The sequence below is a fragment of the Arthrobacter sp. GW822-FHT05G07 genome, assembly GCF_058799755.1.
The window spans coordinates 170,526-285,868 of record NZ_JBXALT010000005.1 but is presented as its reverse complement, the minus strand read 5'-3'; the positions used below and the strand labels follow the sequence as shown (position 1 = coordinate 285,868).

The window sequence follows — 115,343 nt, the reverse complement described above, 5'->3', positions numbered from 1 at the left end:
TTCCAACTTGGACTCCACCTTGTCCAGGATGCTACGGCCGCCGGGATGGATGGCCCAGTGGGTAATGTCCCGGTAAGGGAGGCCGGCCAAGGAAGGCTCCCTGGCAAGCAGCGGCGCAAGGGCACCAGTGATGTGTTCCTCAATAATGTGCGGGACGTACGAGCCCAGCACCATCTCGAACCCTTCGTCACCGATGTTCCAGGCCATGGCTTCCTCGCCCACAGGTGTCAGCACGGTTTCAAAGTGGTCCAGGCGGATGGCCGGTTCCGGCCCCTGCAGCTCACGCGCGGTCACGACGGCGGCCGCCGCGCCGTCACCGAAAATCGCCGACCCCATGATCGTGTCGGGATCGTTCGAGGTCCTCACATGCAGGGAGCACAGTTCAACACAGATCACCAGGACAACCGCGGCGGGGTCAGCGACGCAGAACTGCTTGGCCGCCTTGAGGGCGGGGAAGGCTGCGTAACAGCCCATGAAGCCAAGATGGTACCGCTGCACTGCGGGGTTGAGCCCCAAGGCCCTGACCACCTTGTAGTCCGGACCAGGGTTGAAGAACCCTGTGCAGGACACGGTGATGACGTGCGTGATGTCATCGAGGTCGATCCCGGGCGCCTGGGCCACTGCGGCCTTGCCGGCCTCCACGAACAATTTGGTGGCTTCAGTTGCAAAGATCTCGTTGCGCACTTTAGTGCTGGGGCTCAGAACCCGGTTGGTTTCGGGGTCGAAAAACTGCGGATTCTCGGCACGTGCATCAAGGCTGAGCTCCGCTACCGCGGTGTACCGGGTGTCAATTGCCGCAGAGTCGAAACACGTACTGACCAGTCGGGTACCCAGCCGCGTTAGGCCTGGCTGTGATGCGAAGACGTCACGGGCTTGCTGCTGTACGAGGATGGTTTGCGGAACTGCGGTTTCAAGGGACCTCATGTATACCGGCATGCTTCATTCTTAGCGAGTAAAGCTGGGAAGACAATGGCAGAATCGATCGTACTGACCGAGGTTGGTCAGTAAGAACCAGGCGACGCCGACGGGGGACTGTTGGACCGCGCCGCCTAACAGATGGAGAAATGATGACTATTGCTGCGAGTACCGACAAGCAATCTCCTGCATGGCACGCGGCCGATACCCATGATCTGATCCGGGTTCAAGGCGCACGCGAAAACAACCTGAAGGACGTCAGTGTTGAGATCCCGAAGCGCCGACTGACGGTCTTCACGGGTGTTTCCGGTTCCGGGAAGAGTTCGCTGGTCTTCGCCACCATCGCTGCAGAGTCGCAGCGCATGATCAACGAGACCTACAGTGCTTTTGTCCAGGGCTTCATGCCGTCCCTGGCCCGGCCAGATGTGGACGTGCTCGAAGGACTGACGACGGCCATCATCGTGGACCAGGAACGCATGGGCTCCAACCCGCGCTCTACCGTGGGCACCGCCACCGACGCCAACGCCATGTTGCGTATCCTGTTCAGCCGGCTTGGCCAGCCACACATTGGTTCGCCCAACGCCTATTCCTTCAACGTGCCCACGGTGAAGGCCAGCGGCGCCATCACCGTGGAACGTGGCGAAGGCAAAACGAAGACCGAGAAAGCGACCTTTAACCGGCTGGGTGGCATGTGCTCCCGCTGTGAGGGCATGGGTTCGGTCAACGACTTCGATCTCACGGCTCTCTACGACGAGACCAAATCCCTGAGCGAAGGCGCCCTGACCATTCCGGGATACACCATGGATGGCTGGTATGGGCGCATCTTCAGTGGCTCAGGGTTCTTCAATATGGACAAGCCCATCTCCAAGTTCACCAAGAAGGAACTGCACGATCTCCTCTACCGTGAACCCACCAAGATCAAGGTGGAGGGCATCAACCTCACGTACGAGGGCGTGATCCCCAAGATCCAGAAGTCGATGCTCAGCAAGGACGTCGATGCTTTGCAGCCGCACATTCGTGCCTTCGTGGAACGGGCCATTACCTTCACCACGTGCCCGGAGTGTGAAGGCACCAGGCTGAGCCCCGAGGCGAGGTCTTCCAAAATTAGAGGCAAGAGCATCGCGGATGTCTGCACCATGCAGATCAGCGACCTCGCAGGCTGGGTTCGCGAGCTTGATGAACCCTCCGTAGCTCCTTTGCTCAAGGGCCTCCAGCACCTTCTCGATTCTTTCGCCGGCATCGGATTGGGTTACCTGTCCCTTGACCGGCCGGCCGGCACGTTGTCCGGGGGAGAGGCCCAGCGGACCAAGATGATCCGGCATCTGGGGTCGTCCCTCACGGACATCACCTATGTCTTTGACGAACCAACCATTGGGCTGCACCCCCACGACATCGAGCGCATGAACCAGCTGCTGCTGCAGCTTCGCGACAAGGGCAACACAGTGCTGGTGGTGGAACACAAGCCGGAAACCATCGCGATCGCGGACCACGTCATCGATCTGGGTCCTGGCGCCGGCACCGGAGGCGGCACCGTGTGCTTCGAGGGTGACCTTGAGGGATTGCGGGGGAGCGACACAATCACGGGTCGCCATCTGGACGATCGCGCATCCATCAAAGACAGCGTGCGATCTGCCTCCGGCCACTTGGAAATCCGTGGTGCCTCCACAAACAACCTCAAAAACGTCGACGTCGACATTCCCCTTGGCGTTCTTTGCGTCCTCACCGGGGTGGCCGGCTCGGGCAAGAGTTCACTGATTCATGGTTCCGTAGCCAAGCGGGACGGTGTCCTGGTGATCGATCAGGGTGCCATTCGGGGATCCCGCAGAAGCAACCCCGCCACGTACACGGGACTCCTGGAACCCATTCGTAAGGCGTTCGCCAAGGCCAACGGCGTCAAGCCTGCGCTCTTCAGCTCGAACTCCGAGGGCGCGTGCCCCACGTGCAATGGAGCGGGTGTCATTTACACGGATCTCGGTGTCATGGCCACTGTCGAGTCGCCCTGTGAAGAATGCGAGGGAAAGCGCTTTCAGGCCTCTGTTCTAGAGTATCGACTGGGGGGTCGCAATATTGCAGAAGTGCTTGCAATGTCTGTAGATGAGGCTGAGGTTTTCTTCAGCGAAGGCGAGGCGCGGACCCCGGCTGCCCACAAGATTCTCGATCGTCTTGCCGATGTTGGACTGGGCTACCTGACGCTTGGGCAGCCGCTGACCACCTTGTCCGGCGGTGAGCGCCAGCGGCTCAAGCTGGCGACGCAGATGTCCGAAAAGGGAGAAATTTACATTCTCGACGAGCCGACCACCGGCCTGCACCTGGCCGATGTCCAAAATCTGCTGGGCATGCTGGATCGTCTGGTTGCAACCGGAAAGTCGGTGATTGTCATCGAACACCACCAAGCCGTCATGGCACATGCCGACTGGATCATCGACCTCGGACCAGGCGCCGGACACGACGGCGGCAAGATCGTTTTCGCCGGAACGCCGGCTGAGCTTGCGGCCGGGCAGTCGACGCTGACGGGCAAGCACCTGGCTGCGTACGTCTCAAAGTAACGTCCTTGGTGTGGTCGTTGCGACGGCGCTCGAAGCGACCACATCAGCCGCTCCCCAGATCCTCTCCAAACTGGCATGCACGGTTATTCATGAGCCGGGAGTAGCTGGCCTTGGAGGATACGTTACCTAGTTAGAGCTGCCTGTCTGGGCTGCATCTCGCCCAGGCCGATACTACGTGTCGTCATCGATGGCGAGTTGGCGGAGCTCGGCCAACACAATGCGAAGTTGATGGGCGTCGAAGTACTCCGGACCGTCTCCCGGGGCATAGAGCGAAAGCGCGTAAAGCAGATCGTCCATTTGTTCATCGTCGAGGTGCTCCTCGATGAGGACGCCTTCCAGCTCCTGTGCCACGATTTTGGAATCGTCACCGTCCAGGATCCTCTTGGCCAAGTCTAGAAACCTCTCGGAAGCCTTCATTGGATCATCATGGCATCATTCAGCAACGGCGGTCTTGGCAAGGAACGGGCGTTCTGGCAGCTACTTCTACTCCCGCGGGTTTAACGCCGATAATCTACATTATGTAAAGTTGAACTGTGATTATTGCATCTGATGTGTGATCACCCCTCCTCTGCCCTTCGGATCCTTCACCCGCTGGCATCACCTGCGACGCAACAGGATATTCTCTACAGACGGGCCGCTAATTCAACACAGTTATTCAAAGAATTCGACGGAATTTGCAGAACTAAAAATTTCGACCATCCTGCCAACTTTGAGTAGCCAGCAAAATTCGCGGGTTGCAACACAAACAGGGTGGGTGTTCCCTCAAAGAGACACCCACCCTGCCTTTATGGATAATGTCTAATCGGAGGGCGTGGCGCCAGAACGTCGGCGTGCAATCACTACCGAGGCGGCGCCCGCTGCCAGCACGCCTGCTCCAGCCAGCCCCCAAACAATGAGGCCGGGATCAGTAGCCAACTTCTCCGGCCCTACTGCCGCACGAGCGTCCGTGACGCTGGAGACAGCAACGAAGTCGGAATCATGGTTGCCACTCCCCTTACCGTTGCCATTGTTTCCGCGTCCGTGGTTGCCGTTGTTTACAGCCACCCGTGCAGAGCGAGTAACTCCGGACTCTGAACCAACGGCTGTAATCATGAAGCTTCCGGCGTCTTCGAAGGTGACGCTCGTAGTAATGGCGCCTTCACCGTTGGCGATAACGCTGAAGTTCGCTGGAGCGCTCCCCTGTGGTCCACCCCTCTTCTCGAAAGTGATGTTGACGGTTTCGCCTGGGAGGTATCCGCCGGCGGCGAAGGTGATGGTTTCACCGCGGTCAATCGTGCCGTCCGAGACGGTTCCTTGCTCATTGCCTGGCGCCGGGTAGGTGCTGGCTACGGCTGGTGCAATACCAGCGAACATGACGGTTCCCGCAACCATAAGAGTTGTGATGGTCTTTTTCATTTGTTTCCCTTGAGATCAATGAGTAAATCTACGTAAATGACGGCGTAACCGCTACGTAAATAACTTGTGGAACCCCCATATGCAATAGCAAGCGAAACGTTATCACGCAGATGTTGCCGCGACAAGGCGGGATTGAATGATTACAAAGCCCTAACCAAGCGTTTAGTTGACACAACTATCTCACTTTCTTCATTTCTCATACAGTATTTGTGACAAAATCAACGGGCTCTGTGACAAGCAGGCGAGCTCCAGCCGTGTGCTCAATCGGGCCGGGAACCAAAAAGGATGCCCACCCGGTAATCCGGATAGGCATCCCTGTTGTTGTCCTAAGCCGCCGGACTTCGGCCGGCAACGAGCAGAGTTATTGAGCCTGCTGCGCTCCTGCAATGTTGACCAGCCAGCCGATACCGAACTTATCCACGCACATTCCGAAAGTGTCACCCCAGGGCGCCATCTCAAGCGGCACGGTGACCGTGCCGCCATCCACCAGCTTGTCCCAATACCCGCGAAGTTCCGCCTCGTCCGATGAGTCTCCGCTCAAGGAGACCGAAATGTTGTCACCGGGGTTGTACGCCATGCCGTTTGGGGTATCCGCGGCCATCAGCGTCAATCCGCTCGGAGATTCCAGCATGGCATGCATGACCTTGTTCGCCTCGGCTGGATCTTCGCTGGCCTGATAGTCGCCGAAAGTGCTGATGTTCAGTTCACCGCCAAAGACGGATTCGTAAAAAGTGACTGCATCCCGGGCGTTGTCCCGAAACGAGATGTAGGGGTTGAGGCGGGTTGTCATTGGTCAGTTCTCCTCGTTTGTAGTGGTGATGGTCACACATCGGTGTGCGGCAATGTTAACAGCGCCAACACGCGCCTGTCCCCCATTGCTTTCAGTCGCCGTCGTACGCCTTTTGGAGGATATTGATGTCGAGTTTCCGCATCTTCAACATGGCCTCCATAGCGCGCTGAGCACCTGCGGGATCGGGACCGCTCAACAGTCCCGACATGGCCGTGGGAACGATCTGCCACGACAATCCGAACTTGTCCTTAAGCCATCCGCACTGGCTCTCCTCTCCCCCGACCAGAAGCGCGCCCCAGTACCTGTCAACCTCCTCTTGGGAGTCGCAGTTCACAACCAGCGAGACCGCCTCATTGAACGTGAAAGCCGGTCCCCCATTGAGCCCCAAGAACTCCCTGCCCTCGATCTTGAATTCAACAGTCAGGGTGGTTCCATCGGGCCCGGGCGTCGTTTGCCCCATGGACGAATGATCGAACGTCGATGTGTAGAACTCGGCCGCTTCGCTCGCTTGCCCGTCAAACCATAAACAGGTGGAAATCTTCTGCATGTGCCGCTCCTCCAAGGTAGCCGGGAACTGCTTTGTCCCCCGTCAGGCTAGTACCGTGTGATCGCCCACACAACGCCCGACGGCGAGTCCAAGGGACCACTCATGCGGCACCTGGCGCCGAGGTACTGAAGCACTTATCTTCTGCTCAGTCCCCCGCCGTGCGGATCCGGCTCACCAGACCCACGGTGTTGGCCTCGCTATCCTCAATGAACGCCATCCATTCTTCCGAACCGGCCGGCCCCAGAGTGCCGTCCTCGTGCGCATAAATCATGTGCGGATCGGCGATGATACGGACTCCACGGCGCCGAAGTGCTGCCACTGTTCCGTCAAGATCTGCCACTTCGAGGTACAGCAGCGACGACGGTGCACCTTTCTCCAGCAGGAGGCGGACTCCACCCACATCAAAGAACAGGAGACCAGGGGGATCAAAGAGGGCGCTCGGCTCGGCGTCCAAGAGTGCAGCGTAGAAGGCAGCTGCCCTTTGAAGGTCGTCGGCGTGCTGGGCCACCTGAACAAATCGCATGGTCTCCTCCTGGTTGGGCTGACACATGGGCACTTGCGCTCATGGTGGCGGCCCAAGGGGCGATACGCAAGAGCTGCGGCACGGGCGCCAACTTCGCGCCGGAGGGACACCCGGATAGTGTCATGAGTATGTCTTCCCCATCACGACTCTGGATCCCCGCAGCCATTGCCGACCTTTTGCTGGTTCTTGTCTTCGCCGCCATCGGCCGGGACGCGCACGCCCGCGGAGATATTATTTCGGGAGCTTTTGCCACAGCGTGGCCGTTCTTGGCCGGAGCAGCCATCGCTTGGGCGGTAACGCGTGCATGGCGCTCACCCTTGGGCATGTGGCCATCCGGGGTGTGCATATGGATCGGCGCAGTAGTGGTGGGCATGTTGTTGAGGGCAGCCACAGGCCAAGTCGTGGTGCTGCCGTTCGTGCTGGTGGCTTTGATCACCCTCGGCGTCTTCCTTCTGGGATACCGGCTTCTCGCAGCGATGCTTTTGCGGGCATCGCGCAAACGGCAACGCCGGGTGTGATCAAGCCCCTGCCGAAAGGAATGCACTAGGCTGGAAAACGTCCGCAACGATGCATTTTCCGGAAAGGCCCCACGTGATCACCGCTTTCGTCCTGATCAAGACCGATGCCTCGCGCATACCGGAGACCGCCGAACAAATCTCGGCTATCCAGGGCATCAGCGAGGTCTACTCCGTCACGGGCGAGTGGGATCTTATCGCGGTTGCCCGGGTCAGCAAGCACGACGAGCTCGCAGATGTGATCGCCGATCGCCTGTCCAAGGTTGCTTCAGTGGTTCACACCACTACTCACATAGCCTTCAGGGCATATTCACAGCATGACCTGGACGCAGCCTTCGCTCTCGGATTCGAGTAACAGCAGGACTGCCGGTCATCAGCTTTGGCTGAGGGCCGTCCACTTGGCGAGTACTTCGGCGGCTTTGCCGGAGTCGACGGATTCTGCTGCCCGGGCGAATGCGGTGCGCATCCGCTGCTCAAGGCTTCCTTCGGCATGGAGATCGATGGACACCAAGCCAGCCGCGGCATTCAGAAGAACTGCGTCACGCACCGGACCGGTCTTACCATCGAGGATCTCTCGAACCACGGCCGCATTAGCGGCAGCGTCGCCTCCGCGAAGGTCTGCAACTGTCGACGGGCGGATTCCGAGATCGGCCGGCGTAAACACCTGCTCCTTGACTGTTCCGTTCCTGAATTCCCAGACGGTCGATGGCCCGGTAGGGGTCAACTCGTCCAGGCCATCGTCACCCCGGAAGACCAGGCCCCGGCTGCCGCGTCGGGCCAGCACCCCGGCCACCAACGGCGCCATGCGAGCGTTGGCTACGCCCACGGCCGAGGCCTGAACATGTGCAGGGTTGGTCATCGGTCCCAGGAAATTGAACGCAGTGGGCACAGCCAGTTCACGGCGAGGAACAGCTGTGTGGCGGAACGATGGGTGGAAGACCTGGGCAAAACAAAATGTGATTCCCGCCTCTTCGGCGTTCCGTGCCACCTGCTCGATCGAAAGATCCAAGCGGACACCCAAAGCCTCCAGAACATCGGCCGAACCCGAAGCGGAAGAAGCAGCCCTGTTGCCGTGCTTCACAACCTTGGCCCCGGCGCCGGCAGCCACGAGCGCGGCCATGGTGGAGATATTCACGGTGTTCAGCCGGTCTCCCCCAGTTCCTACGATGTCCAGCTTCTCACCGGAGATATCGATCGGATTGGCGTGCTGAACCATGGCCTCAACCAGGCCGGCCAGCTCTTCCACCGTTTCCCCCTTGGCGCGGAGTGCCACCAGGAAGCCGGCGATCTGCGCCGGAGTCGCTTCTCCGGCCATGATGGTGTTCATAGCCCACTCTGTGTTGCCCACTGCAAGGTCGTCGCCGTTGATCAGTGCAGAGATGAGGCCTGGCCAGGTATTGCTGGCTGCAGGTGCCGATGCCGGAGAAGTCACTCCCTGATGCTATCGAGCCAGCCACGCCGATGACCAATGTGAACCCGACCGGGAACTTTTCCGCGCGAATTCGCGTCTTTGTAGAAAAAGTCTCCCGAATCGGTGGTTTGCATTGGGAACTCTGGACTTTTACAGACATAATGTCCTTGTGACATCTGCGACCCATGCCCCCAGTACCCCGGCGCACCCGACGCTGAACCGCCCCAACTTGGTTTCTGTTGGAACCGTAGTTTGGCTGTCCAGTGAGTTGATGTTCTTCGCCGGCCTCTTTGCCATGTACTTCACCCTGCGCTCCACATCCGGAACGATGTGGGCCGAGGAGACGGCCAAGCTCAACTTCCCGTTTGCGCTCGTCAACACCATCGTCCTTGTGGCAAGTTCCTTTACTTGCCAGATGGGCGTCTTTGCCGCCGAGCGGCTCGAGCCGCGCCGTACCGGTGGGCTCCTGCAGTTCACGCGTTGGGGCATGACCGAATGGTTCTCCCTCACGTTCGTCATGGGTGCCTTCTTCGTAGCCGGCCAGACCATGGAATACGCGATGCTCGTCTCCGAGCATGTATCCCTGTCGTCCAACGCTTACGGCTCGGCCTTCTACATGACCACAGGCTTCCACGGCCTTCACGTCATTGGCGGCCTGATCGCGTTCCTGTTCATCATCGGCCGCGCGTTTGCAGCCAAGAAGTTCGGACACTTTGAAGCGACGTCGGCGATCGTCACCTCGTACTACTGGCACTTCGTTGACGTTGTGTGGATCGGCCTCTTCCTGGTCATCTACGTCCTCAAGTAAGCCCGGCTTTGACTCTTTTTCTACAAGAGGCAGAATTTCAAGAAGCGGCTCACGGAGCCGACGCAGGATCGAATAAAGGAACCACCACGTGAAGGCACTCTCGCAGAAGCGACGTCACCCACTGGCAGCCATTGCGCTGTTGCTGATGGGCCTCCTCCTCACTGGTGGGCTGTACGCCGTTGCCACAACTGTCAACCAGGCCAAGGCCAGCACCACAAGCTTCAGCGCAAGTGACGTAGAAGAAGGCGGCAAGCTCTTTGCCGCCAACTGCGCCACCTGCCACGGCATGGGTGCCAGCGGAACCCAGGACGGCCCCTCGCTGGTCGGCGTGGGTGCTGCTGCAGTTGACTTCCAGGTTGGCACCGGCCGTATGCCCATGCAGATGAGCGGCCCGCAGGCCCAGCAGAAGCCCGCCCAGTTCAATGCGGAACAGACTAAGCAGCTCTCTGCTTACGTTGCATCCCTCGGCGCAGGTCCGGCCATCCCCGAGGAACACCTCCTCGACGGAAAGGGAGACGCAGCCAACGGTGGCGAACTCTTCCGTGTCAACTGCGCCATGTGCCACAATGCCGCCGCGGCCGGTGGCGCCCTGACCCGCGGCAAGTTTGCCCCCGCGTTGGCAGGTGTGAGCCCTGAGCACATTTACGAGGCCATGGTTACCGGTCCGCAGAACATGCCCGTCTTCAGTGACTCGAACGTCACCCCTGAGGACAAGCGCGACATCATCACCTTCCTGAAGACCATCGAAGCCAACGGATCCCCCGGTGGCGCGGACCTTGGCTCGCTTGGCCCGGTATCTGAAGGCCTGTTCGTTTGGGTTGCCGGCTTGGGTGTCATCATCGCATTCACGATCTGGTTGACGTCCCGCACGTCTTAGTCCGGACAGGACAAAACTTCTGCTGCAGGTCAGCAGTTTGAAACTGAAAATAACTCGGCCCCGGCCGAGACAACGAGAGAAGGATGAGGCGAATTATGGGCAACCATAGTGACGGCAGTCCGAACCACTCGGGCACCGTAGCTACGGCTGGTCAGAATGAGGTGGAGAAGTTCCAGGATCCTGGGCTCCCTCCGCATCGTTTGCGCCTGGCTGACACGGACCCGGTAGCCGCAAAGCGCGCCGAGCGTCAGGTAGCCATTCTGTTTGGCACCTCTGTAATCGGTACGCTGGTGTTCCTGGTGGCATACTTTGCCATTGACTTGGGCGAAGATACCTCCATTGCGACCATCCGCACCCAGAACCTCCTTCTGGGGCTCGGTACGGCCTTTGCAATGCTGGGAATCGGCACCGGAATCGTGCACTGGGCCAAAGCCCTGATGCCCGATCACGAAGTGTCTGAAGAGCGCCACGCTATCCGTACTGAAGAAGATCGCCAGGCAGCAGTCCGCATCGTCGACGACATCGTGGACGAGACCGGCATCAAGCGCCGCCCGCTGATCCGCAACACCCTTCTTGGTGCCGTTGCACTTGCTCCTCTGCCTGCCCTTGCCATCTTCGGCGATTTGGGCCCGCGGCCGGACAACGCTTTGGCACATACGATGTGGGCGCCCGAGGGCGACAAGCTCAAGCGACTGACCCGCGACCCTGATGGCACCCCCATCAAGGCTTCGGACGTCACCATCGGTTCTGCCTTCCATGTCATCCCCGAAGGCCTCAATGAGCTCCACGAAGGCAAGCTGAACGAAAAGGCCAAAGCCGTCGTTCTCCTGATGCGCCTGGACCCGGACTCCTTGAACCCCTCGGAGGGACGCGAAAACTGGAGCTACAACGGCATTGTTGCTTACTCCAAGATCTGCACGCACGTCGGTTGCCCGGTTGCTCTTTACGAGCAGCAGACGCACCACCTCCTGTGCCCCTGCCACCAGTCCACGTTTGACCTCACGCAGGAATGCAAGGTCATCTTCGGACCGGCAAGCCGTCCGCTCCCCCAGCTGCCCATCGCAGTTGACGCAGAGGGCTACCTCGTCGCCACCAGCGACTTCAGAGAACCTGTAGGACCGAGTTACTGGGAGCGTGACGAGCATGAGCGCCTCATCAACAGCTGAAGCCCCCTTCGTTCCGAAGACCAAGGTTGGTAGTTTCACCAACTTCGTGGACGAGCGTGTTGGCGGCTCCGGCATCCTGCGCGAGTTCGGCCGGAAGGTCTTCCCCGACCACTGGTCGTTCATGTTCGGTGAGGTGGCGCTGTACTCCTTCGTCATCTTGCTGATGTCAGGTACCTTCCTGACCTTCTTCTTCGATCCGTCAATGGCGGAAACCCACTACCAGGGTTCCTACACACCGCTATACAACGTCGAAATGTCTGTTGCCTACAGCTCTTCGCTGAACATCTCGTTCGACGTCCGCGGCGGTCTGTTCATGCGTCAGGTTCACCACTGGGCAGCTCTGCTGTTCGTGGCGTCTCTGGGTGTGCATATGCTGCGCGTCTTCTTCACGGGCGCTTTCCGCAAGCCCCGCGAAATGAACTGGGTTGTGGGCGGCGTGCTGCTCATCCTGGCTATGGCTGCCGGCTTCACGGGCTACTCACTCCCCGATGACCTGCTGTCCGGCAACGGCCTGCGCATCATTGACGGTGTTATCAAGTCCATTCCGGTCATCGGAACGTACACGTCGTTCTTCCTCTTCGGTGGAGAGTTCCCGGGTACGGCTATCATCGGCCGTTTGTACGTGCTGCATATCCTCCTGGTTCCGGCGCTGATCCTCCTGATGATTGTCATCCACCTCTTCATGGTGGTCGTGCACAAGCACACCCAGTACCCCGGTCCCGGCCGCAATGACGGCAACGTCGTCGGCTACCCCCTCGGCCCGGTATACGCTGCCAAGGCCGGTGGATTCTTCTTCATCGTCTTCGGTGTCCTCGCCCTCATGGCGGCAGCCTTCACGATCAACCCGATCTGGAACTACGGCCCTTACGACCCCTCCCCGGTTTCGGCCGGTACCCAGCCTGACTGGTACATCGGGTTCGTCGACGGCGCCTTGCGCCTCATGCCGGGTGTCATCAACGACTTCCATTTCGAATGGGTCATCTTTGGACGCACCCTGACGCTGAATGTTCTGCTTCCGGCACTCGTGCCCGCGGGAATCATCTTCACCGTGCTGTTCATGTACCCCTGGATCGAACGCTGGGTCACCAAGGACAACCGCGAACACCATGTTCTGGACCGTCCGCGCAACGCCCCGACCCGCACCGCGATCGGCGTTGCAGGCTTCACCTGGTACTGCGTGATGTGGGCAGCCGCTGGTTCCGACCTCATCGCAACGCACTTCCACGTGTCGTTGAACGATGTGACGTACTGGCTCCGGACGCTGTTCTTCATCGGCCCGGTTATCGCCTTCATCGTGACCAAGCGCATTGCACTGGCCCTCCAGCGCAAGGACCGCGAAATTGCACTTCATGGCCGTGAGACAGGACGCATTGTCCGACTCCCCCATGGTGAGTTCATTGAGGTTCACGCCCCGCTGGATGAGTACAAGCGTTACAAGCTCGTCGGGTTCGAATCACCTGCTCCCATCCCGGCCCAGCCGAACGAGCACGGAGTGGTCACCCGCAAGGAGAAGCGCCGCGCGGCACTTTCCCGCTGGTTCTTCGAAGACCGTGTTGCCCCGGCGACACCGGCGGAACTCGAAGCAGCGCACGCTCATGGCCACCACGAGGCCATCGCAGCTGGTGAAGACCAGAAGAGCCTGAGCCACTAGCGCTTAGCTCTCAAACATAAGGGGAAGGGCCCGGTCCGCATGGACCGGGCCCTTTTCTTATGTCTTTTGTCCTACCCCACGAACATCCAGGGCTACGGGTAGCACATGGTTATTGGGTGCGGTACCCCGACGAGTAGTTTCGGGTGGGACGAATGCCGGGGCGTTGCAAGGGAACCCAAAGTTTATAGCGGTCAGCCCTGTAGTACGAGACCGAGTAGTCCACCATTGCCCGGGCAACGAAGGCGTGACGCTGGATCTTGAGCAGCGGGGCGCCGACATCGACGTTGAGAAGTCTGGCAGTGGACGGAGACGCCGCAGTGGCCTCGATCATGTCCTCACCCCACTCCATGACCAGGCCAAAGCGTTCGCTCAGGACGTTGTAGAGCGAGGTTGGAGGCGCCTCATCGAGCAAGCCTGGCACCCGGTGTGCTGGAATGAAGTTCTCATCCACGCTCATGGGTTCGTTGTCAGCCAACAGAAGCCGCCTGAAACGCACCAGCGGTGTGCCTTCTTCGAGTTGCAGCTCCCTTGCAAGGAATGCACTGGCAGCGATTTGTTCGAAGCTTAGAACCTTAGCGGCGGGCACCATACCTCGGCGCTGCATCTCCTCGCTGTAGGAGGTCAACTTCACCTGTAGATCCAGCTTTGGCTTCCTGACGAAGGTGCCCAGCCCCACCACGCGCTCTATGACTTCTTCGCCAACCAAAGCATCAATGGCCTGACGAACAGTCATCCTGGCCAGTCCGAACCGTTCCGATAGATCCCGTTCAGAGGGCAGCGCAGAACCGGGCGGGCAGGACTGGGCAATAAACGACCGTAAAATCTCGCGTAGCTGAACGTAGATGGGTGTGCCGCTGGCGCGGTCGATCTCGCCGGCAATGCTTGCTGCTTCAGCCACGGCAGTCTTCCAGCAATTGAGTCATGCTTCAAGGATAATTCAGCCGGCCGGAGGTCTAGACCAGTGGGGCTGAATGTGGAACGGGTCCGGCCCCTGCGGCTACGCTGGTATGGATCATTTTTCAGGCGGGCGATCCGTCGTACCAAAGGAGCTGGGTTGCCGGAGCAGAAAACCTTCGTCGCCGCAGAAATCGGGCTGCACGCTCGGGCGGCCGCAGTATTTGTCCGAGCCGTCACCGAAACAGGACTGCCGATCACTATCCGCAAGCAGGACGGCCTGCCCGTGGACGCCCGCTCGCTTTTGGAGGTCATGACAGAGGACTTTGAACAGGGGTGCGAAGTTTTCCTCGCAGTAGCTCCAGAGGCACTCAGCGCCGGTCACACTCTTCCCGAGGTCGAGAATGCCCTCGTCGCTCTCTCGGCTGTCCTGGAGGGCACACAAGCCCGCTGACAGCCCCTCAGCTCCATCAGACCACCTCGGCGTCGCCAGAGGGTCGGAATCGGAAACAGTACTTAAAGACGAAGGGCCCCACCAAGAGGTGGGGCCCTTCGTTGTACTACAGCTACTTAGTGGGCGTGATCGCCACGGCTGTACTCGAAGACCCAGCCAACCAAGGCAATCAACGCAAGACCGCCAGCAACGTAGGTTACCCAGAAGCCGATGGCGAGGCCGAGGAATCCACCGGCACAAGCCAAACCGAGAACCAGCGGCCACCAGCTCCAAGGGCTGAAGTGCCCCTGCTCGCCGGCGCCTTCGTGGATCTCTGCGTCGGGGCGGTCTTCGGGACGCAAGCCAATTCGCTTACCCGTGAACCCGAGGTAGGCACCAATCATGCCGGCAAGTCCACCGACCAGGAGGATGCCCAGGACACCAACCCATTCAGACCATTCCGTCAGGAAACCATAGGCGATGGCTACGGGGACGAAGAAGAAGACACCGGCTCCGAAGAGCCACGATTCAATTTTCATTTGCTGACGTCCCTTTGGTCGGCGTTACCCAAGACAGCTGCTGCGGGTGACGGGGCCTCGGCGGTGTGAACCTGCGCCAACTCCGGGTGGTGAAGGTCCAGAGCCGGGCGCTCGGAGCGAATACGGGGCAAGGAGGTGAAGTTGTGGCGCGGCGGCGGGCAGGAAGTTGCCCATTCCAGCGAAGCACCGAAGCCCCACGGGTCGTCCACTTCCACCTTCTTGTTGCTGCGCCAGGTGATGTAGACGTTCCAAAAGAACGGCAGGAGCGAAGCGCCAAGGACGAAGGAGGAAATGGTGGAGAACTGGTTCATCCACGTGAAGTTATCCTGCGGCATGTAGTCGGCGTAACGACGCGGCATACCCTCAACGCCCAACCAGTGCTGGATCAGGAACGTGCCGTGGAAGCCGAGGAACAGCAGCCAGAAGTGGATCTTGCCGAGACGCTCGTTGAGCATCTTGCCGGTCCACTTGGGCCACCAGAAGTAGAACCCTGCGAACATGGCGAACACGACCGTACCGAACACCACGTAGTGGAAGTGGGCTACAACGAAGTACGAGTCCGATACGTGGAAGTCCAACGGTGGCGAGGCCAGGATGATGCCTGTGAGGCCACCGAAGAGGAACGTCACCAGGAAGCCGATGCTCCAGAGCATGGGCGTCTCAAAAGTGATGGAACCCTGCCATAGGGTGCCGATCCAGTTGAAGAACTTCACGCCCGTGGGAACTGCGATGAGCATGGTCATGAAGGCGAAGAACGGCAGCAGCACTGAACCGGTCACATACATGTGGTGGGCCCACACAGTAACGGACAAGGCGGCGATGGCGATCGTTGCGTAGACAAGACCCTTGTAGCCGAAGATCGGCTTGCGGCTGAAGACCGGGAAGATCTCCGAAACAATGCCGAAGAACGGCAGGGCGATGATGTACACCTCGGGGTGACCGAAGAACCAGAACAGGTGCTGCCAAAGGACTGCACCGCCGTTTTCGGGGTCGAAGATGTGGGCACCGAAGCGGCGATCCGCACCGAGTGCGAACAGTGCTGCAGCAAGCGGCGGGAAGGCCATCAGGACCAGGATCGCGGTAACCAGCGTGTTCCAGGTGAAGATGGGCATGCGCCACATGGTCATGCCCGGGGCGCGCATGCAAATGATGGTGGTGATGAAGTTGACGGCACCAAGGATTGTGCCGAAGCCGGAGAGGGCAAGGCCGAAGACCCAAAGGTCACCACCGACGCCGGGACTGAACGTCGTGTTCGACAATGGCGCGTAGGCGAACCAACCAAAGGAGGCAGCACCCTGGGGGGTGATGAATCCGGAAACAGCGATGGTTGAACCAAAGAGGAAGAACCAGAAAGCCAGGGCATTCAGTCGCGGGAATGCAACGTCGGGCGCGCCGATCTGCAGCGGCATGATCACGTTGGCGAAGCCAGCGAACAGAGGCGTAGCGAACATCAGGAGCATCACGGTGCCGTGCATGGTGAACATTTGGTTGTACTGCTCTTTGGTCTGCAGGATCTGCATACCGGGTTCGAACAGTTCAGCACGAATCAGCAGCGCCATGACGCCACCGAGGCAGAAGAACACGAATGACGCAATCAGGTACATGTACCCGATGGTCTTGTGGTCCGTGGAGGTAATCCAGTTGACGACGATGCGTCCCTTGGATTTAGGAACTACGGGAGCTTCTAGGACCCCCGGTGCGGATTGAGTGTACGTAGCCACGTCGCTCCCCTTACTTGGTTTCGTTCAGGTTCGGGTTGCGGTCATATTCCGCACCGAGCAGGCCCGTGTTGCCATCCTGGCGAAGCTTGTCCATGTGGGCCTGGAACTCAGACTCGGAGACAACCTTGACGCGGAAGAGCATTTCGGAGTGGTATTCACCGCAGAGCTCTGCACACTTGCCATCGAAGGTGCCCTCCTTGGTGGGGGTGAACCTGATGTAGTTCGTCTTACCCGGGATCATGTCGCGCTTCTGGAGGAAGGCAGGAACCCAGAATGAGTGGATGACGTCGCGGGAGTTCAGCTCCAGGTCCACGGACTTGCCAACGGGCAAGTACAGGGTGGGGAGGAGTTCCTTGTCGACCTCATTGCCGGTCAGGTGGGCCTGAACGCCGGCCTCGTGGAGGTCTTCATTGATGACCTCGCCTTTTTTGTAGTTGAAGTCCCAAGCCCACTGCTTGCCGCGGACGTCAACAACGACGTCGGCGGGCTGCGAGCGGTCATCGATCGCGCGCTGGTCCTGGTCGGTGAAGTAGAAGAACACCAGCACCATGAACAGCGGGATGGTCAAGTAGAAGACCTCGAGCGGCAGGTTGTAGCTGAGCTGCTTCGGGAAACCCGTGGTGCCCTTGCGGCGGCGGTAAGCAATGATGCACCAGACCAAGAGGCCCCACGTGATAATACCGACTGCCAAGGCGGCGATCCATGAGTTGACCCAGAGGTCCATGATCCGGTCAGTGTGGTTGGTCGTGCCGCGCTCTGTTGGCAGCCAACCCTTCTCTACCTCTGGTGAACATCCGGTCAAAACCAACGCGCCGGCTAGTGCCAAGCCAGTGATCGATGTGATCTTTATGCGTCGGCTGCCGGTTCGGTTCTGCGAACTCACAGACGGCCCTTCCTCTTGTTGCTGTCTCCCGGTAGGCCGAAGGCTCACCGGGCACACTAAAAGTTTTACTACCCGATGTAGAGCTTACCGCTATCACGCGGTTTTCGCGCACATGTCAGCGCCGTGGCTCCGAACGGTTTTAAAGCCGGGCGAAGGGGCGCCGACATGCGGCGATGGCTCACATCAGTGGAATGAATCGCCGCAGGCGCAAGACCCGCCGGCGTTCGGGTTGTCGATGGTGAAGCCCTGCTTCGAAATAGTGTCCTCGAAGTCGATGCTTGCACCGCTGAGGTAAGGAACGCTCATCTTGTCCACGACGACCTCAACGCCGTCGTAGTCGCGCACGGCATCTCCGTCAAGCAGGCGCTCATCGAAGTAGAGCTGGTAGATCAGGCCCGAGCATCCTCCAGGCTGGACTGCAACGCGCAGCCGAAGGTCTGTGCGCCCTTCCTGCTCGAGGAGGCTGCGGACCTTGCCTGCGGCGACGTCGGTCAGATTGACCTCGTGCGTGGCCAGTTCGTCGTCGTTGGTGACGAGCTGTGCTCCGGTGCTGTTTTCGTTGGTTGCAGTGCTCATTGGCCTACCTTCTTATGAAGCTCCTGGCGGCGGCGCCGGAACGCTGCCTGCCCTTACCCAATTACGTACGGGTTATAGCTAATGCTACGTCGCGCAGACGCTTAGCTATAACTCCTGACGTAACCACAGACAGCATTTCGTTGTTCCCGGCGCGCCGCAGGAGTTTACTCCTGCAGACCCTCGGCGTTGAGGCGGGCCAGCATCAGAGCCTCGGCCAACACGGCATGCCGGAAGTCTCCGATGTGCAACGATTCGTTGGCACTGTGCGCGCGGGAGTCGGGGTCCTCCACGCCGGTCACCAGGATCTGGACATCCGGATACATCTCCAAAAGATCGGCGATGAACGGAATGGAGCCACCGATACCCATTTCCACGGGCTTTACACCCCACGACTCTCCCAGCGCCCACAGTGCCACGCGCGCTGCGGCAGAAGACGTGTCGGTGGAGAAGGCATTGCCCCTCTCCCCCGGCGTGAACGTCACCTTGGCACCAAATGGCGCATGGGATTCAAGGTGCTGCTTCAGGGAGTCCATTGCAGCTTCGGGGTCCTGACCGGGCGCCAACCGCATGCTGAACTTTGCGCGGGCCGCCGGGATAAGGGTGTTGGAGGCAACATCGACGGCCGGTACGTCCATGCCGATGATGGACAATGCCGGTTTGGTCCACAGGCGCGAGGCGATGGTTCCGCTGCCGGCGAGCCTCACGCCGTCGAGCACTGATGCATCGGCGCGGTAATCCGCTTCGGCGAGGTCCACAGCCACCTCGTCCCGGCCCACCAGGCCCGCCACCGCCACGTTGCCATCGTCGTCGTGAAGCGTCGCAATGAGTCGAGACAAGAGAGTAGGGGCATCGAGGACCGGACCGCCAAACATGCCCGAATGGACCGCGTGCTCCAAGACGCGTACTTCGAAGGTGCCGTCCACCAGGCCGCGAAGGCTGGTGGTCAAGGCGGGAATGCCCACCTTCCAGTTGCTGGAGTCGGCAACAACGATCACGTCTGCCCGGAGAAGCTCCTGGTGCTCCTCAAGGAACGTCCGAAACGTCGGCGATCCCGCTTCTTCCTCACCTTCGAAGAAGAAGGTCACGCCGAGACCGAAGTCCTCGCCCAGGACCTTTGTCACGGCACTGTATGCGGCAAGGTGCGCCATGATCCCTGCTTTGTCGTCTGCAGCACCGCGGCCATACAACCGGCCGTCCCGTTCCTCGGCGACAAACGGTTCCGAATTCCAAAGGCTCCGGTCCCCCGGTGGCTGGACGTCGTGGTGCGCGTAGAGCAGAATGGTCGGCTTGCCTTCGGCGGCGGGTCGGCGGGCGACGACGGCAGGACCACCGGGCGTACCGTCGTCCTTGTTACACCGAAGGATCCGGACGTCCTCCATGCCTGCTTCCTTAACCAGGGCCGCAACGGCGTCGGCGCTTCGATCCAGTTCCGTTGGGTCGAAACTCGGCCACGCAATGCCCGGAATGCCAACCAATTCTTGCAGGGACGCGAGTGTGCTTTGGAAGGAGTCGTTGACCGCCGTGGCCAGTGCCTCGACCGGAGTGGAGCCGGACTGCCGTTGCTTGTTCTGCGGGATCTCCGCATGTGCTGAAGTCATGGGCCACACTTTACCGCCGGGGATTCACCCGCCGCAGCAGGCTTAGCCCGGAGCCGGAGGGGTTCACGGGGGCTAGGGACTCCAGCAACCGGACACGTAACGTGCGCCACCTTCTTCAGGGGTATTCTGTATGGGTGTTCGGACGCAAAAAGGAAGAGCCCAGCGCTCAATCAGTAGTAGATCAGGCCTACGCCACCGCACCGGAGTCCGGTGCGGGAAAGGGCGCCCCAACGCCTAAGCGGAAGGACCAGGAAGCGGCCCGCAAGCGCCCCTTGGTTCCCAACGACCGTAAAGCCTCCAAGGCAGCGGAAAGGGTAGCCATTCAGGACCAGCGGCAGAAAATGCGGCAGGCTCTGGATACGGGTGACGAGAGGTTCCTCCCCCTTCGCGACAAAGGCCCACAGAAGCGGTACACGCGCGATTACGTCGACGCACGCTTCAGCTTGGGCGAGTTCCTCATGTTCGGCGCCTTGCTGTTCGTGGTGATCTCCCTGATCATCCCTCCCACCAGCGCCGGCATCAGCTATGTCCTTATTGGATTCTGGATTATGTTCCTCGCGGTCTTCGTGGATGTCTTCATCCTGTCGCGAAAGCTCCGCAAGCGTCTTACCGAGAAGTTCGGCGAAGTGGAACGTGGCTCCATTTGGTACGGCTGCATGCGTGCCCTCCAGTTCCGCAAACTCCGTCTTCCCAAACCCCAGGTGAAGCGTGGTCAGTATCCCGCCTAGGCGGCACAAACCTTCGCAAGCAAAGAAGACCCCGGACCAGCGGTCCGGGGTCTTCTTTATGCGGCGACTTGCCTGAAACTTGCCTGAAAGGCAGGTATCAGTGGGCTGCCCGCCGACGAAGTTTCACGAGGCCCTTATTGATGCGCGAAGCCCAAAACGGGCCTTCGTAGAGGAAAGCTGTGTAGCCCTGCACCAGCGTTGCCCCCGCGTCCAAGCGGTCCTGAACATCCTGCGGGGTCTCCACGCCGCCTACCGCGATGAGTACGAGCTGGTCCCCCACCGCGTCCTTGAGCCGGCGCAACACTTCCAGGGAGCGCTCCTTGAGAGGTGCTCCCGACAAGCCGCCCGCTCCGAGCGACTCCACCTTTGCGGCGTCCGAGACGAGTCCATCGCGGGAAATCGTGGTGTTGGTGGCAATGATCCCATCAAGCTTCAGGTCCAGCGCAAGCCGTGCGACGTCGTCGATATCGTCATCGGACAGATCGGGCGCAATCTTGACCAGCAGGGGAACATGCCGGCCGGCGGCTTCGTCGGCAGCGTCGCCAACGGCCCGCAGGAGCGGTCGCAACGTCTCCACGTTCTGCAGCAAGCGCAGCCCCGGAGTATTGGGAGAGCTCACGTTGACCACCAGGTAATCGGCTGCCGGTGCCAGGCTACGGGCACTGACCAAGTAGTCCTCGGTAGCGTCGTCCAGATCAACCAGTTTGGTCTTGCCGATGTTCACCCCAATAATCGGCCGGACGTTCGGGTGCAGCCGCTGCAAAGCAGCCCGCGCTGACTTGAGTCTCGGCGCGACTGCGGCGGCGCCGTCGTTGTTGAATCCCATGCGGTTGATCACCGCTTTGTCCTCAATCAAGCGGAACAGGCGGGGCTTTTCATTGCCTGGCTGCGCCTGGCCAGTGATGGTCCCCACTTCCACATGTCCGAAGCCAAGCTCTGACAAGGCTTCGATGCCGTGGCCCTCCTTGTCGAAGCCTGCCGCCAGGCCGAACGGCGACGGGAAGGTGAGCCCCAGCGCCTCCGTGCGGAGGGAAGCATCAGGAGCCGTGATCCTGGCGAGAATCCGGCCGGCACCGGTACGGTGGGCAGTCCGGATCCCTTGGAAGCCGATCTTGTGGGCCTTCTCGGCATCCATCCAGGAGAAAGCCAACTTGAAGAATGTGGGGTAAACACGCATGCTCCTAGTTTTCCCGCTTACTGACAACTCACCAAACCCGTGACCCACCCTGCCGCTAGCATGTAGGAATGCCACTGGAAAATCGTGACGCAGATCATGGAATCCGAAGGGTCTCTGCCGACATCGTGATTATCGGCGCCGGGTTGTCCGGACTCGTCGCCGCAGCCACCGCCTACGCCGCCGGCAAGACGGTGGCTGTTTTGGACCAGGAACCTGAGGCCTCCGTCGGCGGCCAGGCGCACTGGTCCTTCGGGGGCCTCTTCATGGTCAATACGCCGGAACAACGGCGCTTGGGGGTGAAGGACAGCGCCGCGCTGGCCATGTCCGACTGGCTTGCCTCAGCCTCTTTTGATCGCTCCGAGGACCGTGCTGCCCGGGAGTGGGCCGAAGCCTATGTCCACTTCGCCTCGGGCGAGAAGCGGGCCTGGTTACGGAGTCTGGGCGTCGGCATCTTTCCGCTGGTGCAATGGGCCGAACGCGGCGGTTACGGGCCGCAGGGGCACGGAAACACTGTTCCCCGCTTCCACGTCACGTGGGGAACCGGGCCTGCGATTGTTGAACCGTTCCTCGCCAAGGTGTTGGAGGGCGTCGCTGCCGGCAAGGTCAGCCTGCACTTCAGGCACCGGGCCTTGTCTCTGACGACGACGGCGGGCAGGGTCACCGGCGTTTCCGGTGAGGTACTGGAACCCTCGACGGCGGTCAGAGGCCAAGCGTCCGGGCGCGTCGCCGTCGGGAGCTTTGAAGCAACGGCGGATGCCGTGGTGGTGACGACTGGCGGCATCGGTGGCAATCACGCCACGGTGCGCCAACAATGGCCCGGGAACTCTGCTCCCGATTACATGCTCAGCGGAGTGCCGGCCTCCGTTGACGGCGAATTCCTGTCCGCCGCCATCTCCGCTGGAGGTGCCGTGGTCAACGGCGACCGAATGTGGCACTACCCCGAAGGCATCCACAACTACGATCCGGTGTGGCCCAACCATGGAATCCGTATCCTGCCCGGACCTTCCTCCTTATGGCTGGACGCCGAAGGACGTCAGTTGCCGGCTCCGCTCTTCCCCGGCTTTGACTCGCTGGGAGCGCTTAGGCACATAGTCCGGACAGGACATGGATATTCATGGTTTGTCCTCAACCGCACCATCGCGCTTAAGGAGCTGGCCCTCTCCGGGTCCGAACAGAACCCGGATCTCACGGGTAAGGATGTCCGGCTGCTCGCATCACGGTTGCGTCCTACGAGCGACACGCCCATTCAACGTTTCTTGGACAAGGGCATTGACTTTCTCCAGGCTTCGTCCCCTTCAGAGCTCGCTTCGCGCATGAACCACCTCGCAGGAAGCTCCTTGATCAACGCCGCGGAGCTCGAGTCACTGATCCACGCGCGGGACGGCCAGGTGGCCAGCGGCTTGGGCAAGGACCCACAACTGTCCGCCATCAGGGCAGCGCGTCGATTTGCGACGGACAAGCTTATGCGGGTGGCTCCGCCCCACCGCCTGACGGACCCGACGCATGGTCCCCTGATTGCCATCCGGCTGTCCGTGCTGACGCGGAAAAGCCTGGGCGGTCTCATGACGGATTTACGCTCAAGGGTGTTGGACAAGGAAGGAAGGGCCATCCCGGGCCTCTATGCGGCTGGCGAGGCGGCGGGATTCGGTGGAGGGGGTATCCACGGGTACCGGGCGCTGGAAGGAACATTCCTGGGCGGTTGCCTCTTCACCGGAAGGGCAGCGGGCCGCGACGCCGCCGCCAGTGTCTAAGCTAAAGCCATGGAGTGGACGGCTGACATCCTGGGAACCGACTTCCAATCCTGCGGCCTTGACGCCACAGGGCCGGATGGCGTGATCCGGCATGCCACCTTGATCCGGCACAGAGTTCAGGCAGCCCATGCCAATGACAGCCAGTCACCGCCGCAGCGCTCCGGTGCCGTACTTTTCCTGCACGGCTGGAGTGACTACTTCTTCAATGTAGAGCTGGCCGGCTTCTGGGCAGACCAGGGATACGATTTTTACGCCTTGGACATGCACAATCACGGCCGGAGCCTTCAGGCCGATATGCCCGGCGGCTACGTGGCGAACCTGAATGACTATGATGCCGAAATTGAAAAGGCCATCGACATCATTCATCGGGATCGCGCTGGCTCCCCGGCGGGAAGCCTGACGCTGATGGGCCACTCAACCGGCGGGTTGGTGGCAGCACTGTGGGCCAGCCGCCACCCGGAAGCCGTCCAGTACCTGATTCTCGACAGTCCGTGGCTGGAGATGCACGGCAGTTCACTGGTGCGGCGCGCTGCGCAAGCCATGGTGTCACCCATCGCAAAGATCCGCCCGGAGACCGTCTTGAGGTTGCCGGAGCGTGGCTTTTACTTCCGGAGCATCAGCAGTACCGCCGAAGGGGAATGGGCCCTGGACGAGAACTATAGGCCTCCGCTCGCTTTCCCTGTCCGGGCGGGCTGGCTGAGCGCTGTGTTCGCAGGTCATTCTCAGGTGGCCCGCGGCTTGAAACTGGAGATGCCGGTCCTTGTATTGACATCCAGCACCAGCGCCAATGGCATGGTGTGGCAGGAATCGATGCGCCGTTCGGATGCCGTGCTGGACGTCAGCGTCATCGCCTTGCGGGCAATGGCTCTGGGCCGGACAGTCACTTTGGAACGCATCGACGGCGCCCTCCACGACGTCTTTCTTTCGGCCCCCGCCGTACGAAAGGACGCCTATGCGCGCCTTGCCCGGTGGGTCAACGGATTCATGGACAACAACAGGCCCGAGCACCAGTCGGAAGGGGATACATGACCACCACGGACGAGTCGGTTTCACTGTGGCAGCCCGACGTCCTCGGCCACGGTTACGAGTGCATGGATCTGCCGTTGAAAGCTGATGAAGAAGGGCCGGTCAAAGCGACTCTCGTCAGGCATGCACCGCCGGTGGTCCATCCGTCCCCGCATGGCGTCCTCGATTTCCTGACGTCTTTCACCAAGCGCAAACACCGCCCCGCCCCGGCAGATCCCGGCGGAGCGCCGAGGGTGGTTCTCTACTTGCACGGTTGGGCGGATTACTTCCTGCAGACCGAGTTGGCCGAGTACCTGACGGCGTCGGGCTTTCACTTCTATGCCCTGGACCTGCGGAAATTCGGCCGCAGTCTGCTGCCGGGACAGACGCCCGGCTACACGTCCGATCTTGGTGTCTACGACGAAGACCTCGCCGCTGCCATTCGTGAGGTCGAACGGGACGTAGCCGCAAGGACCAGTAATGCCACACCGCCCACCATTCACATGCTCGCCCATTCCTTGGGCGGCCTGATCGCGGCTCTGTGGGCCGACCGCAATCCCGGCCGCGTGGGAACCTTGGTCCTGAATTCGCCGTGGTTGGAACTCCAGGGAAGCAGCCTGGTCCGCAGCATCGCCATGCACTTGGTGGAACCCTTTGCCCGGACCGATCCAAAGCGTCCCTTCAGGTTCCCGGAAATGCCCGCGTATTGGGAAAGCGTCAGCAACGAGGCCCATGGGGAATGGATTCTGGATCCGACGTGGCGTCCGCGTGCTTCGTTTCCCATCCGGGCCGGATGGACAAAGGCAGTTTTGGCTGGACATGCCGCGGTGGAACGCAAGCTCAACATCGACGCACCCGTGTTGGTTCTTCTGTCCGGGAGGACCAGGATTCAAGCCGAATGGACTGCGGACCTCATGCGTGCCGACGCCGTCATTGATGTCGAGGAAACGTCGCGGCGGGCGCTTGGCCTTGCCCGGCGGACTGCCGTGTTCCGCTATCCCGGCGCCCTGCACGACGTGTTTCTCTCACGGCGCACGGTCCGGCAACAGGCCTACCGTGACGTCGCCGTCTGGCTGGCGGCCTATCCGTACTGAGTTAACAGGTACGTGCTAATTGACTGCGGGTGCCGCGTCCACGGCCCCGCCGTAACGCCGGTCGCGTTTCGCATAAATCTCGACGGCGTCCCAAAGGGTCCGCCGGTCCACGTCCGGCCACAATGTGTCCATGAAGACGAACTCAGCGTACGCCGACTGCCACAGCAGGAAATTGGAGAGCCGCTGCTCCCCCGAACTGCGCAGAAACAGATCCACATCAGGAAGGTCTGGTTCGTCCAGGTACCTTTGAATGGTCTTCTCGGACACCGACCCTGGCTTCAACCTGCCAGCGGCGACGTCGTGCGCGATGGCGGAAACGGCGTCGGCAATTTCTGCCCGGCCACCGTAATTAACACACATGGTCAACGTGCAGGTGTCGTTGGCGCGGGTGTAGTCCTCTGCCTCCTCCAGCTCTTTGATCACCGATCCCCACAGGCGTGGCCTGCGGCCAGCCCAGCGAATACGGACACCCCACTCATCCAGCTGGTTGCGCTGGCGACGTAGTACATCCTTGTTAAATCCCATGAGGAATCGAACTTCTTCCGGTGACCGTCGCCAGTTCTCGGTGGAGAACGCATACACGCTGACGTACTTGATTCCGAGTTCGATCGCCCCCGCCATAACATCCAAGAGCGCAGGCTCACCAGCCTTATGCCCCTCTATGCGCGGTAGGCCGCGCTGATTGGCCCACCGCCCGTTGCCGTCCATGACTATGGCCACGTGCTGAGGGATGAGCTCGCTGGGAATATTGGGCGGCACAGCCCCGGAAGGGTGTCCGTAGGGCGCAACCACGGGGGCCGTTCTTGCCGCTGTTGACTTATTCTTCTTTCCAAGTACCACTGTCAGCTTCGCTCCACGTGTTTGAGTGATTTCAGGGCCCGTTCAAGGTGCCACTGGAGGTAACTGGCTACCAGGCCGGCAGCCTCCCGCCTGTGCCGCGGATCCGAAGCGTCGGCGACGCTCCAGTTACCAGTGAGCAAGGCACCGAGCAATACCACGGTCTCCGGCGCCGGAGCCGGCGAGCCCGGGGGCCTGCAGTCGCTGCACACCATCCCGCCTATGGGGGCGGCAAATGCCGTATGAGGACCGGGACGGCCACAACGGGCACATTCGGTAAAGCTGGGCGCCCAGCCACCTGTGGCCAAGGCCCGCAAAAGATAAGAATCAAGAATGAGTTCGGGCGGATGGTCCGAACGGCTGAGGGCCGCCAAGGCACCAACCAGCAGATTGTATTGTGCGGTCCCCGACTCGGTGTCGGCATCCGTAAGTTTCTCGGCAGTCTCCGTCATGGCTGCAGCCACAGTGAACCGCCCGTAGTCGGCTGCGATGCTGCTTCCGTACGCGCCCTTCGCCACGGCCTGGGTGACAATGTCCAAGGTACGGCCGGAGACCAGTTGCAGGTCAGCCACCATAAAAGGCTCAAGACGCGCCCCGAAGCGGCTGCTGGTCCGGCGAACACCCTTGGCAACTGCACGAACCTGCCCATGGTGCTTGGTCAGCAGAGTAATGATTCGATCCGCCTCGCCCAGCTTGTGGGTACGAAGCACCACGGCATCGTCCCGATAGGACCGTGCTGCAAACGACGGATTGGCCACAACTAATCTTCGCACTAAGCCTGGGCCCGGCAGTGACCGCCGGACCGTGTGGTGACGGTATTTCCCGTCACCACACGGCACGTGCTCAGGCCTGGGCGTCCCGGACGGCCCGGTTTACTGCCGAAATCAGGGCCTTGAGGGAGGACGTGGTGGTGCTGGGGTCGATTCCGACACCCCACAAAACGCGCTCTCCGACAGCACATTCAACGTATGCCGCCGCGCTGGCACTGCCACCTTCAGACAGGGCGTGCTCGCTGTAATCGAGCACCCGCACGTCAACGCCGTCGTGGTGGAGTATGTCCAGCAGGGCTGCAATGGGACCATTGCCGTGGCCGGTGCGGCGGACTTCGACGCCGTCGATCCGCAGGTTTGCGTTCATGGTCATGGCGCCGGATTCGTCGGTCTCAGTACTCACGCTGCCCAGACCATAACGACCCCACTGGGCCTGCTCTTCGTCGGAAGGCAGATACTCATCCTGGAAGATCTGCCACAGCTGGGCGCCACTGACCTCTCCGCCCACAGCATCGGTACGGCGCTGGATGACTCCGGAGAACTCAATCTGGGCGCGACGGGGAAGGTCCAGGTTGTGCTCGTTCTTCAGCAAGTAGGCCACGCCACCCTTGCCGGACTGCGAGTTGACCCGGATGACGGCCTCATAGCTGCGACCGAGGTCCTTGGGATCGATGGGCAGGTACGGTACCTGCCATGTGAAGTCGTCAACCGACTTACCGGCAGCAGCAGCGTCCTTCTCCAGAGCCTCGAAGCCCTTCTTGATGGCGTCCTGGTGTGAACCGGAAAAAGCGGTAAAGACGAGGTCGCCGCCGTAGGGGGAACGCTCCGGAACCGGCAACTGGTTGCAGTACTCCACAGTGCGGCGGATCTCATCGATATCAGAGAAATCGATCATCGGGTCCACACCCTGCACGAACATGTTCAGGCCGAGCGTTACCAAGTCCACATTGCCCGTGCGTTCGCCGTTGCCGAACAAGCAGCCTTCTATGCGATCGGCGCCTGCCAGGTAACCGAGCTCAGCAGCAGCTACGCCCGTGCCGCGGTCGTTATGCGGGTGGAGGGAGATGATGATGCCCTCGCGTGGGTGGAGGTTCCGGTGCATCCACTCGATGGAGTCTGCATAGACGTTGGGGGTTGCCATTTCCACTGTCGCCGGCAGGTTGATGATGACCTGTTTGTCGGCCGAAGCCTCAAAGACGTCAGCAATGGCGTTGCACACGCGGGCAGCGTACTCGAGCTCGGTTCCGGTGAATGACTCCGGCGAGTATTCATAGGTAATGTGCGTGTCCGTCAGTGTCTCTTCATACTTCTTGCACAAGCGCGCACCCTGCAGTGCGATATCCAGAATGCCATCTTCGTCCTGATTGAAGACAACGCGACGCTGCAATACAGACGTGGAGTTATACAGGTGCACAATGGCCTGCTTGGCGCCAACCAACGACTCATAGGTCCGTTCGATCAGGTGCTCACGAGCCTGAGTCAACACCTGGATGCTGACGTCGTCCGGAATATGGCCGCCCTCGATGAGTTGGCGAACAAAGTCGAAGTCGGTTTGCGACGCTGAAGGGAACCCGACCTCGATTTCCTTGTAGCCCATCTTGACGAGCAACTGGAACATCTTCAGCTTGCGTGCCGGGCTCATGGGATCGATCAATGCCTGGTTGCCATCGCGCAGATCAACTGCGCACCAGCGCGGAGCTTTGGTGATGACTTTATCCGGCCAGGTGCGGTCCGGAACCTCGACGGTGATCTGGTCCTGGAACGGCAGGTAGCGGTGAATCGGCATACCGGAGGGCTTTTGTGCATTACGCATGACGTGTGGCCTTTTCTCTAAGAACTAAGTGAAAGCTTAGCCGGACACAACGGAACTCCGCGGCGAGGATGGCCCAGCTTCAGATAGCTTTCAGGCCTCGCCGCGGCAGCTAAGAAGAAGCATCGCCGTACGCACAAATTCACAGTAACACGGTGCGTATGATGACAGTGCAACACCTCATGCAACGTCCACTATGCAGACGCCGCGACGGTGGAAACGCCGACTGCAGTGTCCACTCAAGGAGCCACAGTGCCACAGTCGGGGATCTCTCTTTCCAATATCGATCACAGCGTCCGGCCCCAGGACGACCTTTATCAGCATGTCAACGGCGCTTGGCTCAACAGCACAACGATCCCCGACGACAGGCCGCTTGAAGGCACCTTCACGGCTTTGCGGGATGGCGCCGAGTTGGCCGTCAAGGCGATTATCGAAGAAGCAGCCGCCAAGGGTGAGTCAGCAACCGGCGTCGAACAGAAGGTTGGCGGGCTGTACGCCAGTTTCATGGACGAAGATGCGGCTGAGGCAAAGGGCCTGGAACCCGTGCGAGGCCGCCTCGATCAGGTTCGGGCGGTGGGCTCGGCTCAGGAACTGGCCGCCCTCATCGGCCGGTTGTTCCGGTCGGACGTCTCCGGCCTTTTCTCCATCTACCCCGCTCCGGACGCCGGCAATCCGGAACGTATCCTCCTGTATATCGGACAGGGTGGCCTAGGTTTGCCGGACGAGTCCTACTACCGCGAGGAAAAATTCGCAGCCATCGTGGCGGCCTACGGTGACTACATTGCAAAGTTGTTCAATCTCGCGGGTATCCCCGATGCGGAAGCTGCTTCACAGCGCATCGTCGCACTCGAAACCGCCTTGGCATCCCACCACTGGGACAACGTCACTCTGCGGGATCCCCAAAAGACCTACAACCTCAAGACCGCAGAGGAAGCCGAAGCACTGTTCCCCCTGCTCGACACGTGGTTCCAGGCGGCAAGGGTAGAACAAGCCAAACGGGATGAAATTGTGGTGAGTACTCCGGACTTCTTTGCAGGGGCTGCAGCCTTGCTGGAATCCGAGCCACTGGAAACGTGGAAGGAATGGCTGACACTCAGGGTTCTCAGCTCGGCCGCGCCATACCTGTCTTCCGTTTTTGTTTCCACGAACTTTGACTTCTACGGCACCACCCTCAGCGGTACCCCGCAGAACAAAGAGCGCTGGAAGCGCGGGGTGGCCGTCGTCGAGGCGGCCCTTGGCGAAGCAGTCGGCCAGATCTATGTTGATCGGCACTTCCCTGCCGGCCACAAAGCAAGGATGGAGACGCTGGTCTCCAACCTGATCGAAGCCTACCGGGAGAGTATTTCTTCCCTGGGATGGATGGGCGAGGACACCAAAAAAGAGGCGCTGAAGAAGCTGGACGCATTCCGTCCAAAGATAGGTTTTCCCGACAAGTGGATCGATTACTCTGCCGTCGAGATTGACCCGACAGACCTCCTCGGTAACGTGGAACGTGCCCATGACGCCGATGTGGACCGGCACTTGGATGAAATAGGGAAGCCCGTTGACCTGACAAAGTGGCTCATGACACCCCAGACTGTCAACGCCTACTACCATCCAATGCTCAATGAGATCGTCTTCCCCGCAGCTATCCTTCAGCCCCCCTTCTTCAACGCGGACGCGGATGACGCTGTCAACTATGGCGGCATCGGCGCGGTGATCGGTCACGAAATCGGCCACGGTTTCGACGACCAAGGGTCACAGTTCGACGGGAGCGGAGCGCTTCGCAATTGGTGGACGGAGGACGACCGTACAGCCTTTGAATCCCTGACGGCGAAATTGGTTGCCCAGTACGACGCTTTGTCCCCCTACGCGGCACCGGACCATAAGGTCAACGGCAAACTGACCCTGGGTGAGAACATCGGCGACCTCGGTGGCCTGACGATTGCCTACAAGGCCTATCTCCTGAGCCTGAACGGAGCCGAGCCCGAAGTCATCGACGGATTCACAGGATTCCAGCGGTTCTTCATGTCGTGGGCTGCCGGTTGGCGCCAAGTGATCCGCACCGAGGAAGCGATCCGGAGACTGGCCACCGATCCCCACTCCCCCAACGAATTCCGTACCAACGCCATAGCCCGCAACCTCGACGCCTTCCATGCAGCGTTCGCAGTGTCTAAGGCCGATGGCATGTGGATGGAGCCAGGGGAACGCGTCAGCATCTGGTAAACCCGCACAACGCAACGGCCGGCCAGTTCGATAACTGGCCGGCCGTTGCTGTGTGCGGCTAAAGCAGGGAACTTACTGCTGATCGATGTACAGGGGATTCACCTGTTGGCAAACAGCATCGTTGGCCGTTTGATTGACCACATCGGACGGAACAGAGGCTGCACCGTACGCCGTTCCGCTGCTGAAGTCTGTACCCACGTAGAGCTGCACGCCCGCTACGCCCGGAGCTTCCTGGACCTGCGCGGCCGGGATGCCGAAAAGTGTAGCGACGTCGGCAGCCACGTCCGCGAAGCCCGGTCCATAGTAAAGCACCGTCTGATCCACGGGATTAGCCAAGTAGGAGACCGTCTGGGCGAAACCGTTCCCTGTGAGTACGGTCATGAGCTCCTGAGCCCTGGTAGCAACGCCACTGCCGTTGGCAACGGCCACCGGCTGAATCGCTTTGTCGTACGCAGGTGCGGGAGGCGTGGTAGCCGTTGGCTGTGGGGCCGGGCTTTCGCTCGGTGCAGGAGGAGCCGTCGCACCCGGCGTTGTGAGGTCGAGGTCAGCACGAAGCGCAGCGAAAAGCTGCGATGCCTGGGGCTCGATGAGTTCCAACCTGTTAATGTCAGCCGCGGCGGCCTGAGTGGGCACCGCTACGAACGCCACCTTGGAAACATCGATGTCCTTGAGCCGCCCGCCAATGGTCAGCAGCGAAGGAACAGACGCCAGGCCCTCGTCCACAGTCAGGTTCTGCGTGACCACATCCGCGATCTGCAACAGCCTTTGCGGGTTACCCAGTGTTCCCTCATCCTTGAGCTTCCTGGTGAGGGATGACAGGAACGCTTGCTGCCCCTTGATGCGGCCAAGGTCGCCTCCGTCACCGAAAGCATGCCTGGTCCGGAGGAACGCCAAAGCTTGTTCGCCTTCAACCAAGGAATCACCCTTGGCGAGGCGGAGCCGCGAATCCGGGTCAAACACCGGGTCACTGACGCAAACATTGACACCGCCCACAGCATGTGAGAGTTCCTTGACCGCGTTGAAGTCAGCCATCATGAAGTGGTCGATTTCCAAACCGGTCAACTGGTTCACGGTATCCACCGCGCAACCAATACCGGCCTCTGCCATGGCTTCATTGATCATCACGCCGCTGCGGGCAGGGAAGGTCTGGTTATTGGTACGGTCGGTGCATTGGGGCACGTCAACAAGAAGGTCGCGCGGGAAACTCAAGACATTGACGCGTTTATTGTCCGCGGAGATGTCCAGCAGCATCATGACATCGGAGTGGCCATAGCCGGTGGAGTCCTCAGTGCTACCGTATTCGGCGTTCTTGCCGTCACGGGTATCGGAGCCAAGGATCAGGATCTGCAGGCGATCCGTCTTATCGTCCACCAGCGGGTCACCGGCGTTGCGGGTTTCCCCGGCACTCAAGGGCGCCTTGGTGATATTGGTCTGCAGGCGGATAAACCAGAAAGCCGCAAAGGCAACGCCTGCCACCAGCGCAACGGAGACCACGCCGGTAACAATTTTCAACCAAAGCGGCAGGCCTTTGGGCGCGTTCATATGGCGAGGGGTACCGTCGGCATCCTCTCCATGGCGCGCCCCGGTGGGGCCAGCGGTGCCGGTGCCCTGCGGGCGGGCGTCACGACGTCGCACTATTCGGTTTACCTTTCATCAAACAGCTGGATCCCCGCAATCATAGTTGCCGTTTCTGGGAAGTTCCTTATCGGGCCCGTAGCCACGCCGGATCCAGTAACGCCAACTAGAACCCGAGTTTGACCAATTGCTTGGGATCGCGCTGCCAGTCTTTGGCTACTTTAACGTGGAGATCGAGGTAGATCCGGGTGCCGAGCAGCGTCTCGATACCCTTTCGGGCGTTGGTTCCCACCTCACGCAAACGGCTTCCGCCCTTGCCGATGATGATGGCCTTCTGGGAAGGCCGTTCAACATAAAGGTTCACGCGAACATCCAACAGCGGGTTGTCCTCGGTCCGGCCCTCACGGGGAACGATTTCCTCCACCACCACTGCGAGTGAGTGCGGAAGTTCATCGCGGACGCCCTCAAGTGCCGCTTCGCGAATCAGCTCTGCGATCATGACGGCCTCAGGCTCGTCCGTCAGCTCGCCGTCAGGATACAGCGGCGGTGATGACGGCATGTGGCTGATCAGGACATCTGCAACAGTGGAGACCTGAAAACCATCGGCGGCAGAAACAGGCACGATGTCAGCCCAGCCCTGCTCACCAAGAACATCGCGGCCCAACGCGGCGACTGCAAGCAATTGCTCCGTCAACGCCTGACGATCCACAAGGTCGGTTTTGGTCACAAGTGCCACGATGGGCTTGCGTCCGACGGCGGCAAGCTGAGCGGCGATGTATTTGTCGCCGGGGCCGATTTTTTCGTTTGCCGGCAGGCAGAAACCGATGGCATCGACTTCCGCCAGGGTGTCTGCAACAAGTTCATTGAGACGCTTTCCCAGCAGGGTACGCGGGCGGTGAAGGCCCGGAGTGTCCACAAGGATCAATTGGGCGTCGTCGCGGTGGACAATACCGCGAATGGTGTGCCGTGTAGTTTGCGGTTTGGCCGAAGTGATGGCCACTTTCTGGCCAACCAACGCGTTGGTCAGTGTCGATTTCCCCGCATTGGGCCGGCCGACAAGCACCGAGAAGCCAGCGTGGAAGCCACCGAAATCGGCATCGGCATCGAATTTCTTATTTTGCTTGCTCACGTGGAACTCCCTGTTGCGTTGAGTCGGCGTCATCGAGAAGGTCTTCAAAGTCAGTGTCTTCCTTTGGCATGGCTGCCGCAATGATGTGGCTGACCCTGTTACGGCGACCCTCCAGCCTATCTGCCCGGAGCGATATTCCGTTCACTTCAACGGAGCTCCCAACAATGGGAACCTGGCCAAGGGCTTTTGCAAGAAGACCGCCGACCGTATCCACCTCGTCGTCGTCCAGATCGATGTCGAAGAGTTCGCCCAGGTCATCGATGCTCATGCGGGCGCTCACGCGGTACGTGCCATCGCCGAGATCAACCGCCTCCTCGGCGGCGGCGTCGTATTCATCCACAATCTCGCCAACGATCTCTTCAATGAGGTCCTCAAGGGTGACCAGCCCGGCGGTGCCGCCGTACTCGTCGATGACGATCGCCACATGCGTGGACTCTTTTTGAAGTTCCCTCAAGAGGTCGCTCACAGGCTTGGATTCCGGGACATAACGGACGTCGCGTGCGAGCGAGTCAACGTCGTGGGCTTGTAATCCGGGTTCGCTGCGATGCATGGCCGCAGCCACATCCTTGAGGTAAAGAATTCCACGGATCTGGTCCGTGTTCTCACCAATGACCGGGATCCTTGAGTAGCCGGACCGCAGGAAAAGGCCCATTGCCGTTTCGAGGTCCGAGCCCGTACCGATACTGACAATGTCCGTGCGGGGAACCATCACCGAACGCACCAAGGTGTCACCGAAATCGAAGACCGAATGAATGAGCTCAGCCTCGTTGTCTTCGATCATGTCCGATTCCGCGGCACGATCCACGAATTCGCGGAACTCCTCTTCGCTGACGAAAGCGTCATCCCCGCTCGGGGCACCTGGTGCAACTGCCTGCCCCAAGGCCACCAACCAGCCAGGGATGGGTCCCAAAATCCAGCACAGGAACCTGATCAGCGGTGCAGTGAAGCGAACGACGGGGCCGGAGTGCGCCCGGCCCAACTGCCTGGGTGAAACACCCACCAGCACGAAGCCGATGACCGCCATGATTCCCGTGGCTGCGAGCCCGGCGAGCCACACGTTGTCCAGCAGACTATGCAGGACAACCGCAACGGCAACTGCCGCCGCCATTTCGAACCACACGCGCCAAAAACGCAGGGCCCGCATGTGCGCGATCGGGTTCTTGAGAATTCCCCCCAGCGCCTTACCCTTGCTCCGCACTATTGATTGTTCGGCCTCATGCCGGGGCAGGAAGTTGAACGCAGCCTCGGCTGCGGTCAGCAGTGCAACGAAGCTGAGAAAAACCAGCGCCATGCCGACCAGGATGATCGAGGTCACTGCATGGTCTCCATGGGGGCATCCTTGCCCAGGAATTCAGACAGCAGTTCCCGCTGCAAACCGAACATCTCTTCCTTTTCCTCCGGCTCCGCATGGTCAAAACCAAGCAGGTGGAGGATGCCATGGGTTGTCAGGAGCAGCATTTCGTCCTGCGTGGGGTGCCCGGCGTTGCGCGCCTGTACCTCGGCCACCTGAGGGCAAATAGCGATGTCGCCCAGCATGCCTTGCGGCGTGGGCTTCTCCGGAGTGCCCGGCGTCAGTTCGTCCATGGGCACGGACAAAACATCCGTAGCCCCGGGCTCGTCCATCAGTTCGATGTGCAGCTTTTCCATTGCCGGTTCATCGACAAGGAGAATGGACAGCTCTGCTTGGGGGTGGATGTACAGACGCTCAAAGATGAAGCGTGACAACGTCACCAGCTGGGCTTCGTCCACCACCACACCGGACTCGTTGTTTACTTCAATGCTCATTTGCGTACTCCACGGTTGTACTGTGCACCAGGTTTGCCTTGGGCACCAGGTCTGTCTTGGGCACCAGGTTTGTACTGGGCGTCGGTGCGGTGTGCGTCGTCCCATGTGCTGTAGGCGGAGACGATGTCAGCAACCAAGCGGTGCCGGACGACGTCAGCGGCCTCCAGAATGGAGAAGTTGACGTCATCGATTCCCTTCAGGATTTCCCTGACAATCCGCAACCCGGAGGTTGAACCGGAAGGCAGGTCTATCTGCGTGACATCGCCCGTGACCACCATTTTTGATCCGAAACCTAGGCGGGTCAGGAACATCTTCATCTGCTCCGGAGTGGTGTTTTGCGCTTCATCGAGAATGATGAATGCGTCGTTCAGCGTCCGTCCACGCATGTAGGCCAGGGGTGCGACCTCGATGGTCCCCGCAGCCATCAAGCGCGGGATGGACTCGGGATCCATCATGTCGTGCAATGCGTCATACAGCGGGCGAAGATACGGGTCGATCTTGTCGCTCAGCGTTCCGGGAAGGAAGCCCAGACGTTCCCCCGCTTCCACCGCAGGCCGGGTGAGGATGATCCGACTGACTTCCTTTGTCTGCAGCGCCTGGACTGCCTTGGCCATTGCCAGGTATGTCTTTCCGGTACCTGCGGGACCGATTCCGAAAATCACGGTGTTGTCGTCAATGGCGTCGACGTAGTTCTTCTGGTTCAGCGTCTTGGGCCGTATGGTCTTGCCCCTGCTGGACAGAATATTGTGCGTCAAGACATCAGCCGGATTCTGCACGGACTGGACCCTCAACAAGGACACGAGCTGCTGAAGGATGTCCGGAGTGACCACGGTCCCCTTCGCCACGAGCCCACGGACTTCCTCCAAGAGACGCATGATGCGTGGAATGACGGTGGAAGGCCCCGTCATGGAGAGCTCATTACCGCGGACATGGAAGTTGACGTCCTGGAACTGTTCCTCGATGTATCGCAAGGCTTCGTCGTGGCTGCCCAACGAGTGAACCATCTGGTCGGAGTTGTCGAACGTGACAACTTCCGTGCGCGTACCCGGTAGTGTGTGCGGGAACTCGGTGGGCGGCTGGTTGCCGTTTCCGGTCCTGAGCCGCCCGTTCAAAGATTCACTCATAGTGCTGGCCTCAAGGCCTTTTCTCCTCCGGTTGGTTCGTAATAACGCCATCGATTCGACATTCGTGGCCGCTCAAAGGCGCCAGCCCGGATGCCGGAATGTCTTCAATCCTACGCCAGCCCGGCCTGCGATGAACCTTAACCGACGGCAACATCCGGGCCGGGGCCGTCATGTCAGACATATTGTCTCAACTCGGCATCAAGCGGGTATCAATCATGTTTCAGTTGGCCCCGGTCCGCCCAATCCCGGCCGGCCGCCGTCGACGATGTGCCAAGCTGGCATAGCGGGTGGCAGCAGCACCCTGCGGCCCGGCTTCTGCGGCTGGGGCCGCCAAGAGACATACGGCAAGGCAGGAAACCCATCACAAAGCCAGTAAGCATAGGGAACGGCGCGCGCAGAGGGACGAAATCCGTCATCGCCGCGCCGGCGATGCTTGCTGTCCTGTTGCTGACCGGTTGCATCGCCAATGGCGGCGGTAGCCAAGCAATCACGAGTTCACCACCTGTTACTGTCCAGGATGCCCCGGCCAGCCATGCCCCGCTGGAGACCACGCAGGCTTCCACCAAAATCCCGGTCTACTGGATTGGCCGCAGCAAGGAAGAGGTTTACCTCTACCGCGAGTTCAGGGACATTTCCAGCGATGGAAACCCCGTGACTACAGCGCTCCGGATCATGATGGCTGAGAAACCCCTGGACCACGACTTCTTCACGCCTTGGCAGGACCCGGGAAGCCTCGCCACGTCCATCTCGGGCAAGAACGTGATTACCGTGGATATTTCGCGGGACGCCTTTAATTCAAACCTCGACGCCGGAATGGCACATCGCGCCGTTCAGCAGTTGGTCTATACAGCTACGGCAGCAGCCTCGTCCTCGGGACTTATCAACTCCGGCCAGCAGATCCAAGTAGTCATTTTGGTTGACGGGCACAAGGACTACATGGCGTTCGGGCAGGTGCAGCTCGGCCAACCCATGGAGCGGAACGCATCTTTGGTGGCACCGCTGTGGATTATCGATCCGCAGGAGGAAACATCCTTGCCCGCGGGTGTAGTCAAATTCAATGGCCGCAGCACCGACAGCTCAAGGCCCGTCAGCTGGCAGATCCTCCAAGACGACGGCAAGGGCGAAAAGACCAGCCTGCTCACAGGCCAGACCAAGGCAACCGGTGAGCCGGGACAATATGGTCTTTTCACTTTCAGCGCCACGCTGAAGACCGGAAAGTATGAGCTGCGGGTTTCACAAGTCGATGAAGCGGGCGCAACCATCGAAACGAGCACCGATACCCGCTTGTTCAACGTCGGTTAGTCTGCGGGCTGACTACCAGCGGCCCAGAACGTCACTGGCAAGAACGACGGCGGCTGGTCCCGCCGTCGACGACCGCAAGACATGGTGACCCAAGAGGGCCGTCACCGCGCCCGAGTCGCTGAGCCGAGTTACTTCACGCGGTGAGATTCCGCCCTCAGGTCCCACGATCAAGAGAACTTCGCGCGGCTTACCTTCGTTAGGTAACGCCGCCAACTCTTCAAGGACAGTTCTCAGGGGGTTCTTGGCGTCTTCATGCAGGATGATGGCCATGTCAGCGTCCGCTACGGCCTTGGCCAAAGCAACGGTATCCACAATGGACCGCACCTCGGGAATCCAGGCACGCCGCGCCTGCTTGGCCGCGGCTGTGACCACCGACTGCCACTTCGCATGTGCTTTGGCGGCCCTCTCACCCTTCCACCGCACGATTGCACGCTCGGACTGCCAGGGGATAACAGCATCTATGCCGAGTTCCGTGGCAGTCTCGATGGCGAGTTCGTCGCGGTCGCCTTTAGCCAGGGCCTGGACCAGCACCAGCCGGACCTCCGGTTGCTCCTCGAACAGCACTTCGGAGGCCTTAACCGTCAAGGTGCTGGATCCGGCGTCGACCACTGTCCCTGTCAGCCGCACGCCGGCACCATCTGCAATATCCACGGGCTCGCCTGTGGTCAGGCGCTTAACCGTGACAGCATGCCGGGCCTCTGCACCCTCGAGGACGAAGGTGGAACCAGGGACTACCTGACCGAGGGAACCCGCCGGCGTGAAGAAAACAGGATTGCTCACCGCTACAGGTTACCGAGCTTGTCCCGCAGCTTTGCGAACATACCGCCGCTGGCCACAAGCTTTCCTTCCGTAAACTGCTCGCCACGCAGCTTGGCCAGCTGCTGCAAGAGTTCTTCCTGGGCGGGGTCGAGCTTGCTGGGCGTCTCCACATGCAGGTGCACCTTGAGGTCGCCACGGCCGTAGCCCCGGAGGTGCGTGACACCCAGGCCGCGGAGGGTAATGACTTCTCCCGATTGCGTGCCGGCCTTCACATCAATGTCCTGTGCGCCGTCGAAAGTGTCCAGCTGCAGCTCGGTTCCCAGCGCGGCCGCCGTCATGGGCACGCTGAGCGTGGCGTGAAGGTCGTCGCCTTCACGCATGAACATGGCGTCGTTGTTAACCCGGATCTCTACATAGAGGTCACCTGCAGGACCACCTGCGGGCCCCGCTTCACCCTGTCCGGACAGCTGGATGCGCGTACCGGTTGCGACGCCTGCCGGGACCTTGATGGTGAGGGAACGGCGGCTGCGGATACGGCCCTGCCCGTTGCACTCGTTGCAGGGATCCTTGATAACGGTGCCGAAGCCTTCGCAGGAACCGCAGGGGGCGGTGGTCATGACCTGGCCGAGGATGGATCGGACAGCCCGCTGAACCTGGCCACTGCCACCGCAAATGTCGCAGCGCTCCGGATGGGTGCCCGGGCGGCAGCAGCTGCCATCACAGGTGGGGCAGACCACGGCGGTGTCCACTTCAAGCTTCTTGTTGACGCCGAACACGGCGTCCTTCAGGTCGATGCGGACGCTGATGAGCGCGTCCTGGCCGCGACGGACACGGGAAGCCGGTCCACCGTGGCCACCGCCTCCACCAAAGAAGGTGTCGAAGATGTCCTGGAACGCGAAACCCTGGCCGGAATAGCCGCCACCGAAACCGTTGTCGGTGCCGTTCTCATTGCCCGTGGCGTCGTAGACCCGGCGTTTCTGGGGGTCTGACAACACTTCGTAAGCGTGGGTCACGGCCTTGAACTGTTCCGCGACATCCTCACCGGGGTTTACGTCGGGGTGCAGTTTCCGCGCCAACTTGCGGTACGCCTTTTTGATCTCTTCCCCGGTGGCTTCCGGCGAGACTCCCAAAACGTCATAGTGGCTGCTCAAAGTCGGTATCTCTTCCTTGTTGTACTGCGGATGTTTCCTCGGACCGGTGTTCAGCCGCCGAGAATGCGGGAAAGGTAACGGGCCACGGCACGAACGGCTGCCATGGTGGTGGGATAGTCCATGCGTGTGGGACCGAGAATCCCCACCTTGGCGCCGGAGCCGTAGCCCGTAGCCACGACGGATGCCTCAGCCAAGCCGTCGTACGGATTCTCGCGTCCAATGCTCACAGTGACTCCGCGGGGGTCATCCCCCATATCGGACAACAACCGGAGCATGACAACTTGTTCCTCGAGTGCTTCCAGCACGGGACCGATGCTCAGGGGGAAATCCACGTTGGAGCGCGCAAGGTTGGCCGTTCCTGCCATCAGGATGCGCTCTTCTCGGCTGGTGTCACTGAGCGATTGGAGCCCCTGGGCCAACGTCTGCGCCAGGCTGCGGAGCTCCGGCGGGCACAGGGCAACTACCGATGGGAGCACCTGCGGCAAGAGAGCCAGTTGCGTGGCGGCAATGCTGCCGAGGAAGCGGGACCTCAGGAGCATCAAGGCTTCGTTGCTTACGTCCGAGCCGGCGTCGATGACCTTCTGCCCTACGCTGCCGGTGTCCGCGATGAGGACCACGAGCACCTGCTTTGGGCCCAACAGGACGAACTCCACGTGACGGACCAGTGCGCGGTTGGAATGCGGATACTGCACGACGGCCACCTGATTGGTCAGCTGCGACAGGAGCCTTACGGTGCGCTCCAGGATGTCGTCAACCTCATCGGGGCCCTCTAGCAACGAATGGATGGCCCTGCGTTCGGCGGCCGAGAGCGGCTTTACCTGCGAAATGCGGTCGACGAACAGGCGGTAGCCCTTGTCCGTAGGGATTCTCCCTGCACTGGTGTGGGGGGCCGCGATGAGGCCTTCCTCTTCCAAGACAGCCATGTCGTTCCTGATGGTGGCACTGGAAACGCCAAGATGGTGCCGCTCCACGAGGGCCTTCGAACCGACAGGTTCCCTGGAATGCACGTAATCCTCAACGATGGCACGCAGCACCTCAAGCTTGCGCGGCTCACTCATTGCTCCACCTCCTGACGACTGCCATGGTCCCTGGGACCGGTCAACGCGGGATCTCAATCGGACCACCACACTTAGCACTCAACATGCCCAAGTGCTAACAAGTCTAGTATGAGCCACCCCGTTGCTAGCATTGAAACCTGCCGCGGCCGGCTTCGGCCCGCACCATAAACCAGCACAAAGGTAGGAATCCCTTGGCTTTCGACAATTGGGGACCGCAGGATCTGTCCGCTCCAGCCAAAAAGCAGCTGCCGGAAGTAGCCGTCCAGCGGGGAATGGTCCTCGAGGACGTCCAGTCCGGCTGGGTGGGCGAAGTCACCCGCGTTGAGAAATCGGGCGGAATGCATGTGGTCTCCCTTGAGGACCGGCGCGGAAAGACCAAATCTTTCCAGCTCGGATACGGGTTCCTGTTGGAGGGCCAGGCCATACGGCTTATGCCTCCTGCTGCCCGCCCTGCCGCCTCTGCCGCCCCTTCCACCCGGACAGCCTCCGGATCCGTGAGGGTACAGGGCCAACGTGCCCAGGTGGCCAAGGCGAGCCGCGTCTGGGTGGAAGGAAAGCACGACGCCGAACTCGTCGAGAAGGTCTGGGGTGACGATCTCCGCGTGGAAGGCATCGTCGTGGAGCCATTGCATGGCGTAGACGACCTGAAGTCGGCCATCGCTGCCTTCAACCCCGGGCCGGGTCGCCGACTCGGCATCTTGGTGGACCACCTTGTCCCCGGCTCCAAAGAGTCGCGCATCGCCGCCGATGCCATGACGGTACCGGGGGCTGCAGGAAACGTTTTGATTGTCGGCCACCCCTACGTGGACGTCTGGCAGGCCATCCGGCCAAAGGTCCTGGGCATTGAGGCATGGCCGGAAGTCCCCCGCGGGATCGACTGGAAGACGGGAATCCTCAGCGCGTTCGGCTGGCCCCACGAGACTGCCGAGGACATAGGCTTGGGCTGGCAACGTCTCCTTGGTGCAGTACGCACGTATGCCGACCTCGAGGCATCGCTGCTGGGACGCGTTGAGGAAGTCATCGATTTCCTGACAGTTCCCTGAGGCAACGTCCACGAAGGAACATCAACCACCGTGTCAAAGGGGCGTTGGTCCCGGGAAGCACGTTGGGGCCGGTATTCTGGGACAGCAACACCGCAGCATCTTTACAGCAAAGGGAAGACACCGTGGCAGATAACGCTCCTGAAGAACCGGGCAGCGCCGCAGGCCGGCCCCAGTACCATGGCGCGCCTGCCAACGCACTACCGTTGACGGCCAGCGAGGACAGGCAGTGGGCTACGCTGGCCCACTTCGGCGGCATCCTGGGATGCCTGCCGTCCCTTCTGATCTACTTGATTTTCCGGGATCGCGGGCCGTTCACCGCGCAGGAATCAAAAGAAGCCCTGAACTTCACGCTGCCTCCCACCATCGCTGCAGTGCTGGCCAACATCCTGGTGCTGCTGCCCGTGGTGGGCAACATCTTCGCCGTCATCGCCACGGCTATCTGGGTGGCACTGACGTGCTTCTCCGTCTCGGCGGGAATCCGGGTCAACCACGGGCAGCCTCACCGTTACAAGGTCAACCTGCGCTGGATTAAGTAGCCCGCCCTCCCCCTCCAGAGGGAAGGGCGCAGAGGTTAGTCGGGAAGAATCCTTCGGACTACGGCGTCAGCCAAGAGCCGACCCTTCAGGGTCAAGACCAGGCGACCCTTGAATGCCTGCACCGGGTCAACCAGTTCATCGGCAATCAGCCCGGCCATCGCATGCCGTCCGATCGCGTCCAAGGCGTCCACGGACAACCCTGTTCCAAGCCGCGCTTCAAGCATGATGCGCTCAACTTCCCGGGTTTCGACGTCGAGGGTTTCCCGTCCGGCAGCCGGTGAGGTTCCGCTCCCGAGCCGTGAGGCATACGCCGTGGGGTGCTTGACGTTCCACCATCGGACACCCCCCACGTGGGAGTGGGCTCCGGGGCCGATGCCCCACCAGTCATCTCCGCGCCAATAGGCAAGATTATGCCGGCAAGCCTGTTCCGGCGTCCGGGACCAATTGCTGACCTCGTACCAGTTCAAGCCCGCTTCAGAGATCATCTTGTCGGCCAACTCGTACTTGGAGGCGTGGTCGTCATCGTCAATACCGGGTACTTCGCCGCGACGTATCTGGGCCGCAAGTTTGGTGCCGTCCTCCACAATCAACGCGTAGGCACTGATGTGATCTGGTTGGTACGAGAGCGCAGTTTCGAGTGACAGCTGCCAGTCGGCCATGGACTCTCCGGGCGTGCCGTAAATGAGGTCAAGGCTAACTGCCAGGCCGGCTTCGCGCGCCCACTGCACAACGAGTGGCACACGGCTGGGCGTATGGGTGCGGTCCAGTACCTTCAGAACGTGCGGAACCGCGGATTGCATGCCGAAGGAGACCCTGGTGAATCCGGCATCAGCCAACACTCTGAGGGATTCAGGTGTCACCGAATCTGGATTCGCCTCGGTTGTCACCTCGGCGCCGGGCTCCAGGCCCCAATGGCCGACGGCGGCCCGCAGGATCCGCGCCAGGTCTTCCGCCGGGAGGAGCGTTGGGGTACCACCGCCAAAGAAGACAGTGCTGAGGGGACGTCGAGGCAAACCGGAGGCGTCAAGTGCCAGAGAGGCGAAGTCCAGCTCGGATACGGCCGTGGAAGCGTAGGCGTCCTGCGATGCACCGCCACCGAGTTCGGTTGCAGTGTAGGTGTTGAAATCGCAATAGCCACACCGCACGGCACAGAACGGTATGTGGACATAGAGCCCGAACTTACGGTGCTCGACGCCGGCCAACACCTGCGGAGGCAATATGCCATCCGCAGGTGCCGGGTCGCCCAAAGGTAGGACGCTGGGCATCTACTTCTTGGCCTTGTCCTTGGACTCGTCAGTGGTCAGGGCTGCAATGAATGCCTCTTGGGGCACCTCCACGCGGCCCACCATCTTCATGCGCTTCTTGCCCTCCTTCTGCTTCTCGAGCAGCTTGCGCTTACGGGTGATGTCACCGCCGTAGCACTTGGCAAGAACGTCCTTACGGATGGCCCGGATGCTCTCACGGGCAATGATGCGGGATCCGATGGCGGCCTGGATGGGTACCTCGAATTGCTGCCTCGGAATAAGCTCACGGAGCTTCCCCGTCATCATCACACCGTAGGCGTAGGCCTTGTCACGGTGGGTGATGGCGCTGAAAGCATCCACTTGCTCACCCTGCAGCAGGATGTCCACCTTGACCAGGTCCGCCACCTGCTCGCCATCGGCCTTCCAGTCCAGCGATGCGTAGCCGCGGGTCTTGGACTTCAGGAGGTCGAAGAAGTCGAACACAATCTCAGCCAGCGGGATCCAATAGCGAAGCTCCACGCGGTCTTCGGACAGGTAGTCCATCCCGCGCATCTGGCCACGGCGACTCTGGCACAGTTCCATGATGGAACCCACGAACTCGTTGGGCGCCAGGATGGTTGCGGACACCATTGGTTCACGGACCTCGGAGATCTTGCCCGTGGGGTACTCGCTGGGGTTGGTGACGTGGATGACCTTCTTGTCCTCAAGGGTCACCTCGTACTCCACGTTGGGAGCAGTTGAGATGAGGTCGAGGTTGTACTCGCGTTCGAGGCGCTCACGCGTGATTTCGAGGTGCAGCAAGCCGAGGCACCCTACGCGGAAGCCGAAGCCCAGCGCTGCAGACGTCTCGGGCTCGTAAACCAGCGCGGCGTCGTTGAGCATCAGCTTTTCGAGGGCATCGCGGAGGACAGGGTAATCTGTGCCGTCCAGCGGGTAGAGACCGGAGAAGACCATCGGCTTGGCGTCGGCGTAGCCGCTGAGCGACTCCGAGGCCGGCTTGGCCAGGTTAGTGACAGTATCGCCAACCTTGGACTGGCGGACGTCCTTCACACCTGTGATCAGGTACCCCACCTCGCCGACACCCAGGCCCTTGGACGGTGTGGGCTCCGGGGAGCTGACACCAATCTCCAAGAGCTCATGCGTTGCCCGGGTGGACATCATCTGAATGCGTTCGCGCGGGTGAAGCATGCCGTCCACCACGCGGACGTAGGTGACCACGCCGCGGTAGGTGTCATAGACAGAGTCGAAAATCATGGCGCGGGCCGGAGCATTGGGATCACCAACGGGCGCTGGAAGGTCGCGGACAATCTTGTCCAGCAACGCCTCCACGCCTACGCCGGTCTTGCCGGAAACCTTGAGGACATCCTCGGGGTCGCCACCAATGAGGTTGGCCAGTTCCGCCGCATACTTCTCGGGCTGCGCGGCCGGAAGGTCGATCTTGTTCAGCACAGGAATGATGGTGAGGTTGTTTTCCATCGCCAAGTACAAGTTCGCGAGGGTTTGAGCCTCAATGCCCTGGGCCGCATCCACCAACAGCACTGCGCCTTCACAAGCTGCCAAGGAACGGGAAACTTCGTAGGTGAAGTCGACGTGGCCGGGAGTATCGATCATGTTCAGCGCGTAGCTGTTGCCATCGAGTTCCCACGGCATGCGAACAGCCTGGGACTTGATGGTGATGCCGCGCTCACGTTCGATATCCATACGGTCCAGATACTGGGCCTTCATGTCGCGTTGCTTAACGACGCCGGTGTACTGCAGCATGCGGTCGGCCAAGGTGGACTTACCGTGGTCAATGTGGGCAATGATGCAGAAGTTCCGGATGATGGCCGGATCTGTTGCGGCGGGCACCGGTGCGGTGCGGGCCATGGGAGACACGCAGGATCCTTACTGTCGACACTCACACGGCAATTCCGCGACTGGGCATAGGCCAGCTGGAAAACGCCGCGCATCTGATCCTCTAGTCTCCCATGAACCGGCGCTTCGCCGTACATTGCCTGCCGGGCGTCCGCAGTGGACGGTTGTAGCGTTGTCACATGGCTTTCGACTTGCGCCCCTTGGGCAAACTTCTCCTGCGATCATTCAAGGCGCTGGGAGGCAGCCGCACCAACGCCGGCACCCCCTTGGGCGCCCCCTCGAGCGCTCCGGGCAATCAATCCCGGCGGACCGCCGTCGGGCACCCGCCCGGCTCCTACCCCGGCGACTTCCGCGGGGCCGTCAAAGTGAACTACTCCCCCAAGCCTGACGGCCAACCGGATCCCGGGGAGATCGTATGGAGTTGGGTCCCTTACGAAGAGGATCACTCACGCGGTAAGGACCGGCCCGTCCTTCTTATTGGACGGGACGGCGGCTGGCTCCTGGGGCTGATGCTGACATCCAAAGACCACGACAACGGGAACAGGGCGGATGACTACGTTGATATTGGAGCGGGTTCCTGGGATCGACAGGGCCGGGCGAGTGAGATCAACGTAGGCCGCATCATCCGCCTGGATCCCGAGGCAATCCGGCGCGAAGGCGCTATCTTGGGGAAAACACCGTTTATGGAGGTCTCCCGGGCCGTGCGCGCCAGGCACGGTGGGAACTGAACCGCCTGCAACTAAAACGACGAGTCGTGGGTGAGCCATACTTTCTGCTATCCTTTATAGCTGTGTGTCCGTGCAGGTCGACGGCCATACATGGTTGGCTGCCATAGGCATCCCCACGCCGCTCAGTCGATGGCCAACCTGAAAACCCTCTAGACCATTTCCGCATTAAAAAGAGAGTTCATACGTGGCTAATATCAAGTCCCAGAAGAAGCGCATCCTCACCAACGAGAAGGCTCGCCTGCGTAACAACGCTGTCAAGTCCGAGCTGAAGACGGCCATCCGCGCCGTCAACACCGCCGTTGAGTCTGCTGACAAGGATGCTGCTGGAACTGCACTTGTTGCTGCCAGCCGCAAGCTGGACAAGGCTGTCAGCAAGGGCGTTATTCACAAGAACAACGCTGCAAACCGCAAGTCGGCGATCTCCAAGAAGGTCAACGCACTCTAAGGTTTTTCCAGTTCGACTGAGCTGATCAAAAGGCCGGCGCCCCATGGGCGCCGGCCTTTGGGTTTAAGCAGGCCAGTCAGCACCGACACGCACAAGCGGCGGCCGACATCAGCGGCGACTGGCCGAGGTGGCGATGACCGTGACCGCGTGCTCAACCGCGTAGACAGGGTCCCGCGACTCGCCCTTCACTTGGGCATCGGCTTCTGCAATGACTTGGATGGAGCGGATCAGGCCTTCCGGGGTCCAGCGGCGGACATCACGCTGGGCCTGTTCCACAAGCCACGGCTGCATACCCAGGTTTTTGGCGATGGTGGCGGGTGAACCGTTGGCACCCGCAACTTTGGCCAAGGTCCTCAGCTTGGCAGCCAGTGCTGCAACCAGGGGAACCGGATCAACGCCGGTGGCCAAGGCGTGGCGCAAGGTGGACAGTGCAACCGGTCCGTTGCCGGCCATGGCAGCATCGGCCACCTTGAAAGCCGTAGCTTCAACTCGGCCGCCGTAGTAGCGCTCAACAGTCTCGGCTGTGACGGCTGTGGTGGCGTCGGCAATCAACTGGCTGCAGGCAGCAGCAAGCTCGGAAAGATTGGCGCCCACCGCATTCACCAAGGCCTGGACAGCCTCGCCCTCAATGCGTCGTCCGCCGGCCCTGAACTCGGAGACGACAAACGCGGTCTTGTCAGAGTCTTTCTTCAGGGGTTGGCAATCGATGACGGGCCATCCGGCGGACTTGACGGCGTCGAGCAGCTTCTTGCCCCGGACTCCCCCGGCATGGCGAAGGACGAGGACAACGTCTGGGTCCGGATGCTGAAGGTAGGCCAATCCGTCGGACAGGAAGGCGTCATTCATGGCCTCGAGACCCTCGACCTCGATGAGCTTGCCCTCGCCGAAGAGAGACGGGGTAACGGTCATCGCCAACGACCCGGCCTCATAGGCACCCGCGTTCAACCGGCTGAGCTCAACATCCGGTGTAGCGGTTCGCACGTGGCTACGGATGCCGTCCATGGCGCGGATACCAAGATACTCTTCCGGGCCCATGATCAGGACTACGGCGGCCGGCGCCGCATCACGCCAGCTGACGGTGTTCGCCGCGACGCTCTTGGCCCGGGTGTTTTGGGCAGCAGCCACTGGTAGTTCCTTCCGGACGTTTCTTTGCAGGCTTCAAGTCTGCCATGTTTGGTGATGACCCCGCGCTCAAGAAGCAACACGATGATGTGGTGCACGCCCAGGACACGGCCCCACACCCCTGCCGGGTGCAGCAACATCCAAACGATCGGGATGCTCAAAAGTGACATGGTAGCCATGGCCACCACTCCAGCCGGGCCTTCGGCCCACGGCAGGGCCGCCCCGGGCATATGGGCGAAGAACCTCGCCATACCCGCCACGGCACCTGCACATGTTCCCGCAACGGCGATAGGTACCACTGCCAACCAAGGAAGGGTCGCAGCCAGTGGAACGGCGATCGTCCCAAGGATAGTCACCGGAGCCACCAAAGGACCGGCCACCACGTTCGCGATGAGTGCGTAAGGAGTGCACTGTGGTTGAAGGGCCACAATCACCGGGCCGCACAGCAACTGGGCCGACAACGGTACGGCCACCCCGGCAGCCAACCACCGTGGCACGCTGGAAGGCATCCACGACGCAACGCGCGTGGCCAGCAGCACGATACCCAGCGTTGCCAGGACGGACAGGAGGAACCCGACATTTGCCGCCATGCTCGGATCGAGCAGCAAAAGAACGATGGTGGCAAGGCAGAGGAAAGTGAGGGACCTGCCCCGCAGGCCACCGAGGAGGGCAGCCAGCCCCACGGTCCCCATGACAGCAGCACGTAAAACACTCGGGTCCGGCCCCACCATGACAACAAAAGCCATAAGACCGCACGCCGCCAAAACTCCGGCAACCGGGCGGGTGAGCCTCAGGCATCTCGCCAGCAAAATGAAGCCTCCCAGCACCAGGCTGCAGTTTGCACCACTAACTGCGGTGAGATGTGTCATTCCGGTGGTCTTCATATCCGCCTCAAGACTTTCCAGCAGGGCGGTGGTGTCCCCCGTGACCATTCCCGGCATCAGACCGGCCGCGTCCGGAGGCAACCAACTCGACGCTGCCACAAACTGTCGACGTACCTCACCGGCGGACCGTCGGACATCAAAAGCCGACGTCATGATGATGGGAGCGGAGGACGCGGACAGGAGAGCTGCCTGTGTTTGTCCTTCCCGCACAGCCTTGAGTGTTCCTGAAGTTCTAATGCTTTGCCCGGGCCGCACGTCTTGCCAGCCAGTTCCTCCAACAACCATCACCTCTGCGGAACCACGAATGACAGTTCCGTTGGATGTGAGCTCAAGCGACGTCGCAGTCACAGACCATCTGTTTCCACCGGATTGGCTCGGCATGGGGACCTCCGCAGGCATTCCTGTGACCAGCAGTTGAATGAAGACACCGCCTCCCCTTGCCACCGCCTCAGACAATGGGCCGGTCTCCCGCGTGTTGGCCACAACAGCACAATGGACAGCTACTGCTGCACCCAGGACACAGGCGAGGGCTAAGGTGGCAGCCATCGTTCCGGCACGAACCGATGCCGCTCCGCGACGCCGCGCCCCAACCAGGAGCAGTCCCCCGACCGCGGCCAGTACTCCTGCCACAGAGGCGGACCACGCTGCGTCGATGAAGGCTCCGGCAAGTGCAACGGACCACGTGACCAGCACGGCAGGAACAAGCCGCAGATCCGTGCGCTTCGATGCCGTCGCGCCCCCAGCGGGTTCAACCGTTCCTGCCACCGGATCAGCCACCCTGCACCGTCACAAGATCCTTGAGAGACTCCATGAGCTTAGGACCGATGCCATCAACGGCGTCAAGTTCCTCCACGGATGCAAATGGGCCGTGCTCTTTCCGCCAGTCAATAATGCCTTGCGCAGTCACCGGCCCCACTCGGGGCAGCGTCCCCAGTTCTTCCAGTGAGGCAGTGTTGATGTTGACCTTGGCACCTCCGGCCGCAGGGCCGGCCGTTGCACCGGGGCTACCGGAACCGCCAGCTAGTGGCGATGGCGGAGGCTGCGGGACCTCCCCTACTTTCGGCACATGAATCTTGACCCCATCACTTAGCACCTCAGCAAGGTTGAGCCCGTTGAGTTCGGCGTTGGACGCAGCACCCCCGGCCGCATCTATCGCCTGGAAAACCCGGCTGCCCTCCGGTAAAGCCACCACGCCGGGCTTCTGCACGGCACCGGCAACGTGCACAAGAAGGCTCCTCCCAGCCTCCCTGGCCTCTGGATGCTGGGACTCTGACGGACTTGGTAGCCCGGGGCCCGCTGACATCGACGGTGTGAGGGGTTCAGAAATTGGCTGCCCCACGGCCGATTGCCACAAGTGCCAGGCAATAATGCCAGCTCCTACAACGGCGAGCAGGGCGGCAACCCGCCAAGGGGTTCGCCAACGAGTCCGCGCAGGACGGGTCTCGGATTTTCGATATGAGTGATCAGTCGTCGGATCCGCCTCGAGGGGCAGCTGTAAGAGCGGAGGTGTCTGGGGGTTCGCCCCGAGACGAGAGGCAAAACGCTGCCGGACTGCCTGCGCTGCGGCATCTGGGGACGTATCCCGGTTCCGGCGTGGCATGAAACGAGCCTATGACCGCCGCTGTCCGCCCGACGGGGACGAGGTGCTCTATGTGGATAAGACGAGCGAAGGGTCAGTCTGTTGGCGTGCTGCTCTCCCCCACGATGACTGCAAGAACACCTAAACCTGCATGTGCTGCCAACACAGCCGGCAGTGCGCTGATTTGAGGTGCCGGGCAATCCGGGCACTTCTCGCTAAGACGGGCGGCCAAGGCTTCTGCCTCCAACTGATTGCCAAAGTGGTGAACCGCCAATCGCTGCTGCCCGGCCGGGCGGGATGCCACGTCTGCTGCAACGATCTCCTCCAAACGGGCAACGGCGCGCACAGCGGAACGGACCTTTTCCAGCGGTACGATCCTGCCGCCGTCGACCGCCAGGATGGGTTTGATGGCCAGGACAGTACCGAACAGGGATGCTGCCGCGCCGATGCGCCCGCCCCGCCTCAATTGTTCGAGGCTGGGCACGTAGAAGTAGACCTTGGTCCGCTCCATGCGCTTCTCGGCGAAGCCGCGGACTTCTGCCGCTCCTTGGCCATCGGCTGCTGCCACCACTGCACTTTGGACTCCCATGCCTTGCGCCATCCCCACGGTGCGCGAGTCCACGACTTCAACCGGGATGGTGACGCGTGCGGCAGCCAACCTTGCGGCATCGGCGGTTCCGGAGAGTTCGGAGGAAATGTGGATGGACACCACAGCCTCAAATCCGTGGCGCTGCGCAGCGAGGTACGCCTGTTCAAACTGGCCAGGCGATGGCCGTGAAGTTTTCACCGAAGCGCCTGAGGCAAGAGCCAAAGACAGGGTCTGCGTGATGTCGTCTTCGCCTTCGCCGTAAATTTCGTTGCCCACCATAACTGGCATCGGAACAACCGCCAATCGGCCGTCCGCGGTGAAAGCAGACACCCAGTCCGACGGCAGGGCCGCGGCGGAATCGGTGACGACGGCAGTTTTGACGACGGCGGCCAGCGGCACGTCAGCGACAGGAACCGGTGCCGCGGGCTGCCGGAGGCGCGCCACTCTTTCCTTGAGCCATATCCATGCGGGTGGTTCTCGCTCAGGCACGCAACCTCCAAAGATGATGGCTGGCCGCCGGCAGAATGCCGGCGGCCGCACTATCCCTGCTAGGCAGGAACGATGTTCACCAGTTTAGGTGCCCGCACGATGACTGTACGGATGCCGCGGCCGTCCAAGGCACGCTGGACGTTCTCCGAGGCCAGGGCGAGCTCACGCAGCGAGTCCTCGGTGATGTCCGGCGAAACGTCCAGACGGTCGCGAACCTTGCCCTGCACCTGGACCACAGCGGTCACGGTGTCCTGCACCAGCAGTGCATCGTCGTGCTTCGGCCAGCCTGCATTCGCAACGGAAGCCGGGTGACCGAGCGTGTTCCACAAGTCCTCGGCCGTGTAGGGCGCAAAGAGGCTCAGGATCACGGCTACGGCTTCCACCGCTTCACGAACAGCCGGATCTGCGGCGCCTGCCCCCGAATCGATGGTTTTGCGCGTGGCATTGACCAACTCCATCAGGCGGGCAACCACGACGTTGAACTTGTTGTTGTCCAGCAGTTCAGCGGCATCGGCGATGGTCTTGTGGGTCACGGTGCGCAGGGCACGGTCACCTGTGGCCGGATCAACGCCCGGTTCGCTGCTGACGTCCTGGCCGAGGCGCCAGGCGCGGGCCAGGAATTTGGCCGAACCGGACGGCGAAACGTCCGCCCAGTCGACGTCGTCCTCAGGTGGGGAGGCGAAGACCATGGTGAGGCGAACGGCGTCGACACCAAACTTGTCCAACTGCTCGCCCAAATCCACGCCGTTGCCGAGGGACTTGCTCATGGCCTTGCCGCCGTTGAGCACCTGGCCCTGGTTGAGCAGCGCCGAGAACGGTTCGTTGGCCTCGATCAGGCCGATGTCCTTGATGACCTTGGTGAAGAAACGTGCGTACAGCAGGTGCAGGATGGCGTGTTCAACGCCGCCCACGTACTGCCCGACCGGCATCCAGTTGTTGATCTTTTCGGGATCGAACGGGCCTTCGGTGTAGTCCGGCGATACGAATCGCAGGAAGTACCAGGACGAGTCCACGAACGTATCCATGGTGTCAGTATCACGCTGCGCTGCACGGCCACAGTTGGGGCACTCTACGTTGACCCACTCGACGGCGGCGGCCAGTGGGGAGGTCCCCTTCGGCGACAACGCCTCACCGCGCAGGTTGTCGGGCAACCTGACGGGCAGCTGGTCATCTGGAACGGGCACTTCGCCACATTCGCCACAGTGGATGATGGGAATGGGGGTACCCCAGAAGCGCTGGCGGCTGAGCAGCCAGTCACGCAGCCGGAAGTTGACGAACTTTTCGCCGGTTCCGAGCTTCTCGAGAATCTCGATCGCTGCGGGAATGCCTTCGGACTTGGAAAGGCCGTCCAACTCTCCGGAGTTCTTGAGCGTGCCTTCACCTGCAGTGGCAACGCCGGTCTCTGCGGGGTCCTCGTCACCGGTATCCAGTACCGCACGAACGGGCAGCCCGAAGGTCCTGGCAAAGTCGAGGTCGCGCTGGTCGTGTGCCGGGACGGCCATGATGGCGCCCGTGCCGTAGTCGGCCAGGACGTAGTCAGCGGCCCACACCGGGAGCTTTTCTCCGTTGAGCGGATTGATGGCGTAGCGGCCGGTGAAGACGCCGGTCTTCTCGCGCTCGGTGGACTGGCGCTCAATTTCCGAGAGTGCCTTGACCTTTTCGCGGTAGGCCATGAGTTCGTCGTGGTGTTCAGGCGTCACCAAATCCAGCGCCAAATGCGCGTCGGCTGCGACAACGAAGAACGTTGCACCGTAGAGGGTGTCCGGACGGGTGGTGAATACGGTGACTTCGCGCTCGGCACGGTCCGCGGTGGCTTCAATGACGAACCGCACGTGGGCGCCTTCGGAGCGGCCGATCCAGTTGCGTTGCATGGCCAGAACGCGCTCGGGCCAGTGACCTTGGAGCTGGTCCATGTCTTCCAGCAGGCGGTCGGCGTAGTCAGTGATCTTGAAGTACCACTGGTTCAGGGACTTCTTGGTGACAGGCGTGCCGCAGCGTTCGCAGGCACCGTTAACTACCTGCTCGTTCGCGAGCACGGTGAGGTCCTTGGGGCACCAGTTGACGGGCGAATCCTTGCGGTAGGCCAGGCCACGCTCGTAGAAGCGCTTGAACAGCCACTGCGTCCACCGGTAGTACTCGGGATCCGAGGTGTGGAGGCGGCGGGACCAGTCGGCAGAGATTGCGTAGCGCTTGAACGACGCTGCCTGCGTATCGATGTTCGCGTAGGTCCACTCGCTGGGGTGGGCATTGCGTTTGATCGCAGCGTTCTCAGCGGGGAGGCCGAAAGAGTCCCAGCCGATGGGGTGCAGAACGTCGAAGCCCTTCTGACGCAGGTAACGCGCTACGACGTCACCCATCGCGAACGCTTCGGCGTGGCCCATGTGCAGATCGCCGGAGGGGTAAGGGAACATGTCCAGCACGTAGCGGCGTTCCCGGGAACCGTCGTCGGCGGGAGTGAAGACCTTAAGGTCTTCCCAGACCTGCGGCCACTTGGCTTCCATCGCAGCGAAGCTGTAGACGCCTTCTTCAGGCGCTTCCGCTGCGGCTGTTTGTGCTGTCCCGGTCTCTGTCTCCGGCTTAACGCTCACTGCTGCCCTCTTCTGTTCTTCGATGGCGGTTTTCCCTCCTGCTGCGGTCCCGGATACCCCCGGACACACAAAAGCCCCTCAACAATGGAGGGGCGGCCGCACGGCTAGTGAAAGCCGAGCGGCTAGCTAAGCAGAAGGATCGCACGCATAGATCTACAATAGCGCACGATCAACGTTCCACTCACCGGCAAATCATGGTTGGCGGCGCGGCGCACAGCGTCGAAAAAGGGGCCGATGACTCCCCGCCATGGTGTGGTGGCACCCGCGGTGGGCCCCCACCTGCGAGGGCCCCACCGCGAGCTTGTGAGCGGCGGGAGCAGCTGGGGACGGGCGGGCGGGAGTCATCGGCCCCTTTTTTGAACTACTTCACGTCTTCGTCGACCCAATCCATGGACTTTGTCACGGCCTTCTTCCAGAGTCGAAGCTGACGCTCCTGCTCCTCTGCCGGGAGCTGGGGCTCCCAGCGCTTGTCTTCGTTCCAGTTGGCGCTGAGCTCGCCCAGGTCTTTCCAGAATCCGACGGCCAGGCCGGCTGCATAGGCTGCACCGAGGGCCGTGGTTTCCACAACCTTCGGGCGAACTACAGGTACGCCCAGGATGTCTGCCTGGAACTGCATGAGTGCCTCGTTGGCCACCATGCCGCCGTCGACCTTCAACTCGGTGAGCGGAACGCCCGAGTCGGCGTTGACGGCGTCGAGAACCTCACGCGTCTGGAATGCAGTTGCTTCCAGTGCTGCGCGGGCAATATGACCCTTGTTGGCGAAGCGCGTGAGTCCGACGATTGCACCGCGTGCGTCTGCTCGCCAGTACGGTGCGAACAGGCCGGAGAAGGCCGGCACGATGTAGACGCCGCCATTGTCCTCGACGGCGGCAGCCAAGTCCTCAACCTCAGGAGCGGAGCTGATCAGGCCGAGGTTGTCACGGAGCCACTGGATCAGGGACCCGGTGACGGCGATGGAACCTTCAAGGGCGTAGTGCGGCTTGGCGTCCCCCAGCTTGTATCCAAGGGTGGTGAGCAGGCCGTTCTTTGAGTGAACGATCTCTTCGCCGGTGTTGAAGATCAGGAAGCAGCCGGTGCCGTAGGTGTTTTTGGCTTCGCCGGGCTGGAAAGCGGCCTGCCCGAAGGTTGCTGCCTGCTGGTCTCCGAGGATGCCGGCTACCGGCGTTTCGCGGAGCAGCTGCGAGGTGTGCACGTGGCCGTATACCTCGGAGGACGACTTGATGGCAGGCATCATGGAGGCCGGCACGCCGAAGATGTCCAGGATCTCCTGGTCCCACTGCAGGGTCTCGAGGTCCATGAACAAGGTGCGGGAAGCGTTGGTCACGTCAGTGACGTGCACGCCGCCGTCCACGCCGCCGGTCAGGTTCCACAGAACCCAGGCGTCAGTGTTGCCGAACAGGAGGTCGCCGGCTTCGGCTCGTTCGCGGGCGCCGTCCACGTTGTCCAGGATCCATTTGATCTTGGTCCCAGAGAAGTACGTGGCCAAAGGCAGGCCGACCTTCTGTTTGAAGCGCTCCACGCCCCCGTCTTGAGCCAGTTCATCCACGATGGACTGGGTGCGGGTGTCCTGCCAGACGATGGCGTTGTAAACGGCCTCGCCGGTGTTCTTGTCCCAGACGACCGCTGTTTCGCGTTGGTTGGTGATGCCGACGGCGGCAATGTCGTGGCGTGTCAGGTTCGCCTTGGACAGGGCGGAGCCGATCACCTCGCGGGTGTTGTTCCAGATTTCGGCGGGGTTGTGCTCCACCCAGCCGGCCTGCGGGAAGATTTGCTCATGCTCCATCTGGCCTGTGGACACGATGTTGCCCGTGTGGTCAAAAACGATGGCGCGGGAGCTGGTGGTGCCTTGGTCGATGGCGATGACGTATTGATTCATGGTGACGTCCTTGTCTTGGTTGTTAGCTAATCAGTGGTTATCTACAGCGTGCGGATAAGTGAGGTGCGTTCGGGATTAGCCGGCGAGTGCAGGCATGATGTCAGGGACCCAGAGGGCCACGAGGCCGGCAAGTGCTCCGCCAACAAGCGGTCCTACAACGGGAATCCATGAGTAGGCCCAGTCGCTGGTGCCCTTGCCCTTGATGGGGAGGACGGCGTGCGCGATGCGGGGGCCAAGGTCACGTGCAGGGTTGATGGCATAGCCGGTGGGGCCACCGAGGGAAACGCCGATACCAACAACAAGCAGTGCGACAGCCAGCGGGCCGAGACCCGAGGGGGTGCCGCCAAAGGTCAGGATGACGAAGACCAGGACGAAGGTGCCGATGATTTCAGTGATCAGGTTCCACGGGGTGGAGCGGATGGCCGGTCCGGTGGAGAAGGTGCCCAGCTTGTTGGCTGCCAGGGGCTCCTCATCGAAGTGCTGCTTGTAAGCGAGCCAGCAGACAACGGCACCCAGGAACGCGCCCAGGAGTTCAGCGCCGAAGTACGTCAGGGTGGAGGCGAAGTCCACCGGCACACCGGGTGCGTACTCTGGCTTGCCGTTGACCAGCAGGCCTAAAGTGACGGCCGGGTTAAGGTGCGCACCGGACTTTGCGGCCACGAAGACGCCCGCGAAGACCGCAATACCCCAGCCCCACGTCACCATCAAGAATCCACCGTTGTTGCCCTTGGTGCCTTTGAGCGCAACGTTTGCCACGACACCGCAACCCAGCAGGGTCAGCATCATGGTTCCGAATACTTCGGAAAGGAAAACAATTCCAAGAGACATCTTTGACTCCTCATTTTTCTGTTGTCAGCCTCCTCGCGGGTGAAGAGGCTGTTGGGACGGTTCCGTTGTCTCCGGAACCGTCCCGGTGTGGTGGTCCCCTGGCGGGCCCACCTACCCCATTCCGTCCCTACCGCACGCTGGGACGGTCAAGCTGTTTCCGCTGCTTGGTGTCAGGCTACGAGACTGTGCACGTCAACCTTGTGGAACCGTTGCAGTACCTCTTGGGCGTGGCGGATCTCCGCTTCACGGGCAGCGGCGTCCCAACCGAGCGGCTCGGCCAACGCTGCGGCGATCTCGTTGAGCAATTCGCCGGTGACCAGCCCACGGAACGCGAGTGACGTCCTGCGAATGAGGACATCCACCAGGTGCCCGATTTGCTCGTGCTCGGCCATGAAAGCCAGCTCCCGAACGCTCAGTTCGCGCGTGGAACGCAGCGGCGTGTCATGTCCCGCGTTCAGGTAGTCAATGACGGCGTCTGCCCGGGTTCCGTACCGGGTCAGCAGCACGGCTACGCGGTCAGCGTCCAGGCCCGGGCCCATGTGCTTCTTAATCCATTCCTGCTCGCCCTGTTCTGAGGCAGGGAAGCCGGCGCCGCCGCCGATGGCGAGTTTCGCCGTCGAGACTTTGCGTTCCATGCCCAGTTCGCGAAGGACGTCATTGCTCATGTGTTCGGCCAGGGCGCGGAACGTGGTCCACTTGCCGCCTACCAAGCTGAGTACGACGGCGGCCTTAGCGCCTGGTGTTGGGACGGCGTCGCCGCCGGTGCGGACGCTGCGTTCGATGCGGTAATCGCGTGAGACGAATCCCGGCTGCGTTTCGTCGTGGCGCGGCAGGGGCCGAACTCCGGCGAAACTGTAGACGATCTGCTCCCGCTCCACCTTGATGGTGGGGAACACGTGGCCGACGAGGTCGAAGAAGTAGTCGATCTCTTCATCCGTGCACACTGCGTCTTCGGACATATCAGCGTCCACATCCGTGGTGCCGACCAGCACGCGGTCCCCCATGGGGTAGATCAGGACGATGCGGCCATCGGTGTGCTCGAAGAAGATCTCCCGGCCGTTGCACGCGGCGAGCAGTTCCGGGTGGTCAAGGACGATGTGCGATCCTTTGGTGCCGCCCATGAACTTGCTGACGGCGCCCATGGCCTGGTTGGTGAGGTCTACCCAGGCGCCGGTGGTGTTGACGATGACGTCGGCCTGGAAGTCGAATTCCTTGCCGGTCAGTTCATCGCGGAGCCGCACTCCGTCCGAACCCATGGAGACAAGCGAGACGTAGTTGCTGGCGCGGGCGCTTCCTCCTGGGAGTCCCCCACCTCGGCCTGCCTTCTCGCCATCCTGGAGGACGTCGAGGGTGAGGCGCTCGGGGTTGTGAACCGAAGCGTCAAAGTACGTGGCCGCGTACTTGATGCCGGAGTGCAGCTTGGGGAGCTCGGCCAAGGCCTTTGTCCGGCCGCGGAACTGGTGGCGGGGTACGCTGCCGCCGTCGCGGGAGAAGAAGTCGTACATGCTCAGGCCAACCTTGATGAGGAACGCGCCACGCTCCTTGGGCTTGCCCTGTTTGTGGGTGAGGAAGCGCATGGGTGCGGACAGGATGCCGGAGAACGTGCTGAAGATCGGGATGGTGGTCTGCAGTGGCTTCACGTAGTGCGGCGCAATCCGCAGCAGACGGTTGCGCTCAACCACGGATTCCTGGACCAGGCGGAACTCGCCGTTTTCGAGGTAGCGGATGCCGCCGTGGATCATGTGGGACGAGGCGCCACTTGCACCTTGGCAGTAGTCACCGCGTTCAACAAGCGCTACGTCGACGCCTTGAAGGGCGAGATCGCGGAACGTTCCCACACCATTGATGCCACCGCCGATGATGAGTACCTTGGCCGAAGGCCGCTCCTGCAACGCAACGACGGAGTCGCGCTGTGTGTGCTGTGAGGTACCGGAAATCCTGTTGTGTCCCAAAACTGCTCCCTTGGGCTTGGTTCGTGCGCCGCGCCACTCGCTGCTGCACCGTTCACCACTAATCTTGCGAAGGTGGAAAATGGAGTCAAGCTATATGCACAAACGTGCAGTAAGGAAATGAGATGGCACGATCACGTCACTCGGATGCGCTCCGGGCTGCACAGATGTACTACCTGCAAGACCTGACCATGGATGCCATTGCCCGGGAGCTGAGGACATCCAGGTCCACGGTGTCCAGGCTGTTGTCTTCGGCGAGGGAAACAGGCTTGGTTCAGGTTCAGATTCGAAGCCCTTTTGATACCGGCCCTGAGCTGGAAAGCCAGATCCGGAACCAGTACGGCGTGGACGTCCACGTGGTTCCGGTGCTGGACACGCTCAACGAAGCAGAGACCCTGGACCGCGTAGCCATGCAGGCTGCACGAACAATAGGCCCTCTGGTGGACTCGAATGCCATCATCGGTGTGGCCTGGGGCGCGACGCTGAGCGCCGTCAGCCGGCACCTCACCCGAAAGATGACCCACGACAGCATCGTGGTCCAGCTCAATGGCGCTGGAAACATGCAAACCACCGGAATTACCTATGCCAGTGACATCATGCGGCGCTTCGGCAGTGCGTACGGGGCCCGCGTGGAACAGTTCCCTGTTCCTGCGTTTTTTGATCACGCCTCCACCAAGACAGCCATGTGGAATGAGCGCAGCGTTCAGCGCATCCTGGACTTGCAAGCCCGCATGAGCATCGCAATCTTCGGCGTCGGGTCTGTGGATTCGGATTACCCGAGCCATGTCTATGCCGGTGGTTACCTCGATGAACACGACCTCACCATGTTGGCCGCCGACGATGTGGTGGGCGACGTAGCCACGGTCTTCTTCAGGAGCGATGGATCCTCTGATGGCATCACCTTGAATGAGAGGTCGACCGGGCCCAGCCATGAACAATTGCGGCAAGTCAGGCGCCGTATCTGCGTGGTCTCCGGCGCATCCAAGATCAACGGCCTCCAAGGAGCCTTGGCTGCGGGGCTGGCGACGGACCTTATTCTGGACGAAGCCTCAGCCCGACGCCTGGTGAGTTTCAATGGTCATTCCTGAAGCAATCGTGCAAGGAATGGGTAGAGTCGTTGCTATGAGATCCCCATCCAAGCTGACATCAAACAGGCTGGCATTGAATAACGGCGTACAGATGGAACGCATGGGATACGGGCTCTACAAAGTTCCCGCCAAAGACGCAGAAGCTTTGGTGTCCACGGCTTTGGGTGAGGGCTACCGGCGATTTGATACTGCAGCGATGTACGGCAACGAGGTAGGGGTGGGCCGCGCCCTCGGCGGCGCTATCGGCGATGCCGCGGAAGCCAACAGGGGTACCGGCGGCTCTGGAGAGTCGGTGCACTCACTTGCACGTGAGGACCTCTTCGTCACCACCAAGGTCTGGAACGACGATCACGGCTACGATGCCACGCTCCGCGCATTCGATACGTCCATTTCAAACCTTGGCCTCGACTACGTGGACCTTTACCTCATTCATTGGCCGTGTGCCGGCCGTGGCCTTTATGCGGAAAGCTACAAAGCCATGGAGACCCTCTACCGTGAAGGCAAGGTGAGGGCGATCGGTGTTTCCAATTTCCAGCCCGGACACCTTGAAGAACTCATGCAGAAGGCCGAAGTTGTCCCCGCGGTAAACCAGATCGAGTTGCACCCTTGGTTGCAGCAAACCAGGCTGCGGACCTTGCATGAACAGTTGGGGATCGCCACAGAGGCTTGGAGCCCCCTCGGCCGTGGGCAGGTCCTGGCTGACCCTGCCATTGTGTCGCTCGCCGAGAAGTATGGAAGGACCCCGGCCCAGATCATTCTGCGCTGGCATCTTCAGCTGGGGAACCTGGTCATCCCCAAGGCGAGTTCGGCGGGACGGATCAAGGAAAACTACGCCGTCTTTGATTTTGAACTGGACGCCGCGGACATGGACGGCATAGCCACGCTCGAACGCCACCATCGGACCGGGTCCCACCCGGACAACGTAAACTAGGAACAAACGAATGGACAACGTGGACACCGCGCACTCCCCACGAGGTGCGCAGGCCCCCAGCGAATTCTTCAGCAAATCCTTGCAGGGGCGGACCCATGCCTCGGACGTTGAGGTGGACGGCAGCAACGTAGCGTACTGGACTTACGAACCGGTCATGGTCACTCCAATGACACGCACCATCCTGGTGATCCATGGCTTCCGGGGAGACCACCACGGGCTGCTGCGCGTGGCCGATCAACTTCCGGAGATGCGGATCATCATGCCGGACCTGCCCGCCTTCGGGAGTTCGGAGCCCTTCGTCGACGATGAGCACAGCGTTGAACGCTATGGAACGTTCATCTCCGGTTTCATGGCCGCCCTCGACTTGGATGACAAGACTGTCCTGCTGGGCCACTCCTTCGGCTCAATCGTGGCCAGCCACTTCACCGCCGCGAATCCGGGAACCGTCTTTCCGCTGATCCTGATCAACCCCATTGCTGCGCCCGCATTGGAAGGCCCCAAAGGCATCATGACCAAGCTTGCGGTGCTGTATTACCAGGCGTCCGCCAAGCTTCCCCGCCCTCTGGGACTGGCCGTCCTTCGCAATCGGCTGATCGTTCGCATCATGAGCATCACCATGGCCAAAACCAAGGATAAGGGCCTGCGCAGTTTCATCCACGGCCAGCATGACGCCTACTTCAGTGCCTTCGCGGACCGGAAGAGCCTGCTCGAATCGTTCAAGGCTTCCGTCTCAGGCAATGTGGCCGAGGTCGCCGAACAACTTACTCTCCCCGTGCTGTTGGTCGCCGGCGAGAAGGATGAAATAGCCACTCTCCCCAACCAGTACAAACTCATGAAACGACTACCTGACGCAAAGCTGGAAGTGATTCCCGGCGTCGGGCATTTAATCCACTATGAGACGCCGGTTCCGGCGGCAGAAGCAATCCGCACCTTCCTGGAGGAACATCCCGCGTGAAAATTGTCATCGACGCCCGCTTTACCCGAACGGACCACCACGATGGCATCAGCCGCTACGGTTCCAGCCTCATAGCCGCAACGTCCAAAATCGCCGACGTCACCATGCTGATCAGCGACAAGCGCCAACTGGCCCTGCTGCCCGACGTTCCGTATGTCATGGTCAACAGCCCCTTGTCTCCCTTGGAGCTGTTCGTCGCCCGCAAGGTCAACCCCCTGGGTGCCGACGTGGTGGTGTGTCCCATGCAGACCATGGGCACCGTGGGCCGCCGATACGGGCTGGTACTGACCCTGCACGACCTCATTTACTACGAACACCCGACTCCCCCGGGCTTCCTGCCTGCCCCCGTGCGCCTGTTGTGGCGCCTCTACCACAAGGCGTTCTGGCCACAGCGATTCCTGCTTAACCGGGCGGACATCGTGGCTACCATCAGCCGCACCACCGAGGCCCTCATAGCCAAGTACAAGCTGACAAAGCGTCCCGTGCGCATTGTGGGCAACGCACCCCAACCGGGCCAGACAGCGCGCGACCCCGAGGCAGGCGCGGACAAGTCCCTGCTCTACATGGGTTCGTTCATGCCGTACAAGAACGTGGAAACCATGATCCGGGGTATGTCCGGCCTGCACGACTACACCCTTCACCTGCTCAGCAGGATCACTCCGCAGCGCAAAGCAGAACTGGAGGCGATGGTTCCTGAGGGAGCCAAGGTCCTTTTCCACAACGGTGTTACTGATGCCGAATACGACGAACTCCTCCTCAGGGCCACCGCGTTGATCAGCCTGTCACGAGCCGAAGGGTACGGTTTGCCGTTGGTGGAGGCGATGGCCTTGGGCACCCCCGTTATCGCAAGCGATATTCCGATTTTCCGTGAAGTGGGTGGGGACGCCGTCAGCTACGTCCACCCCGAATCGCCGACGGAATTCGCGGCCGCTGTGACGGCCCTTGCCGACGACGCACTTTGGCAGCAACGCTCCCGCCGGTCCGCGGAGCGCGCGGCAGAATTCAACTGGGACGAGTCTGCGCGGCAGCTCGTGGCTGCGGCGGAAGAAGTCGTGGCCCGGCGCGCACGCAAGACCCGGGAACGCGCTTAGCGCACTCCCAGGTCCCGGGGCGGCAGCCTGTCATCCAGTAGTCGCTCTTGACGCAGGCTGGTTGGTTACGGAGGATGCAATCTCTTCGTAGGGCCGCAGTCGGAACAGGGCGACGGCCGCGAGGAGGACCACCACGGCCACTCCGATGTAGAGCTGGTGGGGGTTCCATCCGTTGTCAAGCAGCGCGCCGACCGCAATGGGAGCGAGGATGGCACCGGCCCGGCCAATACCAATCCCCCAGCCCACACCCGTGGTGCGGACACCAGGCTCGTAGGTCATGGGAGCCACGGTGTAGAGGCCAGCGATGCAACCGTTGACGAGCATCCCGACGACCACGCCGGACGAGAACGCCAGCAGCGGCAGGGGGCTTGTGGTGATGAACAGGACGAGGGTCACGGCCGAGAGCACCGTGAAGACCATGAGGGTCAACCGCGCGTCCCACCGGGTGGTGAGCACGCCGAAGAGCAGCGAACCGAAGGTTCCGCCCATGGTGAGCATGAGTCCCCCGATGATGCCCTGCTGCTCCGTCATCCCTGATTCCACGAGCAGCCGGGGCGTCCATGAGTTGGCGAAGTAGAAGCCGAACATGATGACGAAGAAGGAGATCCAAAGCAGGATGCTGGCCGTGCGGTACCGCGGGCTCAGGAGCACGGCCACGCTGCCCTGCTGCTTACCGGCACTCACAGGGGCAGGACCGGGATTGACGTCACCCTCGAGACCCAGACGGCCGGCGATGCGCTGGAGCTTCCCGGCCGCGCCCGCCGGTCGCCGGGTGCGGAGGTAGTCGACGGACTCTGGCATGAGGACAACCACCAGAGCGATCGCCAACAGAGTCAGCAGGCCACCAACGAGGAACACGGAGCGCCACCCGAAGGCGGGGATGAGCTGGGTCGCTCCCATCCCCCCGAGCGTGGCACCTACTCCATAGCCCGCGGTGAAGATGCTGACGGCCATACCGCGACGGCGGGCATTGGCGAACTCACTCGTGATCACAGTCGCAGAGGCGAGGATGCCGCCCACACCCAGTCCTGTGACGACGCGCCATAGGCCGAGCTCGAGCGCGGAGTTCGCTGTTGTGGACAGCAACAGTCCGACCGCGTTGATCGCCAGTGCGACGATGAGGATCTTGCGCCGGCCGTAGCGGTCCGCGAAGGGCCCGAGGACGAGCGAACCCACGGCCATACCGATGAGGCCCGCGCTGAGCAGCCAGCCAAGCTGGGAACCGGAGAGTCCGAACTCCTTGGTCACGGATGTGGCTGTAAAGGCCATGGCCAGCACGTCGTAGCCGTCGAGGGCGTTGAGGAAGGTGGTCACCGCGATGATGATCCACTGGTAAGACGACATCTTGGATGCGTCGATCTGGTGTCTGATGTCCATGGTACTGATGCCTCTCAGGGAACGTCGATGGTGAGGATGGTGGGACGGGGCGTCAGGACTGTGCCCGGTTCGGCAGCGACCACCCGCGAGACGCAGCAACACATTTTGGTGGTGGGTTCCTTCTGGCGGTCCGAGTAGAAAACGTCGCGGTGGTCGATCCGTCCGGCGAGCTCAAGGACCTTGACCTGGCACAGGCCGCACTCGCCCTTGCGGCAGTCCGACATCATGTCCACACCATCGCGCTCGAGGGCCTCCAGCACGGTCTCATCGGAGCCGACATGTGTCTCTACCCCCAGCCGCGGTATCCGCACGGTGAATGGTTCTGCCTCGTACCAGCCGCTGTTGCCGAAAGTCTCGTAGCGCAGGTTTGTGGGCTCGAGCTCCCGCTCGGTCCATGCACGGCGGACAGCGTCCATGAGCCGAATGGGCCCGCACATGTAACACTCTGCGTCCTCGGGGGCTGAGCCCACGAGGGCCCGGACGTCAAGGGGAACCCCCTCCGCGTCGATGTGCGCCTCGAAGCGGTCTCCGTGCATGGCGGCGAGGTCATCCAGGTAGGCCATCGCATCCCGGGAGCGGGCCACATAGACGAGGCGGTAGTCGGCGCCGAGGCGGCGCAGCAACGCGGCCATCCCGGCGATTGCGGTGATGCCGATGCCCCCGGCAAGCAAGACGTAGGAGGGGGCTCCGATCCGCAGCGGGAAGTTCTGCAACGGCTGGGTGATCTCCAGGCGCTGCCCGGGCTGGAGAGAGTGCATGAACACGGATCCGCCGCGGGAGGTGGGGGTCCGGAAGACGCTGAGGGCGAGGTGCGTGCCATCGTCGGCGGCATTGACCACGGAGTATGAGCGGACGTGCTGCTCGCCTTCGATGGTCGTGCGGACATCCAAGTGCTCGCCGGGACGAATGGCGCAGGGACGCTCCGGACGCAGGACGATGCGGCGGATGTTCTCGGCCACGTCGGATACGGCGTCGACGACGGCCTGCTGCCACAGGATGTGATGGGAATCGGCCACGGTTTTCTCCCCTGCTCAGCTGCCCGGCAGGGCGGCGAGGCGGCCCTCGACTTCGAGCGCACGCTCCAGGAGCCGGCGCACCCACATCCCGCCCATGTCGATGTTGAGGTTGTAGAACTCGTAGTCGGGGTTGGCGTCGATGGCCGCCTGCTGCGCAAGGAGCATGGCCTCGTCTTCGCCGAAGACCCCGTGCACGCCGTTGCGCAGCTGTGTGGTGATGAGCTGGCTCTCCAACCGGTAGTTGCGCATGAACGCCCAGAAGTAGTGGCAGGAACGTTCGGTCTCCGGCGTGATGGTGTTCATGACGTAGCCGTTCACCCCGCGGGAGCGGTCGCCCTCGGGGGCTCCGGTCCCGGCCTCGGCGACCCCGACGTCGATGCAGATGGTGGAGGGGAAGTAGTAATGGATGATCTGCCAGCGGTCCACCTTTCCCTCGAAGTCCGGGAACTTGTCCCGCATGTTCTTCAGCCAAAACGGTGGCGCGTCAATGTTGCGCATCCAGCGGGTGACAGTGACGGATGTCTCGTCGTGGGTCACCTCGAACTCGGACTCGGACAGTTCCTCTTGCCCGATCGAGGAGCTGTGCACGAACTCCTCGTGGGTGAGGTCCATGAGGTTGTCGAGGACCAGCTGGTAGTTGCATGGGGCGTGGATGGTCTCGCCGTCTCCCGCCCACTCGGGGCTGTCCAACTGGTGCATGTCCGGCAACAGGCCCGGGTCGGCCTTCGTAGGATCACCGAGCCAAACCCACACATAGCGGTACCGCTCGACCACAGGGAAAGAGGGCACCGTGGCTGAGGGATTGAGGGTTTCCTGCGCAGGCATCGAGGTGCAGCGGCCAGCAGCGTTGTAACGCAGCCCGTGGTACGGGCACTGGATCTCGTCACGGCCCACGAGTTTCCCCTGGGAGAGCGGGGCAAGACGGTGCCAGCAAGCGTCGGCCAGTGCGACGGCGCGGCCGTCTCCTGTTCGGTAGAGGGCCAGAGGGCGGCCGGCGATGGTGCGGGCCAGAATCCCTTTGGCGGAAATCTCATGATCCCACCCCGCCACGAACCATGCGTTGAGCGGAGAGGGCAGGAGCTTGGCGGTGGATGTGGTCTTTGTTGCAGAGACAGTCATGAAGCGGTCCTCATCTTTGAGCGGGCCGGAGAGAAGAAAATAACTATCAACATAGTTATTTGGTGACGTGAGACACATACTATCTATCTCGATAGTGGTTTGCAAAGCTCTTCTGGGGCTAAGCTGTAATTGCCGTCCTGAAAGGAGCGCCTGTGACCCTTCGCTCAGCTCTGCTGGCACTGCTGTCCTCAGGTCCGCTGACAGGCTACGACTTGGTCAAGCAGTTCAGCTCTTCCGTGGGCCACGTCTGGCACGCCCCCGACTCCCAGATCTACCCGGAGCTGCGAAGGATGCACGCCGAGGGCCTACTCTCCAGCAGGCCTGTGCCGTGGGGCACCCGCGGAGCGACGAAAACGGAGTATGCCCTTGCGCCGGCAGGCGAGGCGGCTCTGATCGAGTGGCAGAATCAGCCGCTCACCTACGTCCGGGACCGGGACCCTGCGCGCCTCAGGGCCGCTTACTTCGAGTGGGCCCCGTCCGGCGTGGCGGCTGCGCAGCTGCGAGCTCACATCGCCCATTACGACGAACAACGCCTCCAAACTCTGTACATGATCCAAGCTCTCGAGCAGCGCACCCATCCCACGCTTGCCCGGCGCCTCGCCCTGTACTCCGAAGAGGAACGAGAGCATATTGTCCGCTTCAAGGTCTTCGCCTATGAAGGTCAGCTTGCCCATGCCGAGCAGGAAATCGCGTGGGCGAAGCGCGGCCTGCAGATACTTGAAGATATAGAGAACCCCGGAACGTCTGATCCAGTGAATGAACCAGGGACCTAGAGGACGTCTACGCCGTCCAAGCGCAACTGAACGGGTCCTGAGGTACGCTTAGCGGCATTTGCTACCTTCACGGCCCGCATGGCACGGGTGGCGGTCGCAGCGTCAGCGTAGGGAATGAAGTAGAGGGTCCTGACCTCCGAATCGCTCTCTTCGGCTGACGACTGGGCTCCTCCAAACAGGTGCACCGGCGCAGGTCCGGCTTTGCGAAGTTTCGGTGCCGACGCCAACTCGGCGTTGGCTTCCAGCGCGTCACTGAAATGCACGACGTCGGCCCTTGCGCCTGTCACGGAAGCTACCCTGACTGCGGGTGGCAGCTGCAGTTCCTTCCGAAGCGCCAGTTCGCGCGATGCGTAGCCGGAAGCATCCCACCGCAACAGTGCTCCCGTCGCCGCGGTGTCATCCGCAGTAATCACCACGAGCCCACCTTGGCTGGCTGGCTTCACGAGGGAGGCGGCATTGAACCACCGGCGAACAGTGTCCTCCCCCGCCCGCAGATTCTCCCGCCGGAGCAGCGAGTTGCCGTCCAACAGCAGGGCAGCCGCGTAACCGTTTGGGGCAACAGGCTCGGCACCCACCGTAGCGACTATCAGTGCGGGTGCATCCGGGACTGTTGCCTTGATGTGTTCGCCGGAGGACGTCACGACGGCCTTGCCGGGGAAGGCCCGTCCCAATTCCTCGGCAGTACGCATGACTCCAGCCGCTCCACGGCGCAGCTTTGTCCCACTGCAGTGGGTGCAACGCCATTGAGGAGCGGGGGTGGAGCACCACCGGCATGCCGGCATCGCGGAACTGCTGGACACGGCCAAGGGGCCCCGGCAGGCGTTGCAGCGCGCTAGTTCCCGGCACGTCTCGCACACCAAGGACGGGGCGTATCCCGCGCGGGCTACCTGGACCAGAACCGGGCCGCGCTCCAGGCCCTCCTTTGCCGCACGCCACGCCGCGCCAGGCAAACGCGCAATGCGCGCCAACGGATCGCGCTCTTGCTCGAAACTGTCCGCCGTGTTGAGAACCCGGGGCACCGTAGAGCGGACATGTGTGCGCGGAGCTTCAATGGGCACTGCCCACCGCATTTCAACGAGGCGTTGAAGTTCAGTGCTGCGGCTATGGGACGCCATGAGGCAGGCGGCATGCTCCTGCTCGGCGCGGAGCAGAAGGACCTCCCTGGTGTGTGCATAAGGAGCCCGTTGCTCGATGTGGAGGTCGTCGCCGTCGTCCCAGCACACCACCAAGCCAAGGTCGCGGACGGGAGCATACGCCGCCGAACGTGTGCCGATGGCGACCCCCGCCGCACCGGTCAATAGACGCAGGAAATTCCGGTAGCGAGGCGTTTGCCCATCATCCGCGGTGAGCCGGGCGACGTCCGAAGACGGCAGGACGTTGGCAAGCGCCGCCTCCAACTGCTCAAGATCCCGGTAATCCGGCACTACCACCACGGCTCCCCGGCCTGAGGAACGGACCGTGGCAACGGCTGACGCCACGAGGGCGGGCCAACCACCAGGACCGAACCCTTGTAGGGCCGTCAGGACAGCCTTGGGCGAACCACCACTGGCTAGGTGCTGCAGGTACGGCGCTCCGTTGGAGTACGCCGCCCACGCACGGGCATCCGTGAACGGTTTCAGGTCCGCTGCGTCGGCGTCGAGATCTCCGGCCAAAAATTCCTTCTCCACCTTGGCCACACGGGGAGGCACAGCCGTCCGGAGAACATCGCTGAGCGTACCGGCGTACCGGGCAGCGACCGCGCCGGCCAACTCGGAGATAGCAGGGGTCAGGACAGCCAGCGGGGACACGACTTTATTCAGGACCGTCAGCGGATGGGCTGCATCCGAGTCCACACGCCGCTCGACGATGTAACCATTGAGCTCCTGGCCGTTGAACTTCACCTTTACACGAACACCGGGAACCGCAGTTTCGGACAGCTCCGCGGGAACGCTGTAGTCAAAGGGCCTGTCCAAGTGCGGCACGGAAGACTCCAGGACGACGCGCGCAACGGGATTCACAGCTGCCAACGGAGGTCCGTTGACAGGAACCCGGTCCGGGAAACCTTGCAGCAGCGAGGGTTGAAGCAACGATGGCTGGGCCTCGTGTCCTGCCATACTTCACCTCCACCTCATCGCGCGGAAAACCACTGCGCACCATCAAGACCACTGCGCACCATCAACTCCACTGCGCACCATCAACACAGATGCCCGCAGCGGGATTGACCCGCTACGGGCATCTCTCTGTCTCCAGCCAACCACGAAGCACCGACAAAACAACATCAGCGATCAGGACCGGCCTGACGAAACAGCAATCAGGCGTTGAAGTATTCCTTCAGGTCAGCCACCCGGTCCAAGCGCTCCCATGTGAAGTCGGGTTCATCACGGCCGAAGTGACCGTGAGCCGCCGTCTTGGTGTAAATGGGTCGCTTGAGGTCCAGTGCGTCGATGATGGCACGCGGACGGAGGTCAAACAATTCGTCGATGGCTTCACTGATGCGGGCAGGGTCAACAGTCTCCGTGCCGAAGGTCTCAACGTAAGTTCCAACAGGGCGTGCCTGGCCGATGGCGTAGGCAATCTGAATCTCAGCACGCTTGGCCAGTCCGGCGGCCACCACATTCTTGGCAACCCAGCGCATGGCGTACGCGGCTGAGCGGTCTACCTTGGACGGATCCTTGCCGGAGAAGGCGCCACCGCCGTGGCGTGAGAATCCACCGTACGTGTCCACGATGATCTTGCGGCCGGTCAGGCCCGCGTCGCCCACGGGTCCTCCGATGACGAAGGCGCCGGCCGGGTTCAAGATGTTTGCAGTCCGGGCGATATCCAGGTTGGACGCCGACAGAACAGGATCGATCACGTAGCTGGCCAAGTCCGCACGAAGCTGATCCAGGCTCGCTTCTTCTGCGTGCTGGCTGGAGATGACTACCGTTTCAACGGAAACCGGCCGGTCGCCGTCGTATCCTACGGTGACCTGGGTCTTGCCATCCGGGCGCAGGTAAGCCAACTCGCCGTTCTTGCGGACTTCGGTCAGACGCTCGGAAAGTCGGTGGGCCAGCCAGATGGGCGTGGGCATGTAAGACGCCGTCTCATCGCTGGCGTAGCCGAACATGATGCCCTGATCGCCCGCGCCCTGGAGGTCGTAGTCGTCCTCCTGACGGCCTTCGCGGGCCTCGAGGGAGTTGAAGACGCCACCTGCGATGTCGTTGGACTGCTGGCCGATGGACACGGACACACCACAGCGGGCGCCGTCGAAGCCGTTGGCCGACGAGTCGTACCCAATACCCAGTATGGTCTCGCGGACAATCTGCGGAATTTCAACATAAGCGTCGGTGGTGACCTCACCCGCTACGTGCACCAGGCCTGTAGTGGCCATGGTTTCGACGGCCACACGGGACTCAGGATCAGCAGCCAGGAGCGCATCAAGGATGGCATCGCTGATTTGGTCGCAGATCTTGTCCGGGTGCCCTTCAGTGACCGACTCGGAGGTGAAGAGCCGGAGCTTGGACGGGGTGCCATGGTGTTCATGGTGCAGCGGTAAAGTCACTCGACCACCTTACTGGGTTGCGGGACGACGATATCTGCCGTGTGTCCCTTTGCTAAGAATTCGGGTGTGTGCTCTGTTACAAAGCCGGGAAGACCCGCGCAAGTTCGGCGCCCACCCGATCGATCACCGCGGCGGCGACATCGGCTTTGGTGCCGGCGGCCGACTGCGGCTCCGCTCCGTGACCGGACAGGATCACCACGGAATTGTCATCCTGGCCGAAGACGCGGCCAATACCCACCTGATTGACCACCAGGAGGTCGCAGCCCTTGCGTTTGAGTTTGGCCGTGGCATGCTCCAGGACGTCGCCCTGGGCGTCGCCTGTTTCGGCCGCGAAACCCACTATCAACTGCTGACCACCCTCGGCGTTGCGGCGTTCCACCAGCTCATGCAGAATGTCCGGGTTCCGGATCAACCGCACAACGGGCGCGTCCTCGCCGTCGACCTTCTTGATCTTGGTGTCCGACACCTCTGCCGGACGGAAGTCCGCCACGGCGGCGGCCATAATCACGACGTCGGAGTCCACCGCCGCTTTCAGCGCCGCCTCCCGCAGTTCCAAGGCTGATTCAACGCGGACAAGCTCAACGCCGGCAGGCGGATCGACGTCCATGTGCGCGGCGAGGAATCTGACAGTTGCCCCGGCAGCCAAGGCTGCAGCAGCCAGTGCCGCACCCTGCTTTCCTGAGGACCTGTTTCCCAGGAAGCGGACAGGGTCAAGCGCTTCCCTTGTCCCGCCGGCGGAAATGGTGACGGTACGGCCTGCCAGGGAGGCGTGCGCGGCAGGCGCTGCCTTCCCTTCGCCCTCCACGGAAGCCTCGGCCAAAGCCATAGCCGCAGCAAAGATCGCTTCCGGGTCCGGCAAGCGGCCGGGGCCTGAGTCAGCACCCGTGAGTCGACCGGAGGCAGGCTCGAGCACCGTCACACCTCGGCTGCGCAGCGTCTCCACGTTGGCCTGGGTTGCGGCGTGCTGCCACATTTCCGTGTGCATCGCAGGAGCGAAGAGCACTGGACCGTGGGCCATCAGCAGCGTGTTGGTGAGGAGGTCCCCCGCCTGTCCGGTTGCTGCTTTGGCCAAGAGGTCGGCCGTGGCTGGAGCAACCACGATCAGGTCTGCATCATGCCCCAAGCGGACGTGGTTGACCTTCTCAACGTCGTCAAAGACGCTGTTGCTCACAGGGTTGCCGGACAGGGCTTCCCACGTGGCCACTCCGACGAACCGGGTAGCAGCTTCTGTGGGAATGACCGTTACCTTGTGGCCGGCTTCAGTAAAAAGCCGGAGGAGCGATGCAACCTTGTAGGCTGCAATCCCTCCCCCGACTCCGAGGACTATGCGCACGTGACCTCCGTCAACAGGCAGTCTTTGTTATTCGGTGGGCTCGATCGGCGTGGAAACCAGAAGGCCTTCGTTGATCTCGCGGAGTGCGATGGACAGCGACTTCTCGTTCAGCTTGGTGTCAACCAGCGGGCCGACGTACTCGAACAGGCCCTCGTGCAGCTGTGCGTAGTAGGCGTTGATCTGGCGGGCGCGCTTGGCGCCGAAGATGACCAGGCCGTACTTGGAATCAGCAGCCTCAAGCAGCGAATCGATCGGCGGGTTGATGATGCCTTCAAGGTTCGTGGACACGAATTCTCCAAATTTTAGCGGGCCAACAAATGCAAGCGCTTAGCGCTGGTGCGGGGTAAGCCCCATGAGTGAAACAAGCTCGTCCGCTGCCCGGCGAACGTCGTCATTGATGACGGTGTGGTCAAACTCCGGTTCAGCAGCAAGTTCCAGTTTAGCGGTTTCCAGCCTGCGCTGCTGTTCCTCGGGAGTTTCAGTACCGCGGCCCACCAAGCGGCGGACCATTTCGTCCCAGCTGGGCGGTGCCAGGAACACGAAATTCGCGTCCGGGACGGCAGCCTTGACTTGTCGTGCGCCCTGGAGGTCGATCTCCAGCAGCACTGACTTGCCGTCGGCGATGGCCGCGTCCACCGTGCTGCGAAGCGTTCCATAGCGGTTCTGGCCGTGCACCACGGCCCACTCCAGAAGTTCACCCTCAGCTACCAGGGAGTCGAACTCCTCCGCGGACTTGAAGAAGTAGTGAACGCCATCCTTTTCGCCTGGACGCGCGGCCCGGGTGGTTGCCGAGACTGAGAGCCAAACCTCCGGATAGTTGTCCCTGATGTAGGTGGATACGGTTCCCTTGCCAACGGCAGTGGGGCCTGCAAGGACAGTCAGTCCGGGTTTCTTGCTCACGGATTCCTTCGGGGAGATGCGTCAAACGCTTTGCTGGGTATCCATAAAATCTACCAGCGCCCGGGCCTGATGAATTCCCAGTCCCCGGATGCGCCTGGATCCTGCAATGCCAATCTCCGCCATGATCCCCGCAGCCCTGACGGGCCCGATGCCCGGCAACGCCTCCAGCAATTCCACCACCCGCATGCGGGCTATCGCTTCATCCGTTGAACCGGAAGAGATCAGCTCCGCAACACTCACCTCTCCGCGCTTGAGCCGTTCCTTGGCAGCGGCACGCACGGCCCGCGCCTTGGCAGCCTTTTCAAGCGCAGCGGAGCGCTCCTGCGGTGTCAGCTCTTTAAGGCCCACTGCCAAACCCCTGTCAGATCGCAATTGTGATCCAGATCACGCGGACTGATCCTGAACCTACCGGCAGGGGCCCGGTTGCGCAATGAGGGTGGGCAACTTACTCGGAGCGAAGCCCGTCCAGCGTCTCTGCTGTTGCGGCACGCAGGCTCGCCAAAGACGGACCAGCGGCCAGGATCCCCCTGCTGGAGGTCGCCAGGACTGAGGGATAGGCATGGCCGAAAGTCGCCCGAAGATCAGCAGGAGTAGCGCCCTGCGCGCCGAGTCCGGGGGCGAGGATCGCGCCGCGGACAGGAGCCAAGTTGATGTCCAGGTCCTCAAGCGCGGAACCGATAGTAGCGCCAACAACCAAACCGACAGAACCTAGAACGCCCTGATACCGCTGGTTCTCCGCTGCAGCAGCGGCAACCATCCGGCGCGCCACGGAGTCGCTCCCGCCAACGTGCTGGACAGACTTTCCTTCAGGATTCGATGTCAGTGCAAGCACGAACACTCCCCTGCCATACTGCGCAGCAAGATCCAAAGCCGGCCGCAGCGACTCAAAGCCAAGGTACGGGCTCAGGGTCACCGAGTCCGCAGCCAAGGACGAACCATCCCGCAGCCAAGCATCCGCATACGCCGCCATGGTGGAGCCGATGTCCCCGCGCTTGGCATCGGCGATACTGAGCACGCCTGCCTCAGCGCATGCGGCCAGAGTGCGCTCCAGGGCCGCCATGCCGGCGGAGCCATGACGCTCATAGAGCGCCACCTGCGGCTTGACCGCGGCAGCGAGGGAAGCCACGGCCTCCACGACTGTCAACGAAAAGCGCTCCAGCCCCGCGGCGTCGTCGGTCAATCCCCAATCAGCCAAAAGCTGCGGGTGGGGGTCGATTCCGACGCAGAGCGGGCCGCGCGCGGCCATGGCGGCAGCCAGCCGGGAGCCAAAAGACTCCCGGACCGGCTGCTGCTCTTGCTGGGGTGAAGCAGACTCAGGCATTGGCTGCTTCCATTGCCGCCGACAGGTTGGCTGCGTGCTCCTGCAGGCTGGTCACCGACCATTCGTAGGTGCGCAGTGCCTCAATGGCCTGCACTGCGGCGTTGAACTCGGCAACGGTGGTGATGCAGGGAATGCCGATCGACGTTGCCGCGGCACGGAGCTCGTATCCGTCGCTGCGGGCTTCGCCACCGGAGGGCGTGTTGAAGACCATGTCGATCTCGCCGGCTATGACCAGATCCGCGATGGTGCCTTCGCCCTCGGCGCTGCTGCCCTCTGCCACCTTGCGGACCGGAGTCGCCTGGATGCCATTGCGGCGCAGGACGTCAGCAGTGCCACCGGTGGAAACAATCTCGAAGCCCAGGTCCGAGAGTCGCTTGACGCCCATGATCACGGAGCGCTTGTCACGGTTGGCCACCGAGACGAAGATCTTGCCCTCGGTAGGCAAGGCGTTGTTCGCAGCGGCCTGGCTCTTGGCGAACGCGGTGTCGAAGTGCTTGTCGATGCCCATGACTTCACCGGTGGAGCGCATTTCCGGGCCGAGCAGGGAGTCGACAACCTTGCCTTCAGGAGTACGGAAGCGGCTGAACGGAAGGACCGCTTCCTTGACGGCAACCGGGGCGTCCAAAGGCAGGGTGGAACCGTCGCCGGTTTCCGGCAGCATCTTGTAAGCGCCGCGGAGTTGGTTGATGGTCACGCCAGTACCAATGAGGGCAGCAGCCTTGGCCATCTGCACGCCCGTTGCCTTGGAGACGAACGGAACGGTGCGGGAAGCGCGCGGATTGGCTTCAAGGACGTACAGGACATCCGAGGCCAGCGCGAACTGGATGTTGATAAGTCCGCGGACGCCTACACCTTCGGCAATGGCACGGGTTGCCGTGCGCACACGCTCGATCACGTTGTTGCCAAGAGTAATCGGAGGAAGCACGCATGCGGAATCACCGGAGTGGATGCCCGCTTCTTCGATGTGTTCCATAATGCCGCCGAGGTACATGTCGGTGCCGTCGAAGAGTGCGTCGACGTCAATTTCGACCGCATCTTCAAGGAAGCGGTCAATCAGCACCGGGTGGTCCGGGGTGATTTCGGTGGCGTTGGCGATGTAGCGGGAGAGGTTGGCTTCGTCATAGACGATCTCCATACCGCGGCCGCCCAGGACGTAGGACGGACGGACCAGCACCGGGTAGCCGATTTCGTCGGCGATCTTCTTGGCGTCCTCGAAGGAAACGGCGGTGCCGTTCTTCGGGGAGGTCAGGCCGGCTTCATCCAGGACGCGGGCAAAGGCTCCACGGTGCTCTGCGAGGTCGATCGCTTCCGGCGAGGTGCCCAGGATCGGAACACCCGCGTCGGCGAGCTGCTGGGCCAGCTTCAGCGGGGTCTGGCCGCCGAGCTGTACGAAGACGCCCATAACGCCACCGGTGCGCTCCTCTGCGGCAATGACCTCAAGGACGTCCTCAAGGGTCAGCGGCTCGAAGTAGAGACGCGTGGAGACGTCGTAGTCCGTGGAGACGGTCTCGGGGTTGCAGTTGACCATGACCGTCTCATAGCCGGCCTTGCGCAGCGCCATGGAGGCGTGGACGCAGGAGTAGTCGAACTCGATTCCCTGGCCAATGCGGTTGGGACCCGAGCCCAGGATGATGACGGAGGGCTTGGCGTGCAGGCCTACTTCGTCTTCCTCGTCATAGGACGAGTAGTGGTACGGGGTGTAGGCGGCGAACTCTGCTGCACAGGTGTCAACCGTCTTGTAGACCGGACGAATGCCCAGCGCCTGTCGGACGCCCCGGACCACGGCCTCGTTGTTGTGCGTCAAAGCACCGATCTGCTCGTCGGAGAAGCCGTGACGCTTGGCGTTGCGCAGCATTTCCTCCGTGAGGACGCCGGCCTTGCGGATCTCCTGCGCGGTCTCGTTCAAGAGCTGCAGCTGATCCAGGAACCAGGGGTCGATCTTTGTGGCTTCGAAGAGGTCTTCCACCGTGGCGCCGCCCAGGAGCGCGCGCTGCACCTGGTGCAGGCGGTCCGTGGTGGGGCGCTTGGCCTTCTCAATGAGCTCGGCAACCTCGTACTCCGGCACGGAGCTGAAGTCCAGCTGCGAGCCCTTCTGCTCCAGTGAGCGAAGCGCCTTCTGCAGGGCCTCGGTGAAGTTGCGACCCATGGCCATGGCTTCACCAACAGACTTCATGGTGGTGGTCAGCGTGTTGTCGGCTGCCGGGAACTTCTCAAAGGCAAAGCGCGGAACCTTGACCACTACATAGTCCAAAGTGGGCTCGAACGAGGCCGGCGTCTTCTGGGTGATGTCGTTCGGGATCTCATCCAAGGTGTAGCCAAGGGACAGCTTGGTGGCGATCTTGGCGATGGCAAAGCCGGTTGCCTTGGAGGCCAGGGCGGAGGAACGGGATACGCGGGGGTTCATCTCGATGACCACCACACGACCCGTGGCGGGATCGATGGCGAACTGGATGTTGCAACCACCGGTGTCCACGCCCACTTCGCGAATGACCGCGATGGAGACGTCGCGCAGCTTCTGGTACTCGCGGTCCGTGAGGGTCAGCGCCGGGGCGACCGTGATGGAGTCACCGGTGTGGACACCTACGGGGTCGAAGTTCTCGATGGAGCACACAACAACGACGTTGTCGTTCTTGTCGCGCATCATCTCGAGCTCGTATTCCTTCCAGCCGAGGATGCTCTCTTCGAGCAGGACCTCGGTGGTGGGGCTGTACTGGAGGCCTTGGCCGACGATGCGGCGGAGGTCGTCCTCGTTGTAAGCCAGCCCGGAGCCCAGGCCACCCATGGTGAAGGACGGACGGACCACCATGGGGTAGCCCAGGTCCTCGGCAGCAGCGAAGGCCTCTTCCATGGTGTGGATGATGTGGCTGCGTGCGGACTCTGCGCCACAACGCTCCACGACGCCCTTGAACTTCTCGCGGTCTTCGCCGAGCTCAATGGCCGCAATATTCGCGCCGATGAGTTCCACGTTGTACTTCTCCAGCACACCGTTCTTGTCCAGCGCGATGGCCGTGTTCAACGCAGTCTGGCCACCCAAGGTGGGCAGGATGGCGTCCGGGCGCTCCTTGGCGATGATCTTCTCCACCACCTCAGGAGTGATGGGCTCCACATACGTGGCATCGGCGAACTCCGGGTCCGTCATGATGGTGGCCGGGTTGGAGTTCACCAGGATGACCCGCAGGCCCTCCTCCTTGAGGACGCGAAGCGCCTGGGTACCGGAGTAGTCGAACTCAGCCGCCTGGCCGATGACAATGGGGCCGGAACCGATGACAAGGACGCTCTTGAGATCTGTACGCTTGGGCATTACTTCTTGTCCTCAGTCTTGGAGTCGGTGGAGTTGGCGCCTGTGGCCTTGGACTTGGTGTCGGCCATGAGGTCGATGAAGCGGTCAAAGAGGTACGCAGCATCGTGCGGTCCGGCCGCGGCTTCGGGGTGGTACTGGACCGAGAACGCCGGGATGTCGAGGCAGGCGAGTCCTTCAACGACGTCGTCGTTCAACGAAACGTGGCTTACTTCCACGCGGCCGAAGCGCTCTTCCGGCGCCACGGTGGAACCGTTCAGCGGTGCGTCAACGGCGAAACCGTGGTTTTGCGAGGTGATTTCCACCTTGCCGGTGCGGCGGTCCATGACGGGCTGGTTGATGCCGCGGTGGCCGTAACGGAGCTTGTAGGTGCCGAAACCCAGGGCGCGGCCGAGGATCTGGTTACCGAAGCAGATGCCGAAGTATGGGAGCTTCTCATCAAGCACCGAGCGCAGAAGCGAGACCTGGTGGTCAGCTGTAGCGGGGTCGCCAGGTCCGTTGGACATGAAGAAGCCGTCCGGGTTGACCGCGTTGACGTCCTCAAGAGTGGACGTTGCAGGCAGGACGTGCACGCGCACGCCGCGCTCGGCGAAGCGGACCGGCGTCATGGCCTTGATGCCCAGGTCAACCGCCGCGATGGAGAAGCGCGGCTCACCTTCCCAGCCGTGGTCCTTGGGTTCCACAACGTAGGCCTCATCAATGGAGACTTCCTCAGCCAGCGCTGCGCCTTCCATGGGCGCACTGGCAAGGACAGCGTCCAGGAGCTCCTTGTCGCTGGCCTGTGCGGCCTCGCCGGAGAAAATGCCGGCGCGCATGGTTTTGTGCTCGCGGAGGTGGCGGGTGATGGCGCGAGTGTCTACGCCCTGGATGCCAACGATTCCCTGGTCCACCAGTTCATCATCGAGGCTGCGTTCGGAGCGCCAGTTTGAGGGGCGGCGGGCGGCGTCGCGCACAACATATCCGGCTACCCAGATGCGGCGGGATTCAGCGTCTTCGCTGTTGACGCCTGTGTTGCCGATGTGAGGCGCGGTCTGGACCACAAGCTGGCGGGCGTAGGAGGGATCAGTGATGGTCTCCTGGTACCCGGTCATGCCGGTGGCGAAGACGGCCTCACCGAGAGCCGTTCCCTGGGCTCCGTAGCTGCGGCCGCGGAACATGCGGCCGTCTTCGAGCACGAGTACTGCTGCTGAGGGGGCGGGTGTGGTGGCTGCTTTACTATCCGTCACTTTATTACTTTCCACTATCGGCATCTGCCTGAGGGGCTGCGGAGATCAATTCTTGGAGGGCTTCGAGGAGGAGCTGCTTGTCGGCTGCGTGCCTGGAACGGAATCCGGTGTCGAGTTCCCGGGAGCCAAGCTTCCAGTTGATGACCAGGAGTCCGTCCTTTTCGACGAACTTCCCGGCCATTCCGTTGGCTTCGCGGCTGTCCACCAGGGCTGAGCGCGGGATGAACACCGGGGCGGCGCCTGAACGGTCGAACAACGCACCTTCAGCGTGGATGCTCAGTTCCGCGTTGGTCCGGATACCCAGGCCCTGGACTGCTATCCGGTCCAGCCAGTCGCCCGCCGTGGTGGTGGCAACGTACTGGCCGTCCGAGACAACGGTGGCCGGCGTCAGCTGCTCCGGCACCTCGGGGAGGCGTTCGACGTCGGCTTGTCGCCTTAGCCGGTTCCGCCACCCCAGCCAGATCATCGCCAAAACGATGACGATCAGCGGCACCGTGATGAGCACGGTCAGTGTTTGGTTGTCCATCAGTTGCTGCTGACTGCCGGGTACCTGTACGGCGTGTTGAGCTGGCCATCAAGCACCGTGGGGTGGCCCTTGAAGAAGGTCGCCACCACGGATCCGGGCAGCTCTTTGCCCTTGAACGGTGAATTGCGGCCCATGGTTGCCATTTTATGGGGGTCAACGGTCCAACGCGCAGCCGGGTCCACCAGAATGACGTTGGCCGGCTCGCCAACCTCCAACGGACGGCCCTGATCGGCGACGCGACCGATGACTGCGGGCGTGAAGGACGTGACCCTTGCAAAGTCGGCCCACGTCATGAGGCCGGTTTCGATCATGGTCTCCTGGACCACGGACAGGGCAGTTTCAAGACCGGTCATGCCCATGGCTGCCTGCGCCCACTCGCATTCCTTATGCTCGCTGGGGTGCGGGGCGTGGTCGGTTCCCACCACGTCGATGGTGCCATCGGCCAAACCCTCGCGGAGCGCCTGAACATCGGCGTCGGTGCGCAGCGGGGGGTTGACCTTGTACACGGGGTCGTAGCTGCGGACCAGTTCATCGGTGAGGAGCAGGTGGTGCGGGGTGACCTCGGCAGTAACGTTGATCCCTCGCGCTTTCGCCCAGCGCACGATCTCCACGGAACCTGCAGTGGAGACATGGCATACGTGGAGGCGGGAACCAACATGCTGTGCAAGCAGAACGTCGCGGGCGATGATGCTTTCCTCTGCAACAGCCGGCCAGCCGGTGAGTCCGAGCACCGCAGACACAGTGCCTTCATTCATTTGAGCACCGGCGGTAAGGCGCGGCTCCTGCGCATGCTGGGCCACCACGCCGTCGAACGCTTTGACGTATTCCAGGGCACGGCGCATGAGGACGGGATCGTGTACGCAGATACCGTCGTCGGAGAACATCCGGACCTGGGCTCGGGAGTCAGCCATGGCACCCAACTCGGCGAGCTGCTCGCCGGCCAAGCCCACCGTCACCGCGCCGACAGGGCGCACATCCACCCAGCCGGACGCACGGCCCAGGCTGTGAACCTGCTCCACGACACCTGCAGTGTCGGCCACCGGGTTGCTGTTGGCCATCGCGTGGACAGCTGTGAAGCCGCCCAATGCTGCAGCCCGGGTACCGGTTTCCACCGTTTCGGCGTCTTCGCGGCCTGGTTCGCGCAAGTGGGTATGAACGTCCACCATGCCCGGCAGGGCCACGAGGCCCTGGGCGTCAATGACAGTTGCGTCGTCGGCCGACAGGTCCTTGCCGCGTGCTTCGATAACGCCGTCACGAATCAAGAGGTCTTCAGCTTCGCCGCCGAGGATGGCGGCCCCACGAATCAGGTAGGTGTTCTCGGCCATCAGTTGGTCTCCTTGCTGGACTGGCTTACGTTCGGGGCGGCTTCGCGGGAGTCCCCGGAGAGCAGCAGGTAAAGGGCGGCCATGCGGACCGAGACACCGTTCCGCACCTGCGCGAGCACGGTGGAACGCGGTGAATCTGCGGCCGCAGAAGATATCTCCAACCCCCGGTTCATGGGGCCTGGATGCATGATGATGGTGTCCTTCATGCCGAGGTCGTCCAGCATCCGGAGCCTGGCGTCATCGAAACCCCAGCGGCGCGAGTACTCGCGGGTTGAGGGGAAGAAGGACGCGTTCATGCGCTCACCCTGGACACGCAGCATCATCATGGCGTCGATGCCTGCTTCCAACGTCTCGTCCAGGTTGTAGCTGACTATGCAAGGCCAGTGCTCCACGCCGATGGGCAGCAGAGTAGGCGGCGCCACCAAGGTGACCTCGGCGCCAAGGGTCTTCAGCAACCAAACGTTGGACCGGGCGACACGGGAGTGCAAGACATCCCCGGCGATCGCTACGCGCATGCCCTTCAGATCTGCTCCCGTGGACTCAGTACCGTTGACCTGCGACCAATGGCGGCGCATGGTGAACGCATCCAACAGTGCCTGGGTAGGGTGCTCATGGGTACCGTCGCCGGCGTTAATGACAGCTGCGTCTATCCAGTCGGTGGCGGCGAGCCTGTGCGGCGCGCCGGAAGCCCAGTGGCGGATAACGACGGCGTCCGCGCCCATGGCTGCGAGTGTCTGCGCGGTGTCCTTAAGGGACTCCCCCTTGGAAACCGACGATCCTTTGGCGGCGAAGTTGATAACATCCGCTGACAGGCGTTTGGCTGCCGCCTCAAAGGAGATACGGGTACGGGTGGAGTCTTCGAAGAAAAGATTAACCACGGTGCGGCCGCGGAGTGCCGGGAGTTTCTTTACTTCACGCTCGCCGACGGCGGACATTTCCTCCGCCGTGTCCAAAACACGAACGGCGTCGAAGAGACTGAGGTTTTCGGTGGAAAGGAGGTGCTTCACTTGCCAGCCTCAATTACTACCTCGTTGACGGGCACGCCGTCCACGGAGTCGATCTCCTCGAGGTGGACCCGGACTTTTTCGGATGAGGAAGTGGGCAGGTTCTTGCCCACGTGGTCTGCCCGGATGGGAAGCTCGCGGTGGCCCCGGTCCACCAGCACAGCCAAGCGGACGATCCGTGGGCGGCCAAGGTCAACCAAAGCGTCCAGCGCGGCGCGAATGGTCCGACCGGAATAAAGAACGTCGTCGATCAGGACAACAACCTTGTTGTCGATCCCGGACAACGGGAGCCGTGTGTGGCGTGGGGGCCGCGTGGGCTGATGGGAGAGGTCGTCACGGAACATGGTGACATCCAGCTGGCCAACCATCGTCTCGGCGTTCACCGTGGGGTCGGCGGCCGCAATTTTGTTGGCAAGCCGCACTGCCAAAGGATAACCGCGGCTGGGAATGCCCAACAGGACAAGGTCCTGGGAGCCTTTATTGGCTTCGAGGATCTCGTGGGCGATACGAGTGAGCGCACGATCAATGTCCGCCTGATTGAGAACAACCCGCGACGGCACGTGCGCTGAAGTGACTTCAGTCATCGCTCGTCTCCCCTTTCCCCGCCTCACGGGACGGAATTAAAAAAGGAATATTTGCTTTTCAAAGCTACCACAGCGCCTCTTTCCCACCTCACCGGGGACGCCAGTGAAGCGTGAGTTTAAGCTCACACTCCGTACTGTGGAATAGGCTCTTGCCCATGACCATGAACCACCACGGCCAGCCCTATCCGCGGCCATACCTGGAACCTGGTGCCAACCCCACCTGGATCGGCCGCGTGCAGCCGGGGAACTATCAACCCGCCCCGGGTAATCCGACGTCACTACCCCAGCAAACCTGGGCCGCACCGCCAACACCCCCGGGACGCCGGTCCTGGGGGATGGTCCCCCTGCTCATTGCGGGAACTGTGCTGGTTCTGGGCAGTCTGTTGTTGGTAGTGCCGTTTCTGCTGGGCAACACCGGCATCACCGGTTTCGTGATCGGATTCATTGCCTCCCTGATTCCGCTGTCAGTGGTGCTGCTGACGGTGCGCCTGATCGACCGCTGGGAGCCCGAGCCGAAACGACTCCTCTGGTTCGCCTTTACGTGGGGTGCGGCCGTCTCCATTGCCGGTACGTTGCTGATCCAGCCGCTCTTCGCACTTGCCGCACCAACCTCCAGCGAAGAAGCTTTCACCTACTTCATGGCCACGGTGCAGGCCCCCATCGTGGAAGAGTTCACCAAATCGCTGGGGCTGCTGGTCCTGATTTTGGCAGCACGCAAGTACTTTGACGGACCTGTTGACGGTGTCGTGTTCGCCTTCACCATCGCCGCCGGCTTCGCCTTCACGGAGAACATCCTCTACTTTGGTCGCGAAATAGCCTCGTCCGCCGATCCCGGAACTGACTTGGTCCGCATCTTCATCCTCCGCGGGGTCATGTCCCCGTTCGCCCACGCGGTGTTCACGGGAACAACCGGACTGATTATGGGCTTCGCCGCCCGGAAATGGCACTCAGGGTACGCGGTCCTTGCGTTCTTCGTCGGCTTGCTGCCCGCGATGTTCCTGCACAACCGTTGGAACAGCATGGGACAGAACTTCCTGGTGGAGTACTTTGTGGTCCAGGTGCCGATCTTCCTGGTCGCCGCCGCAGGCATCATCCTTCTCCGTGTCGCCGAAGGAAAGCTCACCCGCCAACGGCTCCTCGAGTACGCCCGGGCAGGTTGGTTCACTCCAGCTGAAGTGGAGATGCTGGCCACGTCACGAGGCCGCCGACAGGCCGTTCGCTGGGCGTCTTCGCGCGGGCGTGGTCACCAGATGAAGTCATTCATCAAAGGTGCCACTGCACTGGCGTTTACCCGGCAACGGATACTGAGTGGCCGCGACGTCCACATCCACCAGCACGATGAGCTTGAGCATCTGCGCAGGATCCCCACCCTCCGGGCGGCGGTGCTTCAGTGACGCAAGAGGCCGTCCTCCAGTAACGCAAGAAGGACCCGCATCCTGTGGATGCGGGTCCTTTCTTGTCTTATCGCGGTTTGTCTTACCGCGCATAGCTCATCGCTGTGAATGCCTACGCGAGGAGAGAAGGTTTGAGCTTCTGCAAACGGCCAAGAAGCCCGTTGATGAAGGCCGGCGACTCGTCCGTGGACATCGTCTTGGCGAGGGCCACGGCTTCGCTGACAGCTACTCCGTCCGGAACTTCGTCATTGTAGAGAAGTTCCCAGGCGCCAATGCGAAGGATGATGCGGTCTACCGACGGCATCCGTTCCAACGTCCAGCCTTGAGCGTAGGTCTGCAGGAACTCATCGATGGTCGCCTGCATGGAAACGACACCTTCCACGATTTCCACCGTGTACGGGTTGATGACAAGATCGGTCTTCTCCCGACGCGCTGTCATCGCGTCGAAAGCCGAAACAGAGCGCTGCTCTGCCTCGAAAAGTACTTCAAGCGCCCTGCTACGGGCTTTACCGCGTGCGCTCACTAGTCGTTGACCCGGCCCAAGTAGCTGCCATCGCGGGTGTCTACCTTGACCTTGGTGCCCTGCTCAACGAACAGGGGAACCTGGATTTCGTAGCCCGTCTCCACAGTTGCGGGCTTGGTGCCCGCCGAGGAGCGGTCGCCCTGAAGGCCCGGTTCCGTGTAGGTGATTTCAAGGACGACGCTCGGGGGCAATTCGATGTACAGCGGCGTGCCCTCGTGGATGGCAATATTGACCATCTGGTTCTCGAGCATGAAGTTGGTAGCGTCGCCTACAGTAGCGCCGGACACAGTGATCTGGTCGTAGTCCTGGGTGTCCATGAAGACGAAATCTTCGCCGTCCTGGTACAGGTACTGGTAGTCACGGCGGTCAACCGTTGCGGTTTCAATCTTCAGGCCGGCGTTGAAGGTCTTATCGACCACCTTGCCGGACATGACGTTGCGCATTTTGGTGCGAACGAACGCTCCGCCCTTGCCCGGCTTGACGTGCTGGAACTCAATGATGTTCCAGAGCTGGCCCTCGAGCTTCAGTACGGTCCCGTTCTTGATGTCGTTTGTGGTTGCCACTCGTATCCTCTGGTTTCTCTCACTGGTTCAAGCTGCCAGTTTGTCTATGCCAAGCAGGCATGCCAAACGGCCCGCCAGCGCGTATTTATCAAAAATCCAAGAACCATTCTACCGGCAAATACACCTAAGACTTGCGGGCGCGGTTTCCCGGGGCGTCAGGAAGCCAGTTCCAGGACATTCCGCGCCCTTTGCAGGGCTACGGCGGAGGAGTAGATCAGCGCGGCATCAGCAGCCATGGCTACGCGTAGATCCAGGGCCTTGGCGAATTCCTCGGATGCGGCAAGCGCGTTCCCGCTGACGAAATATGCCCGGCCCAGATATTGGTGCACGATAGCTTCCTTCGAGCTGCCTTGGACATCCTGCAAGAGATGCCTGAACAACTGCACAGCACGGTCCAGCCGGTTGGTTGCGCGGTGGACTTCAGCTTCAAAAATCCTCAACCGGAACGACTCCGGATCCTTGTAGCGCGCTTCGGCCAACAGCTCCGCTGCCTCGTTCGGCTGGTTATCCAGCAGGAGAGCCATGATGCGATCCGCGGGGTCTTCCGAGGCCGCAAGGGCGGACTCCATGACTTCCTCATTGACAACCACGGGAAGCAAAGTATCCGGGTTCATCCGGACTCCGGGGAAGCCGGCTGTGGGCCAATCACTGACGCCTTCGCGCAGAGTGACAGTCATGATGCGATCTCCTGGTATGCGGCAAACAGGAGTGACGTGTCAGGGACTTCCAGGATGCCCGGCTTGGCTACGCCGTCGAGGACCACGAACCGGAGAAGATCGCCGCGGGACTTCTTGTCCCGGCGCATTCCGTCCAGAAGACCCTGCCAGCGGTCCCTGCGGTACGTGATGGGCAAACCGAGGCTCTCCAGGATGGTGCGGTGGCGGTCTGCATCGGCATCGGACAAACGCCCCACGCTGCGGGACAACTCGGCAGCGAACATCATTCCCACGGAAACGGCGGCACCGTGACGCCATGAGTATCGTTCAACGAGCTCGATGGCGTGGCCAAGCGTGTGACCGTAGTTCAGGATTTCGCGGAGGCCGGATTCCTTGAGGTCCTGGGAAACGACATCGGCCTTAACCGAAATCGCGCGTTCAATGAGCTCGCGGACAACATCCGATCCCGGGTCCATCACAGCGTCGGTGTTCTTCTCGACGAGGTCGAGGATCGCGGGATCAGCGATGAAGCCGCATTTGATGACCTCGGCCATCCCGGAAATGAGCTCGTTCTTCGGCAACGTCTGGAGTGTGTCCAGGTCGGCCAGGACAGCGGCCGGCGGATGGAAGGAGCCCACGAGGTTCTTGCCTTCGGCCGTGTTGATTCCGGTCTTGCCTCCCACGGAAGCATCCACCATGCCCAGCAAACTCGTGGGCATGTGGATTACTTTGACCCCACGAAGCCAGGTGGCTGCCACGAAGCCGGCGAGGTCCGTGACTGCGCCTCCACCTACTGCCACGATGGCATCGGAGCGTGTGAAATCATTCTGGCCCAGCACTTGCCAGCAAAAAGCGGCCACCTGGATGTGTTTGCCTTCTTCGGCATCCGGGATTTCGGCCGTGAGGGCCGTGAATCCCGCAGCTTCAAGCTCGTCCCGGACGGTATCGCCGGTCAGCCGGAGGGCCCTCGGGTGGATCACCAGTACTCGCCGTACACGCTCGCCGAGCTTGGCAGGCAGCGTGTCCAACAGGCCGCGGCCCACCACGACGTCGTAGTTCTCATTAACGGACTGGCCGGTCACCTTGATGACAGTTGCTTCGTTGCTCACTTTTCAACTTCCTCTTTCAAGGCTGCATGCTGGAGCAGCCGCTCCTCCAATAGGAGGCCGATTTCCGCCACGGACCCGGAACGGACATCCATGACTATGTCCGCGAGACGCTCATAGACCGGGCGCCTGGTGGCAAACAAAGCTTCCCAGCGGGTCATGGCGTCGCCCTGCAGCAGGGGTCTGCCTGTGTTCCGCGCAATCCTGTCTGCGACTGTTTCCGCGTCACACTCCAGATAGACCACGGTGCACTCCCCCAGCAGTTGCTGGGTCCCGGAGTCAAGCACCGCACCTCCGCCCAGGGAAATAATGGCGGGCTCGACCTTGGCCGACTCGATGGCCTTGGCCACAGTCCGCGCTTCAATCTGGCGGAAGGCGTGTTCTCCCCTGCCGGCGAAAATATCTGCGATGCTGCCGTGGGCAGCAACCACCACTGCGTCGGTGTCCACGAACGGGAGATGGAGTTGCTGGGCCAGTTGCTGGCCGATCGCCGATTTTCCAACGGCCATGGGGCCTACGAGGACAACGGGGCGGCCATCCGGGATAGCGCGGCCCACTACCGGCCGACCGAGTCCAGGGTGGCCGGGATGCTCTCGAGGTAGCTCTGCAGGTTCCGCTGGGTCTCCGGCACGGAGTCGCCACCAAATTTCTCCGCAACAGCTTCTGCGAGAACCAGTGCCACCATGGCTTCGGCAACAACGCCGGCGGCGGGAACCGCGCAGACATCCGAACGCTGGTGGTGGGCCTTAGCAGGCTCACCGGTACTCACGTCGATGGTGCGCAGTGCACGTGGAACGGTTGCGATCGGCTTCATGGCTGCCCGAACACGAAGAACCTCACCGATGCTCATACCACCTTCGATGCCACCGGCGCGGTTGGTCTGACGAACGATCTTGCCGTTTTCGTCCTTAAGGATTTCGTCATGTGCAGCAGAACCGCGACGGGCGGCCGTGAGGAAGCCGTCGCCGACCTCTACTCCCTTAATAGCCTGAATACCCATGAGTGCGGCCGCGAGGCGGGAGTCGAGGCGACGATCCCAGTGAACGTAGCTGCCAAGTCCCGGGGGAAGCCCGTATGCCAAGACCTCCACTACGCCACCAAGGGTTTCACCTTCCTTGTGGGCGGCATCCACCTCGGCCACCATCGCATTCGACGTCTCACGGTCGAAGCAGCGCAAGGGATCTGCGTCAAGTGCTATGACGTCCTTCGGCAACGGCAGGGGCCGGCCTTCCGGAACGGTCACGCTGGCGATGGAAACAGTGTGGCTGACCAGCTCGATGCCCAATTGCTTCAGGAACTGGGCAGCAACGGTACCTAGTGCCACGCGTGTGGCGGTCTCGCGTGCGCTGGCACGCTCGAGGACCGGACGGGCTTCGTCGAACCCATATTTCTGCATTCCCGTGAAGTCGGCGTGCCCGGGGCGCGGACGAGTCAGAGGTGCATTGCGGGCTTGGTCGGCGAGGACTTCAGGGTCCACGGGATCAGCAGACATGATCTGCTCCCACTTGGGCCACTCGGTGTTACCAACCTGGATGGCTACTGGGCCACCCTGAGTGAGTCCGTGGCGGACGCCACCCATGATGGTGACCTCGTCCTGCTCGAACTTCATGCGGGCACCACGGCCATAGCCCAGGCGGCGACGCGCCAACGCGTCACGAATCTGCCCGCTGGTGAGTTCAACACCGGCAGGCACGCCTTCAACAATTCCGATCAGGGCCGGACCATGGGATTCACCGGCAGTCAACCAACGCAACATATAACCAATCCTGCCATGTAAGGCTTCTAGAACACTCGCCGGGGAAGCCCGACTGAGTCGCACATCACATCTATGACGGCGGCATCCACGTCACAGCCGCTGAAGCGCCTGATCTGCTCGGCCGCCTGATACATCAGCATCTCCAGGCCAGGGACTACCGCTCCCCCGTGGCCTTGCCACACTTCCGCCAAGCGGCTGGGCCAAGGATCGTAGGCGACATCCAGCAGGACGCCGCCCCCGGTTCGCGGCAAAGCTGCAAGCTCCTCAGCCAACGGATCAGCGGCACGCGGCGGAAATGTGGAGATCACCAGATTCATTCCGGCCACAGCGGACGCTGCTTCGGTCAACGGCCGGACGGCGAGGGAAAGTCCGACGGCGGCCGCTGCGGCTTGCGCATCACCGGCACGTCCGGCGTCGCGAACGAAAACATCGACGTGACGGGCACCGAGTTCCTTTACAGCTGCGACGGCCGCAGCCGATGTCCCGCCGCCACCAAGGATGGCTGCGTGGGGTGCTGCAACCACGCCCGCGTAGCGGACCGCCTCGACGATGCCGGCCACATCAGTGTTGTAACCCACCCGGCGCACCTGTGCGCCATCACGCTCGAAAACAACGGTGTTGATGACGCCCAAGTGGGCGCCGGCTCCGCGAACTTCGTCCACTTGGCTGATCATGGCCGATTTCAGCGGCATGGTCACCGAGAGGCCGCACCAGGTGTCATCACCGCGAAGTGACTCCATGAACCCTGGGAGCCTTTCAACAGTGACGTCAATCGCCGAGTATTCGATGTCCACGCCCAACGTGGCATAGGCAGCAGAGTGCAGGGCCGGAGACTTCGAATGTGAGATCGGATGCCCCAGAACTGCGGCACGACGACTCACACACACCGTCCTGCGTTAGCCTGGCACCACGCATTGTACTGCTCAACGTAGGTGTTGTGCTCGGCCAGTGTCTTGGAGAACCGGGTCTCCTTGGTGTCCAGGTTGATGGTCACCCAGTAGAGGTATTCGTTCGGCGTCGGCTTTGCTGCAGCATCAATGGCAGTCTTACCTGGAGAACCGATGGGTCCCACCGGCAGCCCAACGTTGGCGTAGGTGTTGTACGCGTTGGACTTGTCCGCCTTTTCTTCCTCCGTGAGGTGGAAGGACTTCTTCCCCAGCCCGTACGTCACAGTGGCGTCGGACTGGATGAGGCCGCTGGTCTCAACATTGTTGGGTTTGAGCCTGTTGTAAATGGCGCCGGCCACGTTTCCGTAGTCTGCCTGGCCGCCTTCAGCCTGGACGATGCTGGCAATGGTTACAGTGTCGTACTGCTTGGCCGGGTCCGTTACTCCCTGGGCTTTGAGTTCATCAAGGGTAGTGTTCACCAGCTTCTGGATGATGTCCTTGGCGGATGTACCGAGTTCAAAGCGGTACTCCCCCGGCGCCAGGAAGCCCTCCAGGTTCTTGGCCTTGGCAGGCACTCCGAATTGACCCGGCGCTTGGTTGAGGGCATTGAGCTGTTGCATGGGTATGCCCGAGCCCTTGGAGATGGCCTCCAGCGATTCGTTGATACGCAGACCTGCGCTCAGGGCGAAGTACATGACCTTGGATGCGTCCTTGTTCACCAGCACAGCCACGGCGTCGGAGTTCTTCATCTCCGTACGGAACGTGAAGTCCCCGGGAGAGAGCTCCCCGCCCTCGCTCAGGAATGCCTCAACAAAAGCGTCGGAGTCGGCAACCACGCGCTTTTGCACGAGGTCGTTTGCCACGGCTTTGGGACCGGATCCCTCAGGAACAGTAATGGTGACCGAGCCCGTTCCCGGGCCCGGAAAGTCGGTAACCCTGTCCATGCCCAGCAAGGGCTTCAGGAACTGCGCACCTATGGCGATGGCGGCAACGAAGACACCCAGCGTGATCAGAAGGGCCAATACACGACGACGGCGGCGGGCCTTCTTCGCGGCGGCCTTGGACGCTGGACTGGCTACAGGGGCAATGAGGTCATGGTGGTGGTCATCATGGAGATGAACGTCACCGTGAAGTTCTTCATGGATGCCGGGCTCGTAGTGGGCATCGTAAGCCGCGTACTCGTGGTCGTCGGCGTGAGCCTCGGGGTGTCCTACTAAAACAGCTTCGTGTTCGATGTCACCGTGCAGGGCGTGATCGTGCAGGTGGTGATCACGCTGGGCGGGATCGTCCTGAACATTACCGTCCTGAACCTCACCGCGAGCAAGCTCGTCATACTCATGGTCTTCGTGGAAGTCTGCTTCGTCTTGGTGGACTTCCTGGTGGTGGCCTTCCGGCCCACCATGCGCCTCAGCCGCGTGAGTTGTGGCGTCGGCCGCCTCTTCGAGAGGTGCCTCTGGCTGCGGGGCGGCCACGTGCTGGGTTTCGGCCGCGGCTGCTGCGGCTGCCGGGGGTGCAACGGGAGTTGGCGGCGCCACGGGAGTTGGGGGCGCCACAGGAGTCGGGGGCGTCACCGGGGTGGGTTGAACAGCCGGGACGGGTCGCGGCAGTTCTGGCTCAACGTCTGCTGAGGGAGCCGCCTCTCCGGGAGTCGCTTCGGGAACGGGCACCACATTGTGGTTCTGCGTGGCGAGGAATCGTTCACGCGCCCGCAGCTCTTTGCGGGTCAGCGACATACCGCCGCCGGCGGTACCGCTGGAGGGGTCGTTGTTGACCGGGCTCACAGTTGCAGTCCCCTCTTAGAAGAATCGGTTTCAAGGCCGGAGGCAGCCCGCAGTGTTGGGGCACTGCTGGGTTTTTCGGACTGCACCGGTGCCTGCACTCGGCGGCCAACGTCCGTTCCTCTGGCTTTTTGCATGTCGATTGCGTGCTGCAGTATTCCAGCAGCGGCAACCTGATCAACCACTTTACGGTGGTTCTTGCTGCTCATGCCAGCTTGGTGCAGGTTGCGGTGTGCCGTAACAGTTGAAAGTCGCTCATCCACGAGGTTTACGGGAACGTCCAAACCGACACGCAGAAGCTCGCTTACAAGGAGGTCCGCATAGTCCATGGCCATTTGCGCAGACGCGCGCTCCTCGCCTTTCATGGTGCGGGGAAGACCCACGAAAATCTGGACCGCCGGCAAATCCGCGGCGTGCTTGACCAGTACGCGCACATCGGAGTTCTTCTTGCTGTCCCGCCCGATAGTCTTCAACGGCGTCGCCAAAATCCCGTCGGGATCACAGACGGCCAGGCCTACCCGGACGGTACCGACGTCTACCCCCAGCTTTATACCGTGGGGGTAGACGCCACTGTGAGTACTGGAAGCCACCGTCAGCGCTTGGCTATCGCATCCACCACCGCTGTGAGGGCCTCGGAGACCTTCCCAGCGTCGGTGCCGCCGCCTTGGGCGACGTCGTCCTTGCCGCCACCGCCGCCGCCGAGGATGCCCGCCGCCAAGCGGACCAGCGCGCCGGCCTTGACGCCCGCTTCGCGAGCGGCCTCGTTGGTGGCGATCAGAATGACAGGTCGGTCATTGCTGACACCCGCAACAGCAACAGTGGAGGCTTCAGAACCCAAGCGATTACGCAGGTCGAGGGCAAGGTTACGCAGATCGTCAGCCCCACCCACCTGACCGGCATCGTGGGCGACAACCCGAACACCAGCAGCATCCTTCGCTGTACCCACCAAGTTGGCAGCAGCTGCAGCAAGCTGCTCCTTGCGGAGGCGGTCAAGTTCCTTCTCCGTGGCCTTGAGCTTGTTCAAAGTGCTGGAGATGCGGTCAGCAAGTTGTCCGGAAGGAACCTTCAAAAGCTCCGTAAGCTCGGAAACCAGGGCGCGCTCTGCTGCCAGGTGACGGAATGCGTCCAAGCCAACAAAGGCTTCAACGCGGCGGTTTCCTGAGCCAACGGACTGTTCGCCCAGCAGGGAAAGGCTGCCGATCAGGGAGGTGTTGGAAACGTGGGTGCCACCGCACAACTCGCGGGACCACGCGCCATCGATCTCCACTACGCGAACTTCGCTGCCGTAGTTTTCACCGAACAAAGCCATGGCGCCCAGCGCCTTGGCTTCAGCGAGCCCCATCACCTTGGTGTCCACCCGGAAGTTGTTCCGGATGGCGATGTTGGAGACCTCTTCGATTTCGGACCTCGTGGCTGTGCTCAAACCCTCGCCCCAGGCGAAGTCGAAGCGAAGGTATCCGGCCTTGTTGTACGAACCGCGCTGGGTAGCTTCCGGGCCGAGGATCTGGTGCAACGCGGCATGCACAATGTGCGTGCCGGTGTGGGCCTGCTCGGCAGCATGGCGACGTTCACGGTCGACGGCGGCACGCACCAGCGCGTCGGAGCCGATCTCACCTTCGCGGACGATTGCCTTGTGAACGCTGAGGCCCTTGATGGGGCGCTGAACGTCCAGGACCTCGACAACGAAGCCGTCACCGGTAATGAGGCCGGTGTCAGCTGACTGACCGCCTGCTTCTGCGTAGAACGGGGTTTCGTTGAGGACCAGCTCAATCTCGTCGCCGGTGGAGGCATGCGCTACCGCACGGCCACCGCTGACGATGCCGCGGACCTTTGCCTCGCCCTCCAACTCGTCGTATCCGGTGAAGACGGTCTCGCCCTTGCCGAGGAGCTCCTGGTAGGCGCTGAGGTCAGCGTGGCCACCCTTCTTGCCCTTGGCATCAGCCTGGGCACGCTGGCGCTGCTCGAGCATGAGCGCACGGAAGCCCGCTTCGTCCACCTGCAGGCCAGCTTCTTCTGCCATCTCCAGGGTCAGGTCAATCGGGAAGCCGTAGGTATCGTGCAAAGCAAAGGCATCCGCGCCGGACAGCGGAACGCCGGCCGCCTTGGACTCCGCTACCGCGTCCTCCAGGCGGGCCGTACCGGAAGCAATAGTGCGCAGGAATGCTTTTTCTTCGGCGTAAGCAATACGGCTGATCCGTGCGAAGTCAGTCTCCACTACCGGGTAAACGCCCTTCATGGCGTCACGGGAGGCGGGAAGCAGGTCCGGCAGGCAAGCCTTTTCGACGCCGAGCAGGCGCATTGCCCGAACGGCGCGCCGAATAAGTCGACGCAGCACGTAGCCACGGCCCTCATTGGACGGTGCTACGCCATCAGCGATGAGCATCAAAGCAGAGCGAATATGGTCGCCGACGACGCGCATGCGGACATCGTCCGTGTGGTGCGGGTCTTCCGGCGATTCAGCCGAGGTGTACTCGCGGCCGGACAATTCAGCGGCTTTGTCGATCACCGGGCGTACCTGATCGGTCTCGTACATGTTTTCGACGCCCTGGAGGATCATCGCGAGACGTTCCATGCCCAGGCCGGTGTCGATGTTCTTCTGCGGCAGTTCACCCACGATGTCGAAGTCCACCTTGGAGCGGACGTTCTCGATCTGGTACTGCATGAACACGAGGTTCCAGATTTCGATGTACCGGGTCTCGTCGGCCAGGGGGCCGCCTTCGATTCCGTAAGCAGGGCCGCGGTCGTAGTAGATCTCCGAGCAGGGTCCGGCGGGTCCGGGCTGGCCAGTGGACCAGTAGTTGTCGGCCTTGCCCATGCGTTGGATGCGCTCTGCCGGAATTCCGGTGTTCTTGAGCCACAGCTCCTTGGCTTCGTCGTCCTCTTCGTAGACAGTCACCCAAAGACGTTCGGCCGGAAGCCCGTAGCCGCCGTCGTCAACACTGGTGGTGAGCAGCTCGAAAGCGAACTTGATGGCGTCTTCCTTGAAGTAGTCGCCAAAGGAGAAGTTGCCGCACATCTGGAAGAACGTGCCGTGGCGTGCGGTCTTCCCGACTTCCTCTATGTCACCGGTGCGGATGCACTTCTGGACGCTCGTTGCACGGCTGTAGGGAGGCTCTTCGCGCGCGGTCAAATAGGGAATGAACGGCACCATTCCGGCCACAGTGAAGAGAAGCGACGGGTCGCTGGAAACGAGCGACGCGGAGGGAACGGCGGTGTGGCCCTTGTTGACAAAAAAGTCCACCCAGCGCTTGGTGATCTCCTGCGACTTCATTAGCTGATTACTTACCCTTCTCAATTCACTGCACACGATGTGCGCGGTTCCGGCTGGTGCCGTTCCGCAGCTTTCCATTCTGCCCTGTTGAGGGCGTGGGGGCGAACCGCTCCCCCTAGCGCCGAACGGCTCCGGCGTCGTCGATTCCCAATGCTGCCCGCAAATCTTCCTCGCGTTGGTGCATCCCCGTCCGCACGGCGTCGGCAAAGTCGAACAGTCCATCCGCCATCCGGCCGACAGCGCGGTTCAGGCCCTCCGGCCCAAGGTTGGCTTGGGCCTCGGTGATTTTACGGAAGGCAATGACGCCAATGGCGACGCCTATGCCCATCCACACAATTCTCTTCATGAGGTTTGGTCTCCCTGTAGTTCAGCGACTGTGTAGTTCAGCTGCTGCGTAATCAGCGGCTGCGGCGGCCGGATGAAGGGGCGCGGCGTCCAGCGAAAGCCGAACGGACGCCATAGCTGAAGGCAGCCACCTTGATCAGCGGCGAACCAACCGTGGCTGCAACGAGCGACGACAACGCGGAGATGTTGGCCGATGCATCGGAGACGTTGGAGGCGATGCCGTCAACCTTCTTCAGTTGCTGGTTGGTGGTGGTGACCGTTGCGGTCACTTCATCCATCAGGGGCGTGGCGCCGTCGCTGATGGAACGGATGGAGGTCCGCACCTCGTCAAAAACGCCGCCAAGCTTCAAGATGGGCACGGCCAAAAGCAGGACGAGGAGCGCGAAGACTCCTGCTGCGATGAGGCCGGCGATGTCGCCACCAGACATAGAACTCTTCTCCTTGGATCGTTTCGCTGCCTCGCACCAGCCGGTTCACGGCTTCGGTCAAGGCCTCCCCAAGTACCTTACCTACTTTGGCCCGGTACCTTACATACAAAGAAGCCCGCGGCTTGTGCCACGGGCTTCTTTGTATGCGCTGCTTGAATTTAGCGAGCGTAGAATTCGACGACGAGCTGCTCTTCGCAGATCACGGGGACCTCGGAGCGCTTCGGGCGACGAACCAGGCGAGCCTGGAGGGCGTCAATCTTGACGTCCAGGTATGCCGGCACGTTATTGAGCACGTGTGCGCCAGCGGCTGCCACCTGGAACGGGGGCATAACCTCGGAGCGGCTGTGAACGTGGATGAGCTGGCCTTCGCCAACGCGGAAGGACGGGCGGTCCACGCGGATGCCGTCAACCATGATGTGGCGGTGCACAACCAGCTGGCGTGCCTGTGCGATGGTGCGGGCGAAACCTGCACGGAGCACGAGGGCGTCCAGACGCATTTCGAGCAGCTCAACCAGGTTTTCACCGGTGAGGCCCTTGGTGCGGCGGGCTTCTTCGAAGGCGCGGGTCATCTGGGCTTCGCGGATGCCGTACTGGGCGCGCAGACGCTGCTTTTCGCGCAGACGTACGGCGTAGTCGGAGTCCTGCTTCTTGCGGGCACGGCCATGCTCGCCGGGGCCGTACGGACGGCGCTCCATGTACTTGGCGGCCTTGGGGGTCAGAGCAATGCCGAGTGCACGCGAAAGGCGTGCGGTACGGCGAGCACGAGTGTTGTTAGCCACTTGTGTCCTTCCAATTACTGCGGTGTGTCAGTGTTACTGGCCTCCATCAGGGAGAGCATCGGCCAACCGCTGCCTCTTGCTACTAGCCCGGGCGCACGGCACTATTGAAGAAATCTCAAAGGGATTGTGCGTCGGGCCATGCCAGACAAGCAATTATCCTACCACGGGCCGGGCGGCCGCCCGCAGTTGGGTTGATCCGGCCGGCTACTCCCCCCGGACGATCTTGCGGAGCCGTTCCAGCCTGGCGGCAATATCCCGTTCAGCTCCGTTGTTGGTGGGCTCGTAGTAGTCCTTACCTACCAGATCATCCGGCGGATACTGCTGGGTTGCCACTCCATGCGGCTCGTCGTGTGCGTACTTGTAGCTCTTGCCATGGCCCAATTGCTTTGCACCCGGGTAATGGGCGTCGCGTAAATGCATGGGAATGCCGCCGCCGAATCCGGCACGAACATCGGCCACCGCTTTGTTCAAACCCATGTAGGCGGCGTTGGACTTGGGGGCGGTGGCCAAATGGACCACGGCTTCGGCCAGCACGATGCGGCCCTCCGGCATGCCAATCAACTGCACTGCCTGCGCCGCTGCCACGGCGGTTTGCAACGCCGTGGGGTCAGCCATGCCGATGTCTTCGGCTGCGGAGATCACGATGCGCCGCGCAACGAACCTCGGGTCCTCCCCGGCTTCAAGCATGCGTGCCAAATAGTGCAGGGCAGCGTCCACGTCCGAGCCCCGGATGGACTTGATGAACGCACTGGCCACATCATAGTGCTGGTCGCCGGCGCGGTCGTAGCGGACGGCCGCCGCATCCAACGCACGTTCCGTGTGGCGGAGTTCCACCATGACCGGCGCGTCGGGCGGGCCGTCGTTCGCGAGTCCGGGTTCGGCGTCGGCGGTTTCGCCTTCCTCTTCAGGCCCCGTCGCGGTATCGGGAACATCGACGGCGGTGGAGTCACCGAACGCGACACCGGCGGCCGCCTCCAATGCTGTCAGCGCCCGTCGGGCATCGCCTCCGGATAGCCGGACCAGGTGGTCCAGTGCCTCCGGGCTGAGCTCCACGCGGCCGGCGAGGCCACGGGCGTCGACCACAGCTCGTTGCAGCAAACCCGAAATGTCGTCATCCGTGAGCGGCTTCAGCGTGAGGAGCAGCGAACGGGACAGGAGCGGCGAGACTACGGAGAATGACGGGTTTTCCGTGGTGGCCGCCACCAACACCACCCAGCGGTTCTCGACGCCGGGCAGCAGTGCATCCTGTTGGGCCTTGTTGAAGCGATGGATCTCGTCAAGGAAAAGGACAGTGGTCTTCTTGTACAGGTCGCGGGCAGTCAAAGCCTCGTCCATGACCCGACGAACATCCTTGACGCCGGCGGTGATGGCGGACAGCTCAACGAACTTCCGTCCGGGTCCGCGAGCGATCACATGCGCCAGCGTCGTTTTCCCTGTTCCCGGCGGACCCCAAAGGATCACCGAGCTGGGACCCGCCGGACCGGCAGCATCGGCACCGGCTGCCAGCTGCCGAAGCGGCGAACCTTGCCCCAGCAGATGCTGCTGCCCTACTACCTCGTCCAGCGACCGGGGGCGCATCCTGACCGCCAGCGGACTACGCTGGGAAGCCATCCAGTGAGCGTCGGAGGGACCCCCTGAAGCAGGCAGATCCTCCGACTCGTCGTCGTCAACTGCACCCGCACCAAAGAGATCTTCCACATGGATAGGCTACTCATAGTTCCAGCAAAGGAGACATTGACGTGGATCGCCAGGCATCTGCCCCGCACCAGCGTTCAGGCAGCCGGACCGCTTTGGTGCCCGCGACCCGGTTGCAGGGATGGGTGGACCGCTTTGCGGCGAGCCATGGTGCCGTTGTCGAAGACTTCGACGGGGACGGGCTGCTCCTGCGCGCAGCCGATGGGGCGACTGCCCTGTTGAAAGCCCCATGGCCGTCGGACGGACGTCCGGGCCGGGGAGGGACTGAACTGGACCGCCTGATATCGCTTGCTCACCAGGAGCGGGGGTTGGGCCTGCTGCTGGTTCGCAGGGGAGGCTACGCCATAGCGGCCGCCAGCGGATCCGCGATCCTCGCTTCGAAGAGTGGCAACCGCTTCGTCGACGCCAAGGCCACGGCAGAACATGCCTCACGGATCTTCAACGAACACCGCATCGAGTACATCGTCCCGGGTGGCGACCGTGCCTTGGTGGATCAGGTCCTTGCCCATTCACTGCTCAAAGCGATATCAGGACGTACTCGCCTCGCTTTCCTGGATATCCAAGAGCCCAGGACTGCTGTGTTGGCGAAGGCGGCTACCGACGCCTGCTCCGTGCGAATTACAGTGACCGATCCACCCGCTTAGCAGCCGCTGGACGCCCGCCGCAACGGCGCCTGCCGGTACAAGTAGCTTCCGTAGTCCGTGAACCCGGCCTGTGAGTAGAGTGACTGCGCACCGCGATTGGCCTCAGTAACCAGCAGCCAGAAACCCTGCAGATTCCGTTCGGCTCCGGCATTCAACAACGCGTCCAGCACCTTGGTTCCGAATCCGCGCCTGCGGTGCCCAGCCGACGTCGCCATACTGTAGATACCTCCCCAACCGTCCACCAAGGCGAGACGTCCGACGGCGGCCGGGACGCCGTCGTCGTCCCTCACCGTTGCGTACAGCGCCGGGCAGGCGAGGAGAATCTTGTGAGCGACCGACAGTTCGGCGTCCCCGCCACGGCCGTCGACGGACCACCACATGCGAAGCCATTCGTCGGAGGGCTCATCAGATATGTCAACGTGTCGGCCCGAAGCGCCCACCGGCAGCTCATCCACACCGCGGACCATGATCCTTGTTTCGGATTGCCTCGTGAAACGTTGGGTATCCAGGACGGCGTTAAGAGCGGCGCTGCGGGAGTCACCGAACACTTGGAAGATCAAGGGCAGACGACGAAGGCGGTACCACTCCGCTGCTGCACGAATGGACCGGGACATGTCCGGATTTCCCATCGACCCGCCATCCAGGTTCCTTGGCCACACGGAATTTGCCCTCTGCGTCACTCCCTCCGAAGCGCGGAGGACCCACCCACCCGTATTTCCGGGGTCAAGGTCTTCAAGGTCAAGGTCTTCAAGGTCAAGGTCTTCACGCTCAAGCGCAGGCCAGGCCCTGTCCATGAGCGATTCCAGGAATGCTTGATCCAGCATTCTGCTGCACCTTTCGTTGGCGGGAGTGGTTGGCCGGAGTCCGCGGCGGGAACGCCAAAGGCCCCCCACCGTGGTGGAGAGCCTTTGGCTACCGCTTACTCGGACTTCGTGTCCGGCTTGGCTGCGGGCTTGGACTCCGGTTTGAAGTCGACGCCCGCTTCCTTGCGCTGCTGCGGTGTGATCGGTGCCGGCGCAGCAGTCAGGGGGTCGTAGCCGTTGCCCGACTTCGGGAAAGCAATGACGTCGCGGATGGACTCGACGCCCGCGAGCAAAGCAACCACACGGTCCCAGCCCAAGGCCATTCCACCGTGCGGAGGTGCGCCGTACTTGAAGCCTTCCAGGAGGAAGCCAAACTTGGTTTCAGCGTCTTCCTTGTCCAGGCCCATGAGCTGGAAGACGCGCTCCTGCACTTCGCGCTCATGGATACGGATGGAACCGCCGCCGATCTCGTTGCCGTTGCAAACGATGTCGTAGGCGTAGGAGAGCGCGGACTCCGGGTCCTTATCAAAGGTGTCCAGGAACTCAGGCTTGGGCGAGGTAAAGGCGTGGTGCACAGCTGTCCACTGTCCTGCGCCCACTGCAACATCACCGGAGGCGACAGCCGCGGCGGCGGGCTCGAACATGGGAGCGTCCACGATCCAGACGAAAGCCCAGTCCTTCGGATCGATCAGCCCTGTGCGGTGCCCGATTTCAACGCGGGCAGCACCGAGCAGGGCGCGGGCTGCGGACTTCTCGCCGGCGGCGAAGAAGATGCAATCGCCGGGCTTGGCGCCAACGGCGTCCGCCAGACCTTCGCGCTCGGCATCGGTAAGGTTCTTGGCTACCGGGCCAGCCAATTCGCCGTCTTCCTTGAAGAGGACGTAGGCGAGACCCTTGTGACCGCGCTGCTTGGCGAATTCCTGCCAACCGTCCAAGGTGCGCCGCGGCTGGGAAGCACCACCGGGCATCACCACGGCGCCGACATACGGCGCCTTGAAGACACCGAAGTTGGTGTCCTTGAAGAACTCGGTGAGCTCGGTCAGTTCAACGCCGAAACGCAGATCTGGCTTGTCCGAGCCGTACTTGGCCATGGCATCCAGGTACGTCATGCGGCGGATCGGCGTGGGAATCTCCACGTCGATCAACTGCCACAATGCCTTGACGATTGCCTCGCCGAGTTCGATGACGTCGTCCTGGTCCACGAAGCTGGCTTCGATGTCCAGCTGCGTGAATTCCGGCTGGCGGTCCGCGCGGAAGTCCTCGTCGCGGTAGCAGCGGGCAATTTGGTAGTACTTTTCAAAGCCGCCCACCTGGAGCAGCTGCTTGAAAAGCTGCGGCGACTGCGGCAGCGCATACCAGGAACCCGGGGCAAGACGTGCCGGGACAACGAAGTCACGGGCGCCTTCCGGCGTCGAACGCGTCAGCGTGGGGGTCTCGATTTCCACGTAGCCACGCTGGTGCAGAAGTTCGCGTGCCACACGGTTTGCCTCCGAGCGCAGACGCATGTTGCGCGCGGGACCAGGGCGGCGGAGGTCCAGGTAACGGTGCTTGAGCCGGGCTTCCTCGCCAACTTCCACGTGCTCGTCGATCTGGAACGGCAGGGGTTCGGAGGTGTTGAGAATGACCACCTTGTCCGCCATGACCTCGATCTCACCCGTAGCCAACGCCGGGTTCTCATTGCCTTCAGGACGCTTGTTGACAGTACCTGTCACCTGCAGGACGTACTCGTTCCGCAGGCCGTGGAAGACCTCTTCCTCACGGACAACCACCTGGGCTACACCGGACGCATCACGCAGGTCAACGAATGCAACGCCACCGTGATCACGGCGGCGCCCCACCCAGCCGGCCAGGGTAACGGTTTGTCCAATGTGCTCGGAGCGAAGTGATCCGAGGTCATGTGTGCGCAGCACAGCATTCCTTTCAGCATGAAATATAGAGGGATCGTTGCAAGGACGATCCCGTCCGAGTTTACCCGTCCCGGCCACGGCTCCCGCCACGAGGACGGAACAATCCTTGGGTCCTAGCCGGCGGTGGTGATGCGGACGTACAAATCCTCTTCATCGGGCGTCCAGCTGGCGGGGTCGGCGTCAATCTGTTCGCCTGAGCGGATGTCCTTGACCTGATGCTTGCCGTCGTCATCGGTGAACCACACGAAAGGAATGCCGCGACGGTCCGCGAACTTGATCTGCTTACCGAACTTCTCGGCCTTGGCAGCAACTTCCGTGGCAATCCCCCTGCCCCGCAACTGGGCTGCAATGTCCTGCGCCGCTGACCAGCTGTCATCCGAGTCCAGGGCCACCAGCACAGCCGTGGGCACGGAACGCGACGCTATAACAAGTTCCTGGCTGAGGATACGGGAGACAAGGCGCGTCACCCCGATGGAAAGGCCGACGCCGGGGAACCTACGGTTGCCCTTGCTCGCCAGTGCGTCGTAGCGGCCGCCTGAGCAAATGGAACCCAGCTGCTCGTGGCCCACAAGCACCGTCTCCACAACAGTTCCCGTGTAGTAGTCCAGACCGCGGGCGATGCTCAGGTCCGCAACGACCTTACCGGGAGCGCGCTGAACTGCAGCCTGAATGACCTGCTCAAGTTCGTTCAGGCCCTCGTCGAGGAGATCGTCCTTCACTCCGAGCGCGCGGACGTGATCCACGAATGAGGTGTCTTCCGTACGGATCGTGGCCAGTTCAAGGGCTAGACCGGCTTGTTCGTCAGTGGCACCGAGCTCACTCTTCAAAAGCTCGGCCACCTTCGCGGCGCCGATCTTTTCCAGTTTGTCGATGCTGCGCAGTACCCCTGCCGTGTCCGTCAGGCCGATGCCGCGGTAAAAGCCTTCAGCCAGCTTGCGGTTGTTGATCCGGAGCCGGAAATCCGGGATCGGCAGGGCGCTGAGGGCCTCAGCAATGACCAACGCGATTTCGACGTCGTAACGGAACGGAAGTTCGCCGTCGCCCACAATATCGATGTCAGCCTGGGTGAACTCACGCGCACGGCCTTCCTGCGGCCGCTCGCCACGCCAGACTTTCTGGATCTGGTACCGGCGGAAGGGAAAGGCCAGGTAACCGGCGTTTTCCACCACGTAGCGGGCGAAGGGAACGGTCAGGTCGAAGTGGAGGGCCAGGGCGTTGGGATCGGCCTTGTCCGATTTCGCAGCCTCCCCTTCATCATCCTGGAGCCTGCTCAGGCCATAGACCTCTTTGTCGATCTCGCCTTTGCGGAGCAACTGGCCCACTGTTTCAACCGCCCGGGTCTCTATGGAAGAAAAGCCGTGCAGTTCAAACGTCTTCCGGAGCGTATCCAGCACATGGAGCTCCACCAACCGCTCCTGGGGAAGCCACTCGGGGAATCCGGACAGGGAGGCGGTACGTGCCATGGTGGAAAAGTCTCCTCGAAGAAAGCTGACGCTCTGGCATCGCACCGCAGCTTTAAACACCCTTTCGGCGTTTACAGGGCGGGCGTCCAGCCGGTCATGCATAAACTATGTGCGGCAGCCAGTTTATGCTTTCCGCGCGTGCACATCTAATGCAGCATGCCCGGTTCCTGTCGGCAGCCATCGAAAGTGGACACAATCAGGAGGACTCTTGGCAACAAGATCGCGGGATGACCGCGAAGCGAAACGGCGCATCAGGCAGATGGAAGCCAAGCGTGCCCTGCGGCAGGAACAGGGCAAGCGACGCAAACGTGATAACACCCTTGCCGTGAGTGCAGCTGCCGTGGCAGTTGTCCTGGCCGTCGTACTGCAGCTGACGGTCTTCAGTTCCAACCCCACCGAGGCGGAGGTCGCCGCCGCTGAGGCAGGGCTCAGTTCGCCTTCCGCCTCTCCGGCAGCTTCCAACAGCGCCGACGTACCCAGCCCGGACACGGCCGCTGGAAAAACCTTCACAGGCGAGCTCGCGTTGAACAGCGGCGTTGTGGGCGTGGAACTGAACGGGACCGCGGCACCACAGGCCGCCGCCGTGCTCAAGTCCCTCAGCGACGCAAGCTATTACAACGGTGCGTTCTGCCATCGATTGACCACGTCAGAGACTTTCGGACTTCTCCAATGCGGCGCCAAGTCCGAAGACGGCGCAGACGACCCCGATTACAGGTGGGGGCCGCTGGAAAATACGCCTGCGGACAACAAGTACCCCGCCGGGACGATTGCGGTGGCCCGCACAGGGAACAATGCCTACGGCAACGGCCACCAGTTCTTCATCGTCTACAAGGACACCACCATTCCGGCTGATACCGCCGGCGGATACACCGTGGTGGGCAAGGTGACCAGCGGGCTGGACGTCGTCACCAAGATCGCCGCAGCAGGCCTTAAACCCGGCGATAATGCCAGCGACGGCGCCCCTGTGGCACCTGTCACGATAGACTCGTTTTCTCTGAAGTAACCAGCTCCAGGCCCGGCCTGCGGTGCATTACCTGAGCAGTTCCCTCCAAGCGAAAGACTTTTAGCGGTGACAGACAGTCAGAAATCCGACGAAACAGCAGTAGTGGCCAACGAAGAAGCAGTCGAGGCAACCGGCACCAACGGTACCGAGGCACCAGCTCCCGTAGAGGCTGCTCCGGCCAATGAATCAGCTCCGGCTGCCGAGGAAACAACGGAGGAAGCGCCGGCCACGGAGCCCGCAACACCGCCCGCTCCCCGGCCCACGCCGTCCGCAGCACCCTCACCCGCAGCCTTCGCGGCCCGCCCCAAGGCTCCCGCCGCCGTCGTTCCTGCTGCCCCGGCGGTGTCCGCTGCCTCGCTCGCCGAGGCGGCCAAGTGGGGACGCGCTGAAGGTGACGGCCACGTCTTCCTGACGCTTGACGGCGAAGAGATCGCTGTTGGTCAGTACCCGGGCGTCAGCACCGACGAGGCCCTTGGCTACTTCGCGCGCAAGTTCGACGACGTCATCGCACAGGTGGTTCTCCTGGAACACCGCGTGGAATCCAAGGCTCCTGCCACGGACATGCAGAAGACAGTAACTCACCTGCGTGAGCAGCTCGCTGAGCGCAACATGGTGGGTGACATCCGTGCTGCTGAGGCTCGCCTGGACGCCCTGTCAGCGCAGATCGTTGAACTGGAAAAGTCCGAGAAAGCTGCCCATGACGCGATTCGCGCCAACGAACTCGCGGCCCGCGAAGCAATAGTTGCCGAAGCTGAGACCATTGCCGGCCAAGACCCCGCGCAGATCCAGTGGAAAACCTCAAGCGCACGCATGAACGAGTTGTTTGAAACGTGGAAGGCCGCGCAGAAGAGCGGGGTCAGGCTCGGCCGCAGTAACGAAGACGCCCTGTGGAAGCGCTTCCGTTCAGCGCGGACGGTATTCGATCGTCACCGCCGTGCTTACTTCTCGCAGCTGGACAGCAACAACTCCGCTGCAAAGTCCGCCAAGGAGGCCTTGATTGCGGAGGCCGAGGCTCTTTCCACGTCTACCGACTGGGGATTCGCTGCCGGCGAGTACCGCAGGCTGATGGACCAGTGGAAGACCACTCCGCGTGCAAGCCGCAAGGATGATGACGCTCTCTGGGGCCGGTTCCGCGCCGCTCAGGACGTCTTCTTCAGCAACCGCCAGGCCGCCAACGACCAGATCGACCAGGAATACACTGCGAACCTGGCCGTCAAGGAACAACTGGTGGCTGAGGCGCAGGCGCTCCTCCCCATCAACGATCTCAATGCTGCCAAGAAAGCCCTCCAGTCCATCAGGGACCGTTGGGAAGATGCCGGCAAGGTTCCCCGCGCGGACATGGGCCGGATTGAAGCCGGCCTTCGCAAGGTGGAAGACGCGGTCCGTGAAGCTGAGGAAGAGAAGTGGCGCCGGAGCAATCCGGAAACCAAGGCCCGCACCAACAGCGCGTTGTCACAACTCGAATCCGCTATTGCAGGCCTCAAAGAAGATCTGGAGAAGGCCGAGAAGGCAGGCGACCAGCGCCGCATCAAGGCCGCCCGCGAAGCTCTGGAAGCACGTCAGGCATGGCTTGACCAGATCCAGCGCTCCGCCAGTGACCTCGCGTAGAGGATTCTGAACTTAGGGACTATCCTGCAGGCTCCGTTCCGGTTATCCACATAACCGGAACGGAGCCTGTACTCGTAGGGCAGCCGCGCGGAATGATCAATGAATGGTCCCCACTGTAAACGCCCCGCACTTGCTGGAGCCTGTCATATCCGAGCTCTACTCCCCCAGCCGCATCTTCACTTGGAACGAACTGCAGAGCATGGCGTTCGATGGCATCCTGCTGCCCCTGTACGGCAAGAGTTACGCCTCCCCGGGCGTAGCTGTCACCCACCGCCTGAGGGCCCGCGCAGCGGCCCTGACCGTCCCGGAACGAATCCGAACCAAAGTGGTCGCGGGACGGCTCACAGCAGCGTGGATCTACGGTTGCGCGAATCCACCAGACCATCTGTCACTGCTGGTTGATGTAAAACATCGCATCTCCAGTTTGCGGGGAACCACGGCCTGCAGTCTCCATGAGGTCCGTCTGGGTCAAATGGACGTCGTCAGCCTCGGAGGAATGCTGGTGAGCAGCCCACTCCGAACCGCGGCCGACATCGCCCTCCACGTCGAAGCCGATCGCGCTCTGCCGGCGTTGAGGCGTCTTCTGGACCGCGAAGAGCTTGGCATCCGGCTCCGTCTGCTGACTCTGGCTGTTGAGGCGGCCCCCCGAGTCCCCCATAAAAAACGTGCCTTGGCAACCTTAGCGAGACTGGCCCGGTAGTGCCCCGGCCGGCCCAGCCGGGACACGGCCAGCCCAGCCGAAGCCGGGCTAGCTGCGGCGGCGGTTACCAGTAGTGCGATAAACGTCAAAGACACCGTCAATGCGTCGTACAGCGTTCAAGACGTGGTGCAGGTACTTCGGATCTCCCATCTCAAAGGCAAACTTCGAGATCGCCACCCTGTCGCTCGAGGTGTGAACCGACGCGGCGAGGATGTTCACGTGGTTCTCGGACAAGATGCGGGTCACATCGGACAGAAGAGACTTCCGGTCCAACGCTTCAACCTGAATCTCCACCAGGAAAACACTCGACTGGGTGGGTGCCCATTCAACTTCGACGATTCTGTCCGGCTGGTCGCGCAGACCGGAAACATTCGTGCAGTCAGTCCGGTGGACTGAAACTCCTGAGCCACGCGTGACGAAGCCCAGGATGGGGTCCGGGGGCACCGGCGTGCAACAGCGGGCCAGCTTCACCCACACATCGCCCACGCCTCGCACGATGACGCCTGAGTCCGAGAACTTCGACTTCGCAACCTGAGTGGGAATACTAACTTCGTCGAGGTCTTCGTCCGGCGTTTCATGGCCGCCCAAATGCTCAACGAGCTTTTCCATGACGGACTGAGCTGACGTGTGCCCGTCACCCACACCTGCGTAAAGCCCGGAGATGTCTACATAGTGGAAGTCCTCGGCCACAGCGGACAGAGCATCGTGCGTCATCAAGCGCTGCAGAGGCAGGTTCTGCTTCCGCATGGCGCGGGTCAGCATGTCCTTGCCACGCTCAATGGCTTCCTCGCGGCGTTCCTTGGTGAACCATTGGCGGATCTTATTGCGAGCACGTGCCGACTTGACGAAGTGCTGCCAATCCTGGCTGGGACCGGCGCCTTCCGCCTTAGACGTGAAGATCTCCACCCAGTCGCCATGATTCAGTTCGCTGTTAAGCGGAACCAACTTGCCGTTGACTCGGGCACCGATGGTTCGGTGGCCAACCTCCGTGTGCACGGCATACGCGAAGTCCACAGGTGTTGATCCTGCTGGAAGGGCCATGACTTCACCCTTGGGGGTGAAAACGAAAACTTCCCGGGCATTAATCTCATATCGAAGCGAATCCAGGAACTCTCCGGGATCGGAGGTCTCCTGCTGCCAGTCCACCAGCGACCGCAGCCAGCCCATGTCGCCGTCGCGCGGGCTGCCCGGTCCTTGCGCGGTCCGGTTGGGCTGGTCTTTGTACTTCCAGTGCGCTGCCACGCCATACTCTGCCCGACGATGCATCTCGTGGGTACGGATCTGGATCTCCACGGGCTTGCCGCCGGGCCCAATCACGGTGGTGTGCAGTGATTGGTACATGTTGAACTTGGGCATGGCGATGTAATCCTTGAACCGTCCCGGAAGGGGGTTCCACCGCGAATGCAGCGTCCCGAGGGCCGCGTAACAGTCACGCACAGAATCCACCAGGACGCGCACACCCATGAGGTCGTTGATGTCGTCGAAGTCCTTATCCCGGACGATCATCTTCTGGTAAATCGAGTAGTAGTGCTTCGGACGGCCCGTGATGGTCGCCTTGATGCGTGCCGTCCGCAAGTCATCCGCTATCTGGTTACGGATGACGCTGAGGCTCTTTTCCCGCTCCGGCGTCCGGTCTCCCACCATGCGTACGATTTCCTCATACACCTTGGGGTACAGCGCAGCGAAGGAAAGATCTTCCAATTCCCACTTGATGGTATTCATGCCCAGGCGATGGGCCAGGGGTGCGAAGATCTCCAGTGTTTCGCGGGCCTTGCGCGATGACGACTCCGCGGAAACGAATCGCCAGGTGCGTGCATTGTGGAGACGGTCCGCCAGCTTGATCATCAGGACACGGATGTCCTTGGCCATCGCGACGACCATCTTGCGGACGGTTTCCGACTGGGCAGCCTCACCAAAACTGACTTTATCCAGCTTGGTGACGCCGTCCACCAACATGGCAACTTCAGGGCCGAAGTCGCGCGTCAGGTCAGCCAGCGTGTACGGGGTGTCCTCCACGGTGTCGTGAAGCAACGCTGCCGCCAGGGTTGTCCCGGTCATGCCGAGCTCAGCCAGGATGGTGGCCACGGCCACCGGGTGGGTGATGTACGGATCACCGCTCTTGCGCTTTTGTCCCTGGTGGCTCTGCTCTGCCACCGCGAAAGCGCGTTGGATCAGATCGAAGTCCTCTTTGGGATTGTTCGCCCGGACAGTCCGCAGCAGGGGTTCCAGGATGGGCGAGTAGGGGGCGATGCCCCGTCCGGTCAGGCGGGCCAGGCGTGAACGTGTGCGTTCCCGCCGTCCCGGGAAGGTGGGACGCACGCCGGGAGAATCGACCGGCACCGCAGCTGCAGTCCGTCCCGGCACACTCGTTGCCGGAACTGCCACAGCCTTGCGGCCGTCATCCCCGCCCGCCGGTGGTGCCGACGTCGCACGTTCTTCCACAGAAGTACCCCTCACAACCGATTTAATTCTCCCAGTCTATTCCCGCAGGTGAATGCTTCTGCAACCGGGCAGCACATGACAATGACTCAAGCAAGTCAAGAAGCCGGCCTCCGCACTGATGCGGAGGCCGGCTTCCGGCGAAACAACGGGGTTGACCAGGCCCTAGACTGTGGCTTCAGTCCTGCGGTGCGCAACCTTTTTGGCTTGCTTCACGAGTTCCGGCTCACCTTGGCGCAGCCACGCGTACAAGGGCGCCGCAATGAAGATCGTGGCAGCCGTACCAATGATGATGCCCACGAACAACGCCAGGGAAAGGTCCCGCAGCGTGCCAGCGCCCAGGAGGCCTGCACCGATAAACAGGATTGCTGCTACCGGGAGGACAGCCACCATCATGGTGTTGATGGAGCGGACCAGAGTTTGGTTGATCGCCAGGTTGACTTCTTCACCGAACGTGCGGCGGGTGGACGTGGTGATATCCGCCGTGTTTTCACGAATCTTGTCGAACACCACCACGGTGTCGTACAGCGAGTAGCTGAGGACCGTCAGGAATCCGATAATCGCCGACGGCGTGACTTCGAAGTCACTGAGGGCGTAGATGCCCGCTGTAATAAACATGGTGACCAACATGCCCACCAACGCCGACAACGACATCTTCCAGGTCCTGAAGTACAGGGCCATCAAGACAGCCGCCAAACCAACGAACACCACCAAGCCGATGAGCGCCTGTCGGGTGACATCCTGGCCCCAGGTGGGACCCACGAAGTTGGAGGTCACTTCGTTTTCCGTGACTCCGTAGGCGCTGGTGAGGCCGTCCTTGATGCGGTTCGTCTCGTCGTCTGTCAACTGGTCCGTCTGGATCCGCATGGTGTTGCCGGCAACGTTCGCGACGCGCGGAATGGCGCCGGGAACGACGTCGTGCACGGCCTTTTCGCCGAGGCTCGCGTCGGTGGTGCTCACGTTGGAAACGGTGAACTCCGAGCCGCCACGGAACTCAATGCCAAGGTTGAAACCACCCTTGACCACCGGGATGAGGATAGAGAGGGCTACGGCGACGGCCGCAATGATGAACCAGATCTTCTTCGAATTTACGAAGTTGTATGAGCGCTTGCCCGTGTAGAGCTCATGGCCGAAGGTTGCGAAGCTCGTCGTCATTACTTCTCCTCCTTGGTGCCGTTGGAAGTACCAGTGAGCTGGCCCTTCTCGGCAAGGCGCCTCTCGGCGATGGTCATGCGTCGTTCGGCTTCGGCTGCGGCACCGGTGTTGCGTGCGCGAACCACGGCAGGCTTTTCCTCAGGCGTACGGAGGCGCCCCGCCCCCCGGTACAGGGGAACTGCGCCCAAACGGTCAGGGGAAAGCCCGGAGAACCTGTGACCTTCGCCGAAGAACTTAGTGCGCGCCAGGAGCTGCAGCGTGGGGTGCGTAAACATGAACACCACAATGAGGTCGGCAACTGCCGTCAAGCCGAGCGTGAACGCGAAGCCACGGACGTTGCCCACAGCCACGAAGTAGAGGACAACTGCGGCCAAGAGATTGACCGCCTTGGAAGCCAGCACCGTTCGCTTGGCGCGCTTCCATCCATTCTCCACCGCGGAAACGAGTCCACGGCCCTCGCGCAGCTCATCCCTGATGCGTTCGAAGTAGACAATGAACGAGTCCGCAGTCTGGCCAATGGCCACGATCAGACCTGCTACGCCTGCCAGGGAGAGACGATAGTTTTCCGTCCATCCAAGGATGGCGATGGCCAGATAGGTCAAGACACCCGCCACCACAAGGGAAGCGATGGTGACAAGACCCAAGGCACGGTACTGGAACAGCGAGTACACAACTACCAGCAACAAACCGATCATGCCTGCGAGCAGACCAAGGCGAAGCTGGTCGCCACCCAGGGTGGCAGAGATCTGCTCCTGCGATTGGATCTCGAAGCTGATGGGCAAGGCGCCGTAGCGCAACTGGTCAGACAGGGCCTTGGCGGAAGCCTGGGTGAAGTTGCCCGTGATCTGCGGCTTTCCATCGGTGATGACAGCAAGGGCGCGCGGCGCCGAAATTACTTTGTCGTCAAGGACGATCGCGAACTGGGACTTGGGATCATCAGAACCCTGCAATTGTGCTGCAGCATAGAACTGGTTGAGCCGCTCTGTGACTGCCTTGAACTTCGCCGTTGCATCCGCGTTGAAGACGATGTTCACACCCCAGGAATTGGTCACGGAGCCCTGTGCGCCCTGGACCTGGGAGAAGGTGGAATCACTGATGTCCTGGCCCCTGACTTCCACCGGACCAAGGATGTACTTGATCGCGGGAGTCTGGGCGGTAGCTGCCTCGCAGGTTACCAACGGCTTGGCAGGATCCGAACGCTCGCGCTTCTCCGGGGAGGGATTCACGCAGTCCAGCGCCTCGAATTCCTTGACGATATCCGCCGTTACCCAGTTGATGTCGCTGGCGTTGGCCGGCTCCGCGCTGGGCTTGGGCAGCTGGTCATCCGGAGTGCGCTGCTCGGCCGGGACAGCCGCCGGGTCACCGTAGGTGATCACCGGCCGGAAGTTCATGTCGGCAGAAGCCTGAATCAGGTCGCGGGTTTCCTTGGAAGGTGTTCCCGGAAGGCTGACCACCACGTTGCGGCCCGACTGGGTGCTGATTTCGGCTTCGGCAACACCCGAGCCGTCAACTCGCTGCCGGATGATGGCAACTGCCTGGTTGAGCTGCTCTTCATTGATCTCGCTGGAACCCTCCACCCTGGGGGCCAGGATCATCTGGGTTCCGCCTTCAAGGTCCAGAGCAAGCTTGGGAGCCCAACTGGCATTGCCAGTTACTACTCCACCAGCCAGGACAGCTGTTAGTACAACGAAAATTGCTCCAAGCCAGGTCAGCACCCTGCGGGCTGAGTTTTTGGGGCCGGTCCGTGCCATTATCGATCTTCCTGTTATCGCCGGACAGCCGCCGGCCGACGCTTGTGAGCGTCTGCCGGCGGCTCTCCGCTGCCGTAGAAGTTGCCTTGCGCGGTGTCGCCGCGACTAACGGTGCTAGTTGTCCTTCTTGTCCTCTTTGTTGAGGCGCGCGATGGTTTCTTCCGGGGTCTCGACGGCGGCAGGAGCTTCAGTCTGCGCGGCGGTCAGGGAAGAAGCGTCGTCCGGAACAACCGGCGCTTCTTCGGGGGTGGTTTCGACCACCTTGGTGACTGCCTGGCGGTGAACCGTAGCCTGGTTGCCCGGCGAAAGCTCGATGACAACCTTGTTCTCAGCTTCGTCGATGGACACGATGCGGCCAAAGAGACCGAAGCTGGTCATGACGTCGACACCCGGAGCGAACTTGGACTGCATTTCAGCCTGCTGCTGCTGGGTCTTCTTGTTGCGGCGGAACATCATGAAGACAAAGAGTCCAAGCATGACGAACAGCAATATGGTCATTGGATCCACAGGGAAGTTCCGTTCTGTACTTACGTTTTGGTTCACGGCAACGTCCCTGGCAGATCCCCGTAGCGGGCATGGATCAAGGACTCGAACGTGCCGAGCGTCATACCAGTCTAGTGGGAAAAGCTGAACACAGCGTGTTAACCGACAGTATCTACGCTTTCGGCGTGGTTTTCGTCCTCACCGAACAGGGCAAGCGTCTCTTGGCCGAAGACTCCTGCCGGGACTGCATAGCCCAGGTGCGTCCAAGCGGACGCCATGGCGATGCGACCCCGCGGCGTTCTTCCCAAAAGTCCCTCGCGGACCAAGAAAGGCTCAGCTACGGTCTCCACCGTTTCGGGTTCCTCACCCACGGCAATGGCCAAGGTGGACAAGCCGACGGGACCACCGTTGAACTTGGTAATCAGGGCTTCCAGAACGGACCGGTCCAGCCTGTCCAAGCCCCGCTCGTCTACTTCGTACATATCCAAGGCTGCTGACGCCGAACGGGCGTCGATTTGCTCAATGCCGTGAACGAGGGCCCAGTCGCGAACCCGGCGGAGGAGCCTGTTGGCTATGCGGGGTGTTCCCCGGGAACGGCCCGCAATCTCCGTAAAGCCTGCAGAGTTCACCTTCAGGTCCAGGAGCCCTGCCGAGCGCCGGAGGACAAGCTCGAGTTCGGCCACCGAATAGAACTCAAGGTGCCCGGTGAAACCGAATCGGTCCCTCAGAGGCCCCGGAAGAAGACCTGCGCGGGTGGTGGCGCCCACCAGGGTGAAGGGCGGCAGCTCCAAGGGAATGGCAGTTGCGCCCGCTCCCTTGCCCACCACGATGTCCACACGGAAGTCCTCCATGGCCATGTACAGCATTTCTTCTGCGGGCCTGGACATGCGGTGGATTTCGTCAAGGAACAGGACCTCGCCCTCCGAGAGCGAGGAAAGGATGGCTGCGAGATCTCCGGCGTGCTGGATGGCAGGTCCGCTGCTGATACGCAGTGGTGCGTTCATTTCGGCCGCGATGATCATGGCAAGCGTGGTCTTGCCGAGTCCTGGAGGCCCGGACATCAACACGTGGTCGGCGCTGCGGCCTCGCATCTTTGAGGCCTCAAGCACCAAAGCAAGCTGCTTGCGGACCCGGTGCTGTCCCACAAAATCGTGCAGGTTCTTGGGACGGAGAGCGGCCTCGATGACCCGCTCTTCCGGTTCTTCTCCCCCGCTGACGAGTGATGGCTCAGCCACGGCTGCCTACGCGGTTTCCTGCGCGCGCCCCGTCCTGGCCAAGCCAGCGCAGCGTAGCGCGAAGTATCTGGGCCACGTTTCCGGCGTCCACGAGTTCCGGCGAATCAGCCATGGCTTTGTCGATGCTGCCGTTGGCGTCCTTCTCTGACCATCCCAAGCTGGTCATGGCGGCGACTACCTGAGGCTTCCATTCGGCGTTCGGGGCTGCGGCGGGAGCAGTGCCGGTGCTGGTTCCGTGCGGGACCAACTTCCCGGCCAGTTCCAGGACGATACGGCCGGCCACCTTCGGACCAATACCCGGCACCTTGGTGAATGTCTTGCTGTCGCCGGTGTGTGCAGCAACCCGGATAGCTTCGGGTTCATGCACGGCAAGAACGGCGAGGGCAAGCCGCGGGCCAACCCCGCTGACGCTGAGGAGGACGTCGAAGACTTCGCGTTCGTCGTCGTCCGCGAAACCGAACAACGTGAGGGAGTCTTCCCGGACGATCATGGAGGTGAAGAGTTTGGCTTCACTTCCGGTCTTGAGGTGGCTCAAGGTCTGCGGTGTGGCATAGACACTCATACCCGCACCGTTGAGGTCGATAACAGCGGTGGACAAACCAACGTGGGCTACGTTTCCACGGAGAAAACTGATCAAGACCCGGCTCCTGAAATACTGCCTGCTCCGTCGCCGTAATATTGCGGCCAAAGCGGACTATCCGAACATATTTACGAATACCCTAGCAAGAGCAGCCGACAATCACCGTTTGCGGCGCGCTTTTGCTTCGGCGTCGGCCCAGGCCTTCTGCGCCGGCGTCAGGGAACTGTTGCCGGATGCGGCGCCCATTCCGCTGCCTGCACGCCAGGCGTGCGTTAGTGCCAACGCGAGGGCGTCCGCCGCGTCAGCGGGCTTGGGTGGAGCATCCAGGCGCAAAATCTTGGTCACCAGCTTGGTTACGGCATCCTTGTTGGCCGTGCCGCTGCCGGTTACCGCGGCTTTGACCTCCGACGGTGTGTGCAACGCGACGGGGATGCCACGGCGTGCGGCCGCAGCGATGACGACGCCTGAGGCTTGGGCCACACCCATTACCGTGCTCACGTTCATCTGCGAAAAAACGCGTTCGACGGCGACGACATCCGGCTCGTGACGGTCGAGCCACTCATCAATTGCCTGGGCGATGACCAGCAATCGTTTGTCCAGCGTGAGTTCCGCCGACGTGCCAACCACACCCACGGCCACCATGGTGGCCCTGCGGTTTTTCTCGATGTCCACAACACCGATGCCGCAACGGGTAAGGCCCGGATCGACTCCCAATACGCGAAGAGTCAATTCCGGGCCTTCCTGTTAGCTGTCAAAGTAACTGCGCTGCACCCGACTACTCGGAGTCGAGGGCAGCCTGCACTTCCTCGCTGAGGTCCGCGTTGCTGTAGACGTTCTGGACATCGTCCAGGTCTTCCAGCGCATCCACGAGCTTCATGAACTTCTTGGCACCGTCAACGTCCAGGTCCACCTGCATGGACGGAACGAATTCGGCTTCATCGGTTTCGTAGTCGATACCCGCTTCTTTCAGGGCGTCGCGGATGGCCTGAAGATCGGAGGGCTCGGAGTGAATCTCCCAGTTTTCGCCGCTGTCCTTGACTTCCTCGGCTCCAGCCTCCAGGACCGCCATCAGAATGTCGTCTTCGCTGAGGCCGTTCTTGGGCAGCACCACAACGCCCTTCCGGGCGAAGAGGTAGCTCACGGAACCGGGATCGGCGATGGTGCCACCGTTGCGGGAGATTGCCAGGCGTACCTCGGAAGCAGCACGGTTCTTGTTGTCGGTCAAACATTCAATCAACAAAGCCGAGCCCTGCGGACCGCGGGCCTCGTACATGATTTCGGTGTAGTCCACCACTTCGCCGGTGAGGCCTGCCCCACGCTTGATGGCACGGTCGATGTTGTCATTGGGAACCGAGGTTTTCTTGGCCTTGGTGACGGCGAGTTCCAGGCCTGGGTTGCCGGCGAGGTCCGGGCCACCCATGCGGGCAGCAACTTCGATGTTCTTGATCAGTTTCGCGAACGACTTTGCACGCCTGCCGTCAATGATGGCTTTCTTGTGCTTGGTGGTCGCCCATTTGGAGTGGCCTGACATGCTTTACGCTTCTCCTCTGATCATTCGAATAAAGAGTTCATGCACGCGTTTCTCTCCCGTCACTTCCGGATGGAAGGAGGTGGCCAGCAATTGGCCGGAACGCACTGCAACAATTCTAGCCACTCCATGCAAAGTAGCCGTGTGGCTGGCGTGGTCGGGGTCAACCTGGGCAAGGACTTCGACGCCTGGACCTACGCGTTCCACCCAGGGGCCGCGGATGAATACTGCGTGAACGGGATCCACACCGGACTCCCCCGCACTGAAATCCAACCCCTTGAAATCGAGGTCGGTTTCGAAGGACTCGCGTTGGCGTCCAAAGGCATTTCGGCGGACAGTAATATCCAATCCGCCAAAAGTCTGCTGGGGATTTCCGTCCAGGTCCGTAGCCGGGTCCGCAATTTCATCGGCCAACAGGATCATGCCGGCGCAGGAGCCGTAGACGGGAAGTCCCTCCGCGATGCGCTTTTGAAGGGGGTCACGGACTTCGAAGATCCGGGAGAGTTTGTCAATGGTGGTGGATTCGCCGCCTGGAATAATCAGGCCGTCGATGTCGTCGAGCTCTGACGGGCGGCGGATACCCACGCCGGTGGCACCAGCGGCCTCCACAGCGTGGATATGCTCGCGGAAGTCGCCCTGGAGAGCCAGCACGCCGATCCGGAGTCCTGAACCCA

At 61.7% G+C, this 115,343-nt stretch carries 105 protein-coding genes (2 of these 105 cut by a window edge); 28 read left to right on the top strand and 77 right to left on the bottom strand.

Features of this window, described 5'->3' with window-relative positions; genetic code table 11:
* On the bottom strand, positions 1–936 hold the 5' portion of the coding sequence (locus AC1RJY_RS10550) for a type III polyketide synthase (RefSeq protein WP_011774884.1). It extends 201 nt beyond the left edge of the window; only the first 936 of its 1,137 coding nucleotides appear in the window; the start codon lies at positions 934–936; its stop codon lies off the left edge, out of view.
* A 131-nt stretch (positions 937–1,067) separates the two neighbouring features.
* Here AC1RJY_RS10550 and AC1RJY_RS10545 point away from each other — a divergent pair, with 131 nt between their 5' ends.
* Positions 1,068–3,461: an ATP-binding cassette domain-containing protein gene (locus AC1RJY_RS10545; protein ID WP_498602295.1), complete on the top strand. Its 2,394-nt coding sequence runs from the start codon at positions 1,068–1,070 to the stop codon at positions 3,459–3,461.
* A gap of 171 nt (positions 3,462–3,632) precedes the next feature.
* On the opposite strand, the gene AC1RJY_RS10540 is transcribed toward AC1RJY_RS10545, so the two are convergent.
* The 5 genes from AC1RJY_RS10540 to AC1RJY_RS10520 form a co-directional block, all read right to left on the bottom strand.
* Complete coding sequence (locus AC1RJY_RS10540; protein ID WP_498602264.1) at positions 3,633–3,851, bottom strand: hypothetical protein; 219 nt, start codon at positions 3,849–3,851, stop codon at positions 3,633–3,635.
* A 408-nt stretch (positions 3,852–4,259) separates the two neighbouring features.
* A complete protein-coding gene (locus tag AC1RJY_RS10535) occupies positions 4,260–4,856 on the bottom strand; it encodes a hypothetical protein (RefSeq protein WP_498602263.1) in 597 nt (198 codons plus the stop codon).
* A gap of 361 nt (positions 4,857–5,217) precedes the next feature.
* Complete coding sequence (locus AC1RJY_RS10530) at positions 5,218–5,646, bottom strand: VOC family protein (protein WP_210063787.1); 429 nt, start codon at positions 5,644–5,646, stop codon at positions 5,218–5,220.
* Between the two features lie 91 nt (positions 5,647–5,737).
* Positions 5,738–6,193: a VOC family protein gene (locus tag AC1RJY_RS10525; protein WP_210063786.1), complete on the bottom strand. Its 456-nt coding sequence runs from the start codon at positions 6,191–6,193 to the stop codon at positions 5,738–5,740.
* Positions 6,194–6,338: 145 nt separating this feature from the next.
* Positions 6,339–6,716 (bottom strand): VOC family protein, encoded by a 378-nt coding sequence (locus tag AC1RJY_RS10520; protein ID WP_043806109.1) that lies wholly within the window; start codon positions 6,714–6,716, stop codon positions 6,339–6,341.
* A 128-nt stretch (positions 6,717–6,844) separates the two neighbouring features.
* On the opposite strand from AC1RJY_RS10520, the gene AC1RJY_RS10515 reads away from it, so the two are divergent.
* Complete coding sequence (locus tag AC1RJY_RS10515; protein WP_011774889.1) at positions 6,845–7,234, top strand: DUF3054 domain-containing protein; 390 nt, start codon at positions 6,845–6,847, stop codon at positions 7,232–7,234.
* 73 nt (positions 7,235–7,307) lie between these two features.
* Entirely contained in the window at positions 7,308–7,586 is a 279-nt protein-coding gene (locus tag AC1RJY_RS10510) for an Lrp/AsnC family transcriptional regulator (protein ID WP_014921945.1), read from the top strand.
* Between the two features lie 18 nt (positions 7,587–7,604).
* Here the strand turns inward: AC1RJY_RS10510 and trpD are convergent, their stop codons facing one another.
* Complete coding sequence (trpD, locus tag AC1RJY_RS10505) at positions 7,605–8,663, bottom strand: anthranilate phosphoribosyltransferase (RefSeq protein ID WP_011774891.1); 1,059 nt, start codon at positions 8,661–8,663, stop codon at positions 7,605–7,607.
* A 148-nt stretch (positions 8,664–8,811) separates the two neighbouring features.
* Between trpD and ctaE the strand changes: the two genes are divergently transcribed.
* From ctaE to qcrB, 4 genes are all read left to right on the top strand, one after another.
* A complete protein-coding gene (ctaE, locus tag AC1RJY_RS10500; RefSeq protein ID WP_081589141.1) occupies positions 8,812–9,450 on the top strand; it encodes an aa3-type cytochrome oxidase subunit III in 639 nt (212 codons plus the stop codon).
* Positions 9,451–9,538: 88 nt separating this feature from the next.
* Positions 9,539–10,327, top strand: a complete 789-nt coding sequence (gene qcrC, locus AC1RJY_RS10495; protein ID WP_011774893.1) for a cytochrome bc1 complex diheme cytochrome c subunit — start codon at positions 9,539–9,541, stop codon at positions 10,325–10,327.
* A gap of 95 nt (positions 10,328–10,422) precedes the next feature.
* Complete coding sequence (gene qcrA / locus AC1RJY_RS10490; RefSeq protein ID WP_043470287.1) at positions 10,423–11,493, top strand: cytochrome bc1 complex Rieske iron-sulfur subunit; 1,071 nt, start codon at positions 10,423–10,425, stop codon at positions 11,491–11,493.
* Positions 11,471–13,144 (top strand): cytochrome bc1 complex cytochrome b subunit, encoded by a 1,674-nt coding sequence (gene qcrB / locus AC1RJY_RS10485; RefSeq protein WP_014921947.1) that lies wholly within the window; start codon positions 11,471–11,473, stop codon positions 13,142–13,144. Before qcrA ends, qcrB begins: the two co-directional genes overlap by 23 nt.
* A 109-nt stretch (positions 13,145–13,253) precedes the next feature.
* On the opposite strand, the gene AC1RJY_RS10480 is transcribed toward qcrB, so the two are convergent.
* The gene (locus AC1RJY_RS10480) at positions 13,254–14,042 is read right to left on the bottom strand and encodes a GntR family transcriptional regulator (protein ID WP_498602262.1); all 789 of its coding nucleotides are present in this window, start codon (positions 14,040–14,042) and stop codon (positions 13,254–13,256) included.
* A gap of 156 nt (positions 14,043–14,198) precedes the next feature.
* On the opposite strand from AC1RJY_RS10480, the gene AC1RJY_RS10475 reads away from it, so the two are divergent.
* Positions 14,199–14,492, top strand: a complete 294-nt coding sequence (locus AC1RJY_RS10475; protein WP_187329876.1) for an HPr family phosphocarrier protein — start codon at positions 14,199–14,201, stop codon at positions 14,490–14,492.
* A 116-nt stretch (positions 14,493–14,608) separates the two neighbouring features.
* On the opposite strand, the gene AC1RJY_RS10470 is transcribed toward AC1RJY_RS10475, so the two are convergent.
* The 5 genes from AC1RJY_RS10470 to AC1RJY_RS10450 all read right to left on the bottom strand — a co-directional run bounded on the left by AC1RJY_RS10470 (position 14,609) and on the right by AC1RJY_RS10450 (position 19,788).
* A complete protein-coding gene (locus tag AC1RJY_RS10470; protein WP_011774898.1) occupies positions 14,609–15,010 on the bottom strand; it encodes a cytochrome c oxidase subunit 4 in 402 nt (133 codons plus the stop codon).
* A complete protein-coding gene (gene ctaD, locus AC1RJY_RS10465) occupies positions 15,007–16,731 on the bottom strand; it encodes an aa3-type cytochrome oxidase subunit I (protein WP_011774899.1) in 1,725 nt (574 codons plus the stop codon). Before ctaD ends, AC1RJY_RS10470 begins: the two co-directional genes overlap by 4 nt.
* A gap of 10 nt (positions 16,732–16,741) precedes the next feature.
* Positions 16,742–17,614, bottom strand: coding sequence for an aa3-type cytochrome oxidase subunit II (gene ctaC / locus AC1RJY_RS10460; protein WP_026005322.1), 873 nt, complete (start codon positions 17,612–17,614; stop codon positions 16,742–16,744).
* Positions 17,615–17,797: 183 nt separating this feature from the next.
* The gene (locus AC1RJY_RS10455) at positions 17,798–18,190 is read right to left on the bottom strand and encodes a HesB/IscA family protein (protein WP_011774901.1); all 393 of its coding nucleotides are present in this window, start codon (positions 18,188–18,190) and stop codon (positions 17,798–17,800) included.
* 164 nt (positions 18,191–18,354) lie between these two features.
* Positions 18,355–19,788 carry a dipeptidase gene (locus AC1RJY_RS10450; protein WP_498602261.1) on the bottom strand — a complete coding sequence of 478 codons (1,434 nt, stop codon included), beginning with the start codon at positions 19,786–19,788 and terminating at the stop codon, positions 18,355–18,357.
* Between the two features lie 134 nt (positions 19,789–19,922).
* Here AC1RJY_RS10450 and AC1RJY_RS10445 point away from each other — a divergent pair, with 134 nt between their 5' ends.
* Positions 19,923–20,516: a DUF3043 domain-containing protein gene (locus AC1RJY_RS10445; RefSeq protein WP_498602260.1), complete on the top strand. Its 594-nt coding sequence runs from the start codon at positions 19,923–19,925 to the stop codon at positions 20,514–20,516.
* 97 nt (positions 20,517–20,613) lie between these two features.
* Here the strand turns inward: AC1RJY_RS10445 and AC1RJY_RS10440 are convergent, their stop codons facing one another.
* Entirely contained in the window at positions 20,614–21,693 is a 1,080-nt protein-coding gene (locus AC1RJY_RS10440; protein ID WP_014921949.1) for a quinone-dependent dihydroorotate dehydrogenase, read from the bottom strand.
* Positions 21,694–21,761: 68 nt separating this feature from the next.
* Between AC1RJY_RS10440 and AC1RJY_RS10435 the strand changes: the two genes are divergently transcribed.
* The 3 genes from AC1RJY_RS10435 to AC1RJY_RS10425 are packed head-to-tail and all read left to right on the top strand — an operon-like array spanning position 21,762 to position 25,543.
* The gene (locus AC1RJY_RS10435) at positions 21,762–23,444 is read left to right on the top strand and encodes an FAD-binding dehydrogenase (RefSeq protein ID WP_498602259.1); all 1,683 of its coding nucleotides are present in this window, start codon (positions 21,762–21,764) and stop codon (positions 23,442–23,444) included.
* Between the two features lie 9 nt (positions 23,445–23,453).
* Positions 23,454–24,473 (top strand): alpha/beta hydrolase, encoded by a 1,020-nt coding sequence (locus tag AC1RJY_RS10430; protein ID WP_011774906.1) that lies wholly within the window; start codon positions 23,454–23,456, stop codon positions 24,471–24,473.
* Positions 24,470–25,543, top strand: coding sequence for an alpha/beta hydrolase (locus tag AC1RJY_RS10425; protein ID WP_498602258.1), 1,074 nt, complete (start codon positions 24,470–24,472; stop codon positions 25,541–25,543). Before AC1RJY_RS10430 ends, AC1RJY_RS10425 begins: the two co-directional genes overlap by 4 nt.
* 15 nt (positions 25,544–25,558) lie before the next feature.
* On the opposite strand, the gene AC1RJY_RS10420 is transcribed toward AC1RJY_RS10425, so the two are convergent.
* From AC1RJY_RS10420 to leuA, 3 genes are all read right to left on the bottom strand, one after another.
* Positions 25,559–26,383 carry an isoprenyl transferase gene (locus tag AC1RJY_RS10420; RefSeq protein WP_014921952.1) on the bottom strand — a complete coding sequence of 275 codons (825 nt, stop codon included), beginning with the start codon at positions 26,381–26,383 and terminating at the stop codon, positions 25,559–25,561.
* 2 nt (positions 26,384–26,385) lie between these two features.
* On the bottom strand, positions 26,386–27,138 hold the full coding sequence (gene recO / locus AC1RJY_RS10415; RefSeq protein ID WP_043470293.1) for a DNA repair protein RecO: 753 nt from the start codon (positions 27,136–27,138) through the stop codon (positions 26,386–26,388).
* Positions 27,139–27,223: 85 nt separating this feature from the next.
* On the bottom strand, positions 27,224–28,963 hold the full coding sequence (gene leuA, locus AC1RJY_RS10410; protein ID WP_011774910.1) for a 2-isopropylmalate synthase: 1,740 nt from the start codon (positions 28,961–28,963) through the stop codon (positions 27,224–27,226).
* Positions 28,964–29,212: 249 nt separating this feature from the next.
* Here leuA and AC1RJY_RS10405 point away from each other — a divergent pair, with 249 nt between their 5' ends.
* Positions 29,213–31,165 (top strand): M13 family metallopeptidase, encoded by a 1,953-nt coding sequence (locus AC1RJY_RS10405; RefSeq protein ID WP_498602257.1) that lies wholly within the window; start codon positions 29,213–29,215, stop codon positions 31,163–31,165.
* A 72-nt stretch (positions 31,166–31,237) separates the two neighbouring features.
* Here the strand turns inward: AC1RJY_RS10405 and AC1RJY_RS10400 are convergent, their stop codons facing one another.
* From AC1RJY_RS10400 to AC1RJY_RS10380, 5 genes are all read right to left on the bottom strand, one after another.
* Positions 31,238–32,800 carry an LCP family protein gene (locus tag AC1RJY_RS10400; RefSeq protein ID WP_011774912.1) on the bottom strand — a complete coding sequence of 521 codons (1,563 nt, stop codon included), beginning with the start codon at positions 32,798–32,800 and terminating at the stop codon, positions 31,238–31,240.
* Positions 32,801–32,906: 106 nt separating this feature from the next.
* The gene (gene era / locus AC1RJY_RS10395; protein WP_017197589.1) at positions 32,907–33,869 is read right to left on the bottom strand and encodes a GTPase Era; all 963 of its coding nucleotides are present in this window, start codon (positions 33,867–33,869) and stop codon (positions 32,907–32,909) included.
* A complete protein-coding gene (locus AC1RJY_RS10390; RefSeq protein WP_011774914.1) occupies positions 33,853–35,184 on the bottom strand; it encodes a hemolysin family protein in 1,332 nt (443 codons plus the stop codon). Before AC1RJY_RS10390 ends, era begins: the two co-directional genes overlap by 17 nt.
* The gene (ybeY, locus tag AC1RJY_RS10385) at positions 35,181–35,654 is read right to left on the bottom strand and encodes an rRNA maturation RNase YbeY (protein WP_011774915.1); all 474 of its coding nucleotides are present in this window, start codon (positions 35,652–35,654) and stop codon (positions 35,181–35,183) included. The genes AC1RJY_RS10390 and ybeY overlap by 4 nt, the downstream gene beginning before the upstream one ends.
* The gene (locus tag AC1RJY_RS10380; protein ID WP_498602256.1) at positions 35,651–36,778 is read right to left on the bottom strand and encodes a PhoH family protein; all 1,128 of its coding nucleotides are present in this window, start codon (positions 36,776–36,778) and stop codon (positions 35,651–35,653) included. Before AC1RJY_RS10380 ends, ybeY begins: the two co-directional genes overlap by 4 nt.
* Before the next feature lie 429 nt (positions 36,779–37,207).
* On the opposite strand from AC1RJY_RS10380, the gene AC1RJY_RS10375 reads away from it, so the two are divergent.
* Complete coding sequence (locus AC1RJY_RS10375; protein ID WP_043470302.1) at positions 37,208–38,080, top strand: GerMN domain-containing protein; 873 nt, start codon at positions 37,208–37,210, stop codon at positions 38,078–38,080.
* Positions 38,081–38,092: 12 nt separating this feature from the next.
* Here AC1RJY_RS10375 and AC1RJY_RS10370 read toward each other — a convergent pair whose 3' ends face one another.
* The 3 genes from AC1RJY_RS10370 to hrcA are packed head-to-tail and all read right to left on the bottom strand — an operon-like array spanning position 38,093 to position 41,048.
* Positions 38,093–38,860 (bottom strand): 16S rRNA (uracil(1498)-N(3))-methyltransferase, encoded by a 768-nt coding sequence (locus AC1RJY_RS10370; protein WP_011774918.1) that lies wholly within the window; start codon positions 38,858–38,860, stop codon positions 38,093–38,095.
* Between the two features lie 2 nt (positions 38,861–38,862).
* Entirely contained in the window at positions 38,863–39,990 is a 1,128-nt protein-coding gene (gene dnaJ / locus AC1RJY_RS10365) for a molecular chaperone DnaJ (protein WP_011774919.1), read from the bottom strand.
* Between the two features lie 50 nt (positions 39,991–40,040).
* A complete protein-coding gene (hrcA, locus tag AC1RJY_RS10360; RefSeq protein ID WP_014921957.1) occupies positions 40,041–41,048 on the bottom strand; it encodes a heat-inducible transcriptional repressor HrcA in 1,008 nt (335 codons plus the stop codon).
* Positions 41,049–41,239: 191 nt separating this feature from the next.
* Between hrcA and AC1RJY_RS10355 the strand changes: the two genes are divergently transcribed.
* Complete coding sequence (locus AC1RJY_RS10355) at positions 41,240–42,091, top strand: DUF3097 domain-containing protein (RefSeq protein WP_014921958.1); 852 nt, start codon at positions 41,240–41,242, stop codon at positions 42,089–42,091.
* A gap of 122 nt (positions 42,092–42,213) precedes the next feature.
* Positions 42,214–42,627 carry a DUF4870 domain-containing protein gene (locus tag AC1RJY_RS10350; protein ID WP_026005318.1) on the top strand — a complete coding sequence of 138 codons (414 nt, stop codon included), beginning with the start codon at positions 42,214–42,216 and terminating at the stop codon, positions 42,625–42,627.
* A 35-nt stretch (positions 42,628–42,662) separates the two neighbouring features.
* Here the strand turns inward: AC1RJY_RS10350 and hemW are convergent, their stop codons facing one another.
* Together hemW and lepA are read right to left on the bottom strand one after the other, a co-directional pair.
* Complete coding sequence (hemW, locus tag AC1RJY_RS10345) at positions 42,663–43,892, bottom strand: radical SAM family heme chaperone HemW (protein ID WP_011774923.1); 1,230 nt, start codon at positions 43,890–43,892, stop codon at positions 42,663–42,665.
* On the bottom strand, positions 43,893–45,746 hold the full coding sequence (gene lepA, locus AC1RJY_RS10340) for a translation elongation factor 4 (RefSeq protein ID WP_498602255.1): 1,854 nt from the start codon (positions 45,744–45,746) through the stop codon (positions 43,893–43,895).
* Between the two features lie 158 nt (positions 45,747–45,904).
* Between lepA and AC1RJY_RS10335 the strand changes: the two genes are divergently transcribed.
* Positions 45,905–46,453, top strand: a complete 549-nt coding sequence (locus tag AC1RJY_RS10335; RefSeq protein WP_011774925.1) for a type II toxin-antitoxin system PemK/MazF family toxin — start codon at positions 45,905–45,907, stop codon at positions 46,451–46,453.
* Between the two features lie 184 nt (positions 46,454–46,637).
* Complete coding sequence (gene rpsT, locus AC1RJY_RS10330) at positions 46,638–46,898, top strand: 30S ribosomal protein S20 (protein WP_011774926.1); 261 nt, start codon at positions 46,638–46,640, stop codon at positions 46,896–46,898.
* 108 nt (positions 46,899–47,006) lie between these two features.
* On the opposite strand, the gene holA is transcribed toward rpsT, so the two are convergent.
* The 8 genes from holA to AC1RJY_RS10290 form a co-directional block, all read right to left on the bottom strand.
* Positions 47,007–48,023 (bottom strand): DNA polymerase III subunit delta, encoded by a 1,017-nt coding sequence (holA, locus tag AC1RJY_RS10325; protein ID WP_043470307.1) that lies wholly within the window; start codon positions 48,021–48,023, stop codon positions 47,007–47,009.
* Positions 47,942–49,669, bottom strand: a complete 1,728-nt coding sequence (locus AC1RJY_RS10320; RefSeq protein WP_498602254.1) for a ComEC/Rec2 family competence protein — start codon at positions 49,667–49,669, stop codon at positions 47,942–47,944. Before AC1RJY_RS10320 ends, holA begins: the two co-directional genes overlap by 82 nt.
* Positions 49,670–49,673: 4 nt before the next feature.
* On the bottom strand, positions 49,674–50,129 hold the full coding sequence (locus AC1RJY_RS10315; protein ID WP_286139663.1) for a helix-hairpin-helix domain-containing protein: 456 nt from the start codon (positions 50,127–50,129) through the stop codon (positions 49,674–49,676).
* A gap of 448 nt (positions 50,130–50,577) precedes the next feature.
* Positions 50,578–51,561, bottom strand: coding sequence for a DegV family protein (locus tag AC1RJY_RS10310; RefSeq protein WP_498602253.1), 984 nt, complete (start codon positions 51,559–51,561; stop codon positions 50,578–50,580).
* A 59-nt stretch (positions 51,562–51,620) separates the two neighbouring features.
* The gene (leuS, locus tag AC1RJY_RS10305; RefSeq protein WP_498602252.1) at positions 51,621–54,149 is read right to left on the bottom strand and encodes a leucine--tRNA ligase; all 2,529 of its coding nucleotides are present in this window, start codon (positions 54,147–54,149) and stop codon (positions 51,621–51,623) included.
* Between the two features lie 361 nt (positions 54,150–54,510).
* A complete protein-coding gene (gene glpK, locus AC1RJY_RS10300; RefSeq protein ID WP_498602251.1) occupies positions 54,511–56,025 on the bottom strand; it encodes a glycerol kinase GlpK in 1,515 nt (504 codons plus the stop codon).
* Between the two features lie 75 nt (positions 56,026–56,100).
* A complete protein-coding gene (locus AC1RJY_RS10295) occupies positions 56,101–56,853 on the bottom strand; it encodes an MIP/aquaporin family protein (protein WP_011774933.1) in 753 nt (250 codons plus the stop codon).
* 170 nt (positions 56,854–57,023) lie between these two features.
* On the bottom strand, positions 57,024–58,805 hold the full coding sequence (locus tag AC1RJY_RS10290) for a glycerol-3-phosphate dehydrogenase/oxidase (RefSeq protein ID WP_498602250.1): 1,782 nt from the start codon (positions 58,803–58,805) through the stop codon (positions 57,024–57,026).
* Between the two features lie 122 nt (positions 58,806–58,927).
* On the opposite strand from AC1RJY_RS10290, the gene AC1RJY_RS10285 reads away from it, so the two are divergent.
* From AC1RJY_RS10285 to AC1RJY_RS10270, 4 genes are read left to right on the top strand one after another with little or no spacing between them, the layout of a single operon-like run.
* Positions 58,928–59,890 (top strand): sugar-binding transcriptional regulator, encoded by a 963-nt coding sequence (locus AC1RJY_RS10285; protein ID WP_011774935.1) that lies wholly within the window; start codon positions 58,928–58,930, stop codon positions 59,888–59,890.
* Between the two features lie 34 nt (positions 59,891–59,924).
* Positions 59,925–60,821, top strand: coding sequence for an aldo/keto reductase (locus AC1RJY_RS10280; protein WP_210063774.1), 897 nt, complete (start codon positions 59,925–59,927; stop codon positions 60,819–60,821).
* 10 nt (positions 60,822–60,831) lie between these two features.
* Positions 60,832–61,776, top strand: a complete 945-nt coding sequence (locus AC1RJY_RS10275) for an alpha/beta fold hydrolase (RefSeq protein ID WP_210063773.1) — start codon at positions 60,832–60,834, stop codon at positions 61,774–61,776.
* Complete coding sequence (locus AC1RJY_RS10270; protein WP_011774938.1) at positions 61,773–62,867, top strand: glycosyltransferase family 4 protein; 1,095 nt, start codon at positions 61,773–61,775, stop codon at positions 62,865–62,867. The genes AC1RJY_RS10275 and AC1RJY_RS10270 overlap by 4 nt, the downstream gene beginning before the upstream one ends.
* A gap of 30 nt (positions 62,868–62,897) precedes the next feature.
* Here the strand turns inward: AC1RJY_RS10270 and AC1RJY_RS10265 are convergent, their stop codons facing one another.
* From AC1RJY_RS10265 to AC1RJY_RS10255, 3 genes are read right to left on the bottom strand one after another with little or no spacing between them, the layout of a single operon-like run.
* Entirely contained in the window at positions 62,898–64,244 is a 1,347-nt protein-coding gene (locus AC1RJY_RS10265; protein ID WP_210063772.1) for an MFS transporter, read from the bottom strand.
* A gap of 14 nt (positions 64,245–64,258) precedes the next feature.
* Positions 64,259–65,260 carry a PDR/VanB family oxidoreductase gene (locus tag AC1RJY_RS10260; protein ID WP_498602249.1) on the bottom strand — a complete coding sequence of 334 codons (1,002 nt, stop codon included), beginning with the start codon at positions 65,258–65,260 and terminating at the stop codon, positions 64,259–64,261.
* A 15-nt stretch (positions 65,261–65,275) separates the two neighbouring features.
* Positions 65,276–66,379, bottom strand: coding sequence for an aromatic ring-hydroxylating oxygenase subunit alpha (locus AC1RJY_RS10255; RefSeq protein ID WP_210063770.1), 1,104 nt, complete (start codon positions 66,377–66,379; stop codon positions 65,276–65,278).
* A 152-nt stretch (positions 66,380–66,531) separates the two neighbouring features.
* Here AC1RJY_RS10255 and AC1RJY_RS10250 point away from each other — a divergent pair, with 152 nt between their 5' ends.
* Positions 66,532–67,152 (top strand): PadR family transcriptional regulator, encoded by a 621-nt coding sequence (locus AC1RJY_RS10250; RefSeq protein ID WP_011774941.1) that lies wholly within the window; start codon positions 66,532–66,534, stop codon positions 67,150–67,152.
* Here AC1RJY_RS10250 and AC1RJY_RS10245 read toward each other — a convergent pair.
* The 13 genes from AC1RJY_RS10245 to pyrR all read right to left on the bottom strand — a co-directional run bounded on the left by AC1RJY_RS10245 (position 67,149) and on the right by pyrR (position 82,189).
* The gene (locus tag AC1RJY_RS10245; protein WP_014921970.1) at positions 67,149–69,245 is read right to left on the bottom strand and encodes a primosomal protein N'; all 2,097 of its coding nucleotides are present in this window, start codon (positions 69,243–69,245) and stop codon (positions 67,149–67,151) included. The two genes, AC1RJY_RS10250 and AC1RJY_RS10245, sit on opposite strands and share 4 nt — an antisense overlap.
* Before the next feature lie 197 nt (positions 69,246–69,442).
* Positions 69,443–70,672, bottom strand: coding sequence for a methionine adenosyltransferase (metK, locus tag AC1RJY_RS10240; RefSeq protein WP_011774943.1), 1,230 nt, complete (start codon positions 70,670–70,672; stop codon positions 69,443–69,445).
* Between the two features lie 76 nt (positions 70,673–70,748).
* Complete coding sequence (gene coaBC / locus AC1RJY_RS10235; protein WP_011774944.1) at positions 70,749–72,005, bottom strand: bifunctional phosphopantothenoylcysteine decarboxylase/phosphopantothenate--cysteine ligase CoaBC; 1,257 nt, start codon at positions 72,003–72,005, stop codon at positions 70,749–70,751.
* 27 nt (positions 72,006–72,032) lie between these two features.
* Entirely contained in the window at positions 72,033–72,293 is a 261-nt protein-coding gene (rpoZ, locus tag AC1RJY_RS10230; protein WP_011774945.1) for a DNA-directed RNA polymerase subunit omega, read from the bottom strand.
* Positions 72,294–72,332: 39 nt separating this feature from the next.
* Positions 72,333–72,905, bottom strand: coding sequence for a guanylate kinase (gene gmk / locus AC1RJY_RS10225; RefSeq protein ID WP_011774946.1), 573 nt, complete (start codon positions 72,903–72,905; stop codon positions 72,333–72,335).
* Positions 72,906–72,926: 21 nt separating this feature from the next.
* Positions 72,927–73,253 carry an integration host factor, actinobacterial type gene (gene mihF, locus AC1RJY_RS10220; protein WP_014921972.1) on the bottom strand — a complete coding sequence of 109 codons (327 nt, stop codon included), beginning with the start codon at positions 73,251–73,253 and terminating at the stop codon, positions 72,927–72,929.
* A 97-nt stretch (positions 73,254–73,350) separates the two neighbouring features.
* A complete protein-coding gene (gene pyrF / locus AC1RJY_RS10215; protein WP_498602248.1) occupies positions 73,351–74,226 on the bottom strand; it encodes an orotidine-5'-phosphate decarboxylase in 876 nt (291 codons plus the stop codon).
* Positions 74,219–77,527, bottom strand: a complete 3,309-nt coding sequence (gene carB / locus AC1RJY_RS10210; protein WP_011774949.1) for a carbamoyl-phosphate synthase large subunit — start codon at positions 77,525–77,527, stop codon at positions 74,219–74,221. Before carB ends, pyrF begins: the two co-directional genes overlap by 8 nt.
* Positions 77,527–78,774 (bottom strand): glutamine-hydrolyzing carbamoyl-phosphate synthase small subunit, encoded by a 1,248-nt coding sequence (carA, locus tag AC1RJY_RS10205; RefSeq protein ID WP_014921973.1) that lies wholly within the window; start codon positions 78,772–78,774, stop codon positions 77,527–77,529. The genes carB and carA overlap by 1 nt, the downstream gene beginning before the upstream one ends.
* Positions 78,755–79,276, bottom strand: a complete 522-nt coding sequence (locus tag AC1RJY_RS10200; RefSeq protein ID WP_011774951.1) for a PH-like domain-containing protein — start codon at positions 79,274–79,276, stop codon at positions 78,755–78,757. Before AC1RJY_RS10200 ends, carA begins: the two co-directional genes overlap by 20 nt.
* Positions 79,276–80,601, bottom strand: a complete 1,326-nt coding sequence (locus tag AC1RJY_RS10195; RefSeq protein WP_011774952.1) for a dihydroorotase — start codon at positions 80,599–80,601, stop codon at positions 79,276–79,278. The genes AC1RJY_RS10200 and AC1RJY_RS10195 overlap by 1 nt, the downstream gene beginning before the upstream one ends.
* The gene (locus AC1RJY_RS10190; protein ID WP_498602247.1) at positions 80,601–81,608 is read right to left on the bottom strand and encodes an aspartate carbamoyltransferase catalytic subunit; all 1,008 of its coding nucleotides are present in this window, start codon (positions 81,606–81,608) and stop codon (positions 80,601–80,603) included. Before AC1RJY_RS10190 ends, AC1RJY_RS10195 begins: the two co-directional genes overlap by 1 nt.
* Positions 81,605–82,189: a bifunctional pyr operon transcriptional regulator/uracil phosphoribosyltransferase PyrR gene (gene pyrR, locus AC1RJY_RS10185; RefSeq protein ID WP_014921974.1), complete on the bottom strand. Its 585-nt coding sequence runs from the start codon at positions 82,187–82,189 to the stop codon at positions 81,605–81,607. Before pyrR ends, AC1RJY_RS10190 begins: the two co-directional genes overlap by 4 nt.
* A gap of 110 nt (positions 82,190–82,299) precedes the next feature.
* Here pyrR and AC1RJY_RS10180 point away from each other — a divergent pair, with 110 nt between their 5' ends.
* Entirely contained in the window at positions 82,300–83,583 is a 1,284-nt protein-coding gene (locus tag AC1RJY_RS10180; RefSeq protein WP_498602246.1) for a PrsW family intramembrane metalloprotease, read from the top strand.
* A 112-nt stretch (positions 83,584–83,695) separates the two neighbouring features.
* On the opposite strand, the gene nusB is transcribed toward AC1RJY_RS10180, so the two are convergent.
* The 14 genes from nusB to AC1RJY_RS10110 all read right to left on the bottom strand — a co-directional run bounded on the left by nusB (position 83,696) and on the right by AC1RJY_RS10110 (position 97,373).
* Positions 83,696–84,106: a transcription antitermination factor NusB gene (gene nusB, locus AC1RJY_RS10175; protein ID WP_011774956.1), complete on the bottom strand. Its 411-nt coding sequence runs from the start codon at positions 84,104–84,106 to the stop codon at positions 83,696–83,698.
* A complete protein-coding gene (efp, locus tag AC1RJY_RS10170) occupies positions 84,106–84,669 on the bottom strand; it encodes an elongation factor P (RefSeq protein ID WP_011774957.1) in 564 nt (187 codons plus the stop codon). Before efp ends, nusB begins: the two co-directional genes overlap by 1 nt.
* Positions 84,670–84,824: 155 nt before the next feature.
* The gene (locus AC1RJY_RS10165) at positions 84,825–85,346 is read right to left on the bottom strand and encodes a tetratricopeptide repeat protein (RefSeq protein ID WP_011774958.1); all 522 of its coding nucleotides are present in this window, start codon (positions 85,344–85,346) and stop codon (positions 84,825–84,827) included.
* Entirely contained in the window at positions 85,343–86,434 is a 1,092-nt protein-coding gene (gene aroB / locus AC1RJY_RS10160; RefSeq protein ID WP_011774959.1) for a 3-dehydroquinate synthase, read from the bottom strand. Before aroB ends, AC1RJY_RS10165 begins: the two co-directional genes overlap by 4 nt.
* Entirely contained in the window at positions 86,431–86,988 is a 558-nt protein-coding gene (locus tag AC1RJY_RS10155; protein ID WP_011774960.1) for a shikimate kinase, read from the bottom strand. Before AC1RJY_RS10155 ends, aroB begins: the two co-directional genes overlap by 4 nt.
* Positions 86,988–88,187, bottom strand: coding sequence for a chorismate synthase (gene aroC, locus AC1RJY_RS10150; RefSeq protein ID WP_014921976.1), 1,200 nt, complete (start codon positions 88,185–88,187; stop codon positions 86,988–86,990). Before aroC ends, AC1RJY_RS10155 begins: the two co-directional genes overlap by 1 nt.
* A 26-nt stretch (positions 88,188–88,213) precedes the next feature.
* Positions 88,214–89,068, bottom strand: coding sequence for a shikimate dehydrogenase (locus AC1RJY_RS10145; protein WP_014921977.1), 855 nt, complete (start codon positions 89,066–89,068; stop codon positions 88,214–88,216).
* Complete coding sequence (gene mltG, locus AC1RJY_RS10140; RefSeq protein ID WP_498602245.1) at positions 89,065–90,855, bottom strand: endolytic transglycosylase MltG; 1,791 nt, start codon at positions 90,853–90,855, stop codon at positions 89,065–89,067. The genes AC1RJY_RS10145 and mltG overlap by 4 nt, the downstream gene beginning before the upstream one ends.
* Positions 90,852–91,442, bottom strand: a complete 591-nt coding sequence (ruvX, locus tag AC1RJY_RS10135; protein ID WP_011774964.1) for a Holliday junction resolvase RuvX — start codon at positions 91,440–91,442, stop codon at positions 90,852–90,854. The genes mltG and ruvX overlap by 4 nt, the downstream gene beginning before the upstream one ends.
* 2 nt (positions 91,443–91,444) lie before the next feature.
* Complete coding sequence (gene alaS / locus AC1RJY_RS10130) at positions 91,445–94,123, bottom strand: alanine--tRNA ligase (protein ID WP_043470321.1); 2,679 nt, start codon at positions 94,121–94,123, stop codon at positions 91,445–91,447.
* Between the two features lie 115 nt (positions 94,124–94,238).
* A complete protein-coding gene (locus tag AC1RJY_RS10125; protein ID WP_011774966.1) occupies positions 94,239–94,469 on the bottom strand; it encodes a hypothetical protein in 231 nt (76 codons plus the stop codon).
* A gap of 52 nt (positions 94,470–94,521) precedes the next feature.
* Positions 94,522–94,896 (bottom strand): DUF948 domain-containing protein, encoded by a 375-nt coding sequence (locus AC1RJY_RS10120; protein ID WP_011774967.1) that lies wholly within the window; start codon positions 94,894–94,896, stop codon positions 94,522–94,524.
* 158 nt (positions 94,897–95,054) lie between these two features.
* The gene (gene rpsD / locus AC1RJY_RS10115; protein WP_011774968.1) at positions 95,055–95,675 is read right to left on the bottom strand and encodes a 30S ribosomal protein S4; all 621 of its coding nucleotides are present in this window, start codon (positions 95,673–95,675) and stop codon (positions 95,055–95,057) included.
* A 204-nt stretch (positions 95,676–95,879) separates the two neighbouring features.
* A complete protein-coding gene (locus AC1RJY_RS10110) occupies positions 95,880–97,373 on the bottom strand; it encodes a replication-associated recombination protein A (protein WP_011774969.1) in 1,494 nt (497 codons plus the stop codon).
* Between the two features lie 41 nt (positions 97,374–97,414).
* Here AC1RJY_RS10110 and AC1RJY_RS10105 point away from each other — a divergent pair, with 41 nt between their 5' ends.
* The gene (locus tag AC1RJY_RS10105; protein ID WP_011774970.1) at positions 97,415–98,014 is read left to right on the top strand and encodes a Vms1/Ankzf1 family peptidyl-tRNA hydrolase; all 600 of its coding nucleotides are present in this window, start codon (positions 97,415–97,417) and stop codon (positions 98,012–98,014) included.
* On the opposite strand, the gene AC1RJY_RS10100 is transcribed toward AC1RJY_RS10105, so the two are convergent.
* From AC1RJY_RS10100 to hisS, 3 genes are all read right to left on the bottom strand, one after another.
* The gene (locus tag AC1RJY_RS10100; RefSeq protein ID WP_498602244.1) at positions 98,011–98,838 is read right to left on the bottom strand and encodes a GNAT family N-acetyltransferase; all 828 of its coding nucleotides are present in this window, start codon (positions 98,836–98,838) and stop codon (positions 98,011–98,013) included. The two genes, AC1RJY_RS10105 and AC1RJY_RS10100, sit on opposite strands and share 4 nt — an antisense overlap.
* Before the next feature lie 95 nt (positions 98,839–98,933).
* Positions 98,934–100,727: an aspartate--tRNA ligase gene (aspS, locus tag AC1RJY_RS10095; protein ID WP_187329877.1), complete on the bottom strand. Its 1,794-nt coding sequence runs from the start codon at positions 100,725–100,727 to the stop codon at positions 98,934–98,936.
* A gap of 110 nt (positions 100,728–100,837) precedes the next feature.
* Entirely contained in the window at positions 100,838–102,187 is a 1,350-nt protein-coding gene (gene hisS / locus AC1RJY_RS10090) for a histidine--tRNA ligase (protein ID WP_498602243.1), read from the bottom strand.
* A 208-nt stretch (positions 102,188–102,395) separates the two neighbouring features.
* On the opposite strand from hisS, the gene AC1RJY_RS10085 reads away from it, so the two are divergent.
* The 3 genes from AC1RJY_RS10085 to AC1RJY_RS10075 all read left to right on the top strand — a co-directional run bounded on the left by AC1RJY_RS10085 (position 102,396) and on the right by AC1RJY_RS10075 (position 105,498).
* Positions 102,396–103,190, top strand: coding sequence for a peptidylprolyl isomerase (locus AC1RJY_RS10085; RefSeq protein WP_193352618.1), 795 nt, complete (start codon positions 102,396–102,398; stop codon positions 103,188–103,190).
* A gap of 66 nt (positions 103,191–103,256) precedes the next feature.
* Positions 103,257–104,798, top strand: a complete 1,542-nt coding sequence (locus AC1RJY_RS10080) for a DUF349 domain-containing protein (protein ID WP_498602242.1) — start codon at positions 103,257–103,259, stop codon at positions 104,796–104,798.
* A gap of 103 nt (positions 104,799–104,901) precedes the next feature.
* A complete protein-coding gene (locus AC1RJY_RS10075; RefSeq protein ID WP_011774976.1) occupies positions 104,902–105,498 on the top strand; it encodes a hypothetical protein in 597 nt (198 codons plus the stop codon).
* A 48-nt stretch (positions 105,499–105,546) separates the two neighbouring features.
* On the opposite strand, the gene AC1RJY_RS10070 is transcribed toward AC1RJY_RS10075, so the two are convergent.
* The 9 genes from AC1RJY_RS10070 to pdxT all read right to left on the bottom strand — a co-directional run.
* Positions 105,547–107,940 carry a RelA/SpoT family protein gene (locus AC1RJY_RS10070; protein ID WP_014921985.1) on the bottom strand — a complete coding sequence of 798 codons (2,394 nt, stop codon included), beginning with the start codon at positions 107,938–107,940 and terminating at the stop codon, positions 105,547–105,549.
* Positions 107,941–108,102: 162 nt separating this feature from the next.
* Complete coding sequence (gene secF, locus AC1RJY_RS10065) at positions 108,103–109,092, bottom strand: protein translocase subunit SecF (protein WP_498602241.1); 990 nt, start codon at positions 109,090–109,092, stop codon at positions 108,103–108,105.
* Entirely contained in the window at positions 109,092–110,843 is a 1,752-nt protein-coding gene (gene secD / locus AC1RJY_RS10060) for a protein translocase subunit SecD (protein ID WP_498602240.1), read from the bottom strand. The genes secF and secD overlap by 1 nt, the downstream gene beginning before the upstream one ends.
* A 114-nt stretch (positions 110,844–110,957) precedes the next feature.
* On the bottom strand, positions 110,958–111,341 hold the full coding sequence (gene yajC, locus AC1RJY_RS10055; protein ID WP_024816850.1) for a preprotein translocase subunit YajC: 384 nt from the start codon (positions 111,339–111,341) through the stop codon (positions 110,958–110,960).
* A 143-nt stretch (positions 111,342–111,484) separates the two neighbouring features.
* Positions 111,485–112,561 carry a Holliday junction branch migration DNA helicase RuvB gene (gene ruvB, locus AC1RJY_RS10050; protein ID WP_498602239.1) on the bottom strand — a complete coding sequence of 359 codons (1,077 nt, stop codon included), beginning with the start codon at positions 112,559–112,561 and terminating at the stop codon, positions 111,485–111,487.
* The gene (ruvA, locus tag AC1RJY_RS10045) at positions 112,554–113,198 is read right to left on the bottom strand and encodes a Holliday junction branch migration protein RuvA (RefSeq protein WP_498602238.1); all 645 of its coding nucleotides are present in this window, start codon (positions 113,196–113,198) and stop codon (positions 112,554–112,556) included. The genes ruvB and ruvA overlap by 8 nt, the downstream gene beginning before the upstream one ends.
* Before the next feature lie 102 nt (positions 113,199–113,300).
* A complete protein-coding gene (gene ruvC, locus AC1RJY_RS10040) occupies positions 113,301–113,870 on the bottom strand; it encodes a crossover junction endodeoxyribonuclease RuvC (RefSeq protein ID WP_011774982.1) in 570 nt (189 codons plus the stop codon).
* A 46-nt stretch (positions 113,871–113,916) separates the two neighbouring features.
* Positions 113,917–114,672: a YebC/PmpR family DNA-binding transcriptional regulator gene (locus AC1RJY_RS10035; RefSeq protein ID WP_011774983.1), complete on the bottom strand. Its 756-nt coding sequence runs from the start codon at positions 114,670–114,672 to the stop codon at positions 113,917–113,919.
* 3 nt (positions 114,673–114,675) lie between these two features.
* On the bottom strand, positions 114,676–115,343 hold the 3' portion of the coding sequence (pdxT, locus tag AC1RJY_RS10030) for a pyridoxal 5'-phosphate synthase glutaminase subunit PdxT (RefSeq protein ID WP_014921990.1). The gene runs 34 nt beyond the window's last position; only the last 668 of its 702 coding nucleotides appear in the window; its start codon lies beyond the right edge, outside the window; the stop codon is at positions 114,676–114,678.

Excerpts from the sequence above, each read along its gene's own strand:
- AC1RJY_RS10525 (WP_210063786.1), bottom strand. The coding sequence starts at position 6,193 with ATGCAGAAGATTTCCACCTGTTTATGGTTTGACGGGCAAGCGAGCGAA.
- AC1RJY_RS10455 (WP_011774901.1), bottom strand. The coding sequence starts at position 18,190 with ATGAGCACTGCAACCAACGAAAACAGCACCGGAGCACAGCTCGTCACC.
- yajC (WP_024816850.1), bottom strand. The coding sequence starts at position 111,341 with ATGACCATATTGCTGTTCGTCATGCTTGGACTCTTTGTCTTCATGATG.
- hrcA (WP_014921957.1), bottom strand. The coding sequence starts at position 41,048 with ATGAGTGAGCCGCGCAAGCTTGAGGTGCTGCGTGCCATCGTTGAGGAT.
- AC1RJY_RS10295 (WP_011774933.1), bottom strand. The coding sequence starts at position 56,853 with ATGTCTCTTGGAATTGTTTTCCTTTCCGAAGTATTCGGAACCATGATG.
- secF (WP_498602241.1), bottom strand. The coding sequence starts at position 109,092 with ATGACGACGAGCTTCGCAACCTTCGGCCATGAGCTCTACACGGGCAAG.
- pyrR (WP_014921974.1), bottom strand. The coding sequence starts at position 82,189 with ATGACTGAAGTCACTTCAGCGCACGTGCCGTCGCGGGTTGTTCTCAAT.
- AC1RJY_RS10165 (WP_011774958.1), bottom strand. The coding sequence starts at position 85,346 with ATGACTGTCACTCTGCGCGAAGGCGTCAGTGATTGGCCCACAGCCGGC.
- AC1RJY_RS10275 (WP_210063773.1), top strand. The coding sequence starts at position 60,832 with ATGGACAACGTGGACACCGCGCACTCCCCACGAGGTGCGCAGGCCCCC.
- AC1RJY_RS10245 (WP_014921970.1), bottom strand. The coding sequence starts at position 69,245 with ATGGCAGGACACGAGGCCCAGCCATCGTTGCTTCAACCCTCGCTGCTG.
- AC1RJY_RS10255 (WP_210063770.1), bottom strand. The coding sequence starts at position 66,379 with ATGACTGTCTCTGCAACAAAGACCACATCCACCGCCAAGCTCCTGCCC.
- AC1RJY_RS10435 (WP_498602259.1), top strand. The coding sequence starts at position 21,762 with ATGCCACTGGAAAATCGTGACGCAGATCATGGAATCCGAAGGGTCTCT.
- AC1RJY_RS10265 (WP_210063772.1), bottom strand. The coding sequence starts at position 64,244 with ATGGACATCAGACACCAGATCGACGCATCCAAGATGTCGTCTTACCAG.
- qcrB (WP_014921947.1), top strand. The coding sequence starts at position 11,471 with ATGAGCGCCTCATCAACAGCTGAAGCCCCCTTCGTTCCGAAGACCAAG.
- qcrA (WP_043470287.1), top strand. The coding sequence starts at position 10,423 with ATGGGCAACCATAGTGACGGCAGTCCGAACCACTCGGGCACCGTAGCT.
- AC1RJY_RS10335 (WP_011774925.1), top strand. The coding sequence starts at position 45,905 with ATGGCTTTCGACTTGCGCCCCTTGGGCAAACTTCTCCTGCGATCATTC.
- AC1RJY_RS10440 (WP_014921949.1), bottom strand. The coding sequence starts at position 21,693 with ATGCGTGTTTACCCCACATTCTTCAAGTTGGCTTTCTCCTGGATGGAT.
- AC1RJY_RS10535 (WP_498602263.1), bottom strand. The coding sequence starts at position 4,856 with ATGAAAAAGACCATCACAACTCTTATGGTTGCGGGAACCGTCATGTTC.
- carA (WP_014921973.1), bottom strand. The coding sequence starts at position 78,774 with ATGCCGATAGTGGAAAGTAATAAAGTGACGGATAGTAAAGCAGCCACC.
- AC1RJY_RS10285 (WP_011774935.1), top strand. The coding sequence starts at position 58,928 with ATGGCACGATCACGTCACTCGGATGCGCTCCGGGCTGCACAGATGTAC.
- AC1RJY_RS10280 (WP_210063774.1), top strand. The coding sequence starts at position 59,925 with ATGAGATCCCCATCCAAGCTGACATCAAACAGGCTGGCATTGAATAAC.
- AC1RJY_RS10120 (WP_011774967.1), bottom strand. The coding sequence starts at position 94,896 with ATGTCTGGTGGCGACATCGCCGGCCTCATCGCAGCAGGAGTCTTCGCG.
- ybeY (WP_011774915.1), bottom strand. The coding sequence starts at position 35,654 with ATGAGCATTGAAGTAAACAACGAGTCCGGTGTGGTGGTGGACGAAGCC.
- AC1RJY_RS10125 (WP_011774966.1), bottom strand. The coding sequence starts at position 94,469 with ATGAAGAGAATTGTGTGGATGGGCATAGGCGTCGCCATTGGCGTCATT.
- AC1RJY_RS10200 (WP_011774951.1), bottom strand. The coding sequence starts at position 79,276 with ATGGACAACCAAACACTGACCGTGCTCATCACGGTGCCGCTGATCGTC.
- hisS (WP_498602243.1), bottom strand. The coding sequence starts at position 102,187 with ATGGCACGTACCGCCTCCCTGTCCGGATTCCCCGAGTGGCTTCCCCAG.
- AC1RJY_RS10450 (WP_498602261.1), bottom strand. The coding sequence starts at position 19,788 with ATGACTTCAGCACATGCGGAGATCCCGCAGAACAAGCAACGGCAGTCC.
- leuA (WP_011774910.1), bottom strand. The coding sequence starts at position 28,963 with ATGCGTAATGCACAAAAGCCCTCCGGTATGCCGATTCACCGCTACCTG.
- glpK (WP_498602251.1), bottom strand. The coding sequence starts at position 56,025 with ATGAATCAATACGTCATCGCCATCGACCAAGGCACCACCAGCTCCCGC.
- AC1RJY_RS10430 (WP_011774906.1), top strand. The coding sequence starts at position 23,454 with ATGGAGTGGACGGCTGACATCCTGGGAACCGACTTCCAATCCTGCGGC.
- AC1RJY_RS10075 (WP_011774976.1), top strand. The coding sequence starts at position 104,902 with ATGGTCCCCACTGTAAACGCCCCGCACTTGCTGGAGCCTGTCATATCC.
- AC1RJY_RS10520 (WP_043806109.1), bottom strand. The coding sequence starts at position 6,716 with ATGCGATTTGTTCAGGTGGCCCAGCACGCCGACGACCTTCAAAGGGCA.
- aroC (WP_014921976.1), bottom strand. The coding sequence starts at position 88,187 with ATGTTGCGTTGGTTGACTGCCGGTGAATCCCATGGTCCGGCCCTGATC.
- AC1RJY_RS10195 (WP_011774952.1), bottom strand. The coding sequence starts at position 80,601 with ATGGCCGAGAACACCTACCTGATTCGTGGGGCCGCCATCCTCGGCGGC.
- AC1RJY_RS10470 (WP_011774898.1), bottom strand. The coding sequence starts at position 15,010 with ATGAAAATTGAATCGTGGCTCTTCGGAGCCGGTGTCTTCTTCTTCGTC.
- AC1RJY_RS10035 (WP_011774983.1), bottom strand. The coding sequence starts at position 114,672 with ATGTCAGGCCACTCCAAATGGGCGACCACCAAGCACAAGAAAGCCATC.
- hemW (WP_011774923.1), bottom strand. The coding sequence starts at position 43,892 with ATGCCCAGCGTCCTACCTTTGGGCGACCCGGCACCTGCGGATGGCATA.
- AC1RJY_RS10530 (WP_210063787.1), bottom strand. The coding sequence starts at position 5,646 with ATGACAACCCGCCTCAACCCCTACATCTCGTTTCGGGACAACGCCCGG.
- AC1RJY_RS10100 (WP_498602244.1), bottom strand. The coding sequence starts at position 98,838 with ATGCTGGATCAAGCATTCCTGGAATCGCTCATGGACAGGGCCTGGCCT.
- AC1RJY_RS10545 (WP_498602295.1), top strand. The coding sequence starts at position 1,068 with ATGACTATTGCTGCGAGTACCGACAAGCAATCTCCTGCATGGCACGCG.
- AC1RJY_RS10375 (WP_043470302.1), top strand. The coding sequence starts at position 37,208 with ATGCTTGCTGTCCTGTTGCTGACCGGTTGCATCGCCAATGGCGGCGGT.
- carB (WP_011774949.1), bottom strand. The coding sequence starts at position 77,527 with ATGCCCAAGCGTACAGATCTCAAGAGCGTCCTTGTCATCGGTTCCGGC.
- AC1RJY_RS10515 (WP_011774889.1), top strand. The coding sequence starts at position 6,845 with ATGTCTTCCCCATCACGACTCTGGATCCCCGCAGCCATTGCCGACCTT.
- pyrF (WP_498602248.1), bottom strand. The coding sequence starts at position 74,226 with ATGCCTGAGTCTGCTTCACCCCAGCAAGAGCAGCAGCCGGTCCGGGAG.
- AC1RJY_RS10425 (WP_498602258.1), top strand. The coding sequence starts at position 24,470 with ATGACCACCACGGACGAGTCGGTTTCACTGTGGCAGCCCGACGTCCTC.
- alaS (WP_043470321.1), bottom strand. The coding sequence starts at position 94,123 with ATGAAGTCGCAGGAGATCACCAAGCGCTGGGTGGACTTTTTTGTCAAC.
- AC1RJY_RS10380 (WP_498602256.1), bottom strand. The coding sequence starts at position 36,778 with ATGAGTGAATCTTTGAACGGGCGGCTCAGGACCGGAAACGGCAACCAG.
- secD (WP_498602240.1), bottom strand. The coding sequence starts at position 110,843 with ATGGCACGGACCGGCCCCAAAAACTCAGCCCGCAGGGTGCTGACCTGG.